Origin of the sequence: Nocardia brevicatena NBRC 12119, from assembly GCF_000308495.1 — a bacterium.
GTDB classification, from domain to species: Bacteria; Actinomycetota; Actinomycetes; order Mycobacteriales; family Mycobacteriaceae; genus Nocardia; species Nocardia brevicatena.
Genome location: NZ_BAFU01000070.1, coordinates 57,672 through 173,014, shown reverse-complemented (window position 1 = coordinate 173,014; position 115,343 = coordinate 57,672). Strand labels below are relative to the sequence as shown.

The window sequence follows — 115,343 nt, the reverse complement described above, 5'->3', positions numbered from 1 at the left end:
GACCTGGCACGCCAAGGAGGAGTTGGCGAAATACCGGGCCCGGCCCGACTGGTTCGGGCTGGGCGATCGGGATATCGCCACCCACCTGGTTCGGACCGAAATGTTGCGCGCCGGCTATCCGCTCTCGGCGGTCACCGAAGCGCTCTGCAAACGCTGGCGGCCGGGTGTGAAACTCCTCCCGGCAACCGACGACCGATGCGAAACGCATGTCGTTATCGGCGATAGCGACGACCCTGGCGAACGACGCGCGATCCATTTCCAGGAGTGGTGGGTTCGTTACCGCGCACAAGTGCATACTCATGGATTCGCCACAATTGGGGCGGATGAAGCCAAACCGGGGCCAAATGTGATCGAAATCATAAGCGCCGCAGATGTGGTGCTGCTGGCTCCGTCGAACCCCGTAGTGAGCATCGGCGCGATTCTCGCCGTACCCGGAATCCGCGGCGCCCTACGCACCACTTCGGCGCCGGTTATCGGGGTGTCGCCGATGATCGACGGTAAACCCCTGCGCGGTATGGCCGACGAATGTCTGTCGGTGATCGGGGTCGAAAGCACGGCCGAAGCGGTCGGCCGGCACTATGGGGCCCGTTCGACCACCGGCATTCTGGACGGCTGGTTGGTCCACACCACCGATACCGCCGAGGTGCCCGGCGTCGAGGTGCGCAGTGTGCCCCTGCTGATGACGGATCCGCCGACAACCGCCGAAATGGTACGTGCCGCATTGGAACTCGCCGGAGTGAAACCATGAGCCCCATCGACCACGCCGCAGCCGAACTGCGCGTTCTGCCGATCACCGGCCTGCCCGAATTCCGCCCGGGCGACGATCTGGCCGACCATATCGCCGCCCGCGCGCCGTGGCTGGCCGACGGCGACATCCTGGTGGTCACCAGCAAGATCGTGTCCAAGGTGGAGGGTCGAATCGTAGCCGCCCCAACGGGTCCGGAGCAGCGTGACGCCGCTCGCCGGGCCCTGGTGGAGCAGGAGTCGGTCCGAGTGGTGGCTCGGCGCGGGCGCACCCTGATCACCGAGAACCGGCTGGGTCTCGTGCAGGCCGCCGCGGGTGTGGACGGTTCGAATGTCGAACGGACAGAGCTGGTTCTGCTGCCGAGCGATCCCGATACCAGTGCCAAGGGACTGCGCTCGGCGCTGGCCGCCCGGCTCGGGGTGGACCTCGCGGTGGTCGTCACCGACACCATGGGTCGTGCCTGGCGCAACGGTCAGACCGATGTCGCCATCGGCGCGGCCGGGCTGCCGGTTCTGCACGACTATGCGGGCGCCGTGGACGGGCAGGGTAACGAACTGCAGGTGACGCAGGTGGCCCTCGCCGACGAATTGGCCGCGGCCGCCGAATTGGTGAAGGGCAAACTGGGCGGGGTCCCGGTGGCGGTGGTGCGCGGGTTGACGCTCACCGACGACAGTTCGTCCGCCGCCGATCTGATCCGCCGCGGCCCCGACGATCTGTTCTGGCTGGGAACGGCCGAAGCCATCGTCCGGGGTCGCGGCGAGGCCGTGCTCATGCGCCGCTCGGTCCGTTCCTTCGCCCCCGACCCGGTCGACCCCGAGGTGGTGCGTAAGGCGGTGGCGGTGGCGCTCACCGCCCCGGCGCCGCACCATACGCGGCCGGTGCGGTTCGCCTGGGTGCGCGATCGGGTGTTGCGCGAGCGGCTATTGACGGTCATGGCCGAGAAATGGCGGACCGATCTCCTCGGGGACGGCCTGACCGCGGACCGGGTGGAACGCCGTATCGCCCGGGGTCGTATCCTCTTCGACGCTCCCGAGGTGATCATTCCGTTCTGCGTTCCCGACGGTGCGCACGACTATCCGGACGAGCGCCGGCGGGCCGCCGAGCGAACCATGTTCACGGTCGCCGTCGGCGCCGCGGTGCAGGGGCTGCTGGTCGCCCTGGCCACCGAGGGGCTGGGCAGCTGCTGGATCGGTTCGACGATCTTCGCGCCGGAGGTGACCCGCGAAGTCCTGGGGCTGGAGCCGGATTGGAGTCCCCTGGGAGCCGTCGCGATCGGCCATCCCATGGAGGAACTGACTCCTCGGCCGCCGCGAACCGATGGTCCGGGACTGGTGGAGCTGTGAGCGCCGAATCGCTGCACGCCTCGGCCACCGAGCTGTTGCGGCGATGGCGGCCGGCCGAATCGGCGGACGCCTCGTTGCGCGAGGCGTTGCTCGCCTTCCTGGATTCGGCGCCGCGCGGCTGTCTGCGGGAGAACGCGGCCGGTCATATCACCGCCTCCGCGGTGGTGTTCTCACACGACGGCAGCGAGGTGCTGCTGACCCTGCATCCCCGGGTCGGGCGGTGGATCCAGCTCGGCGGTCACTGCGAGGAAGGCGATGCGACGGTGGCCGCCGCGGCGCTACGTGAGGCCACCGAGGAGTCCGGTATCGCGGATCTGGCGCTGGAGCCGGAGCTCTACGGGGCCCAGGCGCATCCGATCACCTGTTCGCTCGGCGTCCCCACTCGTCATCTGGATCTGCTGTTCCGGATCACCGCACCACCCGGGGCGGTGCCGGTCCGCAGCGCGGAGTCGACCGACCTGCGCTGGTGGCCCGTCGACCGGCTGCCTCCGGACGCCGATGTGCTGATCCGGCAAACCTAGCTCCCTCCGTCCCCGCTTCCGGGGCCGGGTCGTTGCCTCGACCGGCACGGTTCGGTCTCCGGAATCCGGTGAAATCCATTGTTTCCGTATCCGGTTGGTAACGCCGTGCCGCCGGAGATCGCGTTCCGGCCGTGAGTGCGCGTAGGGCGGCACTCACGCACCCGAAGCACACCGTCGTATGCGTACCCGCGAATTTATGCTTTACAAATCAATAGATTTGTCTAGAAAACAGACGTAACCAGGTCTAGTGTCAAAGGTGAGTGTTAAGTACGTCACATATACGTGCGTGAGGAATGGAGACGCCGATGTCTACCAAGGCCGAACCGGTACCCCCGGGGACTCCGAACACCTGGCGAGACCCCAAGCGACGAATGTGGTTGTGGGGTCTGTTCGCGCCGACCGGACTGTTCACCATCGGGCTTCCGCTCATCTGGGGCCTGAACGCGCTCGGCCGGCATGAGCTGTCGCATGTGGCGTACTGGGTGGGGCCGATCCTGGTATACCTGATCATCCCGATCGCGGACCTGATCTTCGGAGCCGATGGCTCCAATCCGCCCGACGAGGTGATGCAAGCCCTCGAGAACGACAAGTACTACCGCTACCTCACCTACCTGTACCTGCCGTTTCAATACGCCACTCTGATCACGGCCTGCTACCTGATCGGCTCCGACGACCTGAGTTGGCTCGGTGTGCACGGCGGATTGGCTACGGTCGACAAGATCGGCCTGGCACTCACCGTCGGAATCGTCGGGGGCATCGGTATCAACACCGCGCACGAACTGGGCCACAAGAAGGTGGAACTGGAACGCCGGCTGTCGCGGATCGCACTGGCCCAAACCTGCTACGGCCACTTCTATATCGAGCACAACCGCGGCCACCACGTACGGGTCGCCACCCCCGAGGACCCGGCGAGCGCGCGGTTCGGAGAGAGCTTCTGGGCCTTCTGGCCACGGACCGTCCGAGGCGGCCTGCGCTCGGCGTGGGATCTGGAGCGCACCCGGTTGCGGCGCCTGGGCTCCGGGCCGTGGACGCTGCGCAACGATGTGCTCTCGGCCTGGCTGCTGTCGGTGGCGCTGTTCGCCGCGCTGGTCGCGATATTCGGACTCGAGGTCCTGCCGTACCTGCTGTTACAGGCGGTGGTCGGGTTCAGCCTGCTGGAGGCGGTGAACTACCTGGAGCACTATGGCCTGGTCCGGCAGCGCACCGCGAGCGGCCGATACGAGCGGCCGTCGCCGAGACACAGCTGGAACAGCGACCACCTGGTGACCAATATCTTCCTGTACCACCTACAGCGGCACAGCGATCACCATGCCTATCCGACCCGGCGTTATCAGACCCTGCGCAGTTGGGAGCAGGCGCCGGAGCTGCCCAGCGGTTACGCGAGCATGATCCTGCTCGCCTACTTCCCGCCACTGTGGCGGCGGGTGATGGACAAACGGGTGCTCGCGCACTACGCCGGCGATATCACCCGTGCCAATATCCAACAGTCCAAGCGGGAACGGATTCTGGCCCGCTACGGCGCCTTGCCGACGGAGGCGGCGTGAACGCGTATCGGTGCCCGGTGTGCGAGTACGTCTACGACGAGGCGACCGGTGCGCCGCGCGAGGGATTTCCGGCGGGCACACCCTGGTCGGCGGTGCCGGACGACTGGTGCTGCCCCGACTGCGGGGTGCGGGAGAAGGTCGACTTCGAGCCGGTGGAGCACAGCGCCTGAAACATTTTCGGGCGCCGGCGGATTCGAGCGAACCGACCACGAATACGGCCGATGCCCATACACCGTGAACACGGGGAAGGATTCGAAAGATGACCGAGTACAAGCTGTATCAGTGCCTACAGTGCGGATTCGAGTACGACGAGGCCGAGGGGTGGCCGGAGGACGGTATCGCGCCCGGTACGCGGTGGGAGGATATCCCCGATGATTGGACCTGTCCGGACTGTGGGGCAGCGAAATCGGACTTCTTCATGGTCGAGATCGAACGGATGTGAGGCTTTGACTGCGGCCGGCGACCATGCCAATGTCGCGTACATGTCCCGCAACGGAGCCAGGATTCCCTACCAGGAGGCCGCGCGGGAGCTACTGCGTACGGCCGTGCTGGACGCCATGCGCGAACTGCTCTTCGACCGGGACTGGTCCAAGGTCACCCTCAGCGATGTGGCCGCCGCGGCCGGGGTCAGCCGGCAGACCCTCTACAACGAGTTCGGTTCGCGCAGTGGTCTCGCCCAGGCATACGCACTGCGGCTGGCCTCCGATCTGGTCGACCATGTCGACTCCGCCATCGCGGCCCACACCGGCGACGCCTCGGCCGCATTCCAGGAAGGGCTGGCCGCTTTCTTCCGGGATGCCGCCCTCGACCCGCTGGTGCGCTCGCTGGTGGGCGGGGAGGTGAAACTGGATCTGCTGCGGTTGATCACCCTGGATGCCGAACCCCTGATCGATCACGCCACCGAACGGCTTTCGCTGGTCTTCCAACGCAGTTGGGTGGCGGCGGCCCCGGACGAGGCCGATGTGCTCGCGCATACCCTGGTCCGTCTCGCGCTCAGCTACATTCCGACACCCCCTGCCCCGGGCCGCGACGCGCCCACCGAGCTCGGGCGGGTATTCACCCCCTTTGTCACGGCCATCCTCGCCGCCCGTGGATTGCGCTGAGTTAGCAGACTGTAATATCGAGCATCCTGTCTCGCGATATTCTTGTGAGAAAGTTATATCGACGGCGCGTAGCGGCGAATTTGCCGCTGGGTGGGACCGGTCGTGAGCTCCTCCATGCCCGCGGTCGGGATGAGTGGTTCTCACATGTGACCGGCATCCCAAGAGGTCAGCCGGCGCACGGTCTGTAATCATAGAGCGGCGCTGGAGTTCGGGTCTTGTATAGGGGTTGATGTGCAAACAGTTGGCAAATACTCGGGTTCGCCCGACCCCAAACGCCATATGTGGGTGCTGGGTCTCATCGCGCCGGGCTGCGCGCTGTTACCCTCCCAACTGGTGCTGCATACCGGGCTCGAGGTGTTCTGGTGGATCGGCCCGATCATCGTGCTGGGCGTGATTCCGCTGCTCGACGTGCTGGTGGGCAATGACGGCAGCAACCCACGGGACGAGGACTACGAAACCCTGTCCAACGATCGCTACTACCGCTGGTGCACATACCTGTTCCTGCCCATCCAACTCATCGGCCTGACCATCGCGGCATACCTGTGGGCAGGCGACGCGCTGAGCATGGTCGACAAGATCGGGTTGGCGGCCACCCTGGGCCTGGTGTCCGGGATCGGCATCAACGCCGCCCACGAGCTCGGCCATCGTGTCGAGCGCCTGGAACGCTGGCTGGCCAAGATCGCCCTGGCCCAGTCGGGATACGGACATTTCTTCGTCGAACACAACCGCGGCCACCATGTCCGGGTCGCCACCCCGGAAGACCCCGCCAGCGGGCGGCTCGGCGAATCGCTGTGGGCGTTCCTGCCGCGCAGCGCGTACGGCGGTCTCATCTCCGCCGTCCGGCTGGAACGGGAACGGCTGGACCGGCAAGGACTGGGCTGGTGGAGCCCGCGCAACCACCTCCTCCAGGCGTGGTCCATGACACTGGCGCTGTTCGGGGTGTTGATGGCGGCATTCGGCTGGACCATACTGCCGTACCTGCTGCTGCAGGCGGTGATCGGCGCCGGACTGCTGGAGACGGTCAACTACATCGAGCACTACGGCCTGCTGCGGGAGAAGCGGTCCGACGGCCGCTACCGGCGTTGCTCGCCGCGCGACAGCTGGAATAGCGACCGACTGGTTACCAATATCTTCCTGTTTCACCTGCAGCGGCACAGCGACCACCACGCCAACCCCGGCCGGCGGTACCAGACTCTGCGCAGCTGCGAAGAGGCGCCGCAACTGCCCGCAGGGTACGCGAGCATGATCGTGCTCGCCGTGATACCGCCGCTGTGGCGGCGCGTCATGGACAAGCGGCTGCTCGCACACTACGAGGGCGATATCACCAAGGCCAATATCGCGCCCGGTAAACGCGACCGCATTCTGGGGTCCTACGGCCTCGCGGCGTAGGCCCCCAGGACGGTCTCGCGGCGACCGTGCCGGGTGCCTTTCGGCGGCCGGCACGGTCGCCGCACAGGACGCCATGCCGGGTGGAAGCGGTGCTGCGCCGTTTCCACCCGGCAGCGACTAGCCTTGCCTCGAGACCGACACCGAGAGAAGGCTGACCCACGCTGATGACGACCTCAGAACTTCCCCGCATGTTGCCGACCGCCGACGTCCGCAACGGCATCGAGTACAAGGTGGCGGATCTGTCGCTGGCCGACTTCGGTCGCAAGGAGATCCGGTTGGCCGAGCACGAGATGCCCGGCCTCATGGAGCTGAGGCGTGAGTACGCCGAGGTGCAACCGCTGAAGGGCGCGCGCATCTCCGGCTCCCTGCACATGACCGTGCAGACCGCCGTACTGATCGAAACCCTCACCGCGCTCGGCGCACAGGTGCGCTGGGCCTCCTGCAATATCTTCTCCACCCAGGACCATGCCGCCGCGGCCGTGGTCGTCGGGCCGCACGGCACGGTCGACGAGCCCCAGGGCGTATCGGTCTTCGCGTGGAAGGGCGAAACCCTGGAGGAGTACTGGTGGGCGGCCGAGCAGATGCTCACCTGGCCGGACGAACCCGCCAATATGATCCTCGACGACGGTGGTGACGCCACCATGCTCGTCCTGCGCGGTGCCCAGTTCGAGAAGGCCGGTGTGGTGCCGCCCCCCGACGAGAACCACTCCGCCGAATACACCGTGTTCCTGAACCTGCTGCGCGAACGGTTCCGATCCGACAAGGGCAAATGGAGCGCGATCGCCGAATCGGTACGCGGCGTCACCGAAGAAACCACCACCGGCGTCCTGCGGCTCTACCAGTACGCCGCCGCGGGCGAGCTGGTGTTCCCGGCGATCAATGTCAACGACTCGGTCACCAAGAGCAAATTCGACAACAAATACGGCACCCGGCATTCGCTCATCGACGGCATCAATCGCGGCACGGACGTACTGATCGGCGGCAAGAAGGTGCTCATTTGCGGCTACGGTGACGTCGGCAAGGGCTGCGCGGAATCCCTCGCCGGACAGGGCGCCCGGGTACAGGTGACCGAGATCGACCCGATCAACGCGCTGCAGGCGCTGATGGACGGCTACGACGTGGTCACCGTGGAACAGGCCATCGGCGAGGCCGATATCGTCATCACCGCCACCGGCAACAAGGACATCATCACCCTCGACCATATGAAGGCGATGAAGGACCAGGCCATCCTCGGCAATATCGGGCATTTCGACAACGAAATCGATATGGCCGGGCTCGAACGGTCCGGAGCGACCAAGTTGAACATCAAACCGCAGGTCGATCTGTGGACATTCGGTGACTCCGGGAAATCCATCATCGTGCTGTCGGAAGGGCGGCTGCTGAACCTGGGCAACGCCACCGGGCACCCGTCGTTCGTAATGTCCAACAGCTTCTCCAACCAGGTGATCGCGCAGATCGAGCTCTGGACCAAGCCGGACGAATACGACAACGAGGTGTACCGGCTGCCCAAACACCTGGACGAGAAGGTCGCCCGCATCCATGTGGTGGCACTCGGGGGCACCCTCACCAAACTGACCAAAGACCAGGCCGAATACATCGGCGTGGACGCGGAGGGCCCTTACAAACCGGACCACTACCGCTACTGAGTTATTTGGCCCGCGCTCCGCGCGGCCGCGAACGGGGCCGCGACGGCGCGGCCCCCAAGAGGACATCTCGAGGCATCGGGTTCGTGACCTCTGCCTTTCTGGACGCCTCGCCCCGACCCCGCGCCGCCGGAGGCGGCGCCGTCAACACGGCTATGCTGCTCGCATGGGAGTGCTGGTGGCGGTGGAGGGGCTCGATGGGGCGGGTAAGCGGACGCTGATCGATCGGCTGGGCGGGGTGCTCGAAGGCCGGGGGCTGCGGGTGGGGACGTTGGCGTTTCCGCGGTACGGGCGGTCCGTGCACGCGGATCTGGCGGCCGAGGCGCTGCGGGGAGCGCATGGGGATCTGGCCGGTTCGGTGAACGGCATGGCACTGCTGTTCGCGCTGGATCGGGCGGGGGCGCGAGACGAGCTGGCGAAGTTGTCGGCCGGCAATGATCTGGTGCTGCTGGATCGGTATGTGGCTTCGAACGCGGCCTATAACGCGGCGCGGCTGGGCGGGGGAGCCGACGCGGAGGTTGTGGCGTGGGTGGGTGAATTGGAGTTCGGGCGGTTCGAGTTGCCCGTTCCGCGGGTGCAGGTGCTGCTGGACGTTCCGGTCGAGGTGGCGGTCGAACGCGCCCGCCGCCGGGGCGAACTCGACGCCGAGCGGGCGCTGGACGCCTATGAACGTGACGGCGGTCTGCAGCAGCGCACCGCGGCGGTATATCGAGAACTCGCCCGACGGGCGTGGTTCGGTCCCTGGTGGGTTTGTTCCCCGGGTGATGATCCCGGTGTTCTGGCCGCTCGGCTGGCCGGAGTCGTGGCGGAACAGGCGTAATCTTCGCCTTCGTTCCCGCCGTGCGCGTATTCTCGCCTCCACTTCGGCCGAGTGGGCGTAATCTTTGTTTTTGCTGCGGCCGGGTGCGGACCGTCGGCGGACTGGCGCCCGGCTGTTGGATTAAGGTTGGATTATCCGTGAACGCGCCGAGTGTGTGGCGTGATGGCCCGTTTTGAGTCCGGGAGATGACAACATAGTAACCATGAAGCCGAAGATTCTGGTCGTCGACGACGATATGGCACTCGCCGAGATGCTCACCATCGTCCTGCGCGGTGAGGGTTTCGACCCGCACGTGGTCGGCGACGGCACCCAGGCCTTGTCGGCGGTCCGGGAGATCCGGCCCGATCTGGTGCTGCTGGACCTGATGCTGCCCGGTATGAACGGTATCGATGTGTGCCGGGTGCTGCGCGCGGATTCCGGCGTACCCATCGTGATGCTCACCGCCAAGACCGACACTGTCGACGTGGTGCTCGGTCTGGAGTCGGGGGCCGACGATTACATCGTCAAACCGTTCAAACCAAAGGAGCTCGTCGCCCGCGTGCGCGCTCGCCTGCGCCGCACCGAGGAAGAGCCCGCCGAGTTGTTGACCATCGCCGATATCGTGATCGACGTGCCCGCGCACAAGGTGACGCGGGAGGGCGCGCAGATATCACTGACGCCGCTCGAGTTCGACCTACTCGTGGCGCTGGCCCGCAAGCCCCGGCAGGTGTTCACCCGTGAGGTGCTGCTCGAACAGGTCTGGGGTTACCGGCACGCCGCCGACACCCGCCTGGTGAACGTCCACGTCCAGCGCCTGCGCGCGAAGGTCGAGAAGGACCCGGAGAACCCGGAGATCGTGCTGACCGTCCGCGGTGTCGGGTACAAGGCCGGACCGCCGTGATCGATCCGCTTCGGCCTGAGCGACGGGCCGGGAGGCGGTAGCTTTGCCTGTCCACGAAGGAGGGACCCGGGAAAGTCGAACATCGGGTGCCGGCCTTGCCGAGCTGCGGGAGATATCGGCGTCCGCGAGGGAATGGTTCCAGAATGTGGGCAATGCGCTGGGCCAGACCTGGCGGCGCTCGCTGCAGCTGCGGGTCATCGTCTCGACGCTGACTCTGTCGCTGATCGTCATCACCATCCTGGGCGTCGTCCTGACGAGCCAGATCACCGATCGTTTGCTGGACGCCAAGATCAGTGCCGCGGTCGAGGAAATGGACCGGGCGCGCAATACGGTGGAAAGCCAGCTGGCCGGTGTGGCCGATATCAGCAGTCAGCAGCAGCGGCTCGCCGATGCCCGTGACGCGCTGTCCAATCGCAGTGACGCCGGTCGGTCCGGTGGCGCGGCGGGCAGTTTCGATTCGGCGCTGAGCGTGGTCGGCGGTACGCCGCAGCGGGCGATCGCGGTCGGTCCGATCCAGGAAGTGCCCGAGGAACTGCGCCGTTTCGTCGAGCGCAACCAGGTCAGCTACCAGTTCGCCACGGTCGACGAACCGGACGGTTACAGCGGTCGGGCGCTGATCATCGGCAGCCCCAGCACCGAGGTGCCGACGCTGGAGATCTATCTGATCTTCCCGTTGGTCAACGAGGAACGCAGCCTGGCACTGATGCGCGGCACCATGCTGGTCGGCGGGCTGGTGCTGTTGGTGCTGTTGGCGGCGATCACGGCCCTGGTCACCCGGCAGGTGGTGTTGCCGATCCGCTCGGCGGCGCGGATCGCGGGTCGGTTCGCCGACGGCCGGCTCAAGGAACGCATGCTGGTGCGCGGCGACGACGATATGGCTCGGCTGGCCAAGGCCTTCAACGAGATGGCCGAGAGCCTGTCGAACCAGATCACCCAGCTCGAGGAGTTCGGCAATCTGCAGCGTCGCTTCACTTCCGACGTCAGCCACGAACTGCGTACCCCGCTGACCACGGTGCGTATGGCGGCCGACCTGATCCACGGCAGCAGCGACGACCTGGATCCCGCACTGGCACGCAGCGCCGAACTGCTGGTCACCGAGTTGGACCGTTTCGAGGGGCTGCTCAACGATCTGCTCGAGATCAGCCGGCACGACGCGGGCGTGGCCGAATTGCAGGTTGAATCGCTGGATGTGCGGATGTGCGTGCGTGCGGCGATCTCCACGGTGCGGCATCTGGCCAAGGAGGCCGCGGTGGAGGTGGTCATCGATCTGCCGGAGGAACCGGTGGTCGCCGAGGTCGATCCGCGCCGGGTAGAGCGGGTTCTGCGTAATCTGCTCGCCAACGCGATCGACCACAGCGAGGGCAAGCCGGTGCTGATCCGGATGCGCGGCGATACCGAGGCCAACGCGGTCGCGGTGGTGGTGCGCGACCAAGGGGTCGGTTTGCGGCCCGGCGAGGAGAAGCTGGTGTTCAGCCGGTTCTGGCGTTCGGATCCGTCGCGGATGCGGCGCTCGGGCGGTACCGGTCTAGGTCTGTCGATCAGTGTGGAGGACGCGAATCTGCACGACGGCAAGCTCGAGGCCTGGGGGCGCCCCGGTATCGGCGCCAGTTTCCGGTTGACCCTGCCGTTGGTCCGCGGGCGCAAGATGGGCGTCAGTCCGCTGCCGCTGGAACCGGGCGCCCGCAAGGCGCCGCGGCGGCCGGCGCCGGCGGGCGTGGGAGCCGCCGACGGCGGGACGAATGGGGGTGCGTCGGCGGCGGCCGGGCCGGCAAGTTCGGCCACCGCGTCCCCGAAGCCGGGCAACGGGGTTTCCGAAGACGCCGAACCCGAACGGCCCGGGGGCGCGAACGGTTCGGGGGCGTCGGCGGTGTCCACCGCGGGTGATCCCGCCTCGGCGTCGACCGATCAGGCAACGAACTCGGACGCTCCGGGGTCGTCGCGGGCGGCCGGTGATCCGAGCGGTACCGATCCCGCCGGCGGGCCCGCCGATACCGGCTCGGTACCGTCGGATACCGACGAACCGGTGCGCACCGACCGCGGAGACGAACACTCATGACCCTGCCCCCCAGGCATCCGAGATGGTTCCGGCTGCTGAGAACGGCGACCGTCGCGGTTATGGCCCTGCTGCTCGCCGCCGGATGCGCCAGTTTGCCGGAGTCCTCCGATCCGCAGGCCCTGGGCACCGTCAACCCCGGGCCGACCCCGCCGGGCCCGCCGCCGCCGATTCCCGGGCGCGATCCCGATCTGCTGTTGCGGGATTTTCTCCGGACCAGTGCCGACCCCGCGGATCGGCATGTGGCCGCCCGCCAGTACATGACCGAGGCGGCGGCGACGACCTGGAACGACTCTGCCTCCACGATAGTCGTGGAAAAGGCCGATACGCTGCGCGAATCGCGTGACGAGAACGAGGCGGTATATGTGCTGCGCGCGCGGAAGGTCGGCGAGCTGTCCGCGGACGGTTCCTACCACGCCACCGCCGGGATAATCGAGAACAAGATCGAGATGACCCGGATCGACGGGGAGTGGCGGATCAACGAACTGCCCGACGGGGTGGTGGTGGAATCGAATGCCTTCACTCAGGCGTATCGGCGGCAGGTGCTGTACTTCATCCGGGAGGACACGCTCAGCGATGTGGTCCCGGACCTGCGCTGGGTCGCCGTGCCGCAGGACCGGCTGGCCGAGCGGCTGCTCACCATGCTGCTTCAGGGCCCCAAGTCGTATCTCGCTCCGGTCGTGCGCAATTTCTTGGCCCCTCCGGTCGCTCTGCGCGGGCCCATCACCAAGGCCAACGGCGACGCGGTCGGTGTCGGTGTCGGGGTCGGTGGGGTCCGGATCGATTTCACGGGTGTGGACGGACTGTCCCAGCGGGATCGGGAGCTGTTCGCCGCGCAGGTCGTCCTCACTCTGTCCGCCGCCGACGTCTTGGGTCCGTATGTCCTGCTGGCCGACGGGAATCCGCTGGTCGAGCGGTTTGCCAACGGTTGGACGGTGGCAGATCTCGGCGGGTTCGGCGGGTCGGCTCGACCGGACGACCGGGTCGGACTGCACGCATTACGCGATGGCGCGCTGGTGCGGGTGGGCGAGCGGGGTGTCGAACCGACACCGGGTTATTTCGGTTCGGTGCGGAACCTGCAGTCGGTGGCACTGTCCCCGGACGGGCAGCTCGTTGCCGGCGTCGCCGATGCGGGCCGGCCACCGCCGGAACCGCAGCGCGTCCTGATGGTCGGCAGCTACGGCGGTAACGCCTTCCCGGTCGCCGAGGGCAATAGCATCAGCACCCCGTCGTGGACGACCGACGGGAGCGCTGCCTGGGCGGTCGTCGACGGTCAGCGGGTGATCCGAGCCGTCACCGATCGCAGTACCGGGAATGTCTCGGTACAGGATGTGGACATCGCCGAGTTGTCGACAACGGGGATCTCCGGGGAGGAGTTCCGGAGGCCCATCACCGATCTGCGGATCTCCCGCAATGGTGTCGGGGCGGCGTTGATCGCCGACGGCAAGGTATATGTGGCGGTCGCGGCGCGTCGCTCGGATGGCGAGTACGCGTTGACCGCGCCGCTTCAGGTGGCCGTGGAGTTGAGTTCCTCGGCGATCTCGGTGGACTGGTTCAGCGATGACACCTTGATCATCGCCGGCGAGGGCAATGTCGACCCGGTGCGGACGGTCAAGATCGACGGTTCCGCGGTGTCGTCGCTGGCCGGCCGCAATCTGACCCCGCCGGTGCGGACGGTCGTCGCGTCACCGGAGCACCAGTACGTCGCCGATTCCCGTGCGGTGTTGGAGTACACCACCTCGCCGGATGGCGGCGAACCGTATTGGCGTGAGGTGCCGGGGCTGGGCGAGAACGCGGTGCCGGTCCTGCCCGGCTGATCCGCGCACCGCTCGGTCGGGGCCGGATTCCCTTCCGCCACTTGGTCGATGCCGTTCGCCGGTGCTGCCGAGGGATGGTTGTGTCGGTGCGCGCGGGCACACTCGGGCGATGCGGACATTGCTCGATCTGGTGCTGCCGGTGCTCTGCGGCGGCTGTGGCCGGCCCGGGACCGGATGGTGTGGGGAATGTGCGGAGAGCCTGGCGGGTCCGCCGCTGCGGGTGCGGCCGCGGATCGATCCGGGGGTCCCGTGCTGGGCGTTGAGCCGCTACGGCGGCCCGGCTCGGCAGGCGGTGTTGTCGGCCAAGGAACGCGGGCGCCGTGATCTGGCCGATCCGCTCGGGGCGGCGCTGGCGAACGGCCTGGCCCGGCTGTGTGCGCTCGACCGTCCGCTGGTGCTGATTCCGGCGCCGTCCCGTTCGGCGGCGGCGCGCCGGCGCGGCGGTGACCCGGTGCTGCGGATGGCGCGCGCGGCGGCGCGGCGGTTGGACCCCGGTTGTCTGGGTGGTTGCCAGGTGGTGCCGAGTCTGCGTCTGTGGTGGGGAGTCCGCGATTCGGCCGGGTTGCCCGCACAGCGGCGCCGGCACAATCTACAGGGACGTGTCATCGCCGCTGCGATACCGCGTAAGCCGGCAAATACCCAGGTCGTGCTGGTCGACGATGTCTTGACGACCGGAACCACCGCGACTGTTTCGATACACGCCCTGTCTCGTGTCGGAACCTATGTCGATGGAGTGCTGGTGTCCTGTGCGACTTGACTTCGGAAAATTTGCGTGAACAGTGGCGAAGCGACGTTCGGCGTACTAGCGTCGCGGACACACACCCGAACGGGGAGTTTGGAGGTGGGCCTGGACAACTAGTGCCGGCCGGCTCTTGGGTGCAGCCGCTTGGCCGGTACCGATCAAACCCGCCGCACGCGCTCTGAGTGTGCGGCCAGATCCAGGAGGTGCGCGTGACGATTTCTTCACGACCTTCAGTGCGTAATGCAGACACCATGCAGCTGGACGATCAGCTCGAACAAGCCACGGATCGGCTCCGCGAGACCCGCGCGGATACCGTGGTCAAGGGCCGTAACGTCGAGGTGCCCGACCATTTCCGAATCTATGTTTCGGATAAATTGTCGCGACTGGAGCGCTTCGATCCCTCGATCTTCTTGTTCGACGTCGAGCTGTTCCATGAACGGAATCGTCGACAACGCAAGAACTGTCAGCGAGTGGAGATCACGGCACGCGGTAGGGGACCGGTGGTCCGGGCCGAGGCCTGCGCGGACAGTTTCTATGCCGCCTTCGAATCGGTAACCGACAAGCTGGAGAGCAGGCTGCGCCGGACCAAGGATCGCCGCCGGGTGCACTATGGGGAGAAGACCCCGGTCTCGGTCGCCGAGGCCACGGCCGAGCTGGTGGACGACACCCTGTTCGACCAGGGCGCCGAAGCCCATGATCATTCCCGCCAGGAGACCTCGTCCTACGAGGAGTACGAAGGCCCCGGCCATGTCGTGCGCACCAAGGTTCATCCGGCGACGCCGATGACCGTGGACGATGCGTTGTATCAGATGGAGCTCGTCGGCCACGACTTCTTCTTGTTCCAGGACAAGGAAACGGACAGTCCGTCGGTGGTGTACCGACGTCATGCCTTCGATTACGGGCTGATCAGACTGGCCTGACCTGTCGTCACCGCCGGCCGGCGCGTGTGGGCGCCGGCCGGCGTGTTGTGTAGGGGCCTGACCGATTCTCCGGTGCGCCCGTCGGTGTCAACCCTGGTAGACCTCGTAGTGCACCGCGTCGCCGATCGGCCGCCGATTCCGCCATCCGAACCGTTCCAGGTCGGGGACCTGCTGGAATTCCATTACGGGACCCACGCACAGCCACGCCACGGGCCGGATATCGGCGGGCAGGCCGATCAGCTCGGACAGCACCGGTGGATCGTAGAACGATACCCAGCCGACGCCGACCCTCTCCGCGGTGGCGGCCAGCCAGAGATTCTGAATCGCGAGAATCGTGGAGTAGAGCCCGGTTTCGGGGACCGTGGCCCGCCCGAGCACATGCGGCCCGCCACGGGAGTCGTCATGGGTGACAACGACGCCGGTGCCGCTCAGCTCGATACCTTCGATCTTGATCGGATCGAATACGGCGGCCTGATCCGGCGGCAGCGAGTCGGCGAATTCGCGGCGTTTGTCCGCCACATGTTTCGCGAAGGTTCGCAGCGTCCTCGGGTTGCGCACCACGACGAAATCCCACGGCTGTGAGTTCCCGACACTCGGCGCCCGATGCGCGGCCTCCAGAATTCGCAGCAGAACGGCGTCGTCGACGATCTTTCCGCTGAATTCCGCCCGCACGTCCCGACGGGTCCGGATTGCTTCGTAGACATTCATTTCCGGGGCACACACAGATGCCAGTGAACCACGGGTACCGAAGTGTCCGGGCCGATCCGCCCGGCCCGTGACCGAACGGTGGCCAGCGCGATCGGCCACCGTTCGTCCGGGTGTTGTCGAATGTAGCTAGCCGATTGCCGGAGCCCGTCGCGCGAACCGACGCCGGCGTTCGGCGAGGGCGGTGCGCAGTCCGCGGCGGCGGCCGGTGACGGGGTCCACGCCGGAGGTCGTCCTACCGCCGAACCTGCGTTCGGAGGCGGTTTCCGGGGCGTCGTCGGTGGTGGCGCGCAGATACTTGTTCGGCAGTGACAGTTTCAGGATGGTCCGCCATGCCTTGAAATACTGCACCGGCAGCGAACCGGTGGTGTAGGGCAGATCGTATTTATCGCACAGTGCGCGTACCTTCACCGCGATCTCGGCGTACCGATTGCTCGGCAGATCGGGGAACAGGTGGTGTTCGATCTGGTGGCTGAGGTTGCCGGTCATGAAATGCATGAGGCGCCCACCGGAGATATTGGCGCTGCCCAGCATCTGACGCAGATACCACTCCGCCTGGTTCTCGTTGTCGATATCGGCCTTGGTGAATTTCTCTGCGCCGTCGGGAAAGTGGCCGCAGAAGATCACAGCATTGGACCACACGTTCCGGACGATATTCGCCGCGATATTCGCGGTCAGGGTGTGGAAGAACGCGGGACCGGTGAGCAGCGGGAAGATCACATAGTCCTTGAGCGTCTGCTTCTTGATCTTGGCCAGCACCTCGCCGCGTTTGCGCTCGAACTCGGCGTGCTCCGGGGTGCCCGGCTGGTACCGGCCCGCGGCGAGTTTGCCGAGTTCCAGATGCTGGATTGCGACACCGTATTCGAACAGCGACTGCAGGATCAGGTTGTAGAGCGGATTACCCAGGTTGAACGGCTTCCAGTGCTGGTCGCGGGTTACCCGCAGCAGACCGTAGCCGATATCGTCGTCCATCCCGAGCACATTGGTGTACTTGTGATGCAGGTAGTTGTGGGTGTGTTTCCAGTGTTTGGCCGGACCCGCGTTATCCCATTCCCAGTGGCTGGAGTGGACTTCCGGGTCGTTCATCCAGTCCCACTGCCCGTGCATCACATTGTGCCCGATCTCCATGTTCTCGATGATCTTGGCGGTGCCCAGCAGGGCTACGCCGGCGAACCAGGCCGGGGGCACGAAACTGGCGAAAAGCACGGCGCGGCCACTGATTTCCAGGGCGCGCTGTAACCGGATCACATTGCGGATATAGCGGGCGTCCCGCTCGCCGCGCGAGGACTCGATCTCCCGACGGATCGCGTCGAACTCCGCACCGAGCGCTTCCACATCTGCCGCGGTGAGATGCGCATATTCCTTGACATCCGAGATCGCCATGCGGGCTACCCTACCGTAAGTTACGTCACCGTAGGTTGCTCTGACACGGCCGAGAAATGTGTCCTACCCCCTATTGCGGTGAGGTAGTAAAGGTGATACTTGCCGAGCGTGATCCCGGGAAGGTCGAGACCTGGATAAAAGGGGCGGTAGTCAACCGGATTGCACCGGGTGCGGATCATCTCCGCTCAGAATATGCGCGAATTGTAGGCGGCCGGATATGGGGGCGAGGAATATCGGCACCGCGACCACGCCGTGAACGACGATGCGCTGTATCCACGGCAATGCCCTCATGGGAAGCTCCGGCGCCCGGCATATCGGTGAGCTTGTCTCAGCGAGCCCGCAGAATAGTGCAGAAGATGTCGTTTACGGCGCTTAATCGCCGCTGCCGCCGGGCATAGCCTTCCGTATCGGATGTTCCGCCCCCGACAACGGCCGTCGGTAGGCCGCCGACGACGTCGGCCGCACGGTGGACCCCCGCGCCCACCTATCGCTCCCTGGCCGGAGGAACCGCTCCCGCACCCCACCCACAGGTCCTACCGTCGATTTCCACGCCATCGATCGCCATCCGCTGTCGGGTGCGCGGTGTCGAGCGCCTTGTCGAATGAACATCGATTCCGTCGCGGTGCGTCCGGTGGTGCTGTGTGTACCAGGCCCTCACGGGATGGTGAAGATGCCTGACCACGAGTCTCGATATGCCCCGCCGATTCGCTGCCGTGGCGGCGGGGTCCGGGGCAATGGTGACCATCGAGCGCCACTTTTGCGGAAGCCTGCCACCGTTACCGTGCCGAAGGTTGCGGGCCTGACGCCGTCAGTGCGAGACCACCGGACCCGGTCGGTTGTGGCCGGCGGCGAACGGTGCCACGTTGTCGCGGCGACGGCGCCGAAGTCTGCGCAGTTCCTTCTCCTGCCGTGCCTTCTCTTTCAAGGCCTGTTTGGCCTCGCGGAGGTACTCCTTCTCCTGACGGGCCTTCTCCCGCAAGGCGGTCTTCGCCTCGTGCAGTGCCGAGCGCAGTCCGCGCCGCTGCCCCGTCTCCGGGTCGACGCCCCAGGGCCGGTGTTCCGAGCCGGCCCATTCCGCGAGGGCGGCGAATTTGCGCTCCGACGAGGTCTCCGGGGCGTCGTCGGCGGTGCGGCGCAGGAACCGGTCGGGCAGTGCGAGCTTGTGAATGGTGCGGAAGGCGAGCAGATACTGCTTGCCCAGCGAACCGGTGGTGTAGGGCAGATCGTATTTGTCGCACAGTTCCCGCACCCGCGCGGCAATCTCCGGGTACCGGTTGCTGGGCAGGTCGGGGAACAGGTGGTGCTCGATCTGGTAGCAGAGGTTGCCGCTCATGAAGGCCATGGCGGGTCCGGCCTCGAAGTTGGCGCTGCCCAGCATCTGGCGCAGATACCACTCGCCCTGGGTTTCGTTCTCGAGCTGTTCGATGGTGAACTTCTCGGCGCCGTCGGGGAAGTGGCCGCAGAAGATCACCGCGTAGGCCCAGAGGTTGCGGATCAGGTTCGCGGTGGCGTTGGCCTTCAGGGTGGACATGAACGCCGGCCCGGTGAGCGCCGGGTAGATCAGGAAGTCCTTGGCCACCTGACGGCCGACCTTGCGGGCGAACTGTCTGTTCGGCTCCGAGCCGAGCTGCCGGCGCGGAACACCCGCGAACTGCTTCTCGATGCTCCAGTCGTGCAGCGCGATGCCCCACTCGAAGGTCGCCGCCAGAACCAGATTCGCCAGCGGCTGCAACAGGTGCAGGGGCCGCCACTGCTCGTCACGGGTCATGCGCAGGATGCCGAACCCGAGGTCCTCGTCCTTGCCCAGCACATTGGTGTAGGTGTGATGGGAGTAGTTGTGCGCCCGCCGCCACTGCGCCGAGGGGCCGGTCATATCCCACTCCCAGGTGCCGGAGTGGATCTCCGGATCGTTCATCCAGTCCCACTGGCCGTGGCTGATGTTGTGCCCGAGCTCCATATTCTCGATGATCTTGGCGACCGACAGCAGCGTCGTCCCGGTCAGCCAGGCCCACCGCTTGCGGCTACCGAAGAGAATCGCCCGTCCCGTCAGTTCGAGTACGCGCTGCGCGGCGATGGTGCGCCGGATATAGCGCGCGTCGCGCTCGCCGAGGGACGCCTCCACCGAACGGCGGATGGTATCGAGTTCCCGCCCCAGCGTCTCTACATCGGCATCGGTGAGGTGGGCAAACGCTCTGATGTCGGTGATGGCCACCGGCGTCCCTTCTGTCGGCGAAATGCTCTGTGCGGAATACGGGACTCGGGAGTATCCGAAGCGGCACAAGTCCCGTCGGCCCGGGCAGCGGCAGGCCCCGGCATTCGGTACGACCCGGCGAGCTGCTCTCGGATTACCTCCGAGCCTACCGGGCAAACGTGTCGACCGGGTGGCCGTCGGATGTCATACGTCCAGCGTGCAATCGCCCGCCGCCGCCGAGACGCAGGTCTGCAACTTTTCGCCTTCCCGGCGTTCGGCGCCGTTGCGCAGGTCTCGTGCGTGCCCGGCGGTGATGGACACCACGCAGGTCTGGCAGATGCCCATCCGGCAACCGAACGGCATCTGCACACCGGCCGACTCACCGGCCTCCAGCAAACTCGTGGCACCGTCGACGGTGGCGCTGCGACCGGTCTTGGCGAAGGTGACCGTGCCCCCCTCACCGATCTCCGAGCGCTCCAGCTCGAACCGCTCCACGTGCAACCGGCTGCCGAGTCCGGCATCGCGCCAATGCTTCTCGATCTCGTCGAGCATGCCCAGGGGGCCGCAGGCCCAGGTCTGCCGCTCGCGCCAGTCGGGGTAGAGCTCGTCCAGGCCGGCGAGCCGGAACTTGTCGTGCTCGGCGGTGAGATGGATATGCGAGACGAAACTCGGATGCCGTTCGTGCAGGTCGTTCAGTTCCGCGCGGAACATCACGTCGTCGGCGGTGCGGGCGGAGTGGATGTGCACCACATCGGTGACCGTGTCGCGGCGGTCCATGGCCCGCAGCATCGACATGACCGGCGTGATCCCCGAGCCGGCGGTGAGAAACAGCACCCTGGGCGGCGGGGGTGAGGGCAGCACGAATCCGCCCTGCGGTGCGGCCAGCCGCACAATGGTCCCGGGACGCACCCCATTGACCAGGTGGCTGGACAGGAACCCCTCCGGCATGGCCTTGACCGCGATGGAGATGACCTTCCTGCCGTAGCGTTCGTCGGTCCAGTCCGGGGGACAGGTCAGCGAGTACGACCGCCAGTGCCAGCGTCCGTCGACCAGGACACCGATGCCGATGTACTGGCCCGGCTGATACCGGAAGTCGAAACCCCAGCCCGGTTTGATCACCAGGGTGGCCGAGTCGGCGGTCTCCTTGCGCACGTCCACCACGCGTCCGCGCAGTTCCCGGGCCGACCACAGTGGATTCGCCAGATGCAGGTAGTCATCGGGCAACAGCGGGGTGGTCGCCCGGGCCACCGCACCGCGTAGCACATTCAGCCGGCCGCCACGATCGGCCACCGACGCCGCGGGCGCCTCCAACCATTCCCGCACGCCACGCACCGAGATCCCGTTCCGTTTCCTGCCCATTCCCCTGCTCGTCTCCCTGTTTCCACGCCGACGTCGACGCTACTCGCGACAAGGTTACGGCATCGTAGGTTCACCGGGGAAAGCACCGGACACACACGAGGCGCCGCCGCCGGTATCCGAGGTCAGAGCAGGTCGAGCAGGAACGGCAGTTCCTGGGCGGCGTACCAGGCCAACTGATGGTCCTCGGCGTCGCCGAGGATGAACTCGGCATCCGGATCGCCGAGGTCCGCGGCGTCGATCACATCGACGGCCTTCGCCACCGCCGGCTCGGCGTCGGCGAGATCCACGTGTACCGATGCCACCCGCTCATAGGAGATGGGACCGGACAATTTGACCACCGCGTCGTCCAGATCGGGCCGCAGGGTGGCGTCGGTGACGTCGACGGCGATCACCGCCCGGCGGTAGATGGGACCGCCGGCGTAGATGTCACGCCGCGGAACCGCGTCACTTCCGTCGTCGGGGGTCCCGTCGTCGGGGACGCCGGCCGGGCCGGCGGTCTCCTCCGGCTCGTCCGGGGAATCCGCGGTCGTCTCCCGATCGGTGGCCAATAGTCGCAGCACGGCACGGGCGGCCTCGGCCATGGCGACCTCGGAGAGTTCCTCGTCGTCGCCCGAGGCGTACGCCTCCCGTAGGGCGGGGGTGAGTGCGAAGGCGGTGTCGCCGACGGCGTGCAGCTTCCGTTCGGTCACCAACTCGCGCAACATCGGCAGGGTGGCGGGCACATACACCCGCATGGTCGTGCGCTCAGAGGCAGGCACCGAGTATCTCCTCCATGGACTCCGGTATCAGGGCGGCCAATACGGCTATATCCGCCATCGCCTCGCGGTCGGCATTGAGACCGTAGTAGACCCGCCCGTCGTAGGACGTGATCCCGATACTCGACGCCTGGTTGCGCAGCAGTGGCGACACCGGGTACATCTCCAGCATCCGCGCGCCGCCGATATACATCGGTGTCTGCGGCCCCGGGGTATTGGTGATCACCAGGTTGAACGTTCGGTCCGCGAAGGTGCTCGCCGCCCGCACACTCGCCGCGTGCAGGCTGGCCGGCGCGAAGCCCGTCAGATGCACCAGGGTGCGGGCACGTACCGCGCGGCGATGCCGGCTCTGCTCCTCCATGGCGTGTGCGATATGGGACAGCCGCATCACCGGGTTCGGTTCGCCCACCGGCAGGTCTACCAGAAACGGTGTCACCTCGTTGGGCATGATGCGTCCGTCGGTGTCGCCCCCGGCATACACCGACATCGGCACCACCGCGCGCAGCACGGTCGATTCGACCAGCGCGGTATCACGTGACATCAGCCAGTCGCGCAGCGCGCCGGTGACGACGGCGAGGATCACATCGTTGATGGGGCAGCCGGTGTGCTGGTGCACGGCGCGGTAGTCGGCCAGCGAGGTCGAGGCCACCGCGAACCGGCGCTGGCGGGACGTGGGTTTGTTGAGCGGGCTGTACGGGGCGCCCCCCACCGTGGAGCGCACGGCCGTGACCACCGTGTCCAAGGTCCGCTCGGCCGCGCCGACCAGGCCGGTGGCATTGTGGCGGGCCTCGCGCAGCACCTCGAACGCCGCGCCGGGCCGGCCGGCCAGATCGCTCAAAGCGCCCAACAGCAGATCGGTATCGCTGGGTTCCTTCTGCGGGTGCCAGGAATCGTGGGCGACCGGGCGCGGGGAGTCGCGCCCGTCCAGGATGACGTGTCCGATATCCAACGCGGTCTCGCCGTCGACCAGCGCCGAATGGGTTCTGGTGTACACGGCGCAGCGGCCCTCGGACAGCCCTTCGATCAGGTACATTTCCCACAGCGGGCGGCTCGCGTCCAGGGGGCGCGAGGCCAGCCGGGCGACGAGTTCGTGCAGCTGCTCCTCGCTGCCCGGCTCGGGGAGCGCGGAGCGGCGGATGTGATAGGTGATATCGAATCGACTGTCCTCGACCCAGACCGGCCGGCCCAGCGACAGCGGTATCTCGCGGACCTTCCGCCGATACCGCGGCACCAGCGACAGCCGGGAATCGACCAGATCGACCAGCCCGGTGTAGTCCAGCGTGGGCCCGTTGCCGTCGGAGTCGGAGTCGGTGGAATTGTCGAGGATGAAGAGCGAGCCGATATGCATCGGATTGCTGCTCGATTCCATGCGGAAGAAGGACGCGTCCTGCGGTGTCAACCTGGTGATCACCTGTTCGCTGCTCCTTCCACTGCCGACTGCCGCCCATTGTGCCCCTGTCGGCGCCGTTCCGCCGCTAAGCCGGGCCATACACCGGGTCGACGGCGATTCCGGTGCCGGGAGAGGGGACGGACCGATGACGGGCACGACAGGCACGGGCTTCGTGTAGAGACCACTTGCGGTTCACCTCGGGACAGTGTGGTGCGTCACCGTGGCGCCTGGGGAATGCCCTCGAACGGTCCATCCGGGACCGAGAACTGCCGGGACGCGGGCAGGACAGGCGCGCCGGGTGGAATCCGACCGCGGTTCGCCGTCGGCTCGCACGTCCGGGACATAGGCGGAGATACGCCTACCATGGGAGCCGCACTACCATGAAACGAGCTGCGACTTCGGTGCCGGTCCCGTGTCCGCGGGATCGCCGGAGCCGGATGGTTCACCATGAGACGACGCCGACCAGAGGACTGACGAAACCCGTGCCTGCGCTGACACTGACGAGGTTGCTTCGGATTGGTGAGGGCCGCATGGTCAAGCGCCTCGCCCATCTCGCGGACGAGGTGCTTGCGCTCGAGCCGGACTACGAAGATTTCACCGATGCCGAGCTGCGGGCCAAGACCGAGGAGTTCAAGGCCCGCTACGCCGACGGTGAAACCCTCGATGACCTGCTGCTCGAGGCATTCGCGGTGGCGCGGGAGGCGTCCTGGCGGGTGCTGAACCAGAAGCATTACAAGGTGCAGATCATGGGTGGTGCCGCCCTGCACCTGGGCAATATCGCCGAGATGAAGACCGGTGAGGGCAAAACCCTCACCTCGGTGCTGCCCGCCTATCTCAACGCCATCGGCGGCGACGGTGTGCATATCGTCACAACCAACGACTACCTGGCCAAACGCGACTCCGAGTGGATGGGCCGCGTGCACCGGTTCCTCGGCCTGGACGTCGGCGCGATCCTGTCCGGGATGACCCCGGCGCAGCGTCGGGCCGCCTACCACGCCGATATCACCTACGGCACCAACAACGAGTTCGGCTTCGACTACCTGCGCGACAATATGACCCACTCGCTGGAGGATCTGGTCCAGCGCGGGCACAACTTCGCCGTGGTAGACGAGGTGGACTCCATCCTCATCGACGAGGCCCGCACCCCGCTCATCATCTCCGGTCCCGCCGATGCCTCCAGCAAGTGGTACGCCGAGTTCGCCCGGATCGCGCCGCTGCTGAAGAAGGACGTGCACTACGAGGTCGACATCAAGAAGCGCACCATCGGTGTGCACGAGGCGGGTGTGGAGTTCGTCGAGGACCAGCTCGGCATCGACAACCTGTACGAGGCCGCCAACTCGCCGCTGGTGAGCTACCTGAACAACGCCATCAAGGCCAAGGAGCTCTACCAGCGCGACAAGGACTACATCGTCCGCAACGGCGAAGTCATCATCGTCGACGAGTTCACCGGTCGCATCCTGGTGGGCCGCCGCTACAACGAGGGCATGCACCAGGCGATCGAGGCCAAGGAGGGGGTGGAGATCCAGCCGGAGAACCAGACCCTGGCCACCATCACCCTGCAGAACTATTTCCGCCTCTACGAGAAGCTGTCCGGTATGACCGGTACCGCCGAGACCGAGGCGGCCGAGCTGCACCAGATCTACAAACTGGGCGTGATGCCCATCCCGACGAACCGGCCGATGGTCCGGCAGGACCAGGCCGACCTCATCTACAAGACCGAGGAGGCCAAGTTCGCGGCCGTGGTCGACGATGTGGTGGAACGGCACGAGAAGGGCCAGCCGGTGCTGATCGGCACCACCAGCGTGGAGCGCTCGGAGTATCTGTCCAAGCAGTTCACCAAGCGCGGTGTCCCACATACGGTGCTGAACGCGAAGTTCCACGAGAAGGAAGCCGAGATCATCGCCGAGGCCGGCCGCCCCGGCGCGGTGACCGTCGCGACGAATATGGCCGGTCGCGGTACCGACGTGGTGCTCGGCGGCAACCCCGACATCATCACCGATATCGAGCTGCGCAAACAGGGCCTGGACCCGGTGGAGACCCCGGAGGAGTATCAGGCCGCCTGGCTGCCGACGCTGGAACAGGCGAAGGCCCGCACCGCCGCCGACGCCGAGCGGGTGCGCGAGGCGGGCGGCCTGTACGTGCTCGGCACCGAACGGCACGAATCGCGCCGTATCGACAACCAGTTGCGCGGTCGTGCGGGCCGCCAGGGCGACCCGGGCGAATCCCGCTTCTACCTGTCGCTCGGCGACGAGTTGATGCGCCGCTTCAACGGCGCCGCCCTGGAGTCGATCATGGTCCGGCTGAACCTGCCCGACGATATGCCGATCGAGGCGAAGATGGTGTCGCGGGCCATCAAGAGCGCGCAGACGCAGGTCGAGCAGCAGAACTTCGAGATCCGCAAGAACGTGCTCAAATACGACGAGGTGATGAACCAGCAGCGCACCGTCATCTACAGCGAGCGCAACCGGATCCTGCGCGGCGAGGATATGGAGGGCCAGGTCCAGGAGATGATCACGGACGTGATCACCGCCTACGTCGATGCCGCCACCGCCGACGGCTATGTGGAGGACTGGGATCTCGACCAACTGTGGACCGCGCTGAGAAGCCTGTACCCGGTGACCGTCGATTACCGCGACCTCACCGGTGAGTCCGGGATCGGCGAGCCCGGCGATCTGACCCGCGAGGAACTGCTGCAGATTCTGCTCGACGACGCCCACGACGCCTACGCCAAGCGTGAGGCGGAGATCGACGGTCTCGCCGGCGAGGGCAGTATGCGCACCCTGGAGCGTCAGATACTGCTGTCGGTGCTCGACCGGAAGTGGCGGGAACATCTCTACGAGATGGACTACCTCAAGGAAGGTATCGGCCTGCGCGCCATGGCGCAGCGGGATCCGCTGGTGGAGTATCAGCGTGAGGGCTTCGACATGTTCATGGCGATGCTCGACGGCCTGAAGGAGGAGTCGGTGAGCATGCTGTTCAACCTGCAGGTCGAGGTGCAACAGCAGCCGCAGCCGGAGGGGATGCCGGTCGATCCGGGCCTGCGCTCCCCGGTGGGCGCGATGGCCGGCGGCCGCCCGGTCCCGCCGCAGCCGCCGGTCCCCGGCGGCCCCGCGGCTCCCGCGCCGTTGCGTGCCCGCGGTATCGACCATGGCGGCCCGCGTGGCCTGAGCTATTCCGGACCGGACGAGGGCGGTCACGCCGAAGTGCGCAGCGACGCCCAGGAATACGGCTCCGGCGCTGCGCAGCAGGGAACCCGCCGGGAACGCCGCGAGGCGGCCCGGGCGCAGAGCAAGCCGCAGCAGCGAGGACCGAAGAGTCGCCGCCGGCACTGAACTCCATGACAGCGGACGGCGCCCTCTGGGTTTCGGGGGCGCCGTCCGCTGTATTCAGAGCCGGTTGTGCGGACAGTAGGAGTCGATCGCGGCTTCCAGGAACAGATACGGGTATTCGACGAATTTCCGCGAGCCTTCGGCAAGGTACAGGTGGTTGTGCGATGTGTTGCCCACCGCGTCGAGGTAGGCGCACTGGGCGCGGGCGAGCCTGATCGCCGCGTCCTGCACCGCGTAGGGTTCATCGTCGAAGAGGCCGGCGTGGAGGAACTTTCGGTCGATCCACGGCCGTTGGGTGACGGAGTCGTCGGCCGGGTTGGGGTTGACGGCGTTGTCGGGTATGGCCGTATTGACCTCCGGGGACAACGATCCGGGGCCCGGAGCGGCGTTGGCGGTGAGTGCGACGCCGTACACGAGCGCGGTGGTGAGTGTGCCTATAGCGAAGACTCTGAACATTGTTCCTTCTGTGCTCGAAATCGTGCTGATATGGCGGGACCGAGCCGCCGGGGCGGTACTGGCCTGTGGTGCGAGAGTTCGAGTCGGGCGGGCGGTGTGATGCCGCCGAAATCTTCGATGCGCACGCAGAATAACCGGAACACGCTGAACGTTTGCCCATTTCGCGCCTTTCGCGGGTGAGGTACGGGGATAGAACCTGCCGACGGTCCGGACACGACGAGCGCAGGTAGAGCCGGGTACGTGGAACCTGGGGTTACGGAGGGATTTTCGGCACCCGGAGACGAATCCGCCTGCCGGGCAAACCTGTCCTCGGTGCACGTGGTCCTACCACGCCGGCCAGTGCGAGCCGCTTGGTCATCCGTGGTGCCACCTCGATCGACACGAGGGGCGAATCACCTCCGGAAGGCCCTCGGTCGACCCGCTCGGCCGAACGATCGCCCACGATCAGCGGCATCGTTCGTTGCCCAGCGGGCCGAGGCGTCCCAACCGCCTCCCGGTTGCCTTGGCCGGCGCTTCGAGATCAGTGTGTCGTCGACGGTGCTGTACGAACTCGGCCGCCGCGACTCCGCCTGAACCGGCACATATCCAAGACGTGAGGCCGGATATGCACCGACCGATGCGAATATTTCACCGTTCCAACGGTGGAGCCCTCATATCGCGAGTGATTCCATGGTCCGCTCCGGTTATGGGGTGAGCCCGGTGAGGGCGAAGAACTCCTGGCGAGATCGGGCATCGGCGCGCAGGGTGCCGAGCAGGGTCGAGGTGACGGTGGTGGCGCCCGGTCATGCAGGTGTGTTCGGCTTCGATGACCACGCCGACCCCGCGCGGTCGCAGGTGTTCGGACAGCCAGTCGGCGACCTGTTTGGTGAGGCGTTCCTGGACTTGGGGCCTGTGGGAGAAGTGTTCGACGATGCGGGCGAGTTTGGACAGTCCGAGGATGCGTTCATCGGGGAGATAGCCCACATGGGCGACTCCGACGAAGGGCAGCAGGTGGTGTTCGCACACCGAACGCAGTGGGATGCGCCGGGCCAGGACGAGTTCGTCGTAGCCTTCCTCGTTGGGGAAGGTGGTCAGATCGAAGGGGCGGGGTGTGAACATCTCGGCGTAGGCGCGCGCCATCCGGCCGGGGGTGGCGCGCAGATGTTCGTCGTCGAGGTCGATGCCGAGTGCGCCGAGGAATTGATGGGCGGCGCTCTCGGCAACGGTCAGGTCGACGCTGGTGCTGGGTTGATGGATGACGCGGAGGGCCGGCTGACTCGCCATCGGTGTCAGTTCCCGCCTACACCGAGCGCGGTCAGCAGCACCAGGATGACCGTGACGACCGCGAGCAGGCCGTGCCCGGCGACGAGGGCCACGGGGAAATGCCGTTCGGCCGGTCCGCCGTCGGCCGCGCCGGCCGTGGTCGGCCGTGCCGCGGCGGCGCGGGCCCGGTAGACCGGTATCCAGCGTGTCAGCATGAAGAAACCGAGTAGGGCGACCGGGATCAACAGCCCGAACGCCACCCATGCCAGTGCGCTGCCGCCGATGGCGAGGTAGACGATCCAGATGATCAGTCCGGCCGCGGCCAGGAGAAAGTGGCCGAACAGCACCGGTGGCGGCAGATGGGTGTCGCTGGGTTGGCGCGCACCGCCTTTGGCGATCCAGGTGCCGAGCATGACGAAACCGCCGCCGGCGGTCACCAACCACAGGATCAGGGCCGCGATGCCCATGATGTGCTCCTTTGCGAAGAGGGATGAAGGGGTCGGCGCCGGAAACCGGTCGCCTGGGTCGCCTCGTCGGCGACCCGGACCCCGTAGTGATAGGCGAGTTTGCCGCCGAGGTAGCCCGACATCGCGAGCACCAGCAGGGATACCGCGCTCAGCAGGAGCGGACCCCAGCCCACGGCGCCGTGCGGACCCGCACCGGCGCGCCGCCACAGGAACCCGATCGCGAAGGCGATGACCACGGTCAGGTTCAGGCTCATATGGATCAGTCCGGTTCGGAACGCCGGCGTACCGGTGGGGATGGCGAGCAGGTCCAGCATCCCGATCGCGGCCGCGGCCAGCGCGCCCAACACTCCGAGCGCGATCAGCCACAGCGCGCCCCGGGCCAGGAAATCCGGGTCGTCGACCACGTGGGAGGCCAGGTCGAAGACGAAGCTCGCCACCCACGTTCCGATCGGGACGGTGACCAGGATCGGGTGGAACGGATGCCCGTACGGTCCCGCCAGCGCGGCGCTGACCGGCTGCTTGCCTCGCTGCGGATCGCTCGTCACGACAACCTCCCCGGTGGTCGGCAATTACACCAAAGGATCTTTGCGTAATTGTGTGGTGTGGTCAAGGTCTCGCATGTAGTTGCGTCATCCGGTCTATTGCGCCTGATTCATTAGGCGTTATTGTGATCGGGTGACCAGTAATGACACAGCGGTCGGCGCCCTCGCCGCCCTCGACGACGAGTCCCGGCGCGGCATGTACTGGTTCATCCGTCGGTCGCGCCGACCGATTACCCGCGACGAGGCCGCCGCACACGTGGGAATCTCACGGAAACTCGCCGCCTTCCACCTCGACAAACTCGTCGAGGCCGGACTGCTGCGTGCCCGCTACGAGGCGCCGGCGGGCGTGCGCAGGGTCGGGCGCACCCCCAAGGTGTACGAGCCGACCGAGGCCGACGTGCGGGTCAGCATTCCCGAACGCCGTTACGAGGTGTTGGCGGAGATCCTGATGGGCGCGGTACTGGACGAACGCGACGGGGAAACCGCCCGCCAATCCGCGAGCCGGGTCGCGCAACACCGCGGCGAGGAGCTCGGCAAGACCGAGCGGGAGCGCCTACGTCCGGGCAGGCTAGGTGCCGAACGCGCGCTGACCTTGGTCTATGCCATGCTCGCCGAGTTCGGCTTCGAACCCGACCGCCCGCAACCGACCCGGGTCCGGTTGCGTAACTGCCCCTTCCACCCCTTGGCCGGCCGCGAGCCGGAACTGGTGTGCGGGCTCAACCACGAATTCTGCTCGGGCCTCCTCGCCGGCCTCGGCGCCGACGCCGTACAGGCCGTGCTCGACCCGAGGCCGGGCGAATGCTGTGTCGAACTGCGCGCCACCACGCCCTGATACCGCGCCCGGGCTCGGCTCTCCGGTAAGAGGTAGCACGGATTCCTCACTCCGGTGTTGGAGGTGTTGAGCGACGGCAAACCGTGGAGGAATCGAGATCTTCGTGACGCCGTGTTCGACCACCTGGGTCTGACGCCGGATCATCGCGCGGAAATGCTTTCCTCGGGGCAGGGACGTGCGGAGTTCGAGCTCGACGAGGCCATCGAGTTCCGAACGGAGTCACCTGCGCACGGCGGCTGCCCGGCGGTGGTGGGAGCCGACACCGAAGCGGGCCCGGTATCGGCCGGCAGTCGCGCAGGCGAAAGTGGTGATGGGCCGGCTGTGGTGCGACCGGTCAGGTGTGCTGCGGCGTCGTGGCGTGCAGGGCGTCGGCGATGATGCCGTGGACGGCCTCCGGTCCGGGTGATCTGCGGATCGCGTCGCCGATCGCGGCGGCGCGCAAGCGATAGCGGTCGTCGGTCAGCAGGGTGCGCACCGCGGCCCCGACCTGTTTGGGCGACGGCGTATCGGTACGCAGGTCGATGCCGACTCCGGACCAGGCCACCCGCGCGCTGACCTCGGTCTTGTCCTCGGTGCGGCCCGCGACCACGATCGGCACGCCGTGCTCGAGGGCGTAGTGCACACCGCCGTAGCCGCCGTTGGTGACGAAGACATCGGTGAGCGGCAGTAGTCGGTCGTACGGCAGGAAGTCGGCGACGCGAATGTTGCCGGGCAGGTCGCGGGGCAGGGTGTCGAGTGGTCTTCCGCCGGTGCTGATCACGACCGTGACGTCGTCCCGGGCGAGCGCGCGCACAGTGGGTTCGATGAGACTCCAGTCACTGGTGGCGACCGTGCCCTGAGTCACGTGCACGACAGGGCGGCCGCTGCCGAGATCGTCCCACCATTCGGGCACCGGTGTCGTCGACGGTCGTGACCGGGCCACCGGCCCGACGAAGTGGACGGTGTCGGGCAGGCCGGAGCGCACGTACTCGAACTCCGGGACGGTGAACTGCACGAGGTGGTCGGCTCCGGCCGGCCAGTCGAGGAAGAACCGTTTCAGTCCGTGGCCGGTCTCGGCACGCGCGATCTCGTCCGCGTAGCGCTGCACCGGTGCGAACACCGCCTTCTCTGCGGCGGTGGTGAGCACGGCGTTGCGCAGTCGGCCGAGCAGTCCGGGCATCGGTTTGATGCCGAGCCCGAACGGTGCGACATCCGGGTGCTTCAGCGCGAGCGGCATGATGCCGAGATTCACCAGCAGCGGCCGCTGCGACCGAGGGACGCCGCTCAGCACCGCGGCGGCGGCGAACATGGACTCGGCGAGAACGGCGTCCGTCGGCTCGGCGGCGAGGGCCTCGCGGACCGCGCGGAGTTGTGCGGGCACCGGACGGAGAAAGATCTCGACCATGTCGTAGCGGATGCCCGTGGGCCCGGTGAGCCCCCGACGGCCCGGGAAGGCGGCGTCCATATCGCGATCGTCGTAGTCGGCCTCGGCCGGAAGCGGCAGGAAATCGGCACCGGTGGCGAGTACGTCGTCGCGGTAGCGTGCGCCGGTGAGGAAGCGCACGCGGTCACCCGCGGCGATCAGGGCCTCCGCGACGGCGAGTAGCGGGGTGACGTGGCCGCGCACGGGTGTGGCGGTGAGGAGAACGGAAATCATGGGCAGGTCTTCCGGGTGCGGAGCGAGGTAAGATTGATAACACCGACGAAGTATTCACTACCCTAATAGGTTAGTCAAATAGGAGGGTAATGCCCGAGAAGACCGCCACCCGGAACTATCGATCCGCCTTGCGCGCCGAACAGGCCGCGGCGACCCGTCGGCGTGTGCTCGAGGCCGCCGCGGCCTGCTTCGTCGAAAACGGCTACAGCGGTACCTCGCTGGCCGACATCGGGACCCGTGCCGGGGTTTCCACCGAGACCGTGAAAGCGAACGGCCCCAAGCGCAACCTGCTGTTGGGCGCCTTCGAGCAGGCGTTCGCCGGAGCCGAGGGGGACGAACCTCTGTCCGGCAGCGATGCCGCCGTCGAGATCGCGGGTATCGCCGAAGACGACAGCTTCTTGAAGGCGGCCGTCGGCTTCGTCGCCGCCGCCAACGCTCGTACGAGCGTGCTGTGGACGGAGTTTCTGAGCGCCGCCAATGCGGATACCGCCGTCGCGGACGCACTGGACGGACTGCTCGCGCGCCGCAAAAAGGACTATCGGAGCGTGGTGGGTATGTTGATCGACCGCGGACTCGCCTGCCCCGAGACGGATGTCGAGACCGCTGCCGACGGGTTGTCCTTCCTCTGGTCGCCCGAGAGCCACCAGCAACTCGTACTGCAGAGCGGGTGGAGCATGAGGCGCTACGAAGACTGGCTCGCCGCAGCGGCTCGTCGTCAACTCGGCTGACGCCACCCTCGGCGGCGCTGAAAAGGAGTTGTCCACGCTCGGTGCGCCGCCGGCCGGTGGGAATGCAACAGTAGAGGTCGTCCGGTATCGGTCGCTTCCGCTGTCTGCGCCGAGTGGCGCGGAGTCGAGGCGCCCTACGCGCAGTTCCCGCATGAGTTCTTCGATGACCGGCACCCCCTCCGCGCGCATGGGTTCCCCACGGGCCCGCAGCTTCTCCTTGACACGCCACAACGCCCCGCTTACCTTAGTGATTGCATTTCACAATCACTTGGAGGAGCGGTAAATGGGCAAGGTTCGGGTCGATCTGAACATCTCCCTCGACGGGTACGCGACCACCACCGATCAGACGCCGGAAGATCCGATGGGCAAGGACTGGAACCGCCTGGTCGCGACCTACGTGGCGACCCGGACCTTCCGGGAGCGTGTCCTGGGCGACACATCCGGCGAAGGCACGACAGGCATGGACGACGAGTACGCCGCGGCGTACCTCGAGGGCGTCGGCGCCGAGATCATGGGCGCCGGTATGTTCGGCCTGCACGCCCACCCCGGTGACCCGGACTGGAAAGGTTGGTGGGGCCCGAACCCGCCGTTCGGTGTCCCCGTCTTCGTGCTCACCCATGAGCAGCGACCGACGCTGGATATGGAGGGCGGGACCACATTCCATTTCGTCCGGACCACGCCGGAGGAAACGCTCGCCCTGGCAGTGAAGGCCGCGGGGGACCTCGATGTTCGCATCGGCGGCGGCGTGTCCGTGGTGCGAGAGTATCTGGCCGCGGGTGTCGTCGACCGGCTGCATGTCGCGATCGCACCGATCCTGCTCGGCCGTGGCATCCGATTGTGGGACGACCTGCGCGAGCTGGAAAGAGGCTACCAGGTCGAGAGCGAGGTCGCATCGAGCGGAACGATCCATGTGACCTTCTCCCGCTGACCCCTCGACGCGGTAGAACCCCCGCCGCTTATGCGATACGGCCCAAGGCGTCCTGGCCGGCCGGGTGAGTCGTGCTGCTCGGGATGCCGACCGTGGACGACCCAGCCGAACAGCGTGCCGTCGAACCGGCTCGCCGCGTCCAGTACGAGCTCGGCGCATACGCGATGGTGCAGGCGACTCGCCCTCGAACGCTGTCCTACGCGCTCGCCGATTCACCGGTGGGGCAACTGGCCTGGATCGTCGAACGGTCCACGGACCGGACCGACTCCGCCGACAGGCCCGAGGACGCTATCGACTGTGGCGGCCACTTCGCCACCATGGAAGAACCCGACCTCATCGTCGACGACTTGCGTGCCACATTCCGCGAACCCGGGGTGCATGACCGTCGCCCTGTCATGCACCCCGGATGGCCGGCTCGGGTGCCTCACTCGCCGAGAGCCGGACGGGTGTTCATGTCGAGCTCGGCCTCGCCGTACGGGAGTACGCGCGATCATCGGTCTCGGTGGAGGTTCTCGATACGCGTCTGCGCGAATATTCGAAGTGTGAGACAAGCACACTCTGGCACAGTGACATCCGTGGCGGAGATCGTATTGACCGATGTGGACCCCGGACGCAGCTTACGTATCCACGGATATGACCGGCACGACGAGGACATAGGTGCCTACGCCGTCGAGATCGCCGCGGAAGCCCTCGCCGCCGCCTTTGCCATCACGACCTCGAACGGCGACGGACTGGATCGGTTTGTTCGCGAGCTCGCCGACGACTTCACCGGTTGGGACGGTGAACGATTCTGGCGCTCGATGGAAAATGACCTGACATTGACGGCGACGCATCACTCTGGAGGCAAAGTCTGGTTGACCTGGTCCGCACGGCGTATCGATTACGCCTTGTACCAGGAACAGTGGGCCGTGAGCATCTCGTTTCCCTTGGAAGCCGGAGAACAGATGGCCGGACTGGCCGACGAGCTCGAGATGTTCTTCGCGGCACCGACCGAAACCGGCATCTGAATATCGGTATGGGCTCGATTGTGCAAGTTATTGCCAGGATGGCCTGGACGTGTGTATCTCGGCCGATGCGCTGCTCGGTGCGGACGGCGAGGGCTTCGAGATCGCGATGCAGCCCCCGACAAGGGGCGGGGTCTCGGACAAGGGGCGGGGTCTCGGTGGGCGCCGGGTGCACCGGCATCATCCAGGGCCGTTCGGAAGCGGCCGTCGACTACAGTGGCCGGCGTCGGCAGTTCGGTCGTCCGCCGGCCTCCTTCCAACTCATCCAGGACATGATCGCCGAAATCTCCACCGACTGCGCCGCGGCCCCGCTGCTCATCGGCCGGGCCGAGACCGGCGTCTCGGCCTTCCCCTGACTTTCCCGATCTCCCGGTAAGGACATCCCATGGCACAGAACCCGCTCGAACTCTTCTCGGTGGACCGCCTCATCGACGAGGCGGATCGCGATATCCGCGACACCGTCCGCGCCTATGTCGAGAAGTCCGTCAAGCCGCATATCGCCGAGTGGTACGAATCCGGTCGGATCCCCGCCCGTGAGCTGGCGAAGGAACTCGGTGCGCTCGGCGTCCTCGGCATGCACTTGGAGGGCTACGGTTGTGCGGGCACCAGCGCCACCGCCTACGGCCTGGCGTGTATGGAATTGGAAGCAGGCGATTCCGGCCTGCGTTCGCTGGTCTCGGTGCAGGGATCGCTGGCGATGTTCGCGATCTGGAAGTGGGGCAGCGAGGAGCAGAAACAGGAGTGGCTGCCGCGGATGGCCGCGGGGGAGGCGCTCGGCTGCTTCGGGCTGACCGAACCCGATTTCGGCTCCGACCCCGGTGGGATGCGGACCCGCGCCCGGCGGGACGGTTCCGGGGCGAACGCCGACTGGATCCTGAACGGCAACAAGATGTGGATCACCAACGGGTCGGTGGCCGATGTCGCGGTGGTGTGGGCGCAGACCGAGGAGGGCAAGAACGGCAAGGGGGTTCGCGGCTTCGTCGTGCCGACCGATACTCCCGGCTTCTCCGCTCCCGAGATCAAACGCAAACTCTCGTTGCGGGCCTCGGTCACCAGCGAACTGGTCCTCGACAGTGTGCGACTGCCGGCATCGGCCGCCTTTCCGGAGGTGCGCGGGCTGCGAGGTCCGCTGTCCTGCCTGAACGAGGCCCGCTTCGGGATCGTGTTCGGCTCGCTCGGCGCGGCGCGCGACTGCTTGGAGACCGCGATCGAGTACGCCGGCCGGCGCGATATCTTCGACAAGCCGCTCGCGGCCTACCAGCTCACCCAGGCCAAGCTCGCGGATATGGCGGTCGAACTGGGCAAGGGAATGCTGCTCGCGCTCCAACTCGGCCGGCTCAAGGACGAGCACGAGCTCCGGCCGGAGCAGATCTCCCTGGGCAAGCTCAACAATGTTCGGGAGGCGATCGGCATCGCCCGCGAATGTCGCACCATCCTCGGGGCCGCCGGTATCACCCTCGAGTTCCCGATCCTTCGGCACGCGAACAATCTGGAGTCGGTGCTCACCTACGAGGGCACCAGCGAGGTGCACCAGCTCATCATCGGCCAGGCGCTCACCGGCCTGTCGGCGTTCCGTTAGCCCCCCACGGCCACGACGTGCCGAGGAAGCGGCCCGGGCGCCGTCCGCCGAGGCGGCGCCCCGGACCCGAGGAGGTCGAACGGCAGGGACGGTTCTGTACCCGCTCCCTGCCGGAACGTCCTGGTCGACGGCCTCCGTCTCGCCCGGTCGACGATGGAGTACGGTGTCGATATCCGGCAGTGCGAGAGGGTCCTCGGTCGAGATCGACAAGGACCACCTCGACCGAGTGGGTACGGACCGAAGCAGGGGATGTTCGAAACAGAGAACCGACCGTCCCTCCCTGGGGCGGGAGTGGGCGGTCGGCCGTATGCGCAGAGCGTATCAAAGGTATTGCTCGGTGGGTGAGCATACGCCCTCGGGCTCGCGCAGGGGGCGGTCCGTCACGAGCTACGAGAAGCCCTTCAAAACTCTGTCCGAGCAGGTCGGCCTCCTGCGTGGACGGGGAATGGTCGTCGATGACGAGGCGGCGGCAGTCCGGGTATTGAGCAGGATCGGTTACTACCGGCTGAGCGGATACTGGTACATCTTCCGGGCTCTGGAGCCGAACCCCGAGGGGACGGGGAAGGTCGTGGGGGACACGTTCATTCCGGGGACCACGTTCGAGCGGGTCGTGGGTATCTACGAGTTCGACCGACGCCTGCGGCTGCATATTCTCGACGCGATCGAACGGGTCGAGGTCGCGTTGCGGGTCCAGCTCGGCTACACGCTGGGCGCCGGACACGCCTTCGCCCATCTCGACCCGGCGCTACTGGACCACAAGTTCACCGAATTCGACGAGCAGAACCCGATTGTCGGCCGGGCCCATTGGCTCGAGAGCCCGCACGGACAGTGGTTGAGGAATGTGCGGCGTCTCGAGGACCGGTCGAAAGAGGATTTCGTCAAGCACTTCAGGGCCAAATACGGTATGCCCCTTCCGGTCTGGGTCGTCACGGAGTTGCTGGGGTTCGGGAGCCTCGCCACCCTCCTCGCCGGTCTGAAACCGCAGCACAAGAACATCATCGCCGCGAGTTTCGGGGTGTACGACGGTAATTGCGATGGTGACGGTGCGGCGCTGACGAAGTGGATCGCCAACCTCGCGAGTCTGCGCAACGCCTGCGCCCACCACCTGCGGGTGTGGAACAGGAATATGGTCGAGCAGGTCGGTCGGCTCGACCGTTTCCCCGATCTCGCGCACGCGACCGGCACCCACTCGCGATCGAGGGTATACGCCTCCCTCGCGATCCTCGCCTACCTCACCGGCCGGCTCGACCCGCAGTCGAGGTGGCGGATCGACACCGCGGAGTTGATCGCATCGGGACTGGCGGCCGTCGCCCAGCCGGCGGGCCGTATCGGATGTCCACCCGGCTGGGAGGAACAACCGCTGTGGTCGCGGTCCTATGTGCCGCCGCCGGACCCGCTTCCCGCCGAACACCGCGAGATCCTGCAGCGGCTCGAATGCGTGGGCGCGTCCGAAGCGGGAGCGGTCATCGATCCGAGTCCGACCCCCAGACGCAGGACCAGCGCCGTCCGGTATCACCGGCTTCGCTCCGAGCTGCTGGGGCTTCCGGTGGGAAGGTCGTTTCGGTTTCCGAATTTCCAGTTGGACACCGCCGGGAACCGGATAGACCCTATCGCGAGGGAAGTGAACCGGAAACTGGGCGCGAAGGACGACCCGTGGCGGGTCGCGGCCTGGTGGACGACTCCCAATGCCGGTCTTCGCGGCGCCGTCCCCGTGGACCTCCTGCTCGTCGGAGAACTGACCTGGGCAGCGGCCGTGCAGGCGATCACGGCCTGAGTCTCCATCGGGGGGAGACGTCAGGCCGGTCGTATGGACGACGGGAACCTCCTCACGATCGGGGCCTTGGCCGAGGTCGCCTGGTTCGCCGCGGCGCTGCATGCCCGGATCGGGAAGGAGGATCAGCCCAGCGATCGCAGATAGATGAGTGTCGCCTGCACTCGCCGGTCACCGTCCTGGAGGGGCAGTTTCGCGAAAATGGATCCGATGTGTTTGCGCACGGCGGCTTCGGAGACGGTGAGCCGTTGGGCGATACCGGAGTTCGTGTGGCCCTCGGCGACCAGTGCGAGGACCTCGCGCTCCCGGGGGGTGAGGTCGTCCAGGGGCGCGCGGTTGCGGGTGGATTTGACGAGGGCCCGCACGACGTCGGGGTCGACGATCGTCTCGCCGCGGGCCACCCGGTCGACGGTGTCGAGGAACGAGCGGACGTGTCCCACCCGGTCCTTGAGCAGGTAGCCCACGCCGCCCTGGGCGGGGTCGGCACCGAGAAGGTCGTCGAGGTAGGCGACGGACACGTACTGGGAGAGGACGACTATCGGAAGGCCGGGTTGCCGACGGCGGAGTTCGGCCGCGGCGCGTAGTCCGTCGTCGGTGTCGGTCGGCGGCATCCGCACATCGGTGATGACCAGGTCCGGTCGGTACGCCTTCCAGGCGTGCACGAGACCGGGTGCGTCGGTGACTGTCGCACTCACCTGATGACCGGCCGAGGCGAGCACACTTTCCAACCCGGCCAGCAGCAGGGGGCTGTCCTCGGCCACCACGACACACAGCGGACGCTGATGCGATATCACACCGGGCACTCCATTCGGAGGGTGGTCGGTCCGCCGGGTGGGCTCGTCATCGTGAGCGTGCCGTCTAGCGCGGCGACCCGGCGGGTCAGCCGATCGATGCCGTGGCCCGGCGGAATGTGGGCGCCGCCGGGACCGTCGTCGGTGATGCGCAGCGTCCACGTCGATCCGGCGCGGGCGCCGTGCACGACCACCCGGTGGGCGTCGGTGTGCCGGGCGACATTGGTGAGGGCTTCGGCCACGAGTACGTAGGACATGTGCTCGACCGCCGAGGGCAGCCGGTTGTGCGTGTCGGGCCCGCCTTCGAGGTCGAAGGTCACATCCAGGGGCATATCCGCGGCGAGGTCGACCAGGGCCGGTTCGAGGCCGCGTTCGACCAGGGCGCGAGGCGAGAACCCGCGCAATACGGCCCGCAGTTCGGCCAATGTCTCGTCGACCTGCCGGTGGGCGTCGGCGGCGAGGCGCCCGGCGGGACCGTTCTCGTCCTTCGCCTCGGTCAGGCCCAGGCTCATGGACAGGGCGACGAGGCGGTGCTGGACGCGGTCGTGCAGTTCGGATTCGAGCAGTTCCCGTTCGAAGCCCTCCGCCTCGAGCAGACCGGATCGGGAGCTTTCGATCCGCTCGGCCTCGTGCCGCCACCGGTCGGAATCGGAGATCAGCAGGGCCCGCGCCGCCGCGCCCTCGAGCGCCGCCCAGCAGCCGAGGAGAACGAGCAGCACCACGCCGGCGAGAAATCCGATGGCGGCGACCGGCCATGCCCGGGACGCGGTGTCGACGGTCCAGGGCCCGAGGTCGAAGTGGTCGTCGCGGACCAGTCGTGGCGCCACGAGGAGTATTGCCACAATGGCGGACGCGAGGGCCGCCAGGACGAACGCGGCACCCCCGGACACGGCCGCGCCGACGGCGTAGGCGAGCTGCCGGACGGAGGGCAGGCGCTCGTTGTCGGCGGCCGCCCGCACCCGGGCGTCGGCGCGGATGGCGAGGACGGGGTCGATCAGCCGCAGTCGGGCGCAGTGCGCGCGCAGCACCGGCTCCCACAGTGCCGCCCGGAGGCGACGGGTCAGGCCGAGGGCGAGGAGGGGAACGATGCCGATCAGAGTGACCAGCGCCAGGACACCGCCGAGGGCCACGTAGATCACGGTGCGCCACGGCCACGACGACACGAGGTAGCGCGGGCCGGCTCGCAGGGCCGATGCCACGCTGTTCATCGGTGAGTCCCTTCGGTCGTCGCCGCGTGCGAGCCGCGTGGACCGCCGAACTTCGTGGTCACGACGATCCACGCCACCACGGGTAGATAGGCTGCGCACATCAGCAGCGTAGTGGCAGTCACGAAGGTGCCGGGACCGTCCACGAACCGTTCGAGCCCCGCGGCGACCACGAGGTTGCTGCCGCCGTGCAGGATGGTCGCCGGCCATACCGAGCCGCCGCGGGCCCACAGCCAACCGATCACGAACTCGAGCAGGATCGACAGCGGCAGCCACAACAGCATGGCGACGAACGCGTCGACCGCCGTGCCGTCGGAGCCGAGATACCCCACCCACGGCAGCGGCCAGTGCCATACGCCCCAGATCAGACCCGTCGCGAAAGTGGTGGCTATGGGGCGGCCGGGGAGGAGACGGTCGCGCAGATACGACGTCCAGCCGAACTCCTCCCCCCAGAACACCGGGGCGGCCACCACGGGGGCCACGAGGGCGATCACCAGGAATACCGCGTCGCCGAAACCGTAATCCCGGCTCAGGGGATCCCACCATCCGATCGCGGTGGCGAGGGTGAGCGCGACCGCGAGGATACCGAGCGGCAGCAGCGCCGCGACCAGATACGACGACCTGGCCCGGCCGATTGCCGGCCGCAGGCCGGAGTCGGCGAATCCTTCGCGGGTGATCCACCGACGCACGACGATCGCCGCGAGCGCGGGGGCGAACACGCCGCCGGACAGCAGTTGGACGACCGGATCGTCGAGCGAGTATCCGGCCGCCCCCGCGAGCCCCCACGGAATCCAGGCTCCCGCGAAGGCGAGTAGCAGAAACCACCGGACCCCTCGCGCCCGCGTCGGATCGACGGGGACAGGAGGGGCGAGGTCGGAAGGTGCTGTGGTCATACCTCCATCACACGGCGAGCGCCGCGGAATGTCGGTGGTGTGCGCACCCGCTCCGGGGTAGCGTGCGCGCTACCCCGGCGCCGCTCCGGAACCGAAACGGCACACCGAGGCCTCGAATTCGTACCGGTCCGGCAGATAGCGCCACCTTCAGTGCTCGTCGACCACCGCGTATGAGCGCAGACGTTCGACGGCCCGCTTGTCGGACAGTTCGTCGCGCAGTTCGGGGTGCCGGAGGTAGAAGCGGACCAGCCAGTAGGTGGCCGCCGAGCCGATCGACAATTTCTCCGCGCGGATGTATTCGCGCTTCGCCCGCTTCGATTTCCGGGACGGGGACTCGAGACGGACCGCGCCCTGGCAGCTGTTGTGCGAGACGACCGTGACATCGCTCACGGCGGCCCAGCCGAGGAGTTTCACGGGCCGGGCGATCGTCGGGAAGACGATATGGCCGGGCCGCAGGACCAGTCGGTGGGCCTGCGGTCGCGCCAGGTACACCACCAGGTAGGCGAATGCCGCGACCGCCACGGCGAGTGCGGCCCACGGGGGGATCGGCGGGTGCAGCGGGAGGGTGAGGGAATCGAGGTGGGTGCCGATGCCGAAGAGCGCGCAGGCCGCCGACAGGCTGCCGAGGCAGAGGATCGCGGCGATTTCGTAGGCCAACGAGCGGCGGATCACCAGCCCGCCTCGGTCGTGTTCGAACCGGGTGCTCTTGATCTCGAGCCGGGTGCGTCCGCGTGAGAACGCCGACAGCATGCCCAGCAGCGAGACCACCCATACGGCGGTCGAGGTGTAGAACCAGGGGCGCAGCGGTTGCCCGGAGTCCATCGATGCGATGGCCTGTGCCAGCAGGATGGTCACGAGGACGGCGGCCATGAAGACAACCAGGTAGGTCCAGCCGTTCAGGTTGCCGCGCAGCTCCCGCGGCGGGGGAAAGTAGTTCCACGACTGCGGTGGCCGCGGGGTTTCCACGACGCTGGACCGGACCCCGGTCTCGGGTATCTCGGGAGCTGGGGTTTCCGGCTGGCTTGTCATCGGTACTACCTGTACTTCGGTCCTGCGGGCGGGCGCCTGCGATGATATCGGCGACCTATCGGCAAATCCGCGCTTCGCGGCGGCGGTGGCCTAACTGTGCCACGTGGTACCGGTTTCACCGAGGCCCGGGTTCGGGGCGTCGGGTGAGTGCCGATGCGGCCGTTACGCCCGGTATCCGGGACATACCCATTCCAGGGATCGGCATGCGCTCGACGGTGGTCTCGGCCCGAACCGTTGCGGAGTCGCCCGGATCGGACCGGCCGGAATACACCGACAGGGTCCACCGTTCCACTGGTTGACATATCCACTAAATGCCGGAAGCGGCCGAGGAGGGCATATGCAGTTCGGAATCTTCTCCGTGGGGGACGTCACCACCGACCCCACGAACGGCCGCACGCCGAGTGAGGCCGAGCGGATCATGGCGATGGTCGCGATCGCGGCGAAGGCCGAAGAAGTCGGTCTGGACGTCTTCGCCACCGGCGAACACCACAACCCACCATTCGTACCGTCGTCGCCGACCACCATGCTCGGCTATATCGCGGCCCGCACCGAACGGCTCCGGCTGTCGACCGCGACGACCCTGATCACCACGAACGATCCGGTGAAGATCGCCGAGGACTACGCCATGCTGCAGCACCTGGCCGACGGCCGGGTGGACCTGATGCTCGGACGCGGCAATACCGCGCCGGTGTATCCGTGGTTCGGCAAGGACATCCGCCAGGGCATTCCGATGGCCATCGAGAACTACCATCTGCTGCGCCGGCTGTGGCGGGAGAAGCAGGTCGACTGGCAGGGCCGGTACCGTACCCCGCTCCAGGGCTTCACCGCCACACCCGCCCCGCTGGACGACACCCCGCCGTTCGTGTGGCACGGTTCGATCCGGTCACCGGAAATCGCCGAACAGGCCGCCTTCTACGGCGACGGCTTCTTCCACAACCACATCTTCTGGAACAAAGAACACACCGAACAGATGGTCGGACTGTACCGGCGGCGGTTCGAACACTACGGACACGGTGCGGCGGACCAGGCCATCGTGGGTCTCGGCGGCCAAGTGTTCATGGCCGATACCGAGGCCGAGGCGAAGCGGTTCTTCCGCCCCTACTTCGACAACGCGCCGGTATACGGGCACGGGCCGTCGCTGGAGGAGTTCACCACCCAGACCCCGCTGACCGTCGGGACACCCGAGCAGGTGATCGAACGCACCCTCGGCTTCGCCGACTACGTGGGTGATTATCAGCGCCAACTGTTCCTCACCGATCACGCCGGCCTGCCCCTGGACGTGGTGCTGGAGCAAATCGAGCGGTTGGGCCGCGAGGTGGTCCCGGTGCTGCGCAAGGAATTCGAGCTGCGTCGCCCCGACCATGTGCCCAGCGATCCGCCGACACACGAATCGCTGGTCGCGGCCGGACCCGAGGCCCCGCACCAGCAGGTGCGACCCGCCCGCGCAGGACTGTCGGAGGTGCGGGAGGACTGAGCGACCGGCGGGCACGGCCGAGTGGCGGATCACTCCGACCCCGCACCCGGCAGGTGACCCGACGCGGCCCGATCGATATCGGCTATCGGGTGGTCATGACCCCGCCGAGGAGGCCGCCCTGGGGTGGTTCCGCCTTCCGCCGCTCCTCGGCGAGCAGGGCGGTGAGGCGCTCGATCGGCATCGGCCGGTGGAAATACCAACCCTGGGCGGTATCGCAGCCGAGGTCGCGCAACCGATCGGCCTGATCGCGGGTCTCCACGCATTCCGCGGTGACGGTGAGTCCGAGACCGTGCGCGAGCTCGATGATCTTGCGCAGGATGAGCAGGTCCGCGGCGCCGGCCGAGCGGGGGGTGCTGATGTGATCGATGAACGGGCCGGCGAGTTTGATGGTGTGCAGCGGCAGTCTGCTCAGATACGCCAGATTCGAATACCCGGTGCCGAAATCGTCGATCGCGAGGCGTACCCCGCTGTCGGCGAGCTCGTGCAAGGCGCGCACCGGGCGGCGGACGGTATCCATGAAGGCGCTTTCGGTCAGCTCGAGCTGCAGGTTCGCGGGTTCGATCCCGGTGCAGGCGATAATGGCGCGGACTCGGTCCAGCCAGCCGTGCTCGGCCATATCGGCGGCGGAGATGTTCACACTCACCAGAGGAGAGCTGACGGATCCGCCCGAGGGGTGGTCGCGGCAGGCCCGTTCCAGCACGAACTCGGTGAGCGCGCCGATATGGCCGTTGTCCTCGGCCAGCTCGACGAAACAGGCCGGTGACAGGACACCGTATTCGGGATGCCGCCAGCGCACCAGCGCCTCCACCGCGACGGTGCGTTCCGTGGCGAGGTCGAGGATCGGCTGGTAGTCGAGGAAGAACTCGCCGCGGGTCAATGCCTGTGGTAGCGCCGCGCACAGTTCGGCACGGGTGTGCTCGAGTTCGCCGCGGGCCGGGTCGAAGACCGCGTACCGGCCGCGTCCCCCGGTCTTCGCCCAGTACATGCTGGTATCGGCGGCATTGAGCAGCTGATCGGCGCTGGTGTGCTCCGGGCGGCGTTCCATCACACCGATGCTGGCGCTGATACTCAACCGGGTGCCGTCGATATCGAACGGCTCGGCGAACGCGTCGAGCACGGTGTCGGCGAGTTTCGCGAGCTGATCGTCTCCGCAGGTGTGCGGTACCAGGATGACGAACTCGTCGCCCCCCATGCGGGCGACCAGCTGGTCGCCCGTGGTGCAGTCGGCGAGGCGGGTCGCGGCCTGGACCAGCACCCGGTCGCCGATCGCGTGGCCGAAGGTGTCGTTGACGGTTTTGAAATGGTCGAGATCGAGGTAGCACAGCCCGCAGGCGGCCTCGGGGTCGGCGAAGGCGGTGGCCAGCGCGTCGAGGAAACACGAGCGGTTCGGCAGGCCGGTGAGCTCGTCGTGGTTGGCGCGGTAGTCGAGGTGTTCACGCAGGGCGCGGCGTTCGGAGATGTCCTCGACCAAGGCCAGGATGTAGCGGGGTTTCCCCTTGTCGTCCCGGATGAGGGAGACATTGATATTGGTCCACACGGTGTGGCCGTCGCGGTGGCGGTAGGCCTTCTCCAGTTGGGCGTGCTCTCGCTCGCCGTGGATCAGGCTCGCGTAGAAATCCCATATATCGGGCGGATCGGTCGGGTGGGACCGGGCGCTCATCGGCAGTCGGCACATCTGCTCGGGGGTGTAGCCGAGCATCTGCGCGAAGGCGGCATTGACCTCGAGGATGCAGCCGGACGTGTCCGACAGGGCGGTGCCTATTCCGGCCTGGGCGAATACCGCACGCATCCGGGCCTCGGTGGCCCGTAGGCGTTCCTCGACATGGCGGCGGGCCGTGCTCTCGGCGTTGCGAAGGCTTTCCTGCTGGTTCAGCAGCCGAGTACGTAGCGCGCGCACATAGCCGGTGGCGAAGGCGCCGAGCAACTCCAGCCGGCCGGGGTCGTCGGGGTGTGGGCCGAGAAAGCGCTCGTACAGCACGGTGATACTGCGACCGAGTGTTTCGTCGTCGACAGCATGCTCGCGCGCCAACCGGGCTCCCACATCGGCCGCCCGGGACGCCGCGGCGTGGTCGTTCACCGCGTCGTCGAGTTCGCCGACGAGTTCGGTCAGTAGGCGCAGCACCTCGTCGTGGCTTGCCGGTACCCCATGGACGTGGTCTCCACCGCCGAGCGCGGCCATCCATCGACCGGCCAGATCGGCGTGCTGCGATCCCGGCTGACCCACCATGGGGTTCGATCGTAGAGGCGCCGCGGCGAGGCCGGACCCGAATCCCTCCGGTGCGGTGGGGGGTGTCGCGGGCCGCCACGCCGACGACCCGGTCCGGCACGGTCGCGGGTTCGCTAGGGTTGCCGGGTGAGCTCACGATCGTTGACGGTGATCGACCTGTTCGCGGGTTGCGGTGGAATGACCGCCGGTTTCACCGCTGCCGGGGGCTACGAGTCGGTGATGGCGGTGGAGTTCGACCGGGCGGCCGCGGCGACCTACGCGGTGAACTTCGGAGAGGCCCACACCCGCTACGCGGATATCACCGATATCGCCGACTCCGCGATCCCGGACGTCGATGTGGTCATCGGCGGGCCGCCGTGCCAGGGGTTTTCCAACCTCGGTTCGAAGAATGTGGACGACCCACGAAACGCGTTGTGGAAGCAATACATCCGTTTCGTCCGGTATGCGCGGCCGCTGGTTTTCGTGATCGAGAACGTGGACCGGTTCTTCTCGTCGAGCGAGTTCGCCCTGCTGCGGGCCGAGGCGGGGCCGGGCGGGCTGTTGGAGGACTACCGGCTCGCGGCGGGGTTTCTGCTCGCCGCCGATTTCGGCGTACCGCAGCGGCGTAAACGCACGATCGTGATCGGCTCGCGGATCGGGGAGATCCCGTTGCCTGAACCGACGCATATCCGCCCCGGCGCCGCGGGGAGCGGACCCGTATGGCATACGACCCGTGATGTGCTGGCGGGCCTACCGGAGATCCTGCCGACCCGGGAACTGCCCGACTCGTGGACCGAGGTGTTCGGTGAGCGGGTGCGCGGGGTGTTCAAGACCCCGGATCTGCATATCGGACGCAACCCGACAGCGCTGTCGCTACAGCGTTACCGGCATATCCCGCCGGGTGGCGGTCGCTTCGATCTGCCCGATCACCTGCTGTCGCGGTGCTGGCGGGAGAAGAAAACCGGCACCACCGACGTCATGGGCCGAATGCGTTGGGATATGCCTTCGCTGACGGTCCGGACCGAGTTCTACAAGCCCGAGAAAGGACAGTATCTGCATCCCCAGTGGGATCGCGACGATCCTTCTCGCAGTGTGGACCGTCCGATCACCCATTTCGAAGCGGCGCGGCTGCAGAGTTTTCCGGACTCGTTCGGCTGGTGCGGAACCAAGGTCGAGATCGCCCGACAGATCGGCAATGCGGTGCCACCCATGCTCGCCGAGGCGATCGCCCGGCATCTGGAGCCCTATCTGCGCGGTACGGCCGGCGAGTCGGCGACCCCGCCCTGCCGGTTGTGTGCCGCCGATCGATAGCCGGTAACGCAGGGCCGACGGGAGCCGTGCGGCGGCGCGTCCGGGATATGTCGGTGGGCGAGCCCAGACTGGAGCGATGGCATACGACGAAGAGTTGGCCGAACGAATCCGGGAGTTGATCGGAAAGGGTCCCGGCGTCACGGAGCGCAGGATGTTCGGCGGGTTGGCGTTCCTGGTGGAGGGGAACATGGCGTTGGCGGTCAGCGGACAGGGCGGGTTGATGGTGCGGGTCGATCCGGTGGAAGGGGGTGCGCTTGTGGACGATGTGCGGGTTTCGCCGATGGTCATGCGCGGGCGGGAACTGGACGGATGGCTGCGGGTCACGGCCGAGGCGGTGGCCGATGACGGGGCGTTGCGGGAATGGAGCGACCGCGGAGCGGAATACGCGCGATCGCTACCACCCAAACGATGACGAGCGGCCGGTCGGGATCACCAGGGATCGTTCGAGGCCAGGGCGACCAGTAGGCGGCGGATGGCGGCGACGCGGCGTTCTTTGCCCGGGAGGTCGTCCAGGGCGCATTCGGGGTCGGCGGGCGGGCCGAGGTGGGTGCAGCCGCGGGGACAGTCCTCGGTGGCGGCGGACAGATCCGTGAAGGCAGCGATGACATCGTCGGGGGTGATATGGGCCAGGCCGAAGGAGCGGACACCGGGGGTGTCGATGACCCAGCCGCTGTCGGGTAGGGGCAGCGCCACCGACTGGGTCGAGGTGTGTTTGCCCTTGCCGACGCCCGAGACCTCGCCGACAGCTCGATCCGCTTCGGGGACAAGGCGATTCACCAGTGTCGACTTGCCGACCCCGGAATGGCCCAAGAAGCAGGTGAGGCGGCCGGTGAGCAGTTCCAACACGGTATCGAGACGGTCTTCGATACCGCCGTAGACGATGGTGAGATCGAGATCGGCGAAGGCCGCGGCGAATTCGGTGCCGTCGGCCAGATCATGTTTGGTCAGGCACAGAATCGGTTCCAGACCGCCGGCGTAGGCGGCGACCATGGTGCGTTCGACGAAACCGGTGCGTGGTGGCGGGTCGGCGAGCGCGACCACGATGAACAGCTGTTCGGCATTGCCGACGACCACGCGCTCGAACGGGTCGGTGTCATCGGCGGTACGGCGCAGGACAGTGGTGCGCTCGGCCACCCGCACGATCCGGGCCAGGGTGTCCGGGCGGCCGGACAGGTCACCGACCACATGCACCCGGTCGCCCACCACGATAGGGGTGCGGCCGAGTTCGCGGGCGCGCATGGCCACGATCGGTCGGTCCGGGTCGCCGTCGAGCACACAACCCCAGCGGCCCCGGTCCACCGACACCACCATGGCCGGTTGGGCATCCCGATGCTCCGGCCGGTTCTTGGTGCGCGGGCGCGAGCTGCGGCCCGGACGCACCCGCACATCCGTCTCGTCGTAACTGGCCGAGGAACGGCCGCGCCGACTCAGGACACCGCCCCCTGGTCGGCGTGCTCCGGATCGAGCATGGCCTCCCACAGCGCCACGAAGTTGGGCAGTGTCTTCGCGGTGGTCCCGATGTCCTCGATCTCCACCCCGGGGACCGCCAGACCCAGGATCGCGCCGGCGGTGGCCATCCGGTGATCGGCATAGGAACGCCAGCGACCGCCGTGCAGCGGGGCGGGGGTGATCTCCAGCCCGTCGTCGGTTTCCCGGACCTGTCCGCCGAGCCGGTTGATCTCGGTGGACAGGGCGGCCAGTCGGTCGGTCTCATGGCCGCGCAGGTGCGCGATACCGCGCAGGACGGACGGCGAGTCGGCCAGCGCGGCGAGGGCGGCGACCGTGGGTGTCAGCTCGCCGACGTCGTGCAGGTCGATATCGATGCCCGCCAGCCGGTCCGGCCCGGTGACGGTGAGGACACCGTCGAAGATCCGCGCCTCGGCGCCCATCCGCACCAGGATCTCGCGGATCACATCGCCGGGCTGAGAGGTCAGCCGCGGCCAGTGCGGGATGCTCACCTGCCCGCCGGTGATGGCGGCGGCCGCCAGGAACGGGGTGGCGTTGGACAGGTCCGGCTCCACCTCCCAGTCGACGGCGTGGATCCGGCCGGGGCGCACCGTCCAGACCTGTTCTTTGCGGGCATCGGTGGGCGCCTCCACCGCGACATCGGCGCGGCGCAACATCTCCACCGTCATCTCGATATGCGGCATGGACGGCAGCGGGCTGCCGCTGTGTCGCACCACCAGACCGTCGTCGAACCGGGCCGCCGACAACAGCAGTCCCGATACGAACTGCGAGGACCCCGACGCGTCGATGGTGATCGTTCCACCGCGCAGTTCGCCCTTGCCGTGCACCGTGAACGGCAGGGCGTCACCGTCGATTTCGGCGCCGAGACCGCGCAGCGCGTCCAAGATGGTGCGCAGCGGGCGGACCCGGGCCTGGATATCGCCGTCGAAGGCGCTGTCGCCCGCGGCCAGGGCGGCGACCGGCGGCAGGAAGCGCATCACCGTGCCGGCGAGGCCGCAGTCGATTTGGCCGCCGTGCAGCGGGCGGGGCACCACCTCGAGGGTATCGCCGTCGCCGGTGATCTCGGCGCCGAGTGCGCTCAGCGCGGCGATCATCAGCTCGGTGTCGCGGCTGCGCAGGGCGCCGGTGATGGTGGACGGTTCATCGGCGAGCGTGGCCAGGACCAGCGCCCGATTGGTGATGGATTTGGAGCCCGGCAGGGTCACGGACGCCTGAACCGGGACATCGACGTGGGGCGCTGGCCAGAAACTCACTCGCCTATCTTCGCGCATGACCTATCCGGACGTGACAGTGGTGCTCGGAAAATGAGATTCCGAGCACCACCTGTGATTGTTCACTTGCGCTTACCGCGCCTGTCGAGCCGTCGCGGCCCGCTCACTTGTGCCGGCCGTGCAGCAGCGGCACCATCTTGCGTAGCATCTTCATATTCGCCTGGGTGCGGCGGTAGCTGAGCAGCGCCATCCCCGGGATGGCGAAGCGCTGGACCGCGATCGAATGCGGCCGCACGAACTCGCGCAGACCGGGCTCGCCGTGGATGCGGCCGATGCCGGAGTCGGCGCTGCCACCGAACGGCAGGCCCGGGATGGCCGCGAAGCCGAGCACCGAGTTGACCGAGGTGGCGCCGACCTTCAGGCGCCGCGCGATCTCCACACCCCGGCTCTTCGAGTACACCGCCGAGGCCAGGCCGTAGGTGGTGTTGTTGGCCAGTTCGATCGCCTCGTCGATGCTGTTCACCGTGGTGACGGTGACGGTCGGGCCGAAGGTTTCCTCCTTGACGGCCGCGGAGTCCTCGTCCACGTCGACCAGCACGACCGGCTCGATGAACCGTTCCTTCACCGACTCCACACCGCCGAGCACGGCCTTGCCGCCCCTGGCGAGCGCGTCCTCGATATGCCGTTTCACGATCGCGATCTGGCTCGGCATGGTCATCGGACCGTAGTGGGCGTTCTTGTCCGAGCCGGGCTTGACATCGGTGAGAATCCTGGTCAGTTCGGTGACGAACTCGTCGCGCACCGACTTGTCCACATACACCCGCTCCACACCGGCGCAGGTCTGGCCGCTGTTGGAGGTGGCACCCCAGGCGACGGCGTCGGCGGCGGCCGACACATCGGCGTCGGCGGCGACGATCACCGGGTCCTTACCGCCGCATTCCAGGAGCACGGGGGTGAGGGTGTCGGCGGCGGCGGCCATGATCTTGCGCCCGGTGCCCGGGGAACCGGTGAACGCGACCTTGTCGACCCCCGCCTTCACCAGGGCCGCGCCGGTGGCGCCGTAGCCGTTGACGGTGCGGAACACGCCTTCGGGCAGTTGTGGATTGGCCTCGGCGAATGCCTCGGCCAGGAAGTTGCCGATCCCGGTGGAGTATTCCGACGGTTTGAATACGACGGTGTTACCGGCGGCGAGGGCGTAGGCGATGGAGCCGTTGGGGGTGTAGACCGGGTAGTTCCACGGGCCGATCACGCCGATCACGCCGAGCGGACGGTATTCGATCCGGGCCGAGAAGTTCGACATCATCGGGCCGGAGGGGACCTTCTGGGGAGCCAGCACCTTCTTGGCGTGTTTGGCCGCCCAGGCGATGTGCTCGAGTGCCAGCATGAGTTCGAGGAACGCGTCGTCGAGTGGTTTGCCGTTCTCGGCGTGGATGAGTTCGCAGAACTCGTCCGATTTCGCGACCAGCTTGCTCGACCAGCGCAACAGGGCCTTGCGGCGCTCGTCGAAGCCGAGCTGCTCCCAGGCGGGGGCGGCGGCGCGAGCCTTGGCGACGGCGGCGCGCACGGCCTCGTCGTCCGCGATCGGGTAGGTGGCCAGCGTCGCGCCGGTGGCCGGATCGACCGAGGTCAGCACCGCCTCTTTGTCGGTGATCTTTTCGGTGGTTGTCAACGGGGGTCTCCTCTGCGGAAGTCGGCGGTCGATGCGCGCGCGAACGGGCGGACCGCATGACCGCCGCGTCCCCGGTGAGAGAATGGTATGACATAACTCTCAGCTATTCACCACTTCGTGCCATCCATTGTCCCCGAGACCGAAGAGATTGTCTCCACCTGGGCTGCCCGCATCGGACCGCAATCCGACATCCCATCGAGACCATGCACTTCACCGACCGGGCACGAAGATCTCGCGCGTCCATCCGCAGCGGCTTCAAGGACCGTCGTACAGCCTGTTCAACCTGGTGTACGAAACCGTCCGGAGCCCGCACTCGCTGCGGCGATATCGTGCCGACACCTGTGAGAGGGAATCCGGGTCGCCGGCCCCGGTCGTCACCTTCCCGAACGACTCACCCCGGTGGTGGGGCCCGCCCCTGCTCTGGACCGACCGGAGCGAATTCGCGTCGGCGGATTCGCGGAGGGAAGGAAGACCCGGGGTCACGAGCGCCCCGACCCGCGCTGCCGAAGGCCGCGCCATAAACACTGTCGGTCCCCGATGGGAGTATCGAGAACATGTGCGGACGGTATGCGATGACGACGAATCCCGGTCGCCTCGCGGCGGAGTTGGACGCTATCGACGAGACCGGCATCGATAGCGGCGGACCCGCGGACGCGGGCAGTCCCGGTGCGACCGCGCGCTCGGCCGGGGAACCCGCCGCGGCGCACCCGGAACAGGCCAATTACAACGTCGCTCCCACGACGCAGATTCTCACGCTCGTCGAGCGGCACGACCCCGACACCCCCGACGACGATCCCCGTCTGCGTGTCCGGCGGATGCGTTGGGGCCTGATCCCACATTGGACCAAGGCCGCGGAACCCGGTGTTCCGGTAAAGGGCAAACCGCTGTTCAACGCCCGAGCCGACAAAGCGGCGAGCCTGCCGTCGTTCCGCGACGCGGTGAAGCGCAGGCGCTGCCTGGTGCCGATGGACGGTTGGTACGAGTGGCTGGTGGAGCCCGAGGCCTCGGCTCGGGGGGCCGCGGGCAAAGGCGGTAAACCGAAGGTGGTCAAGCGCCCTTATTTCATGTCATGCGCCGACGGCTCGCGGCTGTACATGGCCGGTCTGTGGTCGGTGTGGCGGGACCGCTCCCACCCCGACGGCGATCCGCTGCTGTCATGCACCATCCTGACCACCGACGCGGTCGGCGATCTCACCCGTATCCACGACCGGATGCCGCTGCCCATGCCACGCGAACACTGGGACGCCTGGCTCGATCCGGATCACCCGGCCCCGGCCGAGCTGCTGTTGCCGCCGAGTGAGGAGCTGGTCGCCGAGATCACCGCGCGGCCGGTGCCATCGCTGGTGAACAGCGTGCGCAACAACGGGCCGAAGCTGCTGGCACCGGCCGAGGGGCGGGCGGAGCAGACCACTCTGTTGTGATCATGTGCACGTCCCGGTGTCCCCGACCGGTGCCGGGCCACCCGAGGGGCGTCAGCAGGGGTGGGGTCACAGTGGACAGTCGATATTCGGCAGCACAATGCTCAACCCGCATTTGAGCACGTCGGCATTGAGGTCGATAACCGCGCTCGCCATCCCCCCGACCGCCTCCTCTGCCCGGCCCGCCAGGCCGTCCCCGCTGTCATGGCCGCTCTCGCTGTTACGGTTGTCCGTGCTGTTACGCTTCGAACTGTCGGAATCGCTCCCAGCGCCCCCGAACGGATAGTCGCTCTCCTCCGTGGTCCGCGACCCGTTGTCGAGCGAATGCCGCGGCGCCGCGACCGCCGCGGGGCCGGATATCGCCGCCGTCGGCGAAGTGGTCAGCAGCACCGGGCCGCCGGTCAGGACCAACGCCCCGGACAGGGCGACGAGCACGGTGCGCATCGGGTGGCGCAGGGACATCTCGCATCACATCCTCGGGTCGGTCTGTTCGGTCGTTTCCAAGTAACGCATACGGCTTCCGTCCGCGGGCGCAACCCGCCGACAACGGTGCGGATGACAACGGTGCGGATATCAGGTGGTGATCGACGCGGTGGTCGCCGCGGCCACCCGGACCAGGTCGGCGGGGGCGAGTTCGATCTCGAGGCCGCGCTTTCCGGCGCTGCACAGTATGCGGTCCCGGTCGAGGACGGAGGCGTCCACCACGGTCGGCAACCGTTTGCGCTGGCCGAGCGGGGAGATACCGCCCAACACGTAGCCGGTGCTCCGTTCGGCCTGGGCTCGGTCGGCCATGGTCGCCTTCGGTGCGCCCAACGCGGCGGCGGCCGCCTTCAACGACAGGCTGCGCGGTACCGGCAGCACCGCCACCGCCAGGGTGCCGGTGGACAGTTCGAGAACCAGGGTCTTGCAGATCTGTTCCGGGGCGACCCCGACCCGTCGGGCGAGCGCCTCGACCGCCTCGGCGCCGTAGGAGTCGGCCCGCGGGTTGTGCTCGTAGGCGTGCACGTGGTGCGCCACGCCGGCCTGGACCAGGACGCGGATGGCCGGTGTCGAAGCTTTTGCCACGGCGGCCACCCTACTGATCGTCGACGCGCTTCCCCTGGCCGGATACCGTCGGCGACCGGCGATTCGGCCCGCGGGTCGCCGGGGTGGGAACACATCACGGTGGGCGGATGTTGTAGGCGAATGCACAGCGCTTCGGTCGGCCCGTCCCACCCGACCCGGTGAGTCGGGGTCCCGGCGCACAGATCCCCGCCCTATCACGAAGGAGTTGGTCGGTGCCCGTTCTGCTCGACGAACATCCCGCCCGGAAGGAAGCGCCGGCGACGCGCCCCACTCGGCTCATCGGGTCCACGCGGTTCCTCGGGGATGTCGTATTGCGCGTAGATTTGGCTGATAAGCCGATCGAAGGGACACGTGTGACGAGCGACGATGACGCGGCGACCGGGGACGGTGTCCACGCCGACACAGTCACCGGTGACGCGATCACCAGCGATGCGTCGGATGCGGAGGCCGCTACCGCGGAGGTCGACGATACGGATGTCGACACCGTCGAGGCCGGCGGTACTCGCGGCGCGGAGACCGAGGCCGAACTGGCGGAGCGGTTCGAGCGGGACGCGCTACCGCTGCTGGACCAGCTCTACGGTGCCGCGCTACGGATGACCCGCAATCCCGCCGATGCCGAGGACCTGGTGCAGGAGACCTACGTCAAGGCGTTCTCCGGGTTCAAGTCCTTCAAGGAGGGGACCAACCTGCGCGCCTGGCTGTATCGCATTCTCACCAACACCTACATCAACTCCTACCGCAAGAAACAGCGCCAGCCCGCGCAGTACCCCACCGACGAGATCACCGACTGGCAGTTGGCCGCCACCGCCGAGCACTCCTCCACCGGTCTGCGTTCGGCCGAGGTGGAGGCCCTGGACGCGCTGCCCGACGACACCATCAAGGCGGCCTTGCAGGAATTGCCCGAAGAGTTCCGCATGGCCGTCTACTACGCCGATGTCGAAGGTTTTCCGTACAAGGAAATTGCCGACATCATGGGCACCCCCATCGGTACGGTGATGTCCCGGCTGCATCGCGGCCGGAAGCAATTGAAGGGTTTGCTCGCCGATGTGGCGCGTGAACGTGGATTCAACCGCACCGGCGCCGACTCCGAACAGTCCACGCCGGCGGGCTCGGTACGCCAGGAGGTCAAGCAGTGAGCACCGAGCACGATCCCTATATGGAGCTCGACTGCACCGCGGTGATGGCCGATGTCTGGTTGCTGCTCGACGGCGAATGCGACGACGCCACCCGGCAACGGCTACAGCACCATATGGATCACTGTGCGCCGTGTATCGAGGCCTACGGTATCGAGGAGAAGATCAAGAGCCTGCTCGGCCGCAAATGCGGCGGGGAGCGGGCGCCGGATTCGCTGCGGGAGCGGCTGACGCTGGAGATCCACCGTTCGGTGACCATCCGAACCCAGGGTCCCTCCCCCAAACCCCCCGAGCACTGAACACACGCGAACATCCCCCAACCGCCCACCTATAAGGCCCGCCGCAACATCGGCCCCGAGCAACCCCTCGGGGGCCGTGCCGTCGCGGCGGAGTTCGCGGCCCGTCTCGCGTTTCGGCCCCCGAAGCGCATGTGCCGAAGGCACAGGTTTCGGGGGCCGAAACGCGAGACCCGTCAGGGCCGCGTACACGCCGCGCCGAAGGCGCGGCCATATAACACAGCTCAGGCGTTCGGACGCTTGCCGTGATTGGCGGCGCTGTTCTTCCGGCTGCGCTTCTTGCGGCCACGCTTACCCATGGGTAGCTCCCTCCTGGGGACTGTTCCCGCGAATGCGGGGAGTAGATGTTGATCGTCGGCCATTCTTTCACGTGTGATTGGCTGTAGTTTCGGCGGATACGCGGAACGGTCGTCGGCGGGGCCGGAGGAACCAGGGAACGGGGTGTCATGGCGGAGGAAGTGCGGGCGGAAATGGTCTCCACGGTGCTGACCATCGAGGTCGCGGTGGGGGACAAGGTCGAAATCGACCAGACGCTGGTACTGCTGGAGTCCATGAAGATGGAGATCCCGGTGATCACCGAGACCGGCGGGGAGGTCACCTCCATCGCCGTCAGCCCCGGTCAGGTGCTGCAGCAGGGCGACCTGATAGCCGTCATCTCGTGATTGTCGCCGCCGCACCGCGGTGATGCCGGATCTCGTGCCGATTCGCGTTCGGTTGTCGACTCGATACCCGTCGGTCCGCCGTGTCGATCGCGCCACTCGACGGCGCCGGTAGGGCGCTCATGAGACCGGGAATTCCCTCGCGGAGGGGCGGAACTTCTTCGGGATCGCCGGTTCGTCGCCCCGGCGGTTTCGACCGTTGTGCTATAGGTCGAGGGGTGTCCACACTCAGCGACCTACTGGCCGAACACACCGATCTTCCCGGCGTCGCGGTCGATCATCTGCAGCGGGTGGTCGGTGACTGGCAGTTGCTCGCCGATCTCTCCTTCGCGGACCTGCTGCTGTGGGTCGGGGCCGGACCGATCGGCGACGGCGCGGATATCGTCTGTGTCGCGCAATGCCGGCCCACCACCGCCGCCACCGTGCATCAGGAGGACCTGGTCGGCTCGCTGGCTCGGCGTACGGAACATCCGCAGGTGTTCGGTGCGCTGACCACAGGCCGGATCGAGCGCGTCGACACCGAGGGCGAGGCGTTGGGCGTCTACCACCCGCAGCCGGTGCAGGCGATCCGCGAAGCCATCCCGGTGCGCTGCGGCGACGATGTGATCGCGGTGCTCAGCCGCGATACCGACCGGCAACGTTCCCGGGTGCGCAGCAGCCTGGAGATCGCCTATGTGGCGTGCGCCGACGACCTGTGCCGGATGATCGCCGAGGGGACGTTCCCGACGACGGAGGACCGTGCCGCAACCCATTCCAGCCCGCGTGCGGGCGACGGGTTCATCCGGCTCGACACCGAGGGGATCGTCACCTATGCCAGCCCGAACGCGCTGTCGGCGTATCACCGGATGGGTTTGCAGTCGGATCTCGCCGGTCAGGACCTGGCCAAGACCACCCGCTCGCTGATCACCGACCCCTTCGACGCGCAAGAGGTGGTGGGCGATATCCAGGCGGCCCTGGCGGGGCGGACCGGGCGCCGGATGGAAGTGGAGGCCCGCGGCGCCACGGTGCTGCTGCGCACGCTCGTGTTGCGGCCACACGGTGAACTGGCGGGTGCCGCGGTGCTGGTGCGCGACGTCACCGAGGTGAAACGCCGGGACCGCGCGCTGCTCAGCAAGGACGCCACCATCCGGGAGATCCACCACCGGGTGAAGAACAATCTGCAGACCGTCGCAGCTCTGCTGCGGTTGCAGGCGCGGCGGACCGAGAACGAGGAGGCACGGGTCGCACTGACCGAATCGGTGCGTCGGGTCACCTCCATCGCGTCGGTGCACGAGATGCTGTCGATGTCGGTGGACGAAGAGGTGGACCTGGACGAGGTGGTGGACCGGTTGCTGCCGATCATGGCCGATGTCGCCACCGTGCACACCGCCCGCATCAAGGTACGCCGGGAGGGCTCGCTCGGCGTGTTCTCCGCCGAACGGGCGACCCCGCTGGTCATGGTGCTCACCGAATTGGTGCAGAACGCCATCGAGCACGCCTTCGACCCCGGACGCGACGGTACGGTGACCATCCGCTCGGAGCGGTCGGCCCGCTGGCTGGATGTGATCATCAGCGATGACGGGCGGGGCCTGCCCGCCGGTTTCAGCCTGGAATCCTCCGACAGCCTGGGCCTGCAGATCGTGCGCACCCTGGTGACCGCCGAGCTGGGCGGCTCCATCGGCCTGCATCCGGGCGCGGATATCGGTACCGACGCCGTTCTGCGGGTTCCGCTGGGGCGTCGTTCGGCACGCTGAGTATTCGGCCGGTTGTGTTCGGGTACGCCGAGTGCGGACATAAGAAAAGCCCGGTACCAGATGTACCGGGCAGTCGGACGTATACCGGGCCGGTAATGGCCCGGTTACGCCGGTCCGCGCTGGCTAGACGGCGGTGCGCGTACGAGTGCGCGCGTTGCGCCGCTTGAGGGCGCGCCGCTCGTCTTCGCTCATACCGCCCCATACTCCGGCATCCTGTCCGGACTGCAGGGCCCAGGACAGGCATTCGGCGGTTACGGGGCAGCGAGCGCAGACGAGTTTGGCATCGGCAATCTGCGCGAGCGCAGGACCACTGTTGCCCACCGGGAAAAACAGCTCAGGGTCCTCGTCACGACAGATCGCCTTGTGGCGCCAATCCATTCCTCTGCTCCTTTGTAGGGCGTCATTCGACGCCGTCGGGTTGGTGGGTCGTTCACTTGTGCGAACTGAATGTTTCCGCACGGTTGCTTGTGAATGCTTTCACGAACACCGTAGATGTCAATAGGTATCCGGTGCACCGTGGGGAAACTCACGCCTGACCGTTCCCCGGATGGGGAACCTGCCCGGTCCTTTCTACCCGCTCTGCCCGGTTTTCGCAGCACAACCGGGACGTTGTCCTCCCGGTCACACCGATTGGGTCGGGCGAGGCGCGATCACGTCCAAGACATCCGGGACGGCCGTGAATTCCACCACGCTGCGTTTGCCGATGAAGTCGCCATCGATTTGCAGGCCGATTGGTTCGGCGCTCGAGATGCGAACCGATGGAACATCGTCGTCTCGGAACAATTTCCGTGACTTCGGCTCGGAGTTCGGTGACAACAGCTGTGTCGCCAGGCGCAGTGTAGGCAGTAATGCCATGGTTCGCACGGCGAACACGCCGAGACCGGATTCGAAGCGCGTATTGGGGTTGGTGCACACCGGGGTGGAGTCCAGATATGTCCACGGGGTGGTGTTGGTGACGAACGCGTAGTGCACTCCCTCGACCGGCTCGTGGCCCGGCACCTGCACCGTTGCCCGGGGCGGGGTGCGTTTGGCGCGGAAGAACTGCCGCACCGTGGTACGCAGGTAGCGGCTCGGCGTAGCGGCGTGACCGCCCGCGCGACTGGCGTCGATCGCCTCGCACACATCGGCGTCCAGACCGACGCCGGCGCTGAAACAGAACCACCGATCGTCGGCGAGACCGAGCCCGATCCGCCGGTCGGCCGAGGCCCCCGGCCGACGGCCCTCCACCCCCAGCAGGTCGATGAGCTGATTGGTGGCTGCCACCGGGTCGGGTTTCACCCCGAGCGCCCGCGCGAAAACATTCGCCGAACCACCCGGGATCACGCCCAGCCGAGGTCGCCACGCCTGGCCGTCGTCGACCTGGGGCAGCGGGACGAAACCATTGACCGTCTCGTTGACCGTGCCGTCACCCCCGTGCACCACGATCAGGTCCATCTCGTTCGTCGCGGCCCATTGCGCCAGTTCGGCCGCATGACCGCGATGTTGGGTGTGCGCGACGGTGAGCTGGGTCCGGCTTTCCAGAGCGTGTGCCAACAGGTCTCGGGTCGCCGCCGTGGTGGAGGTCGCATTGGGATTCACGATCAACAACGTCCGCACCCCCGCACCCTACTGGGTACGGTCGGACGCCGATCCGGCGCCGGCCGTGCCGGGAAGGAGCCGTACACCGGCTCCTTCCTCGCCGCCCGGACGGTAGGACAGGGGGCGGGAGGTTGGCGGACGCGACCGCCGTCACATCCGTAGGCTGGCGGCGTGGTCGAGCGAGATGACGTGGAGAAGGCACCCCCGACCGTCCGGAGCGCGGGCGCCCTGGTGGCCCTGGAAGGCGCGGTCGCGGTGATGGTGGCGATCGTACTGGTGGTACGCGGCCTGCTGGGACACGATCAGACCGCCGCCAACGGCTACGGGACGGCCGCCTGGTTCGGGATTCTCGGGGGTGCGGTGCTGGCGGCCGGGATCGGGCTGCTGTTCGGCCACCGGTGGGGGCGGGCGATCGCGGTCATCGCGCAACTCCTGCTGCTTCCGGTGGTGTGGTCGCTGCTCACCGACTCCCACCAGCCGTTCTACGGCTCGGTGCTGGGGTTGGTCGTGGTCGCAGCGTTAGCGCTGCTCTTCCTCCCGGCGACCTCACGGTGGATGGCGTCGGAATACGGGGCGGGCACGGGCGAGGACCCCTCCACTCGGTCCTGAACCCCGCCCCCTACACGGCCGCGGCCAGCGTGGTCAACGCCTCACCGCCGAGCCGATAGCCGACCCATTCGTCCTGGACGACGGCACCGAGCGCCTCGTAGAACTCGATCGCGGGAGTATTCCAGGTGAGCACCGACCAGCCGAGCCGGGTATAGCCCCGGTCGACGGCCTCCCGCGCCAGCGCGGCGATGAGCGCCTTGCCGAGCCCGGCGCCACGAGCCTCGGGCCGGACGTACAGATCCTCCAGATGGATGCCGTGCACGCCGTCCCAGGTGGAGAAGTTCCGGAACCAGATGGCGCAGCCGGCCACCGCGCCACTCAGCGTCGCCACATGGGCGAACACCGCGGGCGCCGGACCGAACAGGGCGGTCCGCAGCTGTTCGGGTGTCAGCGTGCACTCGTTCCGGGCCTTCTCGTATTCGGCCAGGTCGTAGACGAGGTCGACCAAGGCAGGGATATCGTCCGGGATGGCGCGGCGCACGATGGGTTGCACGTGAAGGGACTCCGTGGGTGGTCGGGGAAACACGGGGTTTGCCCGACGGGCGGGCACCGGTTTGCCGGGACGCGTGCGGGCACCCGCGTGACCGTCGTCCTCGGCGGTATCCATGATGCCCGCCCGCCGCCGACGGCGATCAGGCCGGGTCGTCGAGAGTCAACACCACCAGGGGGACCGGTCGGGCGACGGTGGCCTGGAACTCGGCGAGAAGCGGATTGTTCCGCAGGACCCATGCCGCGAACTCGTCGTATTCGGCGCCGGTGAGAACCCGGGCGACGCCACGGTGGATATGGTCACCGAGTTCCACGATGACCTCCGGATGAGCCCGCACATTGTGATACCAGGCGGGATAGCGGTCTTCCACGAAGGAACTGATGTAGAGAGTGTTGTCCCGATACAGCGCCCCCAACGGCACCACATGCCGTTTACCGGTCCTGGCGCCGGTGGTGGTGAGCAACAGCAGCGTCCCGCCCTCGTAGGCGCCGCCGACCCGGCCGTCGTTGGCGCGGAACTCCCGGATCACATCGTGGTTCCAGGTGCTGGAATCTTCCCGGGCCTGCTGGTTCCAGGGGGCGTCGGGATCGTCGTACCGGGTGATTTCATGCTGTGCGGTCCCGGTGGGCTGTGCTGTCTCGCTCATACCCTCACTGTGCCCGAGAGCACCGACAGTGTTGTTCGGCCGGCGCTGTCGCGCGGGCGTGTTCGCGGCCCCCTGGTGTCTCGTGTTTCCGCACCCGAGACTTGTGCCTTCGGCACGGCGCTTCGGGGTGCGGAAACACGAGACGGGCCGCGAGATCCGGGTCCTGGAATTCGTTCCAGGGCCGGATGGCTGCCGGTGAGAAGGCCGCGGATGCGGTTGCCGGTCCGCGTCGCTTCGCCGGCCGGGTCGTCGAAGCCGACCAGGATATCCGGTTCGGTGAGGGCTTCGTCGCCGGTGCGGACGTGCGGCGCAGCGCGTGCGACACAGTGCGGACCGTCCTGGCGGTGACAGGGCGTATGGGGGTGCCCGGGTGAGGGAGGTCAGCCGAGGGCTACGAGTTCGCCGCCGCGTTGTTCGAGGATGGTGGTGCCGAGGACGCCGATCGGAATGGGGGAGCCGTCGTGGTCCTTGCGTTGCACGGGGATTCGGGTCACTTCGGTGCCGGTGGCCGGGTCCAGGGCGGCTATGGCGCCGGGGACCGGGACCAACAGTTTGCCCGCCATCAGGGCCGGGCCACCGAGTGTGTTGGGGGCGGTCCACATCGGATCGAAGGTACTGGCGTGCAGGGCGATGACACTGTTGCCGGTGAAAACGAAATAGGCCGAACCGATTCGGGTGGTGGTGGCGTAGGCCGTGAGAGGAGCGGACAGTTCGTGTACCACCAGCGGATTGCCCGTGGCGTCGAGAACCGTCAGGCGAGGAGCCTGCGAGGTCCGGCCGCCGGCCCCGGGCCGATAGAGCACGATCCGGTTGTCGGAGACCGCGAGTACCCGCGCGTCGGGGGAATCGGCACCCGGTCCGTCCAGCACGTGGGTCCCGAACTCCTCGGGGACGGTGTTGTCCTCGGGCGCCGGATCGAGCACCGTGAGCCGGTTGGCCGGTTCGTTCGGGCAGCGCTCCAGAACCGCGAGCCGCGACGGGCTGCTCGCCGCCGAAATCAGAGCGCAACCTCGGCGCGGCTGGGTCTTCGCATTGACCCTGGCATCGACGTACCCGTACTCGAGGGTGCGCACCAGGTCCGAGCGCCACACCTCCAGCCGCCGCGGTCCGAGGGCGAGCACATAGGTGCCGTCGGTGGACAGGCGGACCGTCTCGTCCATATAGCTGCTGCGAGCGGTGCGGCGCCGCCCGTCCTGGCCCGAGAGCATGGTGGTCTGGCTGCAGCCGCGGTCGTCCCGGTACACCGCGATGACCATGCCGAACTGCGACTCCACCCCGCACAGCGGCAGATCGCGCCGATAGCGCCACAACTCCGCGCCGGTGACAGGGTCGCGGCCGGTCACGATCCCACCGTCGGCGGTGACGACCGCGCCTTCGGAGGTGAGGACGCGGGCACCGGCCGTATCGGGGGCACGCCACAGCTCCTTCGGCCGCGTGGGCAGCCGATCGGCGTTCGGCGGACGCTGCGCGGGTTCGGTTGCGGTGATGGATTCGGCGCCGCGGGCATCACTGCACGCCCACGCCGAGACCGCCGCGATCACCAGGACCACGGCGATCGCGACGGCGGTGATGACATCGGCGCGCGTCCGCCGCTCTGGTGCGAGCACGGGTGCGAGCGTATCGGATCGGTGGGCTACGCCGACGCGGTGTAACCCATGGCCGCCCCCGCCCCAACGCCGCTGCCCGCCGTCACCGACTCGCCCGCGCGCGCTGTCGCGGCGACGTCGGGAACGGCCGCGCGGGACTCGGCGCTGCGGGCGGTGTCGGTTTCGGGTGAACCGCCGGTGGACTCCCGGCCTGCGCCCGTCGACTCCGACCTGTCGGCCGTCGATATCGTCTCGTCGCCCGCGGGCTTGGCCTTACGGTTCGTCGAGCGTGTCCTGCGGGTGGTGCGGTCCGCGCTCGTCGGCCCGATGTCGCCGCTGGGTTCCGATACGGTCGGTGCCGGTGCGTCGGCCGCGGTGCCGTCGACCGCTCCGGTGTCACCGTCGGCCTCCGAATCGGCGGTCTTGCGGCGACGTCGGCGCCGCCGGGCCGGGCGGTCGCCGCCCGTCTCGGCGGTATCCGTCGAGCCCGCTTCGACGGTATCCGCCGCGGCGCTGTCGGCGGCCGGTGCGGTCTCGTTCGTATCGGCCTCGCCGGCGTGGGCGTCCGAGGTGTCGTCCGTCGCGCCGGCCGGGGCCTCGGCGGAGGTATCGGCGCCGTCGGCCGACTTGTGGCGGCGACGCCGCCTCCGCCGGGCCGGACGCTCCTCGGCGTCCGCGTCGCCCGGGGCGCTCAGGGGAGCGCTGCTGTCACCGTTGTCGGAGTCGGAGTCGGAGTCGGAGTCGGAGTCGGTGGCGGGGGCATCGGTCGGGGTCGACTCGGTGTCGGTGTGGTCGTCAAGGGGTTTTCCACCGCGGGTGCGCCTGCGGTTGCGCTTGCGCGGGGTCCGCTCAGGGCGTTCGGCGACGATCGCGTCGGGATCGCGTTCGGGCTGCGGTTTCCGGACTTGGCCGGTGGCCCCCTCCGGGATGCCCAGATCAGCGTACAGATGCGGGGACCGCGAGTAGGTCTCCACCGGATCGGGGATACCCAACCCCAGTGCGGCGTCGATGGCCGTCCAGCGGTTGAGTTCGTCCCAGTCGACCAGGGTGACCGCGACACCGGCCCGACCGGCCCGGCCGGTGCGGCCGATGCGGTGGACGTAGGTCTTCTCGTCCTCCGGGCATTGGTAGTTGATCACATGGGTGACGTCGTCGATATCGATTCCGCGCGCGGCGACATCGGTGGCCACCAGGACGTCGATGGTGCCCTTGCGGAATTTGGCCAGTGCCTTCTCCCGGGCGATCTGTCCGAGATCACCGTGGACCGCGCCGACGGCGAAGCCGCGGTCGGCCAGTTCGTCGGCGACCTTCTGCGCGGTGCGCTTGGTGCGGGTGAAGACCATGGTGGCGCCGCGGCCCTCGGCCTGCAGCACCCGCGCGATCAGTTCACCCTTGTCCAGTGCGTGCGCCCGGTAGACGAATTGCGCGGTGCGATCGTGGACGGCCGAATCGTGCGGCTCCTCGGCCCGGATATGGGTGGGTCGGGTGAGGAATGTGCGGGCCAGCGTGATGATCGGGCCCGGCATGGTCGCCGAGAACAGCATGGTCTGGCGACCGTCCGGGACCATGCCGAGGATGCGTTCGATATCCGGGAGGAACCCCAGGTCGAGCATTTCGTCGGCCTCGTCCAGCACCAGGACGGCGACCTTGCCGAGGACCAGGCGTTGCTGGTCGGCCAGGTCCAGTAGCCGCCCGGGTGTGCCGACCACGACGTCGACGCCGGCGCGCAGCGCCGCGATCTGGGACTCGTAGGGGCGCCCACCGTAGATGGAGACGACCCGCAACGGGCCCTGTCCGCCGCGCAGGTATTTGCTCGCGTTCTCCAGATCCTGGGTGACCTGTAGGCACAGTTCCCGCGTCGGCACGATGACCAGCGCCCGCGGGGTTCCGTCCAGCGGCGCGATGCCGGAATCCGCGCCGGCGATCCGATGCAGCAGCGGCACCCCGAATCCGAAGGTCTTGCCCATACCGGTGCGGGCCTGGCCGATGAGGTCCTCACCGGCGAGTGCCAGCGGCAGGGTGAGTTCCTGAATTGCGAAAGTACGTTCGATTCCGATCTCGCCGAGGGCCCGCACGATATCGGCGTGGACGCCCAATGCGGCGAATGTCGGGGCGGTGTGCCGTTCGTCCAGTTCGGCCGTCAGCAGCGTGTCCGCCAGACCCGGTTCCTGTTCGACTGTGATCTTGCTCAGGTTCGTGCCTTCCCTCGTTATCGCGCTTCACGCGCACGAGGCGTGGGGCGGACCGGCCGGTCCACGACAACCACGGATCCGCCTGCGATACTCACCCGGCCGCCGCCTGATGTCAGCGGAGTCCGCCCATCGGGGACTACCTGGAGGAGACATCGGCGCGGCGCACTCGGTGACGCGGATCTGGTGCGCGCACATTTTCCATGGACATCGGAAATCCACCTCGCCGCAACCGACGAGCCGTGGCACGCCGGTCGTGTCTTTCGGCGTCGCCCACCCGGGGTATCGGTACAACCCCTGTGGCCTCGATCGGGCGATACATTTTCCGTTGTCCGTAGCGATTGTAGCGTGATATTGTTCCGCCCCCGAAAAGCCGCCGAAGTTAATTAAGCGGAAAAATGCCCTTTTTATATTCGCGCCCGTCGAGTGGGTTGTGCGACAGCACGATTCACCCGGTATGGCGAATAGTGTCGCGCCGATGAATTCGCCTCCACGTGTCGCGTCGCGAAGCGGTGCGGGCGGTGAGCCGGGGAGCACCGACGGCACACGTGTATGAGACATTCATGGCGTGGGCATCGCAGACACCGTCACCCTGGCCGCGCGTAACGCGTGGGCACTGACCTTCGGCCCCGGCGTGCAGTCACCCGAACCCACCCCGGCGACCGTGCTGTGGGACGAACCGCACCGTCGGTTGCTCCGTTTCGAACCGGTGGCCGTGACCACCCAAACCGCCTCCCCCGGCTCCCCGCCCGATTCGGCGGTGCTACTGGTGCCGCCGCTGGCCGCGCCCGCGAGCTGCTTCGACCTGCGCCCCGACCAGAGCCTGGTCCGGTTCCTGCTGGACACCGGCCGCGTGCCCCATGTCATCGACTACGGCGAGATCACCTTCGCGGACCGGCGCATGGGCTTCGAGGACTGGATCGACGACATCCTGCCCGAAGCGATCCTGCGTACCTCGGCCGACCGCGACGGAGCGCCGGTCGACCTGGTCGGCTGGTCGCTCGGCGGCACCATGTCGCTGCTCACCGCCGCCGCGCACACCGAACTGCCGATCCGCTCCATTACCGCCGTCGGCGCCCCGCTGGACTACGACAAGATGCCCGGAATCCCACAGCTGCGCGCCGCAGCGCGGTTCACCGGCGGGATGGGAGTCACCACCGCCATCCGGGCCGCCGGCGGAGTGCCGGCCCGGATGACGCGGCTCGCCTACCGGATCACCGCCTGGGAGCGTGAGGTGAAACGCCCCTGGTTCGTGGCGAGCAATATCACCCGCACCGAGGCCCTGGCCCGAATGGAGTCCATCGACCGGTTCATGGCGGAGATGCCCGGCTACCCCGGCCGGTTGTACGGGCAACTGTGGGGTCGGCTGGTGCTGCACAACGACATCGGCCGCGGTGTCGTCCGGTTGGGCCACCGGGAGATCCGGCTGTCCGAGGTCACCGCGCCGGTGCTGCTGGTGGGCGGGCCGAGCGATGTCATCACCCCCGCCGCCTCCGTTCGAGGCGGCACCCGGACTCTCACCGGCGCGGCCACCGTGCACTACGAGACCGCGCCGGGCAGCCACCTGGGCATCCTGACCGGCACCACCGCCCGTGAAACCACCTGGACCTACCTCGACAAGTTCCTGACCACCCCCGCCTGAGGCCGACGGTCGACAGAACCGCCTGTCGCCCGGACATCCGAGCCGTGCTCGGGGGTGACGGGAACCGAGTATTAGGCTGGATTGTCATGGGAGCACAGTCACCCGCCGCGCTGGGTGTTACGCCGAGCGAACCGGCCTCTTCACCCATCCCTGTCGACCACCCCGGTGTCACCGACCTGTTCGCGGTGCTCGCCTACGGTGAGATCTCCGCCTTCTACCGGCTGTCCGAGGAGGCCGCGCTGTCGCCGAGCCTGCACGGCAAGGTCGCGGTCGCGAAGATGGCGACGGCCGAAATGGCGCATTTCGAGCGGTTGGAGACGGCGCTGACCGAGCGAGGGGTGGACATCTACGACGCCATGTCCCCGTTCGTGCGTCCCCTGGACTCTTACCACCGTTCCACCGACCCGTCCACCTGGCTCGAATCGATGGTGAAGTTCCATGTCGGTGACGGGATCGCCGCCGACTTCTACCGGGAGATCGCCGGGGTCCTCAGCCCCGAGGTGGCCGAGGTGGTGCGCGATGTCCTGGCCGAGACCGACCATTCGGAGTTCGTCGTCGAAGAGGTACGACGTGCGGTGACGACGAGCCGCTCCCAACGCGACCGGCTCACCCTGTGGGGGCGGCGCCTGCTCGGCGAGGCGATCACTCAGGCCCAGTATGTGATGGCGCAGCGAGACGAACTGACCGAACTGGTCCTCGCCGCCACCGGCGACCTCAACGGTATCGCCACCCTCTTCGAACGCATGCAGACCGCGCACGCCGAGCGGATGGCGGTGCTGGGCCTGTAGGAACAGGGGACGGCGTTCGTCTCGTCACTCGCCGACCGCGCGCGGCCGAATCAGCCGCAGCGCCGGCGCCGCGGTATGCGCTCGGTCGACGAGCCAGATCACGAGGGTCTGTTCCCGGTCGGCCTCCATCATCTCGAAGGACACATCGACCCGGCCGTGATCCGGATGGTCGAAACGCAGGATGCCGGACATATCCGTGCCCGGGCGTTGGGGCCTCCAGTGCCCGTCGAAATCCGAATGCCCGCGCAAGGCCTCGAGGGTGTGGCGTAGTTCTGGATCACCCGGCCAACGCAGGTTGGCCCGCCGGAGCGCGTCGGCGAATATGTCGGCGGCTTCGGCCCAGTTCCGCAGCACGCGCCGCGCCATGGGATGCGTATACGTGTAATGCGCGAGGTTCACCTCCGCCGGGTCGTCGAGCAGGCCCAGCGGAGTGGCGAAACCCGCCCAGGCACGGTTCCAGCCGAGGACATCGAGCCGGCGGCCCAGCACGAACGCCGGATTCGGTTCGAGTGCGGCGAGGATGGTCTCGATGGTCTCCGGAACCCGGTCCGGTGCCGGTGTGGACTCGGGACACCGACCGGCATGGCTGCTGGTGAGCGCGAGCCATCCGAATACGGCGCGCTCCTTGTCGTCGAGCAGCAGGGCGTCGGCCAGCGCCTCCACCACCGACGCCGAGGGATTCGTATCGCGGCCCTGTTCCAGCCGGGCCAGATAGTCCGCACTCACACCGGCCCGTACCGCGACCTCTTCACGGCGCAGTCCCGGAGTACGCCGGCGCCCACCCGCGGGCAGGCCGACATCGGTGGGGTGCAGTTCGGTGCGGCGCCTGCGGAGATAGTCGGCGAACGCGTTCGAAGCCATGCGTCCATGGTGCCTGGTCCCGACACCGATAGCCGCGCCCTGTCAGGTCCAGGATAAACCGGGTCTGGATAGCGGACCGCGGGCCGGGAATCGTCGGTGTCATGACGACAACATCCGACAACACCATTACCGAACAAGCGCTGCGTCCGGGTTCCTGGGCACTGGACACCGCCCACTCCTCGGTGGCCTTCACCATCCGCCACCTCGGGATCGCCAAGGTCCGCGGTCGGTTCGAGCGCTTCGAGACGGAGTTCGTGGTCGACGAATCCGGCGCCGCCGCCGTGGGGGCCACCATCCACCTCGACTCGTTCGACACCGGGAACCCGGACCGCGACGCGCATATCCGCACCGCCGACTTCCTGGACGTCGCCAACCGGCCGACGCTGGTGTTCCGGGCACTCCGGCCCGTACGGGTCGCCGAGACCTTCGTGGTCGAAGGGACGGCCACCCTCGGCGATATCACCCGACCGGTCACCCTGGACGTGGAATGGGGAGGTGTCGGCGTCTTCGGGCCGACCGGCGAACGGCACGCCGGTTTCTCCGCGACAGGAACCATCAAACGGACCGATTTCGGCGTCGGAGGCGCACTGCCGGGAATGCTCTCCGACACCGTGAAGATCGAACTCGAGATCCAATTGATCGAACCGAAATCCTGACCACTTCCCGGATGCCGCGTGCGGCGGATGTTCGCCCACAGCGCAGTGCACCGTGTACTCGCCCGGGACAGCGCTGCACTAGCCTTGCAGGGACAGCACAGGTAACTAGGTTCGGAGGTTGGCCGTGGAGGTCAAGATCGGTATTTCGGATAGCCCGCGCGAACTCGTCATCACCAGTTCGCAGAGCCCCGAAGAAGTCGAGGCGCTGGTGTCCGAAGCGCTGGGCAGCGCGAGCGGCGTTGTCTCGCTGATCGACGACAAAGGCCGCAAATTCCTGATCCAGGCCGCCAAGGTCGCCTACGTGGAGATCGGCACCGCCACCGCCGGGCGAGTGGGTTTCGCGGCTGTGTAGTTTGGCCCGCACTCCGCGCGGGCGTGTTCGCGGCCCCCTTGGGTCTCGTGTTTGCGCACCCCGAGACTTGTGCCTTCGGCACGGCGCTTCGGGGTGCGCAAACACGAGACGGGCCGCAACGGCGCGGTCCCCGACGGGGTTGCTTCCGGGGTGGAAAGGGCGAGAGATCGAGGGGGGCATCCGCAGGGGCACACGAAAAGGTAACGGGGCGGTTGGGTCGGATGAAGGGTGGTTCGGTTGGAGGGTGTGGCGAGCCGACCTGGGTTGCCGGAGGCCGGGGTTGCCGAAGGGGTAACGGGTTGGCCGAGGGGACCAAGGGTTGTAACGGGTGCGGTTGGTCGCACCCGTTTACGCATGAGGAACTCAGTCGACCGGGTGTAGGGGGACGTCGACCGGGTGTAGGGGGACGTGGGAGAGGCCGCCCCAGGCCAGGGCCACCGTGGTATCGACGGCGTCGTCCTTGGGGATGGGGCGGTCGGCCTCCAGCCAGTAGCGGGCGGTGAACTGGCTCGTGCCGACCAGGCCTACGGCGAGGATACGGGCCCGGTACGGGTCCAGGCCGGAATCGTGGGCGACCAGGTCGTACACGGCGTCGACGCAGGCTTCGGTGGCCTGCTCCACCCGACGCTGCACCTGCGGTTCATTGGTGAGGTCGGACTCGAAGACGAGCCGGAAGCCCTGCATCTCGTTGTCGACGAAATCGAAGTACGCCTGCACGGCGGCACGTACTCGCTGCCGGTTGTCGGTGGTGGAGCGCAGCGCTTGGCGCACGCTGGACACCAGCATGTCGACATAGTTCTGCAGCACGGCCAGGTACAGCTCCAGCTTGCTGGTGAAGTGCTGGTAGAGCACGGGCTTGCTCACTCCCGCGCACTGCGAGATCTCGTCCATTCCGGCGGCGTGGTAGCCGCGGAGCACGAATACCTCACTGGCGGCGGCCAGTAGCTGTTGCCGCCGTTCGTCGCGCGGCAGGCGGGTTCCCCGTTTGGGGGCGGGTACGGTCTCGGATGGCGTACGCCGGGACGTCATCCGGTCCACGAGGTCGGTCATATCGGATCTCCCAGTCGCTTCCCCGGCAGAAGGGGTGTGTACCGGGTCTTTTGAGCACCATACTCGCCTGTGGGGCCGTTGCCGACCCGGGTGGGGAAACCTGTCCGTCTCGACGGTGTATAGCACGGCCCGGCCGTGGATCGTTGCCCGCCCGCTACAGCACCTGCTCGTCGACGTGGGGCGTTATGAGAGCCTGGTGAGGTGATCGACCGACCGGACAGGATCTCCGGCGGTAGCAGCAGTGCCTCCGGGGATGAGCGCAATGTGCACCGCCCGCGCGACTCCGCCCCTGCCCGCGCCGCGGCCGGCGATGCTCCCACGTCCGATAGCGACCTCGACGAGCCCGCCGCCCCGGATACCCTCACCGCCCCGGATACCGACGCACCTGACACCGCGATGGACGACGGTGCGGTGCGGAAGCCGGGCGCACCGGCGGAATACTCGCCGGCCGATCCCGAGCGCCGGCCCTTGCGCGCCGAATGGGACCCCACCGTCGACGAGCCGCACCTCTCCCTCCGCCACGCGAGGCCGGGCATGCTCCGCCGGTTCGTCGCCACCTACGGATGGCGCGCCTATGCGCTGCCGTTGCTGTTCGTGCTCACCGTATTCGTCATCATCGATGCCGTTCGTACCGGTCCGGAGACCGGGTTGGAGACCGGCGAGCCGGCACTCGGAACCCTCGGCACCCCACCGTCTCGCGCGGGGATCATCGGCGCTCCGCCGGGCGACGGCGAGTTCCCCGCCGATCTGCCGACCGGTGCGCTGCCCGAGGGCGGCGCCTTCGCCGAATCAGGCGCCGGCGCATGGCGGGTGGCGCGGGGTGGCACCGACCAGAAGGGCGTGGGCGAACAGTACGTATTCAGCTACACCGTGGAGGTCGAGAACGGCATCGATACCTCGGCGATCGGCGGCGACGACGCCGTCGCCCGGATGGTGGATTCCACGCTCGCCAACCCCAAGAGTTGGGTGCACGACCGCAAGTTCGCCTTCCGGCGAATCGATCACGGGGAACCGGATTTCCGTATCTCGCTGACCTCCCGCCAAACCACCCGTAACCTCTGCGGTTTCGAGATCCCCATCGATTCCTCCTGCTACAACTCCGACCTCGCGCGGGTGGTGTTGTCGGAGGCCCGGTGGGTGCGCGGTGCCCTGGCGTTCAACGGCGATATCGGCTCCTACCGCCAATACCTGGTCAACCACGAGGTGGGCCATGCCATCGGCTATCACCAGCACCAGCCGTGTGAGAACGACGGTGGGCTGGCCCCGGTGATGATGCAGCAGACCTTCGGCACCGCCAACAACGAGATCGCCGCCCTGGACCCGCACGGCGTGGTACCGATGGACGGGAAGCGATGCCGTTTCAATCCGTGGCCGTATCCTCGCGGGTGAACATCCCGCTGCCATGGGGCGGTTGGCGGGGAGCGCGGTCGATACGCGACGATGGAGGGAAGAAACGGCCCGCACGGCGGTGTTGTACCGGGGACAGGCACCGCGACGAGCAGACGCCCGTCACACTGCTGTCGGCCAATTCGATACGAGGAGTTCTGGACGTGTCATCACCGAAGTCCCTGCCGCCTCTGGTGGAGCCGGCCGCGGAGCTGACCAGGGACGAGGTCGCCCGCTACAGCCGCCATCTCATCATTCCCGATGTCGGGATGGACGGGCAGAAACGGCTGAAGAACGCGAAAGTGCTGGTGATCGGGGCCGGTGGACTGGGCTCGCCCGCGCTGCTGTACCTGGCCGCCGCCGGGGTCGGCACCCTCGGCATCGTCGAATTCGACGAGGTGGATTCCTCCAACCTGCAGCGCCAGGTCATCCACGGTGAATCCGATATCGGCCGGTCCAAGGCCGACAGTGCCCGCGATTCCATCCTGGAGATCAACTCCGGTATCGATGTCCGGCTGCACAAGGTCCGGCTGGAACCGGAGAACGCGGTCGAACTCTTCCGCGAATACGACCTGATCCTCGACGGCACCGACAACTTCGCCACCCGCTACCTGGTCAACGATGCCGCCGTTCTGGCCGGTAAACCGTATGTGTGGGGTTCCATCTACCGGTTCGAGGGCCAGGCCTCGGTGTTCTGGGAGGACGCCCCCGACGGTCGCGGTATCAACTACCGCGACCTGTACCCGGAGGCCCCGCCGCCCGGTATGGTCCCGTCCTGCGCCGAGGGCGGTGTGCTCGGCGTGCTGTGCGCGTCCATAGGGTCGATCATGGTGACCGAGGCCATCAAGCTGATCACCGGTATCGGCGAGCCGCTGCTGGGTCGGCTCATGGTCTACGACGCTCTCGATATGACCTATCGGACCATCAAACTGCGCCGGGACCCCGAGCGCAAGCCGATCACCGAGCTGATCGACTACGAGGCGTTCTGCGGTGTGGTGTCCGAGGAAGGCCAGGCCGCTGCGGTCGGCTCGACCATCACCGCGGCCGAATTGAAGGATATGCTCGACGCCGGCGATGTCGAACTGATCGACGTGCGCGAACCCGTGGAGTGGGACATCGTGCACATCGAAGGCGCCACCCTCATCCCGAAGGACCGCATCCTGTCCGGTGAGGCGCTGGCGGAGCTGCCGCAGAACCGCAAGATCGTGCTGCACTGCAAGACCGGTGTGCGCTCGGCCGAAGCGCTGGCGGCCTTGAAGCGCGCGGGCTTCGCCGACGCCACGCATCTGCAGGGCGGAGTCATCGCCTGGGCCAAGCAGATCGACCCCTCACTGCCCGTCTACTGAGCGGCCGGCGACGCGGGGCCGGGAACCCGACACCGGCGCGGCGCGCCAGGAGGCGATCCGAGGTGAATGTTGCAGTTCGACTTCGGCGTGTCGTCCATGGTGCGGCGTGCTGTTCGGGGTGCTTCGCCGGGAGTACGGTACGGCCGTGACCACCACTGTGGAACCTCCCGAGCATGTGCGGGCCACATTCGGCCTACGTGAAGTGTCCCCGGTCCCCCTGGGTGACTGGGAGGGCGGCTGGCGCCTCGGTGATGTGGTGCTCAGCCCGGTCGCCGACCATGCCAGGGCGGCGTGGTCGGCGAAGGTGCGGGAAACGCTGCAGGTGGATGGATTGCGTCTGGCCCGCCCGGTGCGTGCCACCGACGGCCGGTATGTGGTGTCCGGGTGGCGTGCCGACACCCATCTCGGTGGCGTGCCCGAACCGCGGCACGACGAGGTCGTGTCGATATCGCTGCGATTGCACGCCGCCACCGCCGGACTGGAACGGCCCCGGTTCCTGTCCCAGCCGCCGATGACGCCCTGGATGGACGTGGATGTATTCGTCGCCGCCGACCGTTGTGCCTGGGAGGTGGCGCCGCTGCGGGCTCTGCGCACGGCCGGTGCGATACCGGAGGCCCCGGACGGTCGGCGCAGTCTGGAACTGATCGGCCAGCTGGCCACCCTGCGCAAGCCGGTACACAGCCCGGCGCAGCTGGTGCACGGCGATCTGTTCGGCACGGTGCTGTTCTCCGGACTGGAGACGCCGGGGCTCAGCGATATCACCCCTTACTGGCGGCCCGCGGAGTGGGCGGCGGGGGTGGTCGTGGTGGACGCCCTGTCCTGGGGCGGGGCGGACGACGGGCTGCTGGAACGCTGGTCGGATCTGCCGGAATGGCCGCAGATGCTGTTGCGGGCGGTGATCTTTCGGCTGGCGGTGCACGCATTGCATCCGCGGTCCACCCCAGAGGCCTTACCGGGATTGGCGCGGACGGCCGATATGGTGCGTTTCTTGCTGTGATCGCGGCTCCGCCGCGTGCGGATGGACGTAGGGGCTGTGGCGTGGGGAAGCGGCACAGCCCCTACGGGGCGACGGATCACAATCCGCTCGGGTCCACCTCACGCGCCCGCCGGTGGGGGCGGGGATGGATTGGTTACCGAGTCGTCGATGCTCACCGATCGGGATAGTCGGCGAGCATATGGCCGAGGAAACAGCTCGCGGTCCTGGCGGCGCGTTCGGGATCGCCGTCGATGATCGCCCGTATCAGTTCGCGGTGTTCGGCCTCGTAGGGATTGTCGGTTTTCTCGATATGCGAGCGCATCACCGATGCGATGCTGGGCAGCAGGGAATCGTAGAACTCCAGATATACCGCGTTGTGGCTGGCGAGCACGATGGCGCGGTGCAGCTGCACGTCGGCGTCGATGGCCTCGGCGCGGTTGTCCGAGTACCACAGCCGGTCGCACTCGTCCAACAGGTGGCGCAAGGTGTCGATATCGGTCTCGTCGCGGCGGCGGGCGGCCAGGGCGGCGGCGGTGGTGTCCAGGGCCTGACGCAGTTCCAGGATGTCGCGTTCCCGGGCGTCGGCGAAGTACTTGCCGAGCGTGCCGCCGACCTCGGAGGTGGCGATCACATAGGTGCCGGAGCCCTGCCGACGTTCCAGCATGCCCGCGTGGACCAGTGCCTGCACGGCCTCACGTAGGGTGTTGCGTCCGGTACCGGTGATCTCGGCGAGCTCGGGTTCGGTCGGGATACGGGAGCCGACCGGCCAGCGGCCCGAACGGATATCGTCACGCAGCTGCTCGGTAACCTGGGCGATGAGGCCGGCGCGTCGAACGGGTTGCACCGCAACAGAGTACCGTCCGCTCCGATCGCCGGCAGCGCTTCATGGGGTCATCCTATAGGTCCCATCGATCCGGCCTATTGATTCGGTGCGGTCGCGGGCGGATGTGATGGGGATCGTGCCGGTGTCGTTCGAAACCCTTCCGACGCCGTGCGAACAGGGCGAATATGTATCGCGGAAACCGCGACGTCACATCCGTGAAACATACGCCCGGATCTCACCCGCGCGGACGTATTCGGGTGAGCAACCGTTGACTCTCCCGTCATTTGTCGCAGCATTACGGCAATACCCATTTCCTACCTTGGGGTCAACCGCATGTTGGGAGGCCTGTTGAGCACGCAGACGCCGAACCGGTGGAAGATACTGCTCCGGACAGTTGTCCGTCCGAGGCTCGAGCACTGGGACGCCGAAGATGTCGTGGCCTGGGAGGCCGGCGGCAAGAAGGTCGCCACCCGCAATCTGATCTGGTCGGTGATCGCCGAGCACATCGGCTTCTCGATCTGGTCGATCTGGTCGGTGATGGTGCTGTTCATGCCCACCGAGAAGTACGGTATCGACGCCGCGGGCAAGTTCTTCCTGGTGGCCGTGCCGACCCTGGTCGGCGCCGTGCTGCGAATCCCCTACACCGTCGCCACCGCCAAGTTCGGTGGTCGCAACTGGACCGTGTTCAGCGCCGCCCTACTGCTGGTGCCCGCGCTGCTGACGCTATATTTCGTGAATCGGCCCGACACCTCCTACACCACGTATCTGGTGGTCGCGGCCTTCGCCGGTGTCGGCGGTGGCAACTTCGCCTCGTCGATGGCCAATATCAACGCCTTCTACCCGCAGCGACTCAAAGGCTGGGCCCTGGGTGTGAACGCGGGCGGCGGCAATATCGGCGTGCCGGTGATCCAGCTGGTCGGTCTGTTGGTCATCGCCACCCTCGGCGACGAGTACGCCACCGTCATCTGCGCCCTCTATCTGGTACTGGTCGTTCTCACCGGACTCGGCGCCGCGCTGTTCATGGACAATCTGCCCAACCGGCAGGCCGATATGTCCGCCATGGTCACCGCACTGAAGGTGTCCCAGTCGTGGGCGGTGGCATTCCTCTACATCGGCACCTTCGGTTCGTTCATCGGCTACGGCTTCGCCTTCGCGCAGGTGTTGCAGATCGGTTTCGTCGCCGGCGGCGACACCCCGGCCCAGGCCACCCTGCACGCCGCGCAGCTCGCCTTCATCGGTCCGCTGCTCGGATCGCTGGTCCGCCCCTACGGCGGCAAACTCGCCGACCGGATCGGCGGTGGCCGGGTCACCCTGGCCGTCTTCGGCGCGATGATGGCCGCTGCCCTGGTCGTCGCGATCGCCTCGACCCTCGGTGACCGGTCCGACAGCGGCCCGTCGGGTGCCGTCATGGCGGCGCTGGTCGTGGGCTTCATCGCGCTGTTCGCGCTGTCGGGCCTGGGCAACGGTTCGGTCACCAAGATCATCCCCTCGATCTTCGAGGCGAAATCCCGGGGCCTGGATATCGGTTCCGCCGAGCGGGCGGCCTGGTCGCAGAGCACCTCGAGCGCGCTCATCGGCATTGTCGGCGCCATCGGCGCGGTCGGCGGATTCGCCATCAACATGGTGCTGCGTTCCTCGTACGCCTCCACCCGATCCGCCACCACCGCCTTCTGGGTGTTCATGGCGTTCTACATCGCCTGCGCCCTCGTCACCTGGGCGGTCTTCCTGCGCCGGCCCGGTGCCCCGACATCCGAGCGCGAGGTCGTCTCCGAGGCCGAGGTCCTGGTCCGTCGAGCCGAAGCCGATACATCCATCCGGTCCGCCCACTCGTCGGCGCGCGCCTGACCCGAATTCCCACGGAAGGACTGTCATGAACACGACACCCGCACAGCGCAGAACAGTGGTGGTCGCCGGTCACGGTATGGTCGGGCACCGGTTCGTGGAGGCCCTGCGGTCCCGGGACGAGGCCGGCCGGTGGCAGATTGTCATCCTGAGTGAGGAGAAGCTGCCCGCCTACGACCGCGTCGGCCTGTCGTCCTATGTCGGCGCCTGGGACGCCACGGCGCTGGCGTTGCCCGGCAACGAGTACACCGGAGACGATCTGGTGGAGCTGCGGCTGGGGGAGAGCGCCGCCGTGATCGACCGGGACGCCCGTAAGGTCACCACTTCCGCCGGTGACATCCTCGGTTACGACACCCTGGTGCTGGCCACCGGCTCGTATCCCTTCGTGCCGCCCGTGCCGGGCCATGACAGCCCCGAATGTTTCGTCTACCGCACCGTCGACGATCTGGACGGTATCCGGGCCGCGGCGCAGGTCGCCGGGCCCGGCGCGCACGGTGTGGTCGTCGGGGGCGGCCTGCTCGGGCTGGAAGCGGCCAACGCGCTGCGGCTGCTGGGCCTGACCCCGCATGTCGTGGAGTACAACGACCGGCTGATGCCCGCCCAGGTGGACGAGGGCGGGGGTGCGATCCTCGAACGCCTCGTCACCGATCTGGGATTGCGGGTGCACACCGGGGTGGGTACCTCCTCGATCGAGCGGGCCGGCGAGCACGGCCCCGCCGACCGACTGAAGGTCACCCTCTCCGACGACACCGTGATCGACGCCGCGCTGGTGGTGTTCTCCGCCGGTATCCGCCCGCGTGACCGGATCGCACGTGACGCGGGCCTGGAAATCGGCCCACGCGGCGGTGTCGTCACCGACCTGGGAATGACCACCTCGGACCCGAATATCTACGCCGTCGGCGAATGCGCGGCCGTGGAAGGCACCTGCTACGGCCTGGTCGCCCCCGGCTACACCACCGCCGAGATCGTGGCCGACCGGCTGCTCGGCGGCTGCGGCGAGTTCCTCGGTGCGGATATGTCCACCAAACTGAAGCTGCTCGGCGTGGACGTGGCCTCCTTCGGCGACGCGCACGGCACCACCGCGGGTGCCCTGTCGGTCGTCCTGCACGACGCCGCCAAAGGCACCTACGCCAAGCTGGTCGTCTCCGACGACGCGAAGACCCTGCTCGGCGGCATCCTGGTCGGCGACGCGAGCGCCTATTCGGCGCTGCGCCCGCTGGTCGGCCGCCCACTGCCCGCCGACCCGGCCTCGCTGATCTCCCCGGCCGGGGCCGAACTCGGTGCCGACGCACTGCCCGACGACGCCCAGATCTGCTCCTGCAACGATGTCGGCAAGGGCACCATCCGCGGCGCCATCGAAGACGGCGCCTGCGATGTGCCGGCCATCAAGAGCTGCACCGGCGCCGGCACCTCCTGCGGCGGCTGTGTGCCGATGCTCGAGAAGATCCTCGAACAGTCCGGCGTCGAGGTGTCCAAGGCGCTGTGCGAGCACTTCGCGCAGACCCGCGCCGAACTGTTCCAGATCGTGCAGGCCACCCATATCCGCACCTTCTCCGAGCTGATCACCAAGTACGGCAGGGGAACCGGCTGCGATATCTGCAAACCGGTCGTGGCGTCGATCCTGGCCTCCACCTCGAGCGACCACATCCTCGACGGCGAACAGGCCGCGCTGCAGGACACCAACGACCATTTCCTGGCCAACCTGCAGAAGAACGGCACCTATTCGGTGGTGCCGCGGATGCCCGGCGGCGAGGTCACCCCGGAGCAGCTGATCGTGATCGGCGAGGTCGCCAAGGAATTCGGCCTCTACACCAAGATCACCGGCGGTCAGCGCATCGACCTGTTCGGTGCCCGGGTCGAGCAGCTGCCGGCGATCTGGAAACGATTGGTCGACGCCGGTATGGAATCCGGGCACGCCTACGGCAAAGCGCTGCGCACCGTGAAAAGCTGCGTCGGTTCCACCTGGTGTCGCTACGGTCAGCAGGATTCGGTCGGTATGGCCGTGCTGCTGGAGAAGCGCTATCGGGGCCTGCGCTCACCGCACAAGCTGAAGCTGGCCGTATCCGGCTGCGCCCGCGAATGCGCCGAGGCCCGCGGCAAGGATGTGGGCGTCATCGCCACCGAGAGCGGCTGGAATCTCTACGTCGGCGGTAACGGAGGTCTCACTCCCAAGCACGCGGTACTGCTGGCGGGTGACCTCGACGACCGGACCCTGGTCTCCTATATCGACCGCTACCTGATGTTCTACATCCGCACCGCGGACCGGCTGCAGCGCACCGCGCCGTGGCAGGAGGACCTCGGTATCGACTACATCCGCGAAGTGGTCTGCGAGGACAGCCTCGGTATCGCCGCCGAACTGGAAGAGGCCATGGCCGAGCACGTCGCCGGCTACCGGGACGAATGGGCCGCGGTGCTGGACGACGAGGAGAAGCTGTCGCGGTTCGTCTCCTTCGTCAACGCACCGGCCGAGACCGATCCGACCATCGCCTTCGACGAGAGCGGAGAGCGCAAGGTCCCGGTGCTGCTGGGTATGCCGGAAGTCACTCCTTCCGCTACGCCCGGGAAATGACCACTTAACCGCCAGGAAACAGGACGCCGGTACCAATGAACGAGGCGTGTGGAGGAGAACACCGATGACCGTGATCGATAGCCGAGGCGTCGCCGTCGACACTACCGAATGGACCCAGGCGTGCCGGCTGGCCTACCTGATCCCGGGCCGGGGCGTGGCCGTGCTGCTGCGGGGCGGGCGCCAGGCCGCACTGTTCCTACTGTCCGACGGTTCGCTCTACGCTGTGGGCAATATCGACCCGTTCGGTCGGGCGGCCGTGATGTCGCGCGGTATCGTCGGCGACCGCGGCGGTGTGCCGGTGGTGGTGTCACCGCTGCTGAAGCAGGTGTTCTCGCTGCCCGACGGCCGTTGTCTGGACGACGGATCGGCCGCGCTGCCGGTGTACGCGGTGCGCGTGGACGACGGGGTGGTCTCGGTGTCGAACAAACCCGTCGACACCGGAAACGAGCGATAGATATGACGACGTCGAATTCGGACGCCCAACTGGCCGGTTTCACCATCGGTGTCACTGCCGCACGGCGGGCCGAGGAATTTACGACGCTGCTCACCCGGCGGGGTGCGGCGGTTATGTCGGCACCCGCCATCCGGATCATCCCGCTGGCCGACGACACCGAACTGGAGCGGGTGACGCGGACACTGATCGCCGACCCACCGCGGCTCGTCGTGGCCACCACCGGTATCGGGTTCCGCGGCTGGATGGAGGCGGCCGAGGGCTGGGGACTCGCCGACCGGCTGCGCTCTGCCCTGTCGAGCACCCGACTGCTGGCCCGCGGCCCCAAGGCCAAGGGCGCGATCCGGGCCGCGGAACTGCGGGAGGAATGGTCACCGGCCTCGGAGTCGTCGGCGGAGGTCCTCGACCATCTGCTCGACATGGGTGTGGAAGGGGTGCGTATCGCGGTCCAACTGCATGGTGCCACCACCGAATGGGAACCGCTGCCCGATTTCTGCGAGGTACTGCGTTCGGCCGGCGCCGATGTGGTCCCGGTGCCGGTGTACCGGTGGACACCGCCGCCGGACCGCGGACCGATGGACCAGCTCATCGAGGCGATCGTCGCCGGCGGTATCGATTGCGTGACATTCACCAGTGCCCCCGCCGTGGCGTCGATGCTGATGCGCGCCAAGGAAACCGGGCTGCTCGAAGGCCTGCTGCACGCGCTGCGCACCCGGGTGCTGCCCGCCTGCGTGGGACAGATTACCGCCGCGCCGCTGGAGGAACTCGGCGTCCGCACCACCATGCCGGGACGAGCCCGGCTGGGCGCCCTGGCCCGACATGTCGCCGAGGAACTGCCGCGCCGGGCGAACCGGATTCATGCCGCCGGACACATCATCAGCGTGCGCGGGGGGTGTGTGGTGGTGGACGGTTGTGTCCGGCAGTTGGCGCCGGCCCCGATGGCGCTCATGCGTGCCCTTTCGCGGTATCCGGGTCGGGTGGTGTCGCGGGAGGATCTCCTGGCGACCCTGCCCGGCGGCGGTGACGACACCCATGCGGTGGAGACCGCGATCGCCCGGCTGCGGACCGGTCTCGGCACCCCCAAGGCGATCCAGACGGTGGTCAAACGCGGCTACCGGCTGGCCATCGACCCGGCCGAATGCGCCGACAACAACGCCGAATCCCGGTTGTCCGGCACCGTGGTCGCCTCCCCGGCCGCGGGTGCCCTCCGGGCGGTGGTGAACCGGTGAACACCCGTACCGAGCCCGGCCTGGTCCTGGTGGCGCACGGTACCCGGCGCGGGAAGGGCGTGCGGATGATCGCCGCGCTGGCCGAGGCGGTCGCGCGGGACCTCGCCGCGGACGGGAACGGACACCACGGCGGGGTGCGTACCGCGTTCGTCGATGTGCTCGGCCCATCACCGGGGGAGGTGCTGCGCGGCCTCGCCGAGACCGCGGCGGTGCCCGCCGTCGTCGTGCCGGCGTTTTTGGCCTCGGGCTATCACGTCTACCGGGACGTACCGCGCGAGGTAGCCGACAGTGGCCATCCGTCGGCCACGGTGACGCCCGCCATGGGCCCTCATCCGGCGCTGGCCCGCATCATGGCGATGCGGCTGCACGCGGCCGGTTGGCGGCCCGGCGACGCGGTGATCTTCGCCGCGGCCGGTTCCTCGGATCCACGTGCCCGCGCCGATGTCCGTCGCGCCGCCGCCATGCTGACCGCGTATCTGGCCGCCCCGGTGCACACCGCCTATATCACGACCGGCGCGCCGCGCGTTCCGGACGTGGTGCGCGCGCTCCGCGATTCGGGCCGTGAACGAGTATTCATCGCCTCCTATCTGTTGGCGTACGGGTTGTTCCAGGAACGCCTGCACACCGCGGGCGCCACCGCGGTCGCCGATCCGATCGGCGTACACCCGGCCATCGTCCGTCTGATCGCCGATCGCTACCGGGCCGCCGTGCGCGAGCTCGGCCGCGTCGAGGTGCGCTGAGATCACCGACGGTCTCGACACCGGTCCGCCGGCCGTCGCGCCGACCGCCCGGGCACTTGCGCCCGGGTGTACCGACAGGATGATCCGCACTGCTTCTGGCCGGTTTCAGCCCGCGCGGAGGGTGCCACACGAAGCGGGTGTGTCCCTGATCAGACCCGGTACCAGACGAAGGGGTTCTCGCGGGTCGGGCCGTAGCGGCGGATCTGGCCGAAGAGGCGTTTGGCCGGCTCCACCACCGCGCTGTGGTCCTGGGCACCGTCGTAGGCGGCGAGAATGCCGACGAAGGCGGCGTGCCCGTCGGAGGTCTGCCGGTATACCACGGCACCGGAATCCCCGCCTTCGGCGCCCAGCTCCTTGCCGACGTAGAAGTAGTCGTCGTCGACCTCGGTGATCTTGCCGCAACCCCAGCCGGTGGTGGCGCCCACCTTGCAGACCTCCTGTCCGACCCGGGGTTTGGTGTCCACCGAGGAGATGCCGAACTGTCCCATGGAGGCGGAGACGCCGATATTGTCGTAGAGGCGCAGCAGGGCGAACCCGAATTCCATTTCCTCGTCGGGACGTTGGGATTCGTACCAGCCCACCGGGTTGCCCTGCGCGTCGGTGATGATGCCCGACCGGTAGCAGTGGCCGGCGGTGACGGCGTAGTGAGCGTTGCCCACCGAACCGGTGAGCCCGACCGTGCAGCGGGAGATGATCGCCTCCCCGTCCTTGTATTCGGTGTTCCGGATCTCCATGCCGGGATACACCGTGACGGATTGGGTGGCGTGCGCGGCCGGGCCGAGGGTCGCGGTGACACCGGTCGCCAGCACCACGGCGGCGAATGCGCACAGGTGGACTCGGACACGTCGAACTGCGCTGAACATCGAACTACCTCGAACTCGATGGGCCCGGGGCGGGCAGATGACGAAGAATGGTAGCCGATTCGCTTGCTCTGGCGGCGTGATCGCTTCCCAGGAATTGGAAGAGCCATTGCCCGCGCCTGGGATGTGCCCGTCACCCCGTAACGCCGGCCCTGACGAGAAACTCGAACGCGCAACACTGGACGGGTAATCCTATTGGTCGGCGGAGCGCTCGGTCGCCGCGTGGGGGTGTGAACGAATTCACACTTGAACCTGACGATACGTCAGATTCTAATGTGAGCGGTGCACATCGAGAGGAGGGCGCGTTGGTCGAACGGGTGTGGCGGGTCGGGGAATTGGCCCGAGAAACCGGCGTGACGGTGCGGGCGCTGCACCACTACGACCGGCTCGGGCTGCTGATGCCGTCGTCGCGGACCTCGGGCGGGCATCGCTGCTACACCCGCGCCGATGTCGAGCGGTTGCATCGCATCGTGACGTTGCGGGGCTTCGGGTTTCCGCTGGAGGATATCGCCGCTCTGCTGCGCGCCGAACCTGACCAGGACCCGCGGGACCTGATACGGCAGCAGCTGACGGTGCTCGGCGAACGCATCGCCAGGGCGACCGGACTGCGCGACCGCCTGCTCGGTGTGCTCGATGAGCTCGATCACGCGGTCGAGCCATCGACATCGCAGTTCCTGCGATTGATAGAGGAGACGATCACCATGAACCGACCATTGACCCTCGAGGAATTCGCCCGGCTGACGCGGCATCGCGAAGAATACGCACGACAGTTGGGCGCGGAAGAACGTGCGGTCTTGGCGAAACGGCGCGCGGATGCCTTCGCGGCGATGAGCCCGGCCGACCGCGAGCGACTGGAAGCCGCACGCGCACAGAAGCTTCCGCCCGGCATCGAGATCCCACGACCTGACAACTGATCGATGCAGTCGCACCACCCAAAGGTGTGGGTGAGCGATTGCCGGTCCGGCCGCGCGATGTGGGCGCTCGGGTTTTCGACGGGAGAAGGGTATCGACGTCGGGGGTGAAAACAGACCTCGATACCCTTCCGACCGCGCCGTACGTCACGACCGATGACCGGTTGGGCAGCCACACCGGAACCGGCCGCCCGATCCGAGGCACGGTGGTTACGGTTCGTCAGGAGTTGGACAACACCGCTACGCGAACCCTGTTGCTCCGCACCCGTTCTATGACATCGGCGACAACCGTAGCGAGCACCCTCGTCACCGAGGCGGTTGGGCGAACACTGGCCACCACCTACCGAAGGCCGAATAGGGCGCCGTGTCGCCGGGTTCCTCCAAAATCCTGGTTATCTGACCCGAATGCGGTGAGCGCGACCGGCAACGGGAGCGGTACGCACGAGAGCAGGTCCCTGCCCCGAGCGATGAACATGCTCAGCGCGGGAGCGGAATGAACTCCACGAGCGCGCCGTCTGCGGCGTCGCTCGGGACGACGACCAGCCCGTCGCGATCGACCAGACCGCCGAGGTGGGCGGTGCGGACGTCCGCATCGCCGATCCAGCCGCTCGAGGGATGCCCGTCTCCCGCATAGCGCGCCGGAACGATCCGGGGCACCGGACCGGCGATCTCACCCGCATTGTGCAGGGGACCGTGCGGCCGGCGCGACACCATGGCCCCGGTGCGTCCCTCGACAATGGACGATGCCAGCGCCAAGAGCGTGGCGACGGCCGCGTACGGATTTCCGGGCAGGCCGATAACCGTTGTAGCGGAAGGTAATTCGGCCACAACGGTGGATCCGCCCGGCCGCAGCCGCAACCGGTGGACGAGTATCCGGGCCTCGGCGCGCTCCAGCGCGGCGCGCAGCTGATCGGCGGCACCGGAGCCGGTGGCGCCGACGACGACCAGCAGATCGCAATCCCCGGCGCCGGCCAATACCTCGTCGAAACCGTGCGGCGTATCGCGCAGATGTGCCCGGTCCAACGTCCGCACCCCGTGGACGGCCAGCAGATCGGGAAGGATCGGACCGATGGAGTCCCGGGTCTGGCCGACCTGCAGCGGGCCGACGCTGCGGATTTCGTCGCCGGTCATGACGATGCGGGCCCGCACCGGTCCGCGTACCAGCGCCTCGGACACCTCCACCGCGGCGGCCGCGGAGACCAGCGCCGCCGTAACGGGCATGCCCGCCGCGGCGACCGGCGCACCGGGTTCGAGGTCCTCGCCGCGGCGTCGAATGTCCGAACGCCGCGGGCTGTCCGGCACCGGGAACAGCCGTCCCTCGGTGACCTCGGCGGACTCGTCGCGCACCACCCGGGTGGTGCCGTCGGGGACATGCGCACCGGTCGCGATACGCACCGCCTCACCGGGCAGCAGACCCACCGGCCGCTGTCCACCGGCGAAACCGATATCGGCCCGCAGCTGCCACGGCCCGTCGCCGGCAACCGCGTAACCGTCCATGGCCGTCACGTCGAAACGCGGCAGTGCCTCCGCCGCCGTCAGCGGAGCGGCCAACGCGGCGCCCCGCACCTCGGACAGATCGGTGCGGTACTCGGTGAGCCGGGACAGCTCGTCGCGGAGGACGGCACGCGCTCGATCCAGTGACAGCGCTTCCCCACCGGCCCGCGGGGCCGACGCGGCGCCACCGCGGGCCGGGCTGCCGCTGCCGACGGCAGCCGTCCGCGCCGCATGCACCTGATCCTCGGTATCACAATCGGCGACCCCGGGCAGCGGCACGATCACCGTATGGTCGGGCACCAGCGCCTTCATCGGCTGGTTGATCAGCTCCTCCAACAGCTGCAACCGCTCCACCAGGACGGTTCGTCGCCACACCCCGATGAGGTACTGCGGCCGTCCGGACTCGTCGGCGGCGAAAACGGCGTCCGCCCCCGATTCGATGCCCCGCCGCATCAGCTCGGCGATCGCCGACTCGCTCAGAAACGGCAGGTCCGCGGCCAACACCACGATCCGCGCCGCCGTGTCCGGGCCCAGGGCTCCCAGTCCGGCGCCGATCGCCGCCACCGGACCCGAACCGGGCGGGACCTCGCGGGCCTGCAGTATCGAGGGAGGAAGCTCCGGCCGGTGCGGTCCGACCACCACGATCCGCTGGCAGCCGGCCGCGGCGGACAGCGCGGCATCCAGCATGGAACGTCCGCCGATGACAATGGCCGGTTTGTCGACACCGCCCATCCGACTGGCGCGACCACCGGCGAGCACGATGGCGTCGGCGGTCACCGGGCGGAATCCAACGCTGGCTTCGGCATACCCGTCATGCTAATTCGTGGGGGCCGGGACGGTCGGCCGGCGGGATCGTCGGGAACACATGGCGCGCCGCCCGCATATCGACACGACCGTCCCGAATCGGGACACCTTCGTCCGCGAGTAGCCGCAACTGCCGGTCGGCGATATGGGCCGCGGGTTTCCCGCCGGCGCCGATCACCCGATGCCACGGCAGATCGCCGGCATCGGTGCGCATGATCCAGCCCACCGTGCGCGGCGTGGACAGTCCGGCCACGGCGGCGATATCGCCGTAGGTGGCCACCCGGCCCGGTGGGATCGCCGCGACCAGGGCGCGTACCAGTTCGGTCTGTTCGTCAGTGGTGACCATCGCTGTTCAGGGGAGATCTCGCAGCACCGCGCGCAACAGGGCCGCGGTCTCGGCCGGACGCGCCTGGGCGACCATATGGTCGCAGTCCCATTCGTGTACGGTCAGCCGCTCGCCCAGCCGCTCGGCGAGTGCGGCCCGGAACTCGGGCGTGACGAACGGCGGGTTCGTCTTCGCGGCCCGTACCAGCACCGTCGGCAGGTCGGCCGGTGGGAGGACGGAATCCCGGGCCAGTTGGCCCCAATAGGCGGTGACGGCCGGTGGGCTCATCCGCCAGTCGAAGCGGCCGTCCGCGGTGGGGATCAGATGTTCGTCGAGTTCGGCCCGCAGCAGCCGCGGTTCGACATCGCCCCAGGCGGTTTCCAATTTGTCTTGGCGGGCCTGTTCGACACTGTCGTAGCCGCGGCGTTCCATACCGGCCGCCGCGATACCGTGCAGCAGCCGTGGATCCACCGCGATCGCCGGATCGAGTAGTACCAGTGCGCGGGCCGTCCGCGGATACCGGTGCGCCAGGTGCAGCGCGCAGGCGCCGCCGAAGGAATGTCCCAGCAGCACCACCGGTTGGTCGGTCTCGTCCGCAATCACGGCCAGCACGTCCGCGGCGACAGTTTCGAAATCCCAGGGCGGCAGGGCCGTGGAGCGGCCGTGTCCCCGCAGGTCGGGGGCGATGATCCGGATATCGGGCAGCTGTTCGGCAAGGGGCTGCCAGCGTTTCCCGTGCCCGGTGAGGCCGTGCAGCGCCAGTATCGCGGGACCGGTCGCCGGACCGAAACGGTGAACATGCAGTGCGGACACCCACCCATTGTGACCGTGCCCATGACCGTCCGCGGCGGCGGACCGGCCGGTGCGAGAGTTCCACCGCGCCGCGGTGGGTTTGCTCCGGCTGTGCCGGCCCTCGATGCCGCCCCTTGCGGCGGTGTCGGCCCCGTCTGTTGGAATAGCCCTCGTGGTGCGTTCGGACAACCCGGTGCGACTCGTTCGCCGGAACGTGGCGGCTTCTCGGCCCCGCGTCTGGGGTCCTGAGGTTCGCGCGCTGTTCGCCGCCACGCCGTCCGATTCCGTGGGTCCGGTCCGGTACCCGCGCCCCTGGCAGGTGCTCGGCGGCCCGGGCACCGGTAAGTCATCGCTGCTGGTGGATCTGGCGGCTACGCGTCTCGTCGCCGGCTCCGATCCGGAGTCGGTCCTGCTGCTCACCCACTCCAAACCCGCGGCTGTGGCGGTGCGTGACGCAATCACCGAACACCTGCTCGGTCATGCGGCGCGGCGCTCCGGGTACACCGAGGCCGGCGCGGCGAGCGACCTCGACATCCCCGGCGCCACCCGCGACCCGATGGTCCGCACCGTGCACTCCTACGCGTTCTCGGTCCTGCGCCGGCACGCCGCCACCCACGGGAATCCGCCGCCCCGGTTGCTCACCGGTGCCGAACAGGACGTGGTCCTGCGCGAGATGCTGCGCGGTGATCTCACCGATATCGCCGCCGGCGCGACCGACCTGTGGCCGTCGCGGCTGAAGCCCGCGCTGGGACTCAGCGGTTTCGCCGATCAGCTGCGCGATCTGATGTTGCGGGCCACCGAACGCGGTATCGGCCCGGAAGATCTGATCCGGCTCGGCCGCGAACACGATCGGCCCGAATGGGTCGCCGCCGGCCGTTTCGCCACCCGCTACGAACAGGCCATGCTGCTGCGCTGGTCGGTCGGTGTGGAAGCACCGGAGGCGTCGGCGCCCGCGCTGAACGCGGCCGAACTGGTCGGCGCGGCGCTGGACGCCCTGGCCGGTGATCCCGAGCTGCTGGCCGCCGAACGGTCCCGGGTGCGCTGCCTGCTGGTCGACGACGCACAGCATCTGGACCCGCAGGCCGCCGTGCTCGTCCGCGTCCTCGCCTCCGGGGCCGCCACCACGGTGATCGCCGGCGACCCCGACCAGGGGATTTTCGCCTTCCGTGGCGCCGACTCCCGATTTCTGGCGGAACTCGACACCCCCGCCGAGCAGCGGATCGTCCTGCGGCACAACCACCGAAGCGGCGCGGCGGTGCGGACCGCGGCCGCCCGGATCGCCGCGCGCCTGCCCGGGGCCGCGCCGCAGCGCCCCAACGAGGATGCCGACACATCACCCGATGACGACGGCGCGCAGGTCCGGGTGCGGGTATTGGGCAGCCCCGCCAAGGAGGCCGCGCTGATCGCCGACCATCTGCGGCGCGCGCATCTCACCGAGGGTGTGCCCTGGTCGCGAATGGCGGTCATCGTGCGCTCGGTGCCATTGCTGCTGCCACCGCTGCGCCGGGCACTGTCGGCGGCGGGAGTACCGGTGCGTCAACCCGCGCCGGACACCCCCTTGGCCCGCCGGCGCGGCGCGGCCTGGATGCTGTCGGCGTTGCGCGCGATTCTCGCGGGAGAGTCCGCACCGCGCGGACCCGGTTCCACGGCGGCGCTGTTCGACGCCGACGATGCCCTGGACCTGCTGTCCGGTCCGCTCGGTTCCGCCGACCAGATCAGCCTGCGCAGGCTGCGTCGCGGTATTCGCCGGACCGCGCTGGAGCTGGCCCGCTCGGCGCCCGGGCCCGCGGCCCCGCAACCGGGCCCCGAACCGTCCCTCGTCGGGGAATGGCCCGAGCCGCCACCCGAACCGGTCGACGAGCCACCCCTGCCGGACCCGTTCGACGATAAGCCGCCCCCCGACGACGCCTGGCCCGCCCCGAGCGAGTCCGCGACCCTCGACCCCTTCGCGGATGCCGCTCGGCTGGCCGACGACGCCGATTGGTACGGGCTCGACGAGGACTGGTTCCCCGATGACCGGGAGTGGGATGGTCTGCCTCCGGATTACCCCGACGACCTCGCGGAACCGGTCGACCCCGTCGACGGGGTGAACTCGCCGGACCCGGCGGACCCCAACCGTTTCTCCGACCCCACGGACACCCGGAACCGCGGCGGGCGCTCGGAGGACGACGCCACGGCCGGGTTCTCCGATGCGGAACCGGTCGCGCCGGCGGTATCCGACGACGCCCGGACCGACGCCTCCGCACCGATCGGTATCGAGCCGGATGCGGCCGGGCCGGACGGGGTCGAACCCGGTGCCGCGCGGCGTCCCGATGTCGACTCCGCCCGGTACATCGATGACAACGCCGCGGCCTCTGCCGGATTGGTCGACCGGTCCTCCGCCGAGATCCTGCGAGACCTGCTCCTCGGTATCGGGGACCGGCGTATTCCGGCCGGTCTGACCGAGGTCGAGTTCGCCCCGCTGCGCCGGGCCGGCGATGCCCTGGAGCGTGCCCGCCGGGTGCGGCGGCGCGGCGGCGGACTCGAGGACGTGCTGTGGGCGCTGTGGACCGGTTCCCGGCTGGAACGACATTGGGTCGCCCAGTCCGAACGCGGCGGGACGGCAGGTCAACAGGCCGACCGGGATCTCGATGCCGCGGTGGCCCTGTTCGACGCCGCGGCAGCCTATGTGGATCGCCTGCCCGGCGCGAGTATCGAGGGGTTCGTCGAATACCTGATACAGCAGGAGATCCCGAACGACCGCATGCCGACCACCCGCCGGGAGGACGCGGTGGACCTGCTCAGCGCGCATGCCGCGGCCGGGCGTGAATGGGAGGTCGTCGCCGTCGCGGGCGTACAGGAGGGGATCTGGCCCGATCCCCGCCCGCGCGGAACCCTGCTGCAAACCGAGGATCTGGTGGATCTCGCCGCGGGCATCGACACCGACGAACCGGTCAGCCGGGCCGCGCCGATCCTGGCCGAGGAGCGGCGGCTGCTGTATGTGGCGTGCGGTCGCGCCCGGCGGTCGCTGTTGGTGACCGCCGTGGAATCGGTGGCCGGCGACCGTGACCTGGTGCCCTCCCGTTTCCTGGCCGAGCTGCTCGGCCACGACGACGATGGTGAACCGGGCGCCCTCCCGGTCGCCGAACCGGGCCGTGCCCTGGCCATGCACGCACTGATCGCCGAATTGCGCGGGGTGGTCTGCGATCCGGACACCGACCCGGACCGTCGGATGCGCGCCGCGGAACAACTGGCCCGGCTCGCGCACGCGGGAGTACCCGGCACCGACCCCGACGACTGGTACGGCACCGCCGAACTCAGCTCCACCGAACCACTCTGGGACGACGACGATCCGGTCGCGCTATCGCCCTCCACAGTGGAACTTCTGCAGACCTGCCCACTGCGTTGGGCACTGGAACGCAACGGCGGTTCCGACGGCCACAACCCGCACGCGGTCAAGGGCAATCTGGTGCACACCCTGGTGCAGGCGCTGGCCGGGAAGATCCCGCCCGCACAGGTGCGGGCGGCGCTGGGCCGGGCCTGGCAGGCCGTCGAGCCCGGGGCCGGCTGGTATTCGCGGCAGGAGCGGCGACGTGCCGAGGCAATGCTGGACACCTTCATGACCTGGGTGAACAACACCCGCGGTGAACTCACCCAGGCCGGGGTGGAGGTTCCGGTGGACCATGTCCTGCCCGCCCGGGACGACTCGGAACCGCCCGTGCGTATCCGCGGTCGGATCGATCGGCTGGAACGCGATGCCTTCGGCCGGTTCGTCATCGTCGATGTGAAAACGGGTAAGACGGTCGTCGGCAAGGGCGCCGCCGCCGAACACGCCCAACTGGCGACCTACCAGGTGGCGGCCGCGTATGGTGCGCTGGACGATACGGTCGCCGCCGAACGCGACGACCCGGGCCGTATCGCCGCCGACCCGGACGAGACCGGCACGGACCGGGCCCCCGGCGGGGCGCGCCTGGTGTACGTCGCCAAACCGACCGCCCACGGTGTCGCCACCGAACGTGACCAGCCGCCCCTGGACGCCGAGGCCCTGAACGCTTGGCGCGCCGCCATCCACGCCGCCGCCGCCGCGACGAAGGGTCCCAGCTTCCTGGCCATGCGCAACGACGGCTGCCGGCATTGCGCCGTTCGGGCCGGTTGCCCCATCCAGGACACGGGACGCCAGGTGACCGACGAGTGAGCCGTCGGGTGACGCCGGAACGGCTGGCCGAGGCGCTCGGGCTGCCCCCGCCGACCGGGGAGCAGGCCGCGGTCATCGCCGCACCGCCCGAACCGACCCTGGTGGTGGCCGGGGCGGGCGCGGGCAAAACCGAGACCATGGCGGCCCGGGTGGTGTGGATGGTGGCCAACCGTCTGGTGGCACCGGACGAGGTTCTCGGCCTGACCTTCACCCGCAAGGCCGCCCAGCAGTTGACCGTCCGTATCCGAACTCGCCTGGCCCGATTGGCGGGTTCGGCGCTGCTGCGCGAACTGGACCCCTCCGGGGAGCTGCGCGCACTGCTGTCGGGCGCGGAGCCGGAGATCGGCACCTATCACTCGTATGCGGGCCGACTGCTGACCGAACACGGTCTGCTGCTGCCGGTGGAGCCGTCGGCGACCCTGCTCACCGAGACCCAGCTGTGGCAGCTGGCCCATCAGGTGGTGTGCGGCTGGGACGGCGATCTGGACACCGACCGCACCCCGGTCTCGGTCACCGAGGCGGTGCTCGCGCTGTCGGGTCAGCTCGCCGAACACCTGGTGGAACCGGAACAGCTCGCCGACGCGCACACCGAACTGGAGAAGCTGGTGTACACCCTGCCCCCGGGCCCGCGGCAGCGCGGCGGACCGAGCCGACTGCTGCTGGACCTGCTGCGGGTACAGCACGAACGGGTGGCGCTGCTGCCGTTGGTGCGGCGGCTGTCGGAGACACTGCGCCGTCGCGGCGCACTGGACTTCGGATCCCAGATGTCGCTGGCGGCGCGCCTGGCCGCCGAACACCCCGAGGTGGGCGCCGCCGAACGCGAGCGTTTCCGGCTCGTCCTGCTCGACGAATACCAGGACACCGGCCACGCGCAGCGCATTCTGCTCGCCGCACTGTTCGGCGGGGTCTCGGCCCGGCGCCGGGAGTCTCGACGCCCAGCGGTGACCGCCGTCGGCGACCCGATGCAGTCGATCTACGGCTGGCGCGGGGCGTCGGCGGCGAACCTGCCCCGGTTCGCCACCGATTTCCCCCGCGCCCCGGGTGTTCCCGCGCGGATCCTGCCGTTGCTCACCAGTTGGCGCAATCCGCCGGAGGCGCTGGCGTCGGCGAATATGATCGTCGAACCGTTGCGGGAGACCGCCCGGGGCGGCGGTGTCACGGTGGATCCGTTGCGCGCCAAACCCGATGCGCAACCGGGCACGGTGGCGCTGGCGCTCACCGAGACGGTCGCCGACGAACGCCGGTTGATCGCCGAACATATCGCGGCCGAATGGGCCGTGCGCCGCGAGACCGGCCAGGCTCCGCCCACCTCGGCGGTGCTGGTCCGCCGCAACGCCGACGCGCCCGCCCTCGCCGAAGCCCTGCGCACCGAGGGTTTACCGGTGGAGATCGTGGGCCTGGGCGGTCTGCTGGCCACCCCCGAGGTCGCCGATATCGTCGCCACCCTGCGCTTGATCGCCGAACCGCACGCGGGCAGCGCCGCTGTGCGGGTGCTCACCGGCGCCCGTTGGCGAATCGGCATCGCGGATCTGGCCGCGCTCGCCCGTCGGGCACGGGAGCTCTCGATCGGACGGGAAGCCGCGACCATCGGCGATATCACCGACGGCGCGACCCTCGCCGCCGCCTTGCGTGAGGTCGCCCCGGAACCGGCCGAACAGGCGGGACTGGCCGACGCCATCGCCGACCCCGGTCCGCCGCAGCGGTATTCGGCGGCCGGCTATCGTCGGATCGTCGCTCTGGGACGGGAGCTGGCGGCGTTGCGGGAGCGCAGCGGGCAGCCGCTCACCGAACTCGTCGCCGATGTCGAGCGCACCATCGGGGTGGGTGTGGAAACCCAGGCGCGTCGAGCGGTCTCCGGAAGCGGCGCCGGGCGCGAACATCTGGACGCCTTCGCCGAGGTGGTGGCCGGGTATGCCGGCGACGGCGGGGCATCGCTGGGCGGTCTGCTGGCATTCCTCACCGCCGCGGAGTCGGTGGAGAACGGGCTCGAGCCGGGTGAGGTCGAGGTCGCCGCCGACCGGGTGCAGGTGCTGACCGTGCACGCGGCGAAAGGACTGGAATGGGAGGTCGTCGCGGTACCGCATGTGGTGCGCGATGTCTTCCCGTCCGGCCGCGGCGCGGGTACCTGGCTCGGCGCCCTCGCCGAACTCCCGACCGCGCTGCGCGGTGACCGTGCCACCGCCGACTCCACCGAGGGTGTTCCGGTGCTGGGCCTGTCCGATATCCACGACCGCGCGGACCTGGAGCGGGCCGTCAAAGCGCACAAGACGGCCCTGGAACGCCGGCGGATCGACGAGGACCGCAGGCTGTTCTATGTCGCGCTCACCAGAACCGAACGCGTGCTGCTGGTTTCGGCGCACCATTGGGCCGAGACCGGGTCCTCGCCCAAGGGCCCCTCGGATTTCCTGCTCGAACTGAAACGGGCCGCCGACACATCCGACGGTGCCGTCGAAACAGCACAGTGGGCCGATCCGCCGGCCCCCGATGCCACCAATCCGTTCACCGACAATCCGACCACCGCGCACTGGCCTCGCGACCCGCTCGGGCACCGCCGCGACCCCATCGAACAGGGCGCCGCCCTGGTACGTGCCGCCATGGCCCGTCTCGCGGACCACCCCGCCGACACCGAACTGGCGGCCGAACCGGACCCGGCGGCCGATCCCGACGGCTGGGCCGCCGACGTGGACGCCCTGCTCGCCGAATATCGGGCCGGTGCGGCGGCGGAGCGCGAGGTGGAGTTGCCCGCCCAACTACCCGCCACCGCCCTGGTCGAACTGCGCGCCGACCCCAGCAAACTCGCCGCCCGCCTGCGCCGCCCCCTGCCGTATCCGCCGAATCCGATGGCCCGCCGCGGCACCGCGTTCCACGCGTGGGTGCAACGCTGGTTCGCCTCCGACCAGCTGCCCGGCCTGGACGAACTCCCCGGCGCCGCCGACGCCGGAACGGGCTCCACCGGGGACGCCGAACTGTCCCGGATGCAGGATGCGTTCCTGTCCTCGCCCTGGGCCGCGCGCCGCCCTGTCGAAGTGGAGGTGGCATTCGAAACCACCATCGCGGGCACCGTGATCCGCGGCCGGATGGACGCGGTGTTCGCCGAACCCGACGGTCGCTGGACCGTCGTCGACTGGAAGACCGGTGCCGAACCGGGCCCCGCCGACGAACCCGCGGTCGCCATGCAGTTGGCGGTGTACCGCCTGGCCTGGGCCCGGCTGATGGCCGTCCGCACCGGGGCGAGCGAACAGGAGATGCTGGACCGAATCGACGCCGCATTCCACTATGTGCGCACCGGGCGCACCGTTGCGCCGGACCGCTTACCGGGCCTCTCCGAGCTCGCGGAACTCATCAATTCCGCGGCCCATTCCGGCGGAACCGGCCAAAGCCCGGCGGGCGAGCGTTCGCCACGGAGGCGGTAGCGCGGCCGGCCACGGAGCGCGCGGCGAGAGCGCCGATGGATACCGCGGTCGAGCATCGCGCCGGAGGCAGCAGCGGTGCCGTGGCCGCGGAGGGGGTGGCGAGGCCGCTCGTGGACGCAACGGGCCGTGTCGGGTTCGGCGGCGGTAGCGTTCAGCCGCGGCGCACCGTCAGCGCCTGCGTGATCAGCGGCAGCTGCATCGGCAGTCGCAGCACCGAGATCAGTTTCAACGGCCGGGGCGCCTTCGGATTGCTCACCGTATCCACGGTGTACTGGATATTGGCCGGGAACACCGCGACGAACAGCAGTGCCGCGAGCAGGCCGCCGAGACGCCGGGTGTGCGGCACCACCAGTGCCGCACCGACTCCCAGTTCGGCCACACCGGACAGATAGGTGTAGGTGCGTGTCCGGCCGGGCAGCATCCGCGGCACGATCGAGTCGAAGAACTTGGGCATCAGGAAATGCAGCACCCCGGTGGCGATCAGCAGACCGGCCAGTCGCAGCGCGGGCACGCGGCCGGTATCGAGGGAATCCGTGGACGACGCAGCTGTCATGTGCCCACCCTAAACACCGTACGGCCGCTACGCCGCGACCCCTCGCGTGCCCGGTCGAGCGGGTAGGCTCTCCAGCTGTGCCGGAGAGAGATGCAGTGGCCATCGGTGTGGGCCGAGGGGTCGGTAGCGGCGGCGGAGGTCGTCGGTGAGTTCGGTGTTCACTGATCTGAGTGGCCGTGCGCGCAGCCTCGGTGGGCTGACCAAGCGACCGGATTTCGCGCTGGTCGGAGTCCTGCACATTCCGGAAGCGCGGTCCAGCCCGTGGATTTCCCTCATCCGCCGTGTGCTGTTCGCGATCTCCCTGTTGTTCATCGCGGGCGTCATCGTCTATATCGGGCGGGACGGGTACGCGGACAACAACTCCGACAGCGAGCTGTCGTTCCTGGACTCGATGTACTACGCGACGGTGTCGCTGTCCACCACCGGGTACGGCGATATCGCCCCGGTCACCCCGGGCACGCGGTTGGTGACCGCCCTTGTCATCACCCCGCTGCGGGTGCTGTTCCTCATCGTGCTCGTCGGCACCACCCTGGCCGTGTTGACCGAACGGTCCCGGCAGGCGTTCAAGATCCAGCGTTGGAGGCGTAGCGTGCGCAATCACACCGTGGTGATCGGTTACGGCACCAAGGGCCGTACCGCGATCGATGCCATTCTCGGCGATGGGGGGCAGCCCGCCGATATCGTGGTGGTGGACACCGACGAGCACGCACTGTCGGCGGCGGCCGCCGCGGGCCTGGTCACCGTGCACGGTTCGGCCACCCAGTCCGATGTGCTGCGCTTGGCGGGTGTGCAGAACGCCTCCGCGGTCGTGGTCGCCACCAACCGTGACGACACCGCCGTCCTGGTCACCCTGTCCGCGCGGGAACTCACCAAACGCGCCAAGATCGTCGCTTCGATCCGGGAGGCGGAGAACATCCATCTGCTGCGTCAGTCCGGCGCCGACTCGGTGGTGGTGTCGTCGGAGACCACCGGGCGCCTGCTCGGTATCGCCACCACCACGCCGACCGTGGTGGAGATGATGGAGGATCTGCTCACCCCGGAACACGGGTTCGCCGTGGCCGAACGCGAGGTGGAGCCCGGGGAGGTGGGCGGTTCACCGCGGCATCTCAGCGATATCGTGCTCGGGGTCGTGCGGGCCGGGGAGCTGATCCGGGTCGGCGAACCGGAGGTCGACGCGTTGGAGGCGGGCGACAAGTTGCTCTATATCCGTCGCGCCCGTTGAACCGCACGCAGGGCCTGGTAGAGGGTTGTTCTAGTCTCGGATGCGTGTCGGTTTTCGAGCTGCTCCACATTCCTCTGCTCTCCCGTTCGGTGATCGACCGCGCCGAAACGGTGCGCGCCGAGCCGCAGGCGTTGAAAGAAGGCTGGTCCTCGGCCCGGTTGCTGCGGGTCAACCGCCGCGGGCAGGCGCGGTTCGAAGACGGGGCACTGGTGTGGGGACCGGCGATCGAACTGTCCGCCGAGCCCAGCCCGGACGCGGTTTTCCTCGGTATCGCCGAGGGGGCGCACCTGTGGGCGGTCCGCGACAACGAGCTCACCGGCACACTGCGTGACCTGCGGGCTCTGGCCGATGCCATCGACGATTTCACCGCCCACGCCCTGTCCTCGGCGCTGGCCCTGCTGAACTGGCACGACAAGGCCGTCTACCACGCCGCCGACGGCACGCCCACGATCGTGTCGAGGGGTGGATGGTCGCGGACCACCGAAACCGGGGACGAGGAGTTCCCCCGGATCGACCCCGCGGTGATCTGCCTGGTACACGACGGTGCCGACCGGGTGTTGTTGGCCCGTCAGCACAACTGGCCGGCCACGCTGTTCTCGCTGCTCGCCGGTTTCGTGGAGGCGGGTGAATCGCTGGAGCGGTGTGTGGCGCGTGAGATACGTGAAGAAGTCGGCCTCGACGTGCGCGAGATCCGGTATCTGGGCAGCCAGCCGTGGCCGTTCCCGCGTTCGCTCATGCTCGGCTTCTGTGCCGTCGCCGACCCCGGGCAGCCGCTCGAATTCTCCGACGGCGAGATCGCCGAAGCGCACTGGTTCACCCGTGAGCAGGTGCGCGCGGCGCTGGCCGCGGGGGACTGGTCGGCGCGGTCGGATTCCGGGCCGGAGCTGCTGCTGCCGGGTTCGATATCCATCGCGCGCACCATTGTGGAATCCTGGGCCGCCGCGTGATGTGCGCCGGCCCACAGTCGTCGGGCCCGTCTGTTCACCCAGCGCGAAGCGGCCTCCGGTGAGCGGCTCCGGTATCCGCGACGCGCCTACTATGGGCTTTATGCAGCTTCACGAAGCGGCGGCTGTTTCCGACAGCGCGCACGCTCTCCCCGGCCACCGCCGCGTCCCCGGCGGTGCAGCGGTCGCGGCACGGACGAGTGCCACGGGGATGACCGGTCGGCGCCCGATCATGCCACGAAAGGACACGGCATGAGCGGTCAGGGCCCGGAGGCGGTAGCGGAGCGTGACCACGGAGGGCGCCCGGTCATGCCGCGAAAGGACACAGCATGAGTGATATTCCGTTCGGTTTCGGCAACCAGGACGACAACGATTCCGGTCGCGGTGACAAACCGGGCGGTCGCGGTAACGACCCGTTCGGTTTCGGTGCCGCCGGTTTCGACCCGGCGGCGCTGGGACAGATGTTGACCTCGCTCGGGCAGATGCTCAGTGGTATGGGCCAGGGGATGGCCGGTACCGGCGCCAAGTCCGGGCCGGTCAACTACGACGTGGCCAAGCGGTTGGCGCGTCAGCAGCTCGGTTCGACCGTTCCGCCGGTGTCCGCCGGTGCCTCCCGTGCCATCGTCGATGCCGCCCGCCTGGCCGAACTGTGGTTGGACGAGGCGACCACGTTCCCGGCGGGCGCGACGAGAACGGTGGCCTGGACGGCCAACGACTGGATCGAGGAGACCCTGCCGACCTGGCAGCGGCTCTGTGATCCGGTTGCCCAGCAGGTTTCGGGTATGTGGACCGCCACCATGCCGGAGGAGGCGCGCGAGTTCGCCGCCCCCATGATGGGGATGCTCGGGCAGATGGGCGGGCTGGCCTTCGGCTCCCAGCTCGGTCAGGCCCTCGGGCAGCTGGCGAAAGAGGTCCTGACCGGTACCGATATCGGACTGCCGCTGGGTCCGGTGGGCACCGCGGCGCTGCTGCCCACCGCGATCTCGAAGTTCAGCGAGGGGCTGGAACAGCCGGAGAGCGAGATCATGGTGTTCCTCGCCGCGCGCGAAATGGCACACCAGCGGCTGTTCGCGCATGTGCCGTGGCTGCGTCAGCAGGTGCTCGGCGCGGTGGAGGACTACGCCCGCGGTATCAAGATGGACTTCTCCGCGCTCGAGGAGGCCGCGCAGAACATCGACCCGATGGCGTTGACGGATCCGAGCAAACTCGAGGAGATCCTGTCCCAGGGCGCCTTCGAACCCCAGACCACCCCGGAGCAGAAACAGGCCCTGGAACGGCTGGAGACCCTGCTCGCCCTGATCGAGGGCTGGGTGCAGGTGGTGGTCGCCGCCGCGGTGGGCGAACGGCTGCCCGGCGCCGGGGCGCTGGCCGAGACGCTGCGCCGGCGGCGCGCGACCGGTGGGCCCGCGGAACAGACCTTCGCCACCCTGGTCGGCCTGGAGTTGCGTCCCCGGAAACTGCGCGAGGCCGCCGCTCTGTGGCAGCGTCTGACCGAGGGGGCCGGTACGGCTGTCCGCGACGGTGTCTGGGCGCATCCCGACCTGCTGCCGGACTCCGCCGATCTGGATTCCCCGGCCGGTTTCATCGACTGCGTGGTCGGCGGGGGTACCGCCGCCTTCGACGATCCGCTCGCCCAGTTGGCCGCCACCGAGGCCCGGGAACGCGACGAGGCGAGTCGGGCGGAAGCCGACGCGGAGGGAACCGAGCGGCCGAAGCGGGAGCCGCACGACGCGGACGGGGACGGCGGGCGACCCGGCGAAGCGGAGACCGACAAGTAGGGGTGGCCGCCGCGGGTGTCGGTGGGCCCGTCACCGCTCACCGGATGTGAACGGTCTCGGATCTCCGCTGCAGGCCCTGCGGTGATTCGTCCCCCGTAGGCCACGCCGCCGGGTGCGGGACACGCTGTCCGTGTCTCGGTTTCGTGGGCGACAGCCACCGCGTGACGGTATCCACGCGACGCACCGACCCTGTGGATAACGGGTGAAACCGCTGGACAACAGCGGTTTTCGGCGATGTCGATGCGGCCGTACACGCACATACTGCTGTCATGACGACAACTCGCCAACGTGGCCCGATGCTGCATCCCCGGGTGATGATCCTCACGCGCCCCTCCGGTGTGGTGCAGTTGGGATGGGATCCCGAAACCGCGCTACTCCTCGAAACCCCCGGTTTGCGCCCCGAACAGGTGGTCGCCTTCCTCCGGCTGTTGGACGGGCTGAACACCCGCGCGCAGATCGTCTGGCGGGCGGGGGATCACGGTCTCGTGCCGGACCAGGCCCTCGCCCTGCTCGGCGCCATCGACGCCAAGGGTTTGCTGCTGCATCCGGAGCGACCGGCCGGCCGGATCCGCTCGATCCGGGTGCACGGTCTCGGCCCGCTGTCCGACGCGATCGCCGCCGGGCTGCGCGGTTTCGGTGTCCGTCCGGAGCGCTCGCGTGGCGGCGATCTCCAGGTCCCCTCCCGGACCTCGGATCTGGTGATACTGGCCGATACGCTGGTACCCGATCCCCTGCTGGTGCACCGGCTGACCCGAGGGCGTATCGCGCATTTGCCGGTACGGCTCCGCGACGGTAAAGGCGTGGTCGGCCCGCTGGTCTTGCCCGGCCGTACGAGCTGTTTGCGTTGCGCGGATCTGGTTCGGCGCGATCGTGACACCGAATGGCCCATTCTGGCCGCGCAGCTATTGGGACGGGTGGGCCATGCCGGCCCCGCGGGTATCGCAGCCACGGCCGCGCTGGCTCTCGGGGAACTGGAGATTATCCTGGCGTGTTCGGCGCGCCGGGAGCCCGCCACCCTGGGTGGCACCCTCGAGCTGGATCTCGATTCGTATCGTCTCGACCATCGGCGCTGGCGGCCACACGCCGGCTGCGGATGTCTCTCGCCGAAAGTCGAAAAGGCCCGTGATGGGTATCACAACTGACGCTTCAGTTCTGATTATCACGGGGATTTTCATGGCGACCCTCAGGGTGTCTCCGCCATGATGGGGGAGTGTCTGAGATCGTGCGCCGTTCCGCTTCCCGCAATGCGAAGTTAGCCAAGATTCCTCTCGGCATCGCCGGCCGGGCGGCTGTCGGGTTCGGTAAGAGGCTTGCGGGCAGGGACCGTGACGAGGTCAGTGCCGACCTGAATCAGAAGGCTGCCGAGCAACTGTTCACCGTGCTCGGTGAACTCAAGGGCGGCGCGATGAAGTTCGGCCAGGCGCTCAGTGTGATGGAGGCGGCCGTTCCGGAGGAGTTCGGCGAGCACTATCGCGAGGCCCTCACCAAATTGCAGGCCGCCGCGCCGCCCATGCCCGCCGCGACGGTGCACAAGGTGCTCGACCACCAGCTCGGCACCCAGTGGCGGGAGCGTTTCGCGTCCTTCGATGACACACCGGCCGCCTCTGCCAGTATCGGCCAGGTGCACAAGGCGGTATGGTCGGACGGCCGTCCGGTCGCGGTGAAGGTGCAGTACCCCGGCGCGGACGAGGCGCTGCGCGCCGATCTCAGAACGCTCAACCGGATGACGGGTTTGTTCACCAAGGTGATACCCGGTGCCGATGTCAAACCATTGCTCGCCGAGATCACCGAACGCACCGAAGAGGAGTTGGACTACCGGAACGAGGCCAGAAACCAACGGGCCTTCGCCAAGGCCTACGACGGGCATCCGGAGTTCGTGATTCCCAAGGTCGTGGCCGGCGCGCCGAAGGTGCTCGTCAGCGAATGGCTCGAAGGCACACCGGTTTCCGCGGTCATCTCCGCCGGCGAGGCCGATCCGGAGGGGACTCGCGTGCTGCGCAACTGGGTGGCCGCACTGATGAGCCGTTTCCATTTCTCCGCGCCGGAGACCGTCGGGCTGCTGCACGCCGACCCGCATCCGGGCAATTTCATGATCACCCCGGAAGGCAAGCTGGCCGTCATCGATTTCGGCGCCTGTGCCCCGCTGCCGAACGGGTTCCCGGAACAGCTGGGCCGGATTCTCGCTCTGGCGGTACTGGAGGATTACGCCGACCTCACCGAACTGCTGCACGAGAACGGCTGGGTGATTCCGGGGAGGACGATCACCGAGCAGGAGATCGAGGACTATCTGCGTCCGTTCACCGATCCGATCCGCTCGGACTCGTTCCGTTTCACCCGCAAATGGATGCAACGGGTCGCCGGGAAGGCCACTGATTACTCGTCGCCGGAGATGAAGACCGCGCGGGCCCTGATGCTGCCCGCCGAATACGTGATGATCTTCCGGGTGCTCGGGGGTTCCATCGGGATCTGCGCCCAGCTCGACGCCGAGGTGCCGTTCATCCAGTTGGCGGCCGCCTGGCTGCCGGGCTTCCGGGAGGAGCGCGACAGCGCCTGACCGGCACGCGCGTTCATCGAAACTCCTTGCGGTACAACCGAATCACGAAGCAGGACGAGCCGCTCACCTCGCCAGGATGAGATGAGCGGCTCGTCCGCGATGTCGGCATCCTACGTCCCTTCAGACGCAGCTCGCGACCTTGCGTGGCCGGCCACGCGGGCGCTTGCGGGCGATCACGACCCCCTGATCGAAGATCTCGCCACCCCACACACCCCATGGTTCGCGCCGATCGATGGCGGCGCTCAGGCAACCCTTGCGGATCGGGCAAGATGCGCACAGCGCCTTGGCCTGCTCCAGCTGGGCCGGGCTCTCGGCGAACCACAGATCAGGGTCGCCCGCCCGGCAGGGCAGGGTGGTGGCGATCACCCGGTCGGTGGAAATCGTTGCGACAGTTCGGCGTGCCACGTCAGCAGCGGCCTGCGGCCGACTCTGGGCGGTGATCACGTCGTTCTCCTTCAGCTCGTTGCAGCGGTTCGGTGTCGTTCCGCGAAACCGGTGCCGGGTGGCTGAAGGCCGGAAGAACAATTCTGGCCACGGTTTCGCTTTCGGGGCGATCCGTGGCCAGGAGGTGGGATATCTCCCTACCTAGGTCGGCATCTGGGCCGCCTGTTCACGGTCGCTTGGTCGGCATTGCGGAGGCGTTCCGCCGGGTCGAGGGCCACGTCGGCACTCTCGACGGAGGAAATTCCGACCGTTGCCGGGGCAAAGGTGGGATGCCAGTCCGCGTTGGGCTTGTCCTGCAGTGCGATGGGTGCATACACCTGGGCAACAAAGGCAGCTTTGCCCGTGGGCTCACCGAATCCGGTGCGGGACAGACCGGTCCCCTGCATGGCGAGGACCCCCCGGGAAGCAGCCGACACGGGCAGGTGCAAGACACCGCACATCGCGTGGATAGCCGTGCTGCCGTTCATCGTCCGCCTCCCTCCGATACTCGTAATCAGTAGTTGAACTGTGCGCGTAGAAGTGCCCTCCCGAGCGCGTTTTCCACCATAGGCGGTTGCCGACAACTCGACAACCTATTTTCTACCTGCGGTTTCGTATTGTCGCCCGGATCCGGGAGGCAACGATCGCCAGCACTTGGGCGCCGTACTGTTCGATCTTGCGTGGCCCGATCCCGGGAATGGCAGCCAGCGCATTGTCGTCGACGGGGAGTTGTTCGGCGATCGCGGTGAGGGTGGTGTCGGTGAACACGCTGAACTCCCGCACCCGCTGTTCGGCCGCTTTCTCGTCTCGCCACTCACGCAGTGTCGCCAGCAGTTCCTCGTCGAGTTCCGCCGGACATCGGCGGCACCGCCCGAGCATGGTCGCGTAGGTGCCGATCAGTGGTTTCGCGCAGATCCGGCAGGTCGGACGGACCCGATCGCCCGCCGGACGTGGCGAAGCGGCCGCGATCCGCGAGGCCGGTGAATCCTCCGGTACCAGTCCGGCCAGAAAGCGGGAACGTCTGCGAGTGCGCCGGTCGCCCGCTCCGCGGGACAGCGCCCAGGACAGCCGCAGATGCACCCGGGCCCGGGTCACCCCCACGTAGAGCAGCCGACGTTCCTCTTCCAGCGCGGCCGGATCGGCGACCGAACCGTCATCGGCCAGCACATACGCGATCGGCAGCGTGCCGTCGGCGAGGCCGACCAGGAACACCGCGTCCCATTCCAGGCCCTTGGCCGCGTGTAGTGAGGCCAGGGTCACCCCCTGTACGGTCGGCGGATGCCGGGACTCGGCCCGGGCGGTGAGTTCCCGCAGCAGACCGGACAGGTCCAGCCCCGGTTCGTGTTCGACGAGTTCCTCGGTCAACCGCACCAGCGCGGTCAGCGAGGACCACCGTTCCCGGGCCTGCGTCCCCGTGGGCTCGGCGGTGGTGAGGCCGAGCGGGGCGAGTGCGGCGCGCATCAGGGTGATCAGAGCCGCTCCGGTGCGGGACGGGTCCGGTAGATCGTCGCGGGCGGCGGTGCGGTGTAGTTGCTGGACGGCCTGGCGCACCTCCGGCCGGGCGAAGAACCCCTCTCCGCCGCGCACCTGATACGGGATCCCTTGTTCGGTCAGTGCCTGCTCATAGGCTTCGGACTGGGCGTTGATCCGGTACAGCACCGCGATCTCCGCTGCCGCGACCCCGTCGGCGATCAGTTTCCCGATGGCGCGGGCCACGGCCGCGGCCTCGGCGGTGACATCGGGGTACTCGGCGAATTCCGGCTCTGGGCCGTCCGCACGCTGACCGATCAATTGCAGCCTGGTACCGGCGATCCGGCCCGTGGCCATCCCAATCACCCGGTTGGCCAGCGATACCACCTGCGGCGTGGACCGGTAGTCGCGTTCCAGCCGTACGACGGTGGAGTCCGGGAAGCGCCGGGAGAAATCGAGCAGGTAGCGGGGTGTGGCGCCGGTGAACGAGTAGATCGTCTGATTGGCGTCGCCGACGACGGTGAGATCATCGCGATCGCCCAGCCAGGCGTTGAGCACCCGCTGCTGCAACGGGGTGACGTCCTGGTATTCGTCGACGACGAAACTGCGGTAGCGCCCGCGGAATTCGTCGGCGACGGCCGGATAGTCCTCCAATGCGGCGGCGGTGTGCAGTAGCAGGTCGTCGAAGTCCAACAGCAGGCCCTCGGGGGTGGTCTTGAGTGCTTCGTAGGCCTCGTAGACCTCCGCGATCCGCGCCGCGTCCCCAGGGGTGTCGCGCCGTCGTGCCGTGACCGCCGCGAGGTAGTCCTCGGGCGCCACCAGCGAGGATTTGGCCCATTCGATCTCGCCCAGCAGATCGCGCACGTCTTCGGTGGCACTTCCCATACCGATCCGATCCGCGGCCTTGGCGACCACCGCGAACTTGCTGTCGAGCACCCGCCACGGCACCTCGCCGACCACCTGCGGCCAGAAATACCTCAGCTGCCGCAGTGCCGCGGCGTGAAAGGTGCGGGCCTGCACCGTATGCGCCGCACCGCCGAGGCCGAGTGCGCGCAGCCGGCCGCGCAGTTCACCCGCCGCGCGCGCAGTGAACGTGACGGCCAAGACCTGGTCGGCGCGCACCTGCCCGGCCGACACCAGATACGCGATGCGATGGGTGATGGTCCTGGTCTTGCCTGTGCCCGCCCCGGCGAGCACACACACCGGTCCGCGGGGCGCGCGGACGGCGGCCGCCTGCTCGGGATCCAGGGCGGTGAGGTCGAGTGCGGGCACGGCCACCATCATGACAGCGACCGCCGACACCACCCACACCGAGCGAACGCACGAATGCGTTCCCATAAAACGCGCCGAGTTCGCTGTCACAGCCGGGCAACGGAACAGGAACGCCATCACCGGTGTTGCTTCCTGCGTGACCGATGCGACACCTGACCTGATCATGTACTCGACCACCTGGTGCGGCTACTGCCGCAGGCTGAAGACCCAGCTGCAGGAGGCCGGGATCAGCTATGCCGAGATCGATATCGAGCAGGACCCCGCCTCGGCGGAGTTCGTCGGCAGCGTCAACGGCGGCAACCACGTGGTCCCCACCGTCGAATTCCGCGACGGTTCGACCGCGACCAATCCGTCGTTGGCCGAGGTCAAGAAGGCACTCACCAGTCTGGCCTGAGGCCGTTCGGACCGCACGAAGCCACTGTCCACTCGACACCGTACGCGCCGGGGCACGCCACTGACGTGCGTCGGCGCCGTCGGTCGCTACTGTTGGCCGGGTGAATCGTCGGATCCTCACACTGCTGGCCGCGCTGATCCCGGTACTCATCCTCGGTGTTGTCGGCAGCACGTTCAGCGTGCCGTTCGTCGCCCTCGGACCCGGGCCCACCTTCAACACCCTGGGGGAGGTGGAGGGCAAGAAGGTCGTCGAGGTCTCCGGCACCGAGGTCGATCCGACGACCGGCAATCTGAACATGACCACCGTCGCGGTGCGCGACGGGCTCACCATCTTCGAGGCCCTCGGTTTCTGGATCAGCGGTCGACACGGACTGGTACCCCGGGCCGAGGTGTACCCGCCCGGCGTGTCGCGGGAGGAAATCGATCAGTCCAACCAGCAGGAGTTCGAGAACTCCGAAAGCAATGCCGAGGTCGCGGCGCTGCGTCACCTGAACCTGCCCACGGCGGTGCTGGTGCGTGAGGTGACCGAGAACGGTCCGGCCAAGGACGTGCTCCATCCCGGCGACGAATTCGTCGCCGTCAACGGCACCCCGGTGACCACGTCCCAGGATGTGGTGGCCGCGGTGTCCGGACAGGCGCCGGGCAGCCCGCTGACCGTGGTGTTCCGTCGGGACAACACCGAGCAGACGGCCACCGTCACGCTCGCTTCCCGTCCCGATGATCCCGCCAAGGGGTATATGGGCGTGATCCCGGCCGAAGGCGCCCGCCCGCCCATGCGTGTCGCCTTCAATCTCGCCGATATCGGCGGCCCGTCGGCTGGGCTGATGTTCAGTCTGGCGTTGATCGACAAGCTCACCCCCGGGGAACTGGACGGTGGCCGGTTCGTCGCCGGTACCGGCAGCATCGACGACGACGGCGAGGTCGGTCCGATCGGTGGGATCCAGTACAAGATGATGGCCGCGCGGGAGGCGGGGGCGGAGGTCTTCCTCGTCCCCGCGGCCAACTGCAACGAGGCCCGGCAGCGCATCCCCGAGGGGTTGCAGCTGGTGAAGGTGGAGAATCTCGCCGGTGCGGTGCAGTCGCTGAACGATATCGAGGCCGGGCGGGCGGCACCGAGCTGCGCCGCCGGCTGAGGCCGTGCCGGGCACCCGGCCGACCGTGTCGCGAGTGCCGGAGCGTGCGGCACGGGCATTGTCGGTCGGGCGGTGCGCGTCGCGTACACGGCACGCCGACTCGTGCCGCGTGCTGTGCGCGTGGGGGTCGGGTCGTGCCGGGTATTGCCGGTGCGCCGACTCGTCGCGGCTGTTGTGTCCCTGGCGGGTCGGGTCGTGTCGGATGTAGACGGTGGGCCGGGTGCGGTGTCCGCGGTGGTCCGGGTCGTACCGCTGCGCCCACCGCGGCCTGTTATAAGCCCGCGCCGGGATTAGCCGGCCGGCTGGTCCAGGGTATGGCGCAGTGCCTCGACCAGGTTAGGCGCGAGATCGGGGTGGGTGCGCAGCTCCAGATCACCGTCCTCGTCCGCTTCCGGACGCAGCTGTAGCAGGCACAGGGTCTTCCCCGAGCGCAGCGCGGCGGCGAACAGGCGGGCGTCCCGCCGCCGCGGATGCGCCTGCGCCGCCGCCCGCCCGGCGGCGTCCGCGGCCGCCGTATCGGCCAGCAGCGGGGTGAGTGCCGCGTCGAGGTCGTCCTCCGCGTCCGGCGGCAGGACCACGATCTCCTGGACCAGTACGCACCCGGCCACCGTGGGCGGCCAGCTGGTGGTGGCCAGGAACTCGTCCAGGGCCACCGATCCGGCGGACACCTCCTCGGGCAGTTCTTGCGCCACCGGGGTGAACTCGTCGGCCGTGTCGACCTGGTCGATGAGCCCCGGTTCGACGGCGATCAGCTCCGCTGTCGGCACCAGCGCGAACATCTGCGGGGCCGAGCCCCAGCCCTCGGCGTCCACGAATTCCGCCACCTCCCGGACGGAGTGTGCGAGGACAACTTCGGCATGCAGATCGGAACTCACCCGTCCATCCTCGCATCCGTGAAAACGTGTGGGCGGAGCCCGCCCCGAGTCCGGACCGGCCGGGGTGGATTCGCATCGGCGGATTCGCGGAGAGAGGTGAATAGTCGGGGTCGTGAGGGCCCCGACAGCGCCGCCGCCGGGTGGCGTGATCGAACACCGCTCCAACCCTGCGCCGGCTTCGGTGTCCGATTTCACTAGAGTGGCGTGCAGACGGTCCACACGGACCGACCGCAAAAGTTACGGACTGCGGCGCCGGTCCGGTGAGACCACCGGTCCCGGCGTCGCCAGGACCCTGGAGAGTGGCATCGTGGGCATGCGGCCCCCCACCGGCTTACCATCGCTGTCCCGACGCAGCCGCCTGCTGCTGGTGCTGGCCGTCGCGCTGGCGGCCCTACTGCTAGTGGGACCCCGGTTCGTCGATACGTACACCAACTGGCTGTGGTTCGGTGAGGTCGGATTCCGCGAGGTCTATCTGACCGTGCTGTGGACCCGAGTCCTGACCTTCCTGGTCGTGGCACTGCTGGTGGGGGGCGTGGTCTGGGCGGCGCTGCTGCTGGCCTACCGGACTCGGCCGGTATTCGTACCCACCGCGGGACCCAACGACCCCATCGCCCGCTACCGCACCACGGTGATGGCCCGGCTGAGACTGTTCGGCCTGGGTATTCCGGTGCTGGTAGGGGTGCTGTCCGGTCTGGTCGCCCAGGCCGGATGGGTCACCGTGCAGCTGTTCCTGCACGGCGGTTCGTTCGGGCAGCGGGATCCCCAGTTCAACCTCGACGTCGGGTTCTACGCCTTTGACCTGCCGTTCTATCGGATGGTGCTGAACTGGCTGTTCGTCGCCGTGGTGATCGCCTTCTTCGCGAATCTGGTGACGCATTACGTCTTCGGTGGTCTGCGGCTGACCGGTAAGGAAGGCGTTCTCACCACTCCGGCCCGGATCCAACTCGCCGTGCTGGCCGGGCTGTTCGTCCTGCTGAAGGCCGTCGCGTACTGGTTCGACCGGTACGAACTGCTGATGAGCAGCCGTAAGGAGCCCACCTTCAACGGCGGTTCGTATACCGATATCAACGCGGTACTGCCGGCCAAGTTGATCCTGTTGGCCATCGCGGTTATCTGTGCGCTGGCCTTCTTCGCCGGTATCGTGCTGCGCGATCTGCGTGTGCCCGCTATGGCGGCGGCCCTGCTGGTGCTCTCGTCGGTGCTGGTCGGCGCGGTGTGGCCGCTGGTGGTGGAGCAGTTCTCGGTGCGCCCGAACGCCGCGCAGAAGGAGCGCGAGTACATCGAGCGGAATATCGCCGCCACCCGGCACGCCTACGGCATCACCCCGGACAAGATCGAGTACATCGACTACCAGGGTGAGAGCAGCAAGGACCCGAGGGATGTCCCGGCCGACCACGCCACCATCGCCAATGCCCGGCTGCTCGATCCGAACATTCTCTCCCCGACGTTCACCCAGTTGCGCCAGCTGAAGAACTTCTACGGCTTCCCGGAGCAGTTGGATATCGACCGCTACGAGCTCAACGGCCAGATCCAGGACTTCATTGTCGGCGCCCGGGAACTGTCCCCGGCCTCGCTCACCGGTAACCAGACCGACTGGATCAACAAGCACACCGTCTACACGCACGGCAACGGGTTCGTCGCCGCTCCGGCCAACCGGGTGAACCGGCCGCAGTCGGAGAACCCCACCGAGGCGGGCGGCAGCAGCGACTCCGGTTACCCGATCTTCATGGTCAGCGATCTGTTCACGCCCAAGGACCGGCAGCAGATCGGGGTCGACCAGCCGCGTATCTACTACGGTGAGCTGATCTCACAGTCCAACCCCGACTACGCCATCGTGGGCTCGGTCGATGGACAGCCGCCGCGCGAATACGACTCCGATGTTGCGCAGTACACCTACACCGGCGCCGGTGGCGTGCCGATCGGCAACTGGTTCAACCGGCTCGCTTTCGCGGCCAAGTACGCCGAACGCAACATCCTGTTCTCCTCGGCCATCGGTGACAACTCCAAGATCCTGTTCAATCGCTCCCCCCGGGAGCGGGTGCAGAAGGTCGCGCCCTGGTTGACCGCGGACGGCAACGCCTATCCGGCCGTGGTCAAGGGCCGCATCGTCTGGATCGTGGACGCCTACACCACGCTGGACCACTACCCGTACTCGCAGATGACCTCGCTGGAGGGCGCGGTCGAGGACAGTATCGACCAGCGGACCGGCCGGTTGCTGCCGCGTAAGGAGGTCGGCTATATCCGCAACTCGGTGAAGGCCACCGTCGACGCCTATGACGGCACGGTGACCCTGTACGAGGTGGATCCCACCGACCCGGTGCTGAAGGCGTGGCGCGGCGTGTTCCCGAACGCGGTTCGACCGGAAAGCGAGATCGGTCCCGAATTGCGGGCGCACTTCCGCTATCCGGAGGACCTGTTCAAGGTGCAGCGCGAGATGATGACGAAGTACCACGTGGACGATCCGCGCGAGTTCTTCACCAACAACGCCTTCTGGTCGGTGCCGTCGGATCCGACGGTGGAGGGCCCGACCGCCAATCAGCCGCCGTACTACGTGCTGTTGGGCGACCCGAAGACCGAACGCCCGGTGTTCAATCTGACCAGCGCGATGGTGGGCTACAACCGGCAGTTCCTGTCGGCGTACATCTCGGTGCGTTCCGACCCGGAGGGCTACGGCAAGTTCCGCATCCTGCGGCTGCCGACGGATACCCAGACCCAGGGTCCGCAGCAGACACAGAACACCATGACGACGGCGCCGCAGGTCTCACAGGAGAAGACTCTGCTGTCGAACTCGAACAAGATCCGCTACGGCAATCTGCTGACGCTGCCCGTGGCCGATGGTGGCATCCTCTATGTCGAGCCGTTCTACAACGAGCGCAATACCGGTCCCAACACGGCGACCTTCCCGCAGTTGCTGCGGGTGCTGGTCAGCTATCGCGACGAGGCGGGCAGCGTGAAGGTCGGCTATGCCTCCACCCTGGCGGAGGCGCTGAACCAGGTCATGCCGGGTACGGGGTCGCTGGCCACCCCGTCCGGCGGTGACCCGGCCACCAGGCCCAGGCCGGGTAGTGCGCCCGCGGGGGAGACCGCCCCGTCCGAGACCCAGGGGAGCACGCCTCCGGCGCAGGGGGCGTCGACTCCGCCGTCGACCGGTTCCGCGGCCAGGGACGCGGCGGCCGCCGAGCTGAACCGCAAGATCGAGGCCGTTCGCACCGCCATGCGCTCGGGTAACTTCCAGGACTTCGGCAAGGCCCTGGACGACCTCGAGGCCGCGGTGAAGGCGTATCAGGACGCGGGCGGCCGGTAGGTTACGCCGGCGCTATGAACGACAGTGGCGCTGCCATCCGATCGGATGGCAGCGCCACTGTCGTTCGCTGTGTGATCGGTCCGGCGGTCAGCGGGCGTCGGTCGTCCGCGCGCCGGCCGGGGTCACAGGTACCGGCTGCAGACCGGCCAGGCGCCGGGGCCCTGGTTGGCGAGCACGTTCTCCGCGACACGGATCTGCTCTTCGCGGCTGGCGTTGCTCGCCAGGCCGGTGCCGCCGTGGGACTCCCAGGTGCTCTGGGTGAACTGGAGGCCACCGTAGAAGCCGTTACCGGTGTTGGTGGACCAGTTGCCGCTGCTCTCGCACTGGGCCACAGCGTCCCAGTTGCCGGAGGAGGCCGAAGCGGTGGTGGTGGAAAGACCGAACGGTACGGCAACGAGAGCCCCGGCGATGGCAGTCAGACCGAGGGCGCGAGTGCTGAACTTTCGGGTCTTGTTCATGTGGCAAATCCCTGCCTGTGCCCACCGGCAGCGTGAGACATCCACGTGCCCCTGTCCCCAGGAAATGTCGGGGGTATCCGAACCGCGGGACAGGGTTGCCGGTGTTCGACGGTTCGGGTTCGAGCCCGTCACGGTTGACCGGGCCACTGGGAACAAGGTAACCAAACAATCTCGACAGATCACGTATTGATAACTGTGGATAGTTTGGCCCACCGCGACTCGAACTTCTCTGTCCTAGCAGGTTGTTATCGTTTTTTGCTTACCCAATACGACTGTATATAACACCGTTATATGTTCGGTGTCACACCGAAATAGTGACTCGGGTCACAAAGTTCCGTCGCAGAACTCCGGCAATACATCGGCGAACACCCGCTTCGCCCGAGGGCGCCTCCGGTGTGCACCGGCGGGCCCGGCCCTGGACGGTGTTCGGGTCGCGCGCCGCGCCGGGTGATCGCCTCTCGATCGCTCATGGCCGGCGGCGTGGTGGCGACCGACCCTCGCGGAAGATGCCGAGAGGCGTCGTGACCAGGAGATTTGCCATCGACGTGAACCCGTGTGTAATGTTGTGTTCACCGACGCGGGGTGGAGCAGCTCGGTAGCTCGCTGGGCTCATAACCCAGAGGTCGCAGGTTCGAATCCTGTCCCCGCTACTAAAAGCGGCCCCGGAGACATCCTCTCCGGGGCCGCTTCATTGTTTCCGGCCCCGCTACGAGTCAGCGTGAGCGGTTCCGGTCCGGGCGAACGCCGTCGTGAACACGCAATAGTGAGAGCAAAGACGGCTCGTCGAAGACAATTCGTATTCCTTGGGCTATCCAATAATTCTCCCGCATTACACGGCAATCATGCGCCCAGCTCCGGCCGTGTCCACTCGGCTGCCGGCCGGGTAACGGAGTGGTCGGCTTCGGTGATCGACGCGCACCGGAGGGCGAAAAGCCATATGCCATCGAATTTCACGCTGAAGGCCACCAATGCCGTTGTGGCGGATCGGTCGCGGTCGTCTGGGCGCCGACTTCTACGGGATGCCCTCCCTGGAGCTCGTCACCATCGGCCGCAAGTCGGGACGCCGGCACGCGGTCATGCCGACCGCTCCATCGTGTGTGGGGGAGTGCATCCTGGTCGCTTCCCGCGGCGGCGATCCGATGCATCCGGCCTGGTTCTGGAATATCCGCGACAACCCCGGGGCGGAGGTCTCCTTCCGGGACGGACCGTGGCAGCCCATGGCGAGGCGGGTGCTGTCCACGGAGGAACGCGCCGTGCTGTGGCCGTGTATCACCGCCGACTATCCGGTGTACGGCGATTATCAGAAGCGCACCACACGAGAGATCCCGCTGGTTCGGCCGACGCCTCGGTGATGCCCACGGCATCGTGGGCATCACCGAGGCGTCGGCCGAGCGGGTACGGGCGGTATCCGAGCCGCGTCAGCCGGGTGGCACCTGAGCGGGCCGGCTGTATTCGGTGCCGGAATCCGGGCCGGTCATGATGCGACGCCACCAGGAGTCCAACCGACTGGGCTCCGGCCAGACGACAGGAATCTGTTCGGCTTCTGTTTCCTCGGGGCCGGTGTTCTCGGACATCCTCGCTCCTCAACAGTGGTCAGTCACCGGGCGGTGGCGTGGTGCCGTCCCGCTGCCGCGAATACGCCGTCCCGAAAAACCGAGACGCTGCCACGCCGAAATTCCCCGCGACCGAGCAACGTGGTGACGGCCTACGCCGAATCCACTCGGTACCAATCTGGACCCAGTCTAACCGCTATGTCGAGTGGTCCGAGAGCAATGGAGAATTTCCTGCGCCGCAATGGAATTGGTATCAGAGGTTCCGCTTGAATGGTTTTGCAAATGTCCTTGCATCCGCCCGGGCATCGTGTCCGGTGGGAGGTTATTACCTTATGCCACATTGAGAATAGGGGGCTTGCTCGGAAAAACCTCGGTCGCCGGTTTCCTTGTCAGTGTGATCGACGATGTCATCGGATGATCGGCTCAGTGGTGGCGATACCGTTTCGTGCCGTACAGGTCTCGGAACCATCACGGCGAGCATGCCACAGCCCGAACACAGCGGCGGTCACGCTGCCCGGTGCGGAGGAATAGACTACACCGGTCCGATCGGTGTCCGGCAGACGAAGCAGGCGGAGGCCGTACCGAGCGCGGTCGACTTCGACCGATATCCGGGCCGCACCGAGGAGATGCCCACCGCCGCCATCGCCCGGGGTGAGGCGGCCCTGCGCGAGGACGGTTTCGATCTCGTCGCCTGCCAGGTCACGGCCGACCCGGACGGGGTGGAGGTGACGTTGCGCGAGTGTATGGACGGCCGGCCGTTCGGCGTGGCCGTGATCGGTGCCGATGCCCGCATGGCCCGAGAGACACAGTCCTCTTCGAGCGCTTGGGAAACGCGCGGCCGGCCGGGTCCGGGCGTCCGGTCGGCCGCGCCGCCCGCTCAGGCCACGCCTGCTCGTCGGGCTCGCCGCTCGGGTTCGCTGCGATACCGGGAACGGTCGCCGTCGATCCGCAGAAGCCGCCACAGCGTGCGAGTGACCGGGTTCATCAACCCGAGTTCTTCGGCGAGGGCGCGCATATCGCCGAAGTAGCCGGATAGGATTTTGCGGGAGTGCTCGCCATTCCAGAAGGCTTCCTCGAGCACCTCGCGGGGAATATCGAACTGCCGGGCGAACGACCGCGGCGGCGCCATGATCTCGCCGGCCAGCCACCGCATGGTCAGCGGGAAGGCCACACCGCACAGCGCGGTGCCCGCCGGGCTCATCGTGGCGATATGGGCTCGGAGGAATTCGGCCGCGAACGAGATATGGCGTGCTTCCTCGGCGATGTGGATCTCCATGGTGCGTACCACCATCGGCGGGAGTTTCGCCCCGTTGCGGATGACCGCCTTCTGGTAGTGGTCGATCGGCTCCTCGCCGCCGAGGATGCCGATGAACAGGATCGCCGGTGCGAAGCCGCCCGCGACCCCGATGAACGGTGACAGCGCCTTGAAGATCGGCCGCATCCCCGGTACGTCCACCCCGATGCGGTTGACCAGTTCCTGGAACATCTGGATGTGGTTGCACTCTTCGGTCATCTCGTGCAGGCAGTAGCGGAACTCCGCGGAACCGTTGGGGAGTTTCGCGATGTACTGCATCATGCCGCGGATCAGGATGGTCTCGAAGGCCGCGCCGACCTTGACGGCATTGGCGATCCGCCATTTCCCGATCTCGATCCGGCGGTCAAGTGGTAGCTCCCGGTACCAGCGGGTGGCGCCGAGCGGGTCGAACTCGGGGGAGAGGACCCAGCGCGGATCATCGGGATCGAGGGCGAGTTCGGGTGAGTCCCAGTCGATATCGAGGTAGGGATCGAAGCGCCGGTGCACCGAGCCCTCCGACAGGGTCTGCAGTATCTCCCGGTACCGCTCGTCGAAAAACCGATCGGTCAGCGGCAGAGTCGACGGCGTCATCGATGCCTCCTCGTGCGTGTGGGTAGCTCTCTACTCCAAGTTACCGATACTTTGAGTTTCAGTAAATACCATGGAGCTGTCCCCTCGTGGAGCGGCGATGGTGCGTGGGGATCTCCGTCCTGGTCGGGGTGCGAGGCTCTCGTGAACGATCCCGGGCGCGGTGGATCTGGTGGCCGTCCCGGAGCCGTGGGCACCGCGGTGCCCGTTGCTCGGCGCGGCACGGTCTCGGTGTGGACCCGGATCGTCTCGATACGCAGCTCGCCGGCCACCTCGACCAGTTCGTAGCGCAGATGCATCGGAACGTGCACCGTCGCTCCGGTGGGCATGGTGATCCGAATGGTGAGATCACGCAGGATCGTTGCCGGTCCGGCGAAATCGTGGGTGATATCGAACGTGATGGTGTTGGGGGCGATGAAGGTGTCGTAGAAGCGTTCGATCGCCACCCGGCCGATATGCGGAGTCGACCCCACCGGATCGTTGACCACGGCGCCCTCGGCGAACAGGCCCACCCAGGCGGGCCGATCGTGCGCGGCCACCGCTCGCGGTGAGGCCGCTACGACGGCGAGCAGGTCCGCGGCGGTCGGTTCGGGCGGCACGACGGCTCCCTTCATCGATGCCGATGGGCTGTCGCGCCAATGGTAGAACGCGTTCTAATCCACGGTTACCGCCGCGGGGTCCGCGGCTCCGCGGAACCGGTGTCGCACAATGCCGATCAGTTCTGCGACACTGATTCACCGGAACCGTCCCGGCAGGGACACAGCATATTCGAGATCGGGGGCCCACAGTGGGCACTGGCGTAGTCGTGTACACCGTCGACCTCGTAGTGGGCACAGCGCAGAAGGTCCTGCAGTTCCTGCTCACCCTGCTGTAGCGGGTTCGGCGACAGTCGATTTCACACCGTGAGACCGGTGCGGATCACCTTGCCCGTCGCGTTGCGCGGCAGTGGTGTGGTGGTCAACCGCCAGACCGACGGCACCTTGTAGTAGGCGAGCCGCTCGGTGAGGAATTCACGGAGTTCGTGCTCGGTGGTGTCCGAGGTGTCCGCGACCACCACCACGGCCACCGCTTGGCCCAGATCGGCATCCGGTATACCGATCACCGCGCATTCGGCGACCGCCGGATGCTCTTCCAGGCACTGTTCGATCTCGGTGGGGTAGACGTTCTCCCCGCCCCGCAGGATGAGATCCGAACGACGCCCGGACAGCCGGAGCCTGCCCTCCTCGAGGATCCCGATATCGCCGGTGCGCAGCCAGCGGTCCGGGGTTATCGCCGCGGCGGTCGCCTCCCCGTCCGCCCAGTACCCCAGCATGACGTAAGGGCTGCGCACCTGGATCTCGCCTTCCCGGCCCTCGGGCAGTACCGCGCCGGACGCATCGCAGATCCGCACCTCGCCCCCGAACACGGGGCGTCCGACGGTATCGGGGAACTCGGCCAGCTCCGCGGGGGTCGCCAAGGTCGCCGCGGTCGCGCATTCGGTGAGCCCGTAGCTGGTCACCAGGGCGGTGCGGGCCACCGGCAGTCGCTCACGCAACCGCTGTTGCAGCAGCGCCGAGGACGGGGCGGAATT

The 115,343-nt window shown here is 67.9% G+C and carries 99 protein-coding genes, 1 tRNA gene and 3 pseudogenes (2 of these 103 cut by a window edge); 58 read left to right on the top strand and 45 right to left on the bottom strand.

The window, feature by feature from the left end:
* The 15 genes from cofD to hpf form a co-directional block, all read left to right on the top strand.
* A protein-coding gene (gene cofD / locus ON20_RS19840; protein ID WP_051162881.1) for a 2-phospho-L-lactate transferase crosses the window boundary here: on the top strand, positions 1 to 748 show its 3' portion. It extends 251 nt beyond the left edge of the window; 748 of the gene's 999 nt are visible here — the last part of the coding sequence; its start codon lies beyond the left edge, outside the window; the stop codon is at positions 746 to 748.
* Complete coding sequence (locus tag ON20_RS19835; protein ID WP_040837523.1) at positions 745 to 2,088, top strand: coenzyme F420-0:L-glutamate ligase; 1,344 nt, start codon at positions 745 to 747, stop codon at positions 2,086 to 2,088. Before cofD ends, ON20_RS19835 begins: the two co-directional genes overlap by 4 nt.
* On the top strand, positions 2,085 to 2,609 hold the full coding sequence (locus ON20_RS19830) for an NUDIX hydrolase (RefSeq protein ID WP_040837522.1): 525 nt from the start codon (positions 2,085 to 2,087) through the stop codon (positions 2,607 to 2,609). The genes ON20_RS19835 and ON20_RS19830 overlap by 4 nt, the downstream gene beginning before the upstream one ends.
* Positions 2,610 to 2,914: 305 nt before the next feature.
* Positions 2,915 to 4,153 carry an alkane 1-monooxygenase gene (locus tag ON20_RS19825; protein WP_040837784.1) on the top strand — a complete coding sequence of 413 codons (1,239 nt, stop codon included), beginning with the start codon at positions 2,915 to 2,917 and terminating at the stop codon, positions 4,151 to 4,153.
* Entirely contained in the window at positions 4,150 to 4,323 is a 174-nt protein-coding gene (locus tag ON20_RS19820) for a rubredoxin (RefSeq protein WP_040837520.1), read from the top strand. Before ON20_RS19825 ends, ON20_RS19820 begins: the two co-directional genes overlap by 4 nt.
* 89 nt (positions 4,324 to 4,412) lie before the next feature.
* On the top strand, positions 4,413 to 4,595 hold the full coding sequence (locus ON20_RS19815; RefSeq protein ID WP_040837519.1) for a rubredoxin: 183 nt from the start codon (positions 4,413 to 4,415) through the stop codon (positions 4,593 to 4,595).
* A gap of 40 nt (positions 4,596 to 4,635) precedes the next feature.
* Complete coding sequence (locus ON20_RS19810; RefSeq protein ID WP_040837783.1) at positions 4,636 to 5,256, top strand: TetR/AcrR family transcriptional regulator; 621 nt, start codon at positions 4,636 to 4,638, stop codon at positions 5,254 to 5,256.
* A gap of 279 nt (positions 5,257 to 5,535) precedes the next feature.
* A complete protein-coding gene (locus tag ON20_RS19805; RefSeq protein WP_083865075.1) occupies positions 5,536 to 6,645 on the top strand; it encodes an alkane 1-monooxygenase in 1,110 nt (369 codons plus the stop codon).
* Positions 6,646 to 6,809: 164 nt separating this feature from the next.
* The gene (gene ahcY, locus ON20_RS19800) at positions 6,810 to 8,291 is read left to right on the top strand and encodes an adenosylhomocysteinase (protein WP_040837516.1); all 1,482 of its coding nucleotides are present in this window, start codon (positions 6,810 to 6,812) and stop codon (positions 8,289 to 8,291) included.
* A gap of 163 nt (positions 8,292 to 8,454) precedes the next feature.
* Positions 8,455 to 9,108 (top strand): dTMP kinase, encoded by a 654-nt coding sequence (locus tag ON20_RS19795; protein WP_040837515.1) that lies wholly within the window; start codon positions 8,455 to 8,457, stop codon positions 9,106 to 9,108.
* Between the two features lie 202 nt (positions 9,109 to 9,310).
* On the top strand, positions 9,311 to 9,988 hold the full coding sequence (gene mtrA, locus ON20_RS19790) for an MtrAB system response regulator MtrA (protein ID WP_040837514.1): 678 nt from the start codon (positions 9,311 to 9,313) through the stop codon (positions 9,986 to 9,988).
* A 103-nt stretch (positions 9,989 to 10,091) separates the two neighbouring features.
* Positions 10,092 to 12,044, top strand: coding sequence for an MtrAB system histidine kinase MtrB (gene mtrB, locus ON20_RS19785; protein WP_040837782.1), 1,953 nt, complete (start codon positions 10,092 to 10,094; stop codon positions 12,042 to 12,044).
* Positions 12,041 to 13,858 (top strand): MtrAB system accessory lipoprotein LpqB, encoded by a 1,818-nt coding sequence (gene lpqB, locus ON20_RS19780; protein WP_083865073.1) that lies wholly within the window; start codon positions 12,041 to 12,043, stop codon positions 13,856 to 13,858. The genes mtrB and lpqB overlap by 4 nt, the downstream gene beginning before the upstream one ends.
* 109 nt (positions 13,859 to 13,967) lie before the next feature.
* Positions 13,968 to 14,615 carry a ComF family protein gene (locus ON20_RS19775; protein WP_040837512.1) on the top strand — a complete coding sequence of 216 codons (648 nt, stop codon included), beginning with the start codon at positions 13,968 to 13,970 and terminating at the stop codon, positions 14,613 to 14,615.
* Between the two features lie 236 nt (positions 14,616 to 14,851).
* Positions 14,852 to 15,520, top strand: coding sequence for a ribosome hibernation-promoting factor, HPF/YfiA family (gene hpf / locus ON20_RS19770; protein WP_040837511.1), 669 nt, complete (start codon positions 14,852 to 14,854; stop codon positions 15,518 to 15,520).
* Positions 15,521 to 15,607: 87 nt separating this feature from the next.
* Here hpf and bluB read toward each other — a convergent pair whose 3' ends face one another.
* From bluB to ON20_RS19740, 6 genes are all read right to left on the bottom strand, one after another.
* Positions 15,608 to 16,228: a 5,6-dimethylbenzimidazole synthase gene (bluB, locus tag ON20_RS19765; protein ID WP_040837780.1), complete on the bottom strand. Its 621-nt coding sequence runs from the start codon at positions 16,226 to 16,228 to the stop codon at positions 15,608 to 15,610.
* 126 nt (positions 16,229 to 16,354) lie between these two features.
* Positions 16,355 to 17,608: a fatty acid desaturase family protein gene (locus ON20_RS19760; RefSeq protein WP_040837510.1), complete on the bottom strand. Its 1,254-nt coding sequence runs from the start codon at positions 17,606 to 17,608 to the stop codon at positions 16,355 to 16,357.
* 808 nt (positions 17,609 to 18,416) lie between these two features.
* Positions 18,417 to 19,820 carry a fatty acid desaturase family protein gene (locus ON20_RS19755; protein WP_051162877.1) on the bottom strand — a complete coding sequence of 468 codons (1,404 nt, stop codon included), beginning with the start codon at positions 19,818 to 19,820 and terminating at the stop codon, positions 18,417 to 18,419.
* Between the two features lie 183 nt (positions 19,821 to 20,003).
* On the bottom strand, positions 20,004 to 21,158 hold the full coding sequence (locus ON20_RS19750) for a ferredoxin reductase (RefSeq protein ID WP_040837508.1): 1,155 nt from the start codon (positions 21,156 to 21,158) through the stop codon (positions 20,004 to 20,006).
* A 122-nt stretch (positions 21,159 to 21,280) separates the two neighbouring features.
* Positions 21,281 to 21,892 carry a DUF6912 family protein gene (locus ON20_RS19745; protein ID WP_040837506.1) on the bottom strand — a complete coding sequence of 204 codons (612 nt, stop codon included), beginning with the start codon at positions 21,890 to 21,892 and terminating at the stop codon, positions 21,281 to 21,283.
* A gap of 10 nt (positions 21,893 to 21,902) precedes the next feature.
* Positions 21,903 to 23,324 (bottom strand): WS/DGAT/MGAT family O-acyltransferase, encoded by a 1,422-nt coding sequence (locus ON20_RS19740; RefSeq protein ID WP_040837505.1) that lies wholly within the window; start codon positions 23,322 to 23,324, stop codon positions 21,903 to 21,905.
* A gap of 461 nt (positions 23,325 to 23,785) precedes the next feature.
* On the opposite strand from ON20_RS19740, the gene secA reads away from it, so the two are divergent.
* Positions 23,786 to 26,635: a preprotein translocase subunit SecA gene (gene secA, locus ON20_RS19735; protein WP_040837503.1), complete on the top strand. Its 2,850-nt coding sequence runs from the start codon at positions 23,786 to 23,788 to the stop codon at positions 26,633 to 26,635.
* Between the two features lie 54 nt (positions 26,636 to 26,689).
* Here the strand turns inward: secA and ON20_RS19730 are convergent, their stop codons facing one another.
* From ON20_RS19730 to ON20_RS19715, 4 genes and pseudogenes are all read right to left on the bottom strand, one after another.
* Positions 26,690 to 27,088, bottom strand: a complete 399-nt coding sequence (locus ON20_RS19730) for a DUF732 domain-containing protein (RefSeq protein WP_040837502.1) — start codon at positions 27,086 to 27,088, stop codon at positions 26,690 to 26,692.
* Between the two features lie 683 nt (positions 27,089 to 27,771).
* Positions 27,772 to 28,351: pseudogene (gene folE, locus ON20_RS19725) on the bottom strand (GTP cyclohydrolase I).
* 5 nt (positions 28,352 to 28,356) lie between these two features.
* Positions 28,357 to 28,797, bottom strand: coding sequence for a hypothetical protein (locus ON20_RS19720; RefSeq protein ID WP_040837500.1), 441 nt, complete (start codon positions 28,795 to 28,797; stop codon positions 28,357 to 28,359).
* Positions 28,779 to 29,342: a DUF2231 domain-containing protein gene (locus ON20_RS19715; protein ID WP_051162874.1), complete on the bottom strand. Its 564-nt coding sequence runs from the start codon at positions 29,340 to 29,342 to the stop codon at positions 28,779 to 28,781. Before ON20_RS19715 ends, ON20_RS19720 begins: the two co-directional genes overlap by 19 nt.
* Positions 29,343 to 29,472: 130 nt before the next feature.
* Between ON20_RS19715 and ON20_RS19710 the strand changes: the two genes are divergently transcribed.
* Positions 29,473 to 30,171: a helix-turn-helix transcriptional regulator gene (locus ON20_RS19710; RefSeq protein ID WP_040837499.1), complete on the top strand. Its 699-nt coding sequence runs from the start codon at positions 29,473 to 29,475 to the stop codon at positions 30,169 to 30,171.
* Positions 30,172 to 30,225: 54 nt separating this feature from the next.
* Positions 30,226 to 30,549, top strand: a complete 324-nt coding sequence (locus ON20_RS34645) for a winged helix-turn-helix domain-containing protein (protein ID WP_083865072.1) — start codon at positions 30,226 to 30,228, stop codon at positions 30,547 to 30,549.
* On the opposite strand, the gene ON20_RS19705 is transcribed toward ON20_RS34645, so the two are convergent.
* Positions 30,506 to 31,807, bottom strand: a complete 1,302-nt coding sequence (locus ON20_RS19705; RefSeq protein WP_040837497.1) for a glycosyltransferase — start codon at positions 31,805 to 31,807, stop codon at positions 30,506 to 30,508. The two genes, ON20_RS34645 and ON20_RS19705, sit on opposite strands and share 44 nt — an antisense overlap.
* 89 nt (positions 31,808 to 31,896) lie before the next feature.
* Here ON20_RS19705 and ON20_RS19700 point away from each other — a divergent pair, with 89 nt between their 5' ends.
* The 6 genes from ON20_RS19700 (at position 31,897) to ON20_RS33295 (ending at position 37,820) form a co-directional block, all read left to right on the top strand.
* Entirely contained in the window at positions 31,897 to 32,535 is a 639-nt protein-coding gene (locus tag ON20_RS19700; RefSeq protein ID WP_040837495.1) for a TetR/AcrR family transcriptional regulator, read from the top strand.
* 283 nt (positions 32,536 to 32,818) lie between these two features.
* Positions 32,819 to 33,463, top strand: a complete 645-nt coding sequence (locus tag ON20_RS19695; RefSeq protein ID WP_040837493.1) for a dihydrofolate reductase family protein — start codon at positions 32,819 to 32,821, stop codon at positions 33,461 to 33,463.
* Positions 33,464 to 34,029: 566 nt separating this feature from the next.
* Positions 34,030 to 34,470, top strand: coding sequence for a DUF6228 family protein (locus ON20_RS36555; RefSeq protein ID WP_218002569.1), 441 nt, complete (start codon positions 34,030 to 34,032; stop codon positions 34,468 to 34,470).
* Between the two features lie 155 nt (positions 34,471 to 34,625).
* Positions 34,626 to 34,823, top strand: coding sequence for an acyl-CoA dehydrogenase family protein (locus ON20_RS19685; protein WP_040837491.1), 198 nt, complete (start codon positions 34,626 to 34,628; stop codon positions 34,821 to 34,823).
* Positions 34,824 to 34,852: 29 nt separating this feature from the next.
* Positions 34,853 to 36,046, top strand: coding sequence for an acyl-CoA dehydrogenase family protein (locus ON20_RS19680; protein WP_040837489.1), 1,194 nt, complete (start codon positions 34,853 to 34,855; stop codon positions 36,044 to 36,046).
* A gap of 337 nt (positions 36,047 to 36,383) precedes the next feature.
* Complete coding sequence (locus ON20_RS33295; RefSeq protein ID WP_169332359.1) at positions 36,384 to 37,820, top strand: Abi family protein; 1,437 nt, start codon at positions 36,384 to 36,386, stop codon at positions 37,818 to 37,820.
* Positions 37,821 to 37,942: 122 nt separating this feature from the next.
* Here the strand turns inward: ON20_RS33295 and ON20_RS19670 are convergent, their stop codons facing one another.
* From ON20_RS19670 to ON20_RS19655, 4 genes are all read right to left on the bottom strand, one after another.
* On the bottom strand, positions 37,943 to 38,611 hold the full coding sequence (locus ON20_RS19670; protein ID WP_040837773.1) for a response regulator transcription factor: 669 nt from the start codon (positions 38,609 to 38,611) through the stop codon (positions 37,943 to 37,945).
* Positions 38,608 to 39,816 carry a sensor histidine kinase gene (locus ON20_RS19665; protein ID WP_040837487.1) on the bottom strand — a complete coding sequence of 403 codons (1,209 nt, stop codon included), beginning with the start codon at positions 39,814 to 39,816 and terminating at the stop codon, positions 38,608 to 38,610. Before ON20_RS19665 ends, ON20_RS19670 begins: the two co-directional genes overlap by 4 nt.
* Positions 39,813 to 40,706: a CPBP family intramembrane glutamic endopeptidase gene (locus ON20_RS19660; RefSeq protein WP_051162868.1), complete on the bottom strand. Its 894-nt coding sequence runs from the start codon at positions 40,704 to 40,706 to the stop codon at positions 39,813 to 39,815. Before ON20_RS19660 ends, ON20_RS19665 begins: the two co-directional genes overlap by 4 nt.
* A gap of 147 nt (positions 40,707 to 40,853) precedes the next feature.
* On the bottom strand, positions 40,854 to 41,735 hold the full coding sequence (locus tag ON20_RS19655; RefSeq protein WP_040837485.1) for a hypothetical protein: 882 nt from the start codon (positions 41,733 to 41,735) through the stop codon (positions 40,854 to 40,856).
* 337 nt (positions 41,736 to 42,072) lie between these two features.
* Here ON20_RS19655 and ON20_RS19650 point away from each other — a divergent pair, with 337 nt between their 5' ends.
* Entirely contained in the window at positions 42,073 to 43,209 is a 1,137-nt protein-coding gene (locus ON20_RS19650; protein ID WP_040837483.1) for an LLM class flavin-dependent oxidoreductase, read from the top strand.
* Positions 43,210 to 43,291: 82 nt separating this feature from the next.
* On the opposite strand, the gene ON20_RS19645 is transcribed toward ON20_RS19650, so the two are convergent.
* A complete protein-coding gene (locus tag ON20_RS19645; protein WP_083865070.1) occupies positions 43,292 to 45,436 on the bottom strand; it encodes a putative bifunctional diguanylate cyclase/phosphodiesterase in 2,145 nt (714 codons plus the stop codon).
* Positions 45,437 to 45,562: 126 nt separating this feature from the next.
* On the opposite strand from ON20_RS19645, the gene ON20_RS19640 reads away from it, so the two are divergent.
* Positions 45,563 to 46,726 (top strand): DNA cytosine methyltransferase, encoded by a 1,164-nt coding sequence (locus ON20_RS19640; protein ID WP_245547330.1) that lies wholly within the window; start codon positions 45,563 to 45,565, stop codon positions 46,724 to 46,726.
* A gap of 76 nt (positions 46,727 to 46,802) precedes the next feature.
* Entirely contained in the window at positions 46,803 to 47,138 is a 336-nt protein-coding gene (locus ON20_RS19635; protein WP_040837480.1) for a TfoX/Sxy family protein, read from the top strand.
* Positions 47,139 to 47,155: 17 nt separating this feature from the next.
* On the opposite strand, the gene rsgA is transcribed toward ON20_RS19635, so the two are convergent.
* From rsgA to ON20_RS19620, 3 genes are all read right to left on the bottom strand, one after another.
* Entirely contained in the window at positions 47,156 to 48,157 is a 1,002-nt protein-coding gene (gene rsgA, locus ON20_RS19630; RefSeq protein WP_245547346.1) for a ribosome small subunit-dependent GTPase A, read from the bottom strand.
* A complete protein-coding gene (aroA, locus tag ON20_RS19625; RefSeq protein WP_083865069.1) occupies positions 48,154 to 49,464 on the bottom strand; it encodes a 3-phosphoshikimate 1-carboxyvinyltransferase in 1,311 nt (436 codons plus the stop codon). The genes rsgA and aroA overlap by 4 nt, the downstream gene beginning before the upstream one ends.
* 103 nt (positions 49,465 to 49,567) lie before the next feature.
* Entirely contained in the window at positions 49,568 to 51,073 is a 1,506-nt protein-coding gene (locus tag ON20_RS19620) for an aldehyde dehydrogenase family protein (RefSeq protein ID WP_051162866.1), read from the bottom strand.
* Positions 51,074 to 51,627: 554 nt separating this feature from the next.
* On the opposite strand from ON20_RS19620, the gene ON20_RS19615 reads away from it, so the two are divergent.
* A complete protein-coding gene (locus ON20_RS19615) occupies positions 51,628 to 52,494 on the top strand; it encodes an SOS response-associated peptidase (RefSeq protein WP_040837473.1) in 867 nt (288 codons plus the stop codon).
* A gap of 66 nt (positions 52,495 to 52,560) precedes the next feature.
* Here the strand turns inward: ON20_RS19615 and ON20_RS19610 are convergent, their stop codons facing one another.
* Together ON20_RS19610 and ybaK are read right to left on the bottom strand one after the other, a co-directional pair.
* Positions 52,561 to 52,953: a hypothetical protein gene (locus ON20_RS19610; RefSeq protein ID WP_040837471.1), complete on the bottom strand. Its 393-nt coding sequence runs from the start codon at positions 52,951 to 52,953 to the stop codon at positions 52,561 to 52,563.
* Positions 52,954 to 53,064: 111 nt separating this feature from the next.
* Positions 53,065 to 53,556, bottom strand: coding sequence for a Cys-tRNA(Pro) deacylase (ybaK, locus tag ON20_RS19605; RefSeq protein WP_040837767.1), 492 nt, complete (start codon positions 53,554 to 53,556; stop codon positions 53,065 to 53,067).
* A 353-nt stretch (positions 53,557 to 53,909) separates the two neighbouring features.
* Here ybaK and ON20_RS19600 point away from each other — a divergent pair, with 353 nt between their 5' ends.
* Both ON20_RS19600 and rsrA read left to right on the top strand, forming a co-directional pair.
* The gene (locus tag ON20_RS19600) at positions 53,910 to 54,692 is read left to right on the top strand and encodes a sigma-70 family RNA polymerase sigma factor (RefSeq protein ID WP_281032893.1); all 783 of its coding nucleotides are present in this window, start codon (positions 53,910 to 53,912) and stop codon (positions 54,690 to 54,692) included.
* A 20-nt stretch (positions 54,693 to 54,712) separates the two neighbouring features.
* Positions 54,713 to 54,988: a mycothiol system anti-sigma-R factor gene (rsrA, locus tag ON20_RS19595; protein WP_040837765.1), complete on the top strand. Its 276-nt coding sequence runs from the start codon at positions 54,713 to 54,715 to the stop codon at positions 54,986 to 54,988.
* Between the two features lie 221 nt (positions 54,989 to 55,209).
* On the opposite strand, the gene ON20_RS41055 is transcribed toward rsrA, so the two are convergent.
* Positions 55,210 to 55,284 carry a 50S ribosomal protein bL37 gene (locus ON20_RS41055; protein WP_157224221.1) on the bottom strand — a complete coding sequence of 25 codons (75 nt, stop codon included), beginning with the start codon at positions 55,282 to 55,284 and terminating at the stop codon, positions 55,210 to 55,212.
* 147 nt (positions 55,285 to 55,431) lie between these two features.
* Between ON20_RS41055 and ON20_RS19590 the strand changes: the two genes are divergently transcribed.
* Both ON20_RS19590 and ON20_RS19585 read left to right on the top strand, forming a co-directional pair.
* Positions 55,432 to 55,647: a biotin/lipoyl-binding carrier protein gene (locus ON20_RS19590; protein ID WP_040837469.1), complete on the top strand. Its 216-nt coding sequence runs from the start codon at positions 55,432 to 55,434 to the stop codon at positions 55,645 to 55,647.
* 215 nt (positions 55,648 to 55,862) lie between these two features.
* Positions 55,863 to 57,377, top strand: coding sequence for a sensor histidine kinase (locus tag ON20_RS19585; protein ID WP_040837467.1), 1,515 nt, complete (start codon positions 55,863 to 55,865; stop codon positions 57,375 to 57,377).
* Positions 57,378 to 57,500: 123 nt separating this feature from the next.
* Here ON20_RS19585 and ON20_RS19580 read toward each other — a convergent pair whose 3' ends face one another.
* Complete coding sequence (locus ON20_RS19580; RefSeq protein ID WP_040791736.1) at positions 57,501 to 57,755, bottom strand: WhiB family transcriptional regulator; 255 nt, start codon at positions 57,753 to 57,755, stop codon at positions 57,501 to 57,503.
* 243 nt (positions 57,756 to 57,998) lie between these two features.
* The gene (locus ON20_RS19575) at positions 57,999 to 58,973 is read right to left on the bottom strand and encodes a diacylglycerol/lipid kinase family protein (protein WP_040837464.1); all 975 of its coding nucleotides are present in this window, start codon (positions 58,971 to 58,973) and stop codon (positions 57,999 to 58,001) included.
* A 240-nt stretch (positions 58,974 to 59,213) separates the two neighbouring features.
* Here ON20_RS19575 and ON20_RS19570 point away from each other — a divergent pair, with 240 nt between their 5' ends.
* The gene (locus ON20_RS19570; protein WP_245547344.1) at positions 59,214 to 59,564 is read left to right on the top strand and encodes a hypothetical protein; all 351 of its coding nucleotides are present in this window, start codon (positions 59,214 to 59,216) and stop codon (positions 59,562 to 59,564) included.
* 10 nt (positions 59,565 to 59,574) lie between these two features.
* Here ON20_RS19570 and ON20_RS19565 read toward each other — a convergent pair whose 3' ends face one another.
* The 5 genes and pseudogenes from ON20_RS19565 to ON20_RS19545 form a co-directional block, all read right to left on the bottom strand.
* Positions 59,575 to 60,048, bottom strand: coding sequence for a GNAT family N-acetyltransferase (locus ON20_RS19565; protein WP_040837763.1), 474 nt, complete (start codon positions 60,046 to 60,048; stop codon positions 59,575 to 59,577).
* A gap of 148 nt (positions 60,049 to 60,196) precedes the next feature.
* Positions 60,197 to 60,700, bottom strand: coding sequence for a nitroreductase/quinone reductase family protein (locus ON20_RS19560; protein WP_040837460.1), 504 nt, complete (start codon positions 60,698 to 60,700; stop codon positions 60,197 to 60,199).
* A 140-nt stretch (positions 60,701 to 60,840) separates the two neighbouring features.
* A pseudogene (locus ON20_RS41050) lies at positions 60,841 to 61,049 on the bottom strand (IS110 family transposase); the annotation flags it as partial.
* 31 nt (positions 61,050 to 61,080) lie between these two features.
* On the bottom strand, positions 61,081 to 62,307 hold the full coding sequence (locus tag ON20_RS19550; RefSeq protein WP_040837457.1) for an Rv3212 family protein: 1,227 nt from the start codon (positions 62,305 to 62,307) through the stop codon (positions 61,081 to 61,083).
* Between the two features lie 779 nt (positions 62,308 to 63,086).
* Positions 63,087 to 64,445 (bottom strand): annotated as a pseudogene (locus ON20_RS19545) (DEAD/DEAH box helicase); the annotation flags it as partial.
* A gap of 598 nt (positions 64,446 to 65,043) precedes the next feature.
* Here ON20_RS19545 and ON20_RS19540 point away from each other — a divergent pair.
* The gene (locus tag ON20_RS19540) at positions 65,044 to 66,117 is read left to right on the top strand and encodes an alpha/beta fold hydrolase (RefSeq protein ID WP_040837456.1); all 1,074 of its coding nucleotides are present in this window, start codon (positions 65,044 to 65,046) and stop codon (positions 66,115 to 66,117) included.
* Between the two features lie 86 nt (positions 66,118 to 66,203).
* Positions 66,204 to 66,905, top strand: coding sequence for a ferritin-like fold-containing protein (locus ON20_RS19535; protein ID WP_040837454.1), 702 nt, complete (start codon positions 66,204 to 66,206; stop codon positions 66,903 to 66,905).
* A 24-nt stretch (positions 66,906 to 66,929) separates the two neighbouring features.
* Here the strand turns inward: ON20_RS19535 and ON20_RS19530 are convergent, their stop codons facing one another.
* Positions 66,930 to 67,766, bottom strand: a complete 837-nt coding sequence (locus ON20_RS19530) for a helix-turn-helix transcriptional regulator (protein WP_040837452.1) — start codon at positions 67,764 to 67,766, stop codon at positions 66,930 to 66,932.
* Between the two features lie 101 nt (positions 67,767 to 67,867).
* Between ON20_RS19530 and ON20_RS19525 the strand changes: the two genes are divergently transcribed.
* Together ON20_RS19525 and ON20_RS19520 are read left to right on the top strand one after the other, a co-directional pair.
* Positions 67,868 to 68,422 (top strand): YceI family protein, encoded by a 555-nt coding sequence (locus ON20_RS19525; protein ID WP_040837451.1) that lies wholly within the window; start codon positions 67,868 to 67,870, stop codon positions 68,420 to 68,422.
* A gap of 124 nt (positions 68,423 to 68,546) precedes the next feature.
* Positions 68,547 to 68,774 carry a DUF3107 domain-containing protein gene (locus tag ON20_RS19520; RefSeq protein ID WP_040837450.1) on the top strand — a complete coding sequence of 76 codons (228 nt, stop codon included), beginning with the start codon at positions 68,547 to 68,549 and terminating at the stop codon, positions 68,772 to 68,774.
* A gap of 363 nt (positions 68,775 to 69,137) precedes the next feature.
* Here the strand turns inward: ON20_RS19520 and fasR are convergent, their stop codons facing one another.
* The gene (gene fasR / locus ON20_RS19515; protein WP_040837449.1) at positions 69,138 to 69,824 is read right to left on the bottom strand and encodes an HTH-type transcriptional activator FasR; all 687 of its coding nucleotides are present in this window, start codon (positions 69,822 to 69,824) and stop codon (positions 69,138 to 69,140) included.
* Between the two features lie 201 nt (positions 69,825 to 70,025).
* On the opposite strand from fasR, the gene ON20_RS19510 reads away from it, so the two are divergent.
* The 3 genes from ON20_RS19510 to ON20_RS19500 all read left to right on the top strand — a co-directional run bounded on the left by ON20_RS19510 (position 70,026) and on the right by ON20_RS19500 (position 73,553).
* Positions 70,026 to 71,213 (top strand): DUF3152 domain-containing protein, encoded by a 1,188-nt coding sequence (locus ON20_RS19510; RefSeq protein ID WP_245547329.1) that lies wholly within the window; start codon positions 70,026 to 70,028, stop codon positions 71,211 to 71,213.
* A gap of 161 nt (positions 71,214 to 71,374) precedes the next feature.
* A complete protein-coding gene (gene moeZ, locus ON20_RS19505; RefSeq protein ID WP_040837760.1) occupies positions 71,375 to 72,556 on the top strand; it encodes an adenylyltransferase/sulfurtransferase MoeZ in 1,182 nt (393 codons plus the stop codon).
* A gap of 145 nt (positions 72,557 to 72,701) precedes the next feature.
* Positions 72,702 to 73,553: a TIGR02569 family protein gene (locus ON20_RS19500; protein ID WP_040837759.1), complete on the top strand. Its 852-nt coding sequence runs from the start codon at positions 72,702 to 72,704 to the stop codon at positions 73,551 to 73,553.
* Positions 73,554 to 73,704: 151 nt separating this feature from the next.
* On the opposite strand, the gene ON20_RS19495 is transcribed toward ON20_RS19500, so the two are convergent.
* Positions 73,705 to 74,376 (bottom strand): FadR/GntR family transcriptional regulator, encoded by a 672-nt coding sequence (locus ON20_RS19495; protein ID WP_040837448.1) that lies wholly within the window; start codon positions 74,374 to 74,376, stop codon positions 73,705 to 73,707.
* Between the two features lie 327 nt (positions 74,377 to 74,703).
* On the opposite strand from ON20_RS19495, the gene ON20_RS19490 reads away from it, so the two are divergent.
* From ON20_RS19490 to ON20_RS19470, 5 genes are all read left to right on the top strand, one after another.
* Complete coding sequence (locus ON20_RS19490) at positions 74,704 to 76,200, top strand: nitrate/nitrite transporter (protein WP_438803424.1); 1,497 nt, start codon at positions 74,704 to 74,706, stop codon at positions 76,198 to 76,200.
* A 25-nt stretch (positions 76,201 to 76,225) separates the two neighbouring features.
* On the top strand, positions 76,226 to 78,766 hold the full coding sequence (gene nirB, locus ON20_RS19485; RefSeq protein ID WP_040837446.1) for a nitrite reductase large subunit NirB: 2,541 nt from the start codon (positions 76,226 to 76,228) through the stop codon (positions 78,764 to 78,766).
* A gap of 64 nt (positions 78,767 to 78,830) precedes the next feature.
* Positions 78,831 to 79,220, top strand: coding sequence for a nitrite reductase small subunit NirD (nirD, locus tag ON20_RS19480; RefSeq protein WP_040837444.1), 390 nt, complete (start codon positions 78,831 to 78,833; stop codon positions 79,218 to 79,220).
* Positions 79,221 to 79,222: 2 nt separating this feature from the next.
* On the top strand, positions 79,223 to 80,446 hold the full coding sequence (locus tag ON20_RS19475; RefSeq protein ID WP_051162864.1) for a uroporphyrinogen-III synthase: 1,224 nt from the start codon (positions 79,223 to 79,225) through the stop codon (positions 80,444 to 80,446).
* The gene (locus tag ON20_RS19470) at positions 80,443 to 81,186 is read left to right on the top strand and encodes a sirohydrochlorin chelatase (RefSeq protein WP_040837443.1); all 744 of its coding nucleotides are present in this window, start codon (positions 80,443 to 80,445) and stop codon (positions 81,184 to 81,186) included. Before ON20_RS19475 ends, ON20_RS19470 begins: the two co-directional genes overlap by 4 nt.
* Positions 81,187 to 81,335: 149 nt before the next feature.
* Here ON20_RS19470 and ON20_RS33290 read toward each other — a convergent pair whose 3' ends face one another.
* Positions 81,336 to 82,049, bottom strand: coding sequence for a chymotrypsin family serine protease (locus ON20_RS33290; protein WP_051162863.1), 714 nt, complete (start codon positions 82,047 to 82,049; stop codon positions 81,336 to 81,338).
* Positions 82,050 to 82,321: 272 nt separating this feature from the next.
* Here ON20_RS33290 and ON20_RS19460 point away from each other — a divergent pair, with 272 nt between their 5' ends.
* On the top strand, positions 82,322 to 82,960 hold the full coding sequence (locus ON20_RS19460) for a MerR family transcriptional regulator (RefSeq protein WP_245547328.1): 639 nt from the start codon (positions 82,322 to 82,324) through the stop codon (positions 82,958 to 82,960).
* A gap of 474 nt (positions 82,961 to 83,434) precedes the next feature.
* Here the strand turns inward: ON20_RS19460 and ON20_RS19455 are convergent, their stop codons facing one another.
* The 3 genes from ON20_RS19455 to ON20_RS19445 all read right to left on the bottom strand — a co-directional run bounded on the left by ON20_RS19455 (position 83,435) and on the right by ON20_RS19445 (position 86,393).
* The gene (locus ON20_RS19455; RefSeq protein WP_083865096.1) at positions 83,435 to 85,183 is read right to left on the bottom strand and encodes an NTP transferase domain-containing protein; all 1,749 of its coding nucleotides are present in this window, start codon (positions 85,181 to 85,183) and stop codon (positions 83,435 to 83,437) included.
* A gap of 79 nt (positions 85,184 to 85,262) precedes the next feature.
* Positions 85,263 to 85,601, bottom strand: coding sequence for an MGMT family protein (locus ON20_RS19450; protein WP_040837439.1), 339 nt, complete (start codon positions 85,599 to 85,601; stop codon positions 85,263 to 85,265).
* A gap of 6 nt (positions 85,602 to 85,607) precedes the next feature.
* Positions 85,608 to 86,393 carry an alpha/beta fold hydrolase gene (locus ON20_RS19445; RefSeq protein ID WP_040837437.1) on the bottom strand — a complete coding sequence of 262 codons (786 nt, stop codon included), beginning with the start codon at positions 86,391 to 86,393 and terminating at the stop codon, positions 85,608 to 85,610.
* A gap of 103 nt (positions 86,394 to 86,496) precedes the next feature.
* Between ON20_RS19445 and ON20_RS19440 the strand changes: the two genes are divergently transcribed.
* Together ON20_RS19440 and ON20_RS19435 are read left to right on the top strand one after the other, a co-directional pair.
* Positions 86,497 to 90,546, top strand: coding sequence for a PD-(D/E)XK nuclease family protein (locus ON20_RS19440; RefSeq protein ID WP_083865095.1), 4,050 nt, complete (start codon positions 86,497 to 86,499; stop codon positions 90,544 to 90,546).
* Positions 90,543 to 93,959: an ATP-dependent helicase gene (locus ON20_RS19435; protein WP_040837435.1), complete on the top strand. Its 3,417-nt coding sequence runs from the start codon at positions 90,543 to 90,545 to the stop codon at positions 93,957 to 93,959. Before ON20_RS19440 ends, ON20_RS19435 begins: the two co-directional genes overlap by 4 nt.
* Positions 93,960 to 94,110: 151 nt before the next feature.
* On the opposite strand, the gene ON20_RS19430 is transcribed toward ON20_RS19435, so the two are convergent.
* Positions 94,111 to 94,512 carry a DoxX family protein gene (locus tag ON20_RS19430; protein WP_040837434.1) on the bottom strand — a complete coding sequence of 134 codons (402 nt, stop codon included), beginning with the start codon at positions 94,510 to 94,512 and terminating at the stop codon, positions 94,111 to 94,113.
* 154 nt (positions 94,513 to 94,666) lie between these two features.
* Between ON20_RS19430 and ON20_RS19425 the strand changes: the two genes are divergently transcribed.
* The 5 genes from ON20_RS19425 to ON20_RS19405 all read left to right on the top strand — a co-directional run bounded on the left by ON20_RS19425 (position 94,667) and on the right by ON20_RS19405 (position 101,010).
* Positions 94,667 to 95,734, top strand: coding sequence for a potassium channel family protein (locus ON20_RS19425; protein WP_086009031.1), 1,068 nt, complete (start codon positions 94,667 to 94,669; stop codon positions 95,732 to 95,734).
* 44 nt (positions 95,735 to 95,778) lie between these two features.
* On the top strand, positions 95,779 to 96,681 hold the full coding sequence (gene nudC / locus ON20_RS19420; RefSeq protein WP_040837433.1) for an NAD(+) diphosphatase: 903 nt from the start codon (positions 95,779 to 95,781) through the stop codon (positions 96,679 to 96,681).
* Positions 96,682 to 97,007: 326 nt separating this feature from the next.
* A complete protein-coding gene (locus tag ON20_RS19415) occupies positions 97,008 to 98,456 on the top strand; it encodes a zinc-dependent metalloprotease (RefSeq protein ID WP_040837431.1) in 1,449 nt (482 codons plus the stop codon).
* 269 nt (positions 98,457 to 98,725) lie between these two features.
* Complete coding sequence (locus ON20_RS19410) at positions 98,726 to 99,598, top strand: TOMM precursor leader peptide-binding protein (protein ID WP_040837430.1); 873 nt, start codon at positions 98,726 to 98,728, stop codon at positions 99,596 to 99,598.
* Between the two features lie 68 nt (positions 99,599 to 99,666).
* On the top strand, positions 99,667 to 101,010 hold the full coding sequence (locus ON20_RS19405) for an ABC1 kinase family protein (RefSeq protein WP_040837429.1): 1,344 nt from the start codon (positions 99,667 to 99,669) through the stop codon (positions 101,008 to 101,010).
* A 120-nt stretch (positions 101,011 to 101,130) separates the two neighbouring features.
* On the opposite strand, the gene ON20_RS19400 is transcribed toward ON20_RS19405, so the two are convergent.
* The gene (locus ON20_RS19400; RefSeq protein ID WP_051162939.1) at positions 101,131 to 101,415 is read right to left on the bottom strand and encodes a WhiB family transcriptional regulator; all 285 of its coding nucleotides are present in this window, start codon (positions 101,413 to 101,415) and stop codon (positions 101,131 to 101,133) included.
* A gap of 618 nt (positions 101,416 to 102,033) precedes the next feature.
* Positions 102,034 to 104,187, bottom strand: a complete 2,154-nt coding sequence (locus tag ON20_RS19390) for an ATP-dependent DNA helicase UvrD2 (RefSeq protein ID WP_051162937.1) — start codon at positions 104,185 to 104,187, stop codon at positions 102,034 to 102,036.
* A 151-nt stretch (positions 104,188 to 104,338) separates the two neighbouring features.
* Here ON20_RS19390 and ON20_RS19385 point away from each other — a divergent pair, with 151 nt between their 5' ends.
* Positions 104,339 to 104,569, top strand: a complete 231-nt coding sequence (locus ON20_RS19385; RefSeq protein WP_083865093.1) for a mycoredoxin — start codon at positions 104,339 to 104,341, stop codon at positions 104,567 to 104,569.
* Positions 104,570 to 104,669: 100 nt separating this feature from the next.
* Positions 104,670 to 105,701: a YlbL family protein gene (locus ON20_RS19380; RefSeq protein WP_040837427.1), complete on the top strand. Its 1,032-nt coding sequence runs from the start codon at positions 104,670 to 104,672 to the stop codon at positions 105,699 to 105,701.
* 290 nt (positions 105,702 to 105,991) lie between these two features.
* Here the strand turns inward: ON20_RS19380 and ON20_RS19375 are convergent, their stop codons facing one another.
* The gene (locus ON20_RS19375; RefSeq protein WP_040837426.1) at positions 105,992 to 106,576 is read right to left on the bottom strand and encodes a PPA1309 family protein; all 585 of its coding nucleotides are present in this window, start codon (positions 106,574 to 106,576) and stop codon (positions 105,992 to 105,994) included.
* A 307-nt stretch (positions 106,577 to 106,883) separates the two neighbouring features.
* On the opposite strand from ON20_RS19375, the gene ON20_RS19370 reads away from it, so the two are divergent.
* Entirely contained in the window at positions 106,884 to 109,880 is a 2,997-nt protein-coding gene (locus ON20_RS19370; RefSeq protein WP_040837740.1) for a UPF0182 family protein, read from the top strand.
* Positions 109,881 to 110,002: 122 nt separating this feature from the next.
* Here ON20_RS19370 and ON20_RS19365 read toward each other — a convergent pair whose 3' ends face one another.
* Entirely contained in the window at positions 110,003 to 110,338 is a 336-nt protein-coding gene (locus ON20_RS19365) for a transglycosylase family protein (RefSeq protein WP_040837425.1), read from the bottom strand.
* A 576-nt stretch (positions 110,339 to 110,914) separates the two neighbouring features.
* On the opposite strand from ON20_RS19365, the gene ON20_RS19360 reads away from it, so the two are divergent.
* A tRNA-Met gene (locus ON20_RS19360) sits at positions 110,915 to 110,988 on the top strand.
* 318 nt (positions 110,989 to 111,306) lie between these two features.
* A complete protein-coding gene (locus ON20_RS19355) occupies positions 111,307 to 111,690 on the top strand; it encodes a nitroreductase/quinone reductase family protein (protein ID WP_040837423.1) in 384 nt (127 codons plus the stop codon).
* 66 nt (positions 111,691 to 111,756) lie between these two features.
* On the opposite strand, the gene ON20_RS37425 is transcribed toward ON20_RS19355, so the two are convergent.
* The 4 genes from ON20_RS37425 to casG form a co-directional block, all read right to left on the bottom strand.
* Positions 111,757 to 111,912 (bottom strand): hypothetical protein, encoded by a 156-nt coding sequence (locus tag ON20_RS37425; RefSeq protein WP_169332358.1) that lies wholly within the window; start codon positions 111,910 to 111,912, stop codon positions 111,757 to 111,759.
* A gap of 856 nt (positions 111,913 to 112,768) precedes the next feature.
* Positions 112,769 to 113,776 (bottom strand): AurF N-oxygenase family protein, encoded by a 1,008-nt coding sequence (locus tag ON20_RS19345; protein WP_040837419.1) that lies wholly within the window; start codon positions 113,774 to 113,776, stop codon positions 112,769 to 112,771.
* Entirely contained in the window at positions 113,773 to 114,372 is a 600-nt protein-coding gene (locus ON20_RS33285; protein ID WP_051162861.1) for a nuclear transport factor 2 family protein, read from the bottom strand. Before ON20_RS33285 ends, ON20_RS19345 begins: the two co-directional genes overlap by 4 nt.
* Positions 114,373 to 114,668: 296 nt before the next feature.
* A protein-coding gene (gene casG / locus ON20_RS19335; RefSeq protein ID WP_040837417.1) for a steroid-24-oyl-CoA synthetase crosses the window boundary here: on the bottom strand, positions 114,669 to 115,343 show its end. The gene runs 957 nt beyond the window's last position; the window shows 675 of its 1,632 coding nt (coding positions 958-1,632); its start codon lies off the right edge, out of view — the gene reads right to left on this strand; its stop codon occupies positions 114,669 to 114,671.

What these genes read in the sequence shown, in the direction of transcription:
- ON20_RS19835 (WP_040837523.1), top strand. Translation starts at nt 745, where the DNA reads ATGAGCCCCATCGACCACGCCGCAGCCGAACTGCGCGTTCTGCCGATC.
- ON20_RS19805 (WP_083865075.1), top strand. Translation starts at nt 5,536, where the DNA reads ATGTGGGTGCTGGGTCTCATCGCGCCGGGCTGCGCGCTGTTACCCTCC.
- ON20_RS19365 (WP_040837425.1), bottom strand. Translation starts at nt 110,338, where the DNA reads ATGAACAAGACCCGAAAGTTCAGCACTCGCGCCCTCGGTCTGACTGCC.
- ON20_RS19385 (WP_083865093.1), top strand. Translation starts at nt 104,339, where the DNA reads ATGTACTCGACCACCTGGTGCGGCTACTGCCGCAGGCTGAAGACCCAG.
- ON20_RS19760 (WP_040837510.1), bottom strand. Translation starts at nt 17,608, where the DNA reads ATGGCGATCTCGGATGTCAAGGAATATGCGCATCTCACCGCGGCAGAT.
- ON20_RS19695 (WP_040837493.1), top strand. Translation starts at nt 32,819, where the DNA reads ATGGGCAAGGTTCGGGTCGATCTGAACATCTCCCTCGACGGGTACGCG.
- ON20_RS19815 (WP_040837519.1), top strand. Translation starts at nt 4,413, where the DNA reads ATGACCGAGTACAAGCTGTATCAGTGCCTACAGTGCGGATTCGAGTAC.
- aroA (WP_083865069.1), bottom strand. Translation starts at nt 49,464, where the DNA reads ATGCGCGAAGATAGGCGAGTGAGTTTCTGGCCAGCGCCCCACGTCGAT.
- ON20_RS19615 (WP_040837473.1), top strand. Translation starts at nt 51,628, where the DNA reads ATGTGCGGACGGTATGCGATGACGACGAATCCCGGTCGCCTCGCGGCG.
- rsrA (WP_040837765.1), top strand. Translation starts at nt 54,713, where the DNA reads ATGGAGCTCGACTGCACCGCGGTGATGGCCGATGTCTGGTTGCTGCTC.
- ahcY (WP_040837516.1), top strand. Translation starts at nt 6,810, where the DNA reads ATGACGACCTCAGAACTTCCCCGCATGTTGCCGACCGCCGACGTCCGC.
- ON20_RS19530 (WP_040837452.1), bottom strand. Translation starts at nt 67,766, where the DNA reads ATGGCTTCGAACGCGTTCGCCGACTATCTCCGCAGGCGCCGCACCGAA.
- hpf (WP_040837511.1), top strand. Translation starts at nt 14,852, where the DNA reads ATGCAGCTGGACGATCAGCTCGAACAAGCCACGGATCGGCTCCGCGAG.
- ON20_RS19450 (WP_040837439.1), bottom strand. Translation starts at nt 85,601, where the DNA reads ATGGTCACCACTGACGAACAGACCGAACTGGTACGCGCCCTGGTCGCG.
- ON20_RS19590 (WP_040837469.1), top strand. Translation starts at nt 55,432, where the DNA reads ATGGCGGAGGAAGTGCGGGCGGAAATGGTCTCCACGGTGCTGACCATC.
- ON20_RS19345 (WP_040837419.1), bottom strand. Translation starts at nt 113,776, where the DNA reads ATGACGCCGTCGACTCTGCCGCTGACCGATCGGTTTTTCGACGAGCGG.
- ON20_RS19730 (WP_040837502.1), bottom strand. Translation starts at nt 27,088, where the DNA reads ATGTTCAGAGTCTTCGCTATAGGCACACTCACCACCGCGCTCGTGTAC.
- ON20_RS19635 (WP_040837480.1), top strand. Translation starts at nt 46,803, where the DNA reads ATGGCATACGACGAAGAGTTGGCCGAACGAATCCGGGAGTTGATCGGA.
- ON20_RS19535 (WP_040837454.1), top strand. Translation starts at nt 66,204, where the DNA reads ATGGGAGCACAGTCACCCGCCGCGCTGGGTGTTACGCCGAGCGAACCG.
- ON20_RS19475 (WP_051162864.1), top strand. Translation starts at nt 79,223, where the DNA reads ATGACGACGTCGAATTCGGACGCCCAACTGGCCGGTTTCACCATCGGT.
- ON20_RS19795 (WP_040837515.1), top strand. Translation starts at nt 8,455, where the DNA reads ATGGGAGTGCTGGTGGCGGTGGAGGGGCTCGATGGGGCGGGTAAGCGG.
- ON20_RS19660 (WP_051162868.1), bottom strand. Translation starts at nt 40,706, where the DNA reads ATGACCACAGCACCTTCCGACCTCGCCCCTCCTGTCCCCGTCGATCCG.
- ON20_RS19720 (WP_040837500.1), bottom strand. Translation starts at nt 28,797, where the DNA reads ATGGGCATCGCGGCCCTGATCCTGTGGTTGGTGACCGCCGGCGGCGGT.
- ON20_RS19440 (WP_083865095.1), top strand. Translation starts at nt 86,497, where the DNA reads ATGCCGCCCCTTGCGGCGGTGTCGGCCCCGTCTGTTGGAATAGCCCTC.
- ON20_RS19810 (WP_040837783.1), top strand. Translation starts at nt 4,636, where the DNA reads ATGTCCCGCAACGGAGCCAGGATTCCCTACCAGGAGGCCGCGCGGGAG.
- ON20_RS19745 (WP_040837506.1), bottom strand. Translation starts at nt 21,892, where the DNA reads ATGCGGGTGTATGTGCCCGCCACCCTGCCGATGTTGCGCGAGTTGGTG.
- ON20_RS19525 (WP_040837451.1), top strand. Translation starts at nt 67,868, where the DNA reads ATGACGACAACATCCGACAACACCATTACCGAACAAGCGCTGCGTCCG.
- ON20_RS19415 (WP_040837431.1), top strand. Translation starts at nt 97,008, where the DNA reads ATGAGTGATATTCCGTTCGGTTTCGGCAACCAGGACGACAACGATTCC.
- ON20_RS19705 (WP_040837497.1), bottom strand. Translation starts at nt 31,807, where the DNA reads ATGATTTCCGTTCTCCTCACCGCCACACCCGTGCGCGGCCACGTCACC.
- ON20_RS33290 (WP_051162863.1), bottom strand. Translation starts at nt 82,049, where the DNA reads ATGTTCAGCGCAGTTCGACGTGTCCGAGTCCACCTGTGCGCATTCGCC.
- nirD (WP_040837444.1), top strand. Translation starts at nt 78,831, where the DNA reads ATGACCGTGATCGATAGCCGAGGCGTCGCCGTCGACACTACCGAATGG.
- ON20_RS19775 (WP_040837512.1), top strand. Translation starts at nt 13,968, where the DNA reads ATGCGGACATTGCTCGATCTGGTGCTGCCGGTGCTCTGCGGCGGCTGT.
- ON20_RS19680 (WP_040837489.1), top strand. Translation starts at nt 34,853, where the DNA reads ATGGCACAGAACCCGCTCGAACTCTTCTCGGTGGACCGCCTCATCGAC.
- nirB (WP_040837446.1), top strand. Translation starts at nt 76,226, where the DNA reads ATGAACACGACACCCGCACAGCGCAGAACAGTGGTGGTCGCCGGTCAC.
- ON20_RS19570 (WP_245547344.1), top strand. Translation starts at nt 59,214, where the DNA reads ATGGTGGCGATCGTACTGGTGGTACGCGGCCTGCTGGGACACGATCAG.
- ON20_RS19355 (WP_040837423.1), top strand. Translation starts at nt 111,307, where the DNA reads ATGCCGTTGTGGCGGATCGGTCGCGGTCGTCTGGGCGCCGACTTCTAC.
- ON20_RS19700 (WP_040837495.1), top strand. Translation starts at nt 31,897, where the DNA reads ATGCCCGAGAAGACCGCCACCCGGAACTATCGATCCGCCTTGCGCGCC.
- ON20_RS37425 (WP_169332358.1), bottom strand. Translation starts at nt 111,912, where the DNA reads ATGTCCGAGAACACCGGCCCCGAGGAAACAGAAGCCGAACAGATTCCT.
- ON20_RS19665 (WP_040837487.1), bottom strand. Translation starts at nt 39,816, where the DNA reads ATGAACAGCGTGGCATCGGCCCTGCGAGCCGGCCCGCGCTACCTCGTG.
- ON20_RS19750 (WP_040837508.1), bottom strand. Translation starts at nt 21,158, where the DNA reads ATGGGCAGGAAACGGAACGGGATCTCGGTGCGTGGCGTGCGGGAATGG.
- mtrA (WP_040837514.1), top strand. Translation starts at nt 9,311, where the DNA reads ATGAAGCCGAAGATTCTGGTCGTCGACGACGATATGGCACTCGCCGAG.
- ON20_RS19825 (WP_040837784.1), top strand. Translation starts at nt 2,915, where the DNA reads ATGTCTACCAAGGCCGAACCGGTACCCCCGGGGACTCCGAACACCTGG.
- ON20_RS19390 (WP_051162937.1), bottom strand. Translation starts at nt 104,187, where the DNA reads ATGATGGTGGCCGTGCCCGCACTCGACCTCACCGCCCTGGATCCCGAG.
- ON20_RS19455 (WP_083865096.1), bottom strand. Translation starts at nt 85,183, where the DNA reads ATGGGCGGTGTCGACAAACCGGCCATTGTCATCGGCGGACGTTCCATG.
- ON20_RS19580 (WP_040791736.1), bottom strand. Translation starts at nt 57,755, where the DNA reads ATGGATTGGCGCCACAAGGCGATCTGTCGTGACGAGGACCCTGAGCTG.
- lpqB (WP_083865073.1), top strand. Translation starts at nt 12,041, where the DNA reads ATGACCCTGCCCCCCAGGCATCCGAGATGGTTCCGGCTGCTGAGAACG.
- ON20_RS19645 (WP_083865070.1), bottom strand. Translation starts at nt 45,436, where the DNA reads ATGGTGGGTCAGCCGGGATCGCAGCACGCCGATCTGGCCGGTCGATGG.
- ON20_RS19560 (WP_040837460.1), bottom strand. Translation starts at nt 60,700, where the DNA reads ATGAGCGAGACAGCACAGCCCACCGGGACCGCACAGCATGAAATCACC.
- ON20_RS19650 (WP_040837483.1), top strand. Translation starts at nt 42,073, where the DNA reads ATGCAGTTCGGAATCTTCTCCGTGGGGGACGTCACCACCGACCCCACG.
- bluB (WP_040837780.1), bottom strand. Translation starts at nt 16,228, where the DNA reads ATGAATGTCTACGAAGCAATCCGGACCCGTCGGGACGTGCGGGCGGAA.
- ON20_RS19430 (WP_040837434.1), bottom strand. Translation starts at nt 94,512, where the DNA reads ATGACAGCTGCGTCGTCCACGGATTCCCTCGATACCGGCCGCGTGCCC.
- ON20_RS19410 (WP_040837430.1), top strand. Translation starts at nt 98,726, where the DNA reads ATGACGACAACTCGCCAACGTGGCCCGATGCTGCATCCCCGGGTGATG.
- ON20_RS19610 (WP_040837471.1), bottom strand. Translation starts at nt 52,953, where the DNA reads ATGTCCCTGCGCCACCCGATGCGCACCGTGCTCGTCGCCCTGTCCGGG.
- ON20_RS19655 (WP_040837485.1), bottom strand. Translation starts at nt 41,735, where the DNA reads ATGACAAGCCAGCCGGAAACCCCAGCTCCCGAGATACCCGAGACCGGG.
- fasR (WP_040837449.1), bottom strand. Translation starts at nt 69,824, where the DNA reads ATGACCGACCTCGTGGACCGGATGACGTCCCGGCGTACGCCATCCGAG.